Genomic DNA, 115,343 nt, shown 5'->3' on the forward strand with positions numbered 1-115,343 from the left:
GTCCGCCAGCCGGTCACCGACGATGCCCGCCTGGAACGTGGCCCTGAACTCCTGCGGCACCTCGCCGAGGGGTCGGGTGATGCCGCTGACCAGACCCACGTCCGGGCGTTGCGCGACGCGCGACGCCAGCTGTTCGAGGTCCGCGAGCGCACGGGGCGTGCGCAGGTCGCGCGGCGACTGGATGAGGATGTACTCGGGGATGGACTGGCTGATCGGGAAGTGGCGTTCCAGCGCGGCGTAGCCGATCGAACTCGACGCCGAGGCCGGGACGACCTTGCGGTCGTCGTAGTTGTATCGGGCGACGACGCCGAGCCCGGCCAGTAACGCCAGGACGAGCAGACTGCTCACCAGATGCGCGACCGGCCGGCGGACGATGCGGATGCCGGAGCGTCGCCAGAAGCGGGCGGTCAGTTCGCGCCGTGGCTTCACCCAGCCACGCGGCCCGGCGAGTACGAGAACCGCCGGCAGCAGTGTCACTCCGGCGAGGAAGGCGACACCGATCCCGATCGCCGAGGACACGCCGACGGTCTTGAACACGCCCATCTTGGCGAAGCTCAGCAGGAGGAAGGTGAACCCCACCGTCATGGCGGATGCGGTGATCACTTTCCCGATCGAGATCATGGCCGCCTTGACGGCCTGATCGTCGTCGTGACCGGACCGCAGATAGTCGTGGTAGCGGCTGATGAGGAAGACCGCGTAATCCGTTCCGGCGCCGGCCATGATCGCGCTCAAGAAGATGATCGACTGGTTCGAGACACCCGAGCCGGTCAGGTGCGAGTAGCCGGCGGCCGCCGCCTGCGCGATCACCAGCGACGACCCGATCGTCATCAACGGCAGCAGCATCGTCACCACGCTGCGGTACACCACCAGCAGCACGGCCAGGACCAGGACCGCGATCGCGATCTCGATGGGCAGCCGATCCTGTTCGCCGGCCACCGTGAGGTCCGCGACGGTGGCCGCAGGACCGGTCAGGTACACCGTCAACCCGCCATCGGCCCGGCTGTCGGGAACGGTCCGTTCGACGAGCTCGGCCACCCGGTTGAAGGAGTCGAAGGCCCGCGGTGTGCCCAACTCGCCCTCGAGGCTGACCGGCAGCACCCAGGTCGTCTTGTCCTCGCTCGTCAGGAACGACCGCAGTTGTGGCGTGCTGACGAAGTCCTGCACCGACACGACGTCGGTGACGCCGTCACGAAGCGCGTCCACGAGCTTGCGGTAGGCGGCCTCGTCAGCCGGTGTCAGCCCGTTCTCGTTGATCAACGCCACCAGCAGCAGGTCGTCGTTGCCCGACTCCTGGAAGGCCTCCGCCATCTTCTCGGCGGTGACACTCGACGGTGCGTCGGCGGGCAGGACGACCAGCGGATGCCGTTGGGACATCTCGCCGAGGGACGGGAAGGTCAGCGGCAGCGCGATGGCCATGGCGACCCAGACGCCGATGACCGCCCACGGCCATCGCACCACGAAATCGGCTAGCCGCCGCATGTCGCCCCCACGGTGCGCATCGCGGACGAGCTCGAGCCTGCAGAATGCCTCACGCTATGCGACGCGCCCCCAGTGGCCGCTGTCGGCGACCATCACGGACGCCGACTTCATCGCCTCGAGGTAGCGGGCGACGGACTTCCTGGCGACTGCGTTGTCGGGATGCATGATCGCCATCGCCGTGCCCTCGCCGTATCGGAAGATGTAGATGGTGAGCTGATAGGAGAAGCGGCCATCCGGATAGATCCCGATGTTGTTCGCGAGTCCCATATCCGCGGCGGCGAGCACCGCGTTCAGCGGCGCGGCTCCGCCGTGGAAGAAATTCGACACGGGGAAGTTGGGCTGCGGCCAGTTCAGCGACGGCGCCAACTCCAGGACCCGGTAATAGGGCACTTTGGCCATGTTCAGATTCGAGTCGAACGACGACTGTGCCGCCCAGGCCGCATCGGCGAATGACGCTGCGCCGATCGGCACGGTGATCGGGATCAGGCCGGTGAACCAGCCCTGGGTCATGAAATTGTCGGTGGCGCTGCGCGAATCCCGCGGGGTGAGCCCGTAATAGGTGAGCGCACCGGTCAGTTCGTGCTCGACCTGCGCGAGGCAGGCGAACAGACCGCCGACGAAGCGTGCGCCTGCGGCCGTGCACGCCGATTCGAAGCGTTCGGTCTGCGCCGGGTCCATCAGGATCTCGGAAGTCATGTCACTGCTGGTCGACTCGCGCGGATTGCCCAGCGGCAGCGGGAATTCAGGGAAACCGCCATTGTTGTTCTCCGCGAATTCAACCCATGCTCGCACTTCGGGCGAGTCCGCGGTCAACTCGGATGTGCGTTCCCGCTCCCGGATGCAGAAGTCGTCGAAACTGCCGGCGTCGGGAAGCGTGAGACCCGCACCGCCACCGCTGAACGCCGCGTACATCCCGTTGGCTTCCAACATCGTCGTACCGATCAATGTCGCGTCCCCGTGGACGTGGTCCATCGCGGCGAAGAAGGTGAAGTAATCCTCGTTCTGGATGACGCCGAACGTGAAGCAGGCCCACTCCAGGGGAGTCGGTATCGCCACCACGTGCGCCTGGATCTCGTCGATCGTCATGTCGCCGTGGTCGATCGGCACGAATTCGATGTCAGCCGGATCTTCGATCGCGTGCCGGATGAAATCGCCCTCGTCGGTGCGTTCGAACCAGCTGCGGAAGGTGTCGTGTCGGCGCAGATAGGAGTTCACGGCGTGGTCCATGGCCGAAACATCGCATCTGCCAGGCACTTCACAACTGGCGATGATCTGCCGTGAGAAGTTCAGACCGGCGGCTTCGCGTTCGCTGTAGTTGCGCAGATGCTGGCCCTGCATATAGCTGACCGGCACCGAACTCACCGGCGCCTGCCGTGCCTTCTCGACCGCCTCGGCCGTCGGGTGCCAGGAGGTGACGGAGCCGGGCTTGAGCGCCCATTCACCAAGTGGGCCGACCGTGATCTTGCCGATGCGCAAACGTCGTCCTTCCGCCTCGCCGCAGTTTTCGATCAGGCAGCCGTTGCCGGATCAACATACCCTCGTCCCGACGCAGTCGCCGAGCGTGACCGAGCCGCGTGCAGCAGAATCCCGTATGCCGCACGAGCACAATGCCATAGTGTGCGTCGAGGAATTGTATTTTCGGGCGCAACTAGTGTCCCGCGGGGTCATCTGACCGACAACGCAGGAGGACGACAACGGCTATGGGATCCGCCGCACATCCGGACGAGCCGGCCACTCGCTTCGCCATCGTCGGATACGCGGCGCGGTTCCCGGGCGCCCGGGACGCCGATGCGTACTGGGACCTGCTGCGCGAGGGCCGCGACGCGATCTCCGAGGTGCCCGAGAACCGCTGGAACGTCGACGAATTCTTCGACCCGGAACCCGGGACGCCCGGCAAGGTCGTGACCCGTCGCGCGGGCTTCGTCGACGATCCGACGGGATTCGACGCGCCGTTCTTCGGCATGTCGACCCGCGAAGTCAGGATGATGGACCCGCAGCATCGACTCCTGCTCGAGACGGCGTGGCACGCGGTGGAGCATTCGGGCACCGCGCCTACGGATTTGGCGAACACCAACACCGGTGTGTTCGTCGGTCTGGCCACCCACGACTACCTGGGAATGGCATCCGACGAGCTGACGTACTCCGAGATCGAGGCCTACATGGCCATCGGCACCTCGAATGCCGCAGCGGCAGGCCGAATCAGCTACCGGCTGGGGTTGCAGGGACCGGCCGTTGCCGTGGACACAGCGTGCAGTTCGTCACTTGTGGCAATTCATCAGGCGTGTCAGGCGCTGGCCCTCGGCGAGTGCGAAATCGCGCTCGCCGGCGGCGCGAACGCCCTGCTCACCCCGGCCACCATGATCACGTTCTCGAATGCACGGATGCTGGCGCCCGACGGCCGGTGCAAGACCTTCGACGCGGCGGCGGACGGCTACGTGCGCGGCGAGGGCTGCGGCGTCATCGTCATCAAACGCCTCGAGGACGCGGTGCGCGACGGCGACCGCATCCGCGCGGTGATCCGCGGCAGCGCCGTCAACCAGGACGGCGCTTCGGGTGGGTTGACGGTGCCCAACGGCGTGGCTCAGCAACGGGTCATCGCCGAAGCGCTGCACCGCGCCGGCCTCGAACCCGCCGACGTCGGATACCTGGAGGCGCACGGGACCGGGACGTCACTGGGCGACCCGATCGAGGCACAGGCCGCCGGTGCGGTGCTCGGCGCCGGACGCGAACCCGGCCGACCGCTGCTGATCGGATCGGCCAAGACGAACATCGGGCACCTCGAGGCGGCGGCGGGCATCGCGGGGGTCATCAAGGTGATCCTGTCGCTGGAGCACCAGACCCTGCCCAAGCACCTCAACTTCGAGAACCCCTCGCCGCACATCCCGTGGGACCGGCTTGCCGTGGAGGTCGTCACCGAGACCATCCCCTGGGAGCGCAACGGCCGGCCCCGCATCGCGGGGGTCAGTTCGTTCGGTTTCGCCGGGACGAACGCGCACGTCCTGCTCGAAGAGGCTCCCCAGGCACCCGATCAAGCGACTGCCACAACTGATCTGACCGAACACCCCGGCCCTCGGCGGTTCAGCGTCCTCCCGCTCTCGGCACGCACGCCGGCCGCGCTGGCCCAGGTCGCCGATCGGTACCGCACCTGGTTACGCGCGCACCCGGAGGCCGGCCTTGCCGACCTGTGCTTCACCGCCGGGTCGGCCCGGGCGCACCTGGAGCACCGGGCCGCATTGGTGGTCGACTCGCTGGAAGCGGCCGACGACCTGCTCGGCGCGCTCGCCGACGACCGCCCGGCGCCGGGTCTGGTGCGCGGCGAGTCCCACGACAGGCCGAAGACGGCGTGGCTGTTCACCGGTCAGGGCAGCCAGTACCCCGGGATGGCGCGGGAGCTGTTCCACACCGAGCCGGTGTTCGCCGAGACCCTGAACCGCTGCGCGGATGCCGTCGCCGACGTGCTCGAAAAGCCGCTGCTCGACGCGATCTTCGAGGTGGACGGCTCGGACGGCGAGGACACGCTACGGCTGACCTCCTACGCCCAGCCCGCCCTGTTCGCGGTCGAGCTGGGCCTGGCCCGCCTCTGGCAGTCGTGGGGGTTCGAACCCGACGTGGTACTCGGCCACAGCGTCGGCCAGTACGCGGCGGCGTGCGTCGCGGGCGTGTTCAGCCTCGAGGACGGCGCGCGGCTGATGGCCGAACGTGGCCGTCTCTTCGGCAGCCTGCCCGCCGGTGGCCGAATGGTCGCGGTGTTCACCGCCGCCGAGCGCGTCGAGAGCCTGACCGACCAGTACCCGACGCTGTCGGTCGCCGCCTACAACGGCGCCAACACCGTCCTGTCCGGCCCCGCCGACGATCTGGCGGCAGCGATCGCCGGCCTCTCGGCCGGCGGCGTTCGCTGCGACTGGCTCGACACCAGCCACGCCTTCCATTCCGCGCTGCTCGACCCGATCCTCGACGATTTCGAGTCGTACGCAGACCAGTTCGAATTCGGCCCGCCACAGCGGATCCTGATCGACAACCGCACCGGCGCCGCCCTGGGCAGGAACGTGAAGCTCGACGGTCCCTACTGGCGCAGGCACGCGCGCCAACCGGTGGAGTTCGCCAAGAGCGTGCGTACGCTCGCCGAGCTGAACTGCAAGGTGCTGTTGGAGATCGGGCCGCGACCGGTGCTCACCGCTGCCGCCCTGGCGGCGTGGCCCGACCCCGCCACCGCGCCGCGGGCGATCGCGTCGATGCGCCGCAACACCGCCGACCACCGGCAGATCACCGAAGCCCTCGCCGACGCCTACGTGCTGGGCAATCTGCCCGACTTCGCCGCTCTGCGACGGCCGGATGCGCGCAAGCTCGACTTGCCCACCTATCCGTTCGAGCACCGGCAGTACTGGTTCTCCGACAACCGGGACGGCGATGCGGACGCCGGCCGCAGCGATCGCGACGCACCGAGGGCTTCGGCCGCACGCACCGAGGCGGTCCGCCTCCTCGAAGACGGCCGGATCGAGGAACTCGCCACGCTTCTCGGCGGGACCAGCGGCGATCAGCAGACGCTCGATGTGCTGACGAGACTTGCGGCGCAACACAACCAGCAGCGCACGACGCAGTCCATTGCCGACGACCGCTACGAGATCCACTGGGAAGCGCTCGCCGCGGCATCGTCCGGCGCCGAAAGCGCATCGACATGGATCATCGTCGGCGACGACACCGATTCCGCCCGGTCGCTGATCGACCTGCTGACCGCCCGCGGCCACCGGCACCGCATCGTCGGTCTGCCGGCCTCGGACGCCGACGAGGCGCACCTCGCGGACACGTTGCGCGCAGCCGCAGCCGACGACAGCCTGCGCATCCTGCACATCGCGGCACTGGGCCCGGCATCCACCCCCACCATGCGGTCGCTGTTGCGGATGCAGCACCGGATCCTGGGCGGCACACAGCGTGTCCTGCGCGCCGCGGCCGCCGCCGAGCTGAGGGCGCCCCTCTGGGTGGTCACCCGTGGCGCACAGCGCGTCGTGGACTCCGACACCGTGGCGCCGGATCAGAGCTGCCTGTGGGGATTCGGGCGCGCCGCGGCACTGGAGTTCCCGCATCTGTGGGGTGGCCTCGCCGACCTCGCCGACGGCACCACCGACGAATGGTCCCGACTCGTCAACCGGATCAGCGCGCCACGCGACTCCGACGTCAGGGAAGACCAGATCGCGCTGCGCGAACACGCCGTCTACGTCCCCCGGCTGGTCCGGCGCGCCGGGCAGCCGAGCGGCACACCGCTGCACCTGCGCACGGACGCAACGTATCTCGTGACCGGCGGGCTCGGGGCGATCGGGCTGGAGGTCGCCGGATACCTGGCCGGGCACGGCGCCGCCCACCTGGTACTGACCAGCCGGCGGGCGCCCGGCGAGACCGCGCAGCAGCGCATCGATGCGCTGAGCGCCCAGCACGGCTGCGACATCCGGGTGCTCACCGCCGATGTCGCCGATGCGCACGACGTCGCGCGCCTGTTGGCCACCGTGGACGCCGAGCTGCCGCCACTGGCCGGCATCGTGCATGCCGCGGGCGAGATGGGCACCACCGCGCTGGGCAGTCTGGGCCAGGACGAAGTGGACCGCGTCTTCGCCGGAAAGGTCTGGGGTGCGTGGCATCTGAGCGAGGCCGCGGTCGACCTGCGGCTCGACTTCTTCGTCAACACCTCGTCGATCGCCTCGGTGTGGGGCGGATTCGGTCAGACCGCCTACGGCGCGGCGAACGCGTTCCTCGACGGGCTGGCCTGGCGGCTGCGCGAGCAGGGCATCCGCGGGACCAGCGTCAACTTCGGTCCCTGGTCGGCCGGGATGGCCGACGCGGACGCCCGGGCACGGCTGGATCAGCGCGGAATCCGGACGCTGACACCTGCCGATGCGCTGGCGGGTCTGGCCGATGTCGTGGCGGCCGCCGACGCGCCGGGTGCGGCGCAGGGAGTCGTGGCGCGCATCGACTGGGCCCGTTTCCTGCCCCTGTATCAGCAGGCGGGCAGGCGGGCATTCCTGGCGGAACTCGAGCGTGAAGTGCCCGCCGCCCTCACGGCCGCTGCGCCGGCGGCGACACCGTCCGGAAAGACCCAGCTGGTGGAGCGACTCACCGATGCTCCGGTGCAGCAACGCAAGCGGCTGCTCACCGACTACCTGCGCGACGCGGTCGCCGAGGTGACCCGCGTCGACACGGCGGAGATCCGGGAGGATGCCGGGTTCTTCGACCTCGGCATGGACTCTCTGATGGCCGTCGAACTGCGCCGCCGCATCGAACAGGGAGTCGGCGCCGAGATACCGATCACGCTGGTGATGGACCATCCGCGGTTGTCCGACGTGGCCGACTACCTGCTCGGCGAGGTGCTGGGGCTCAGCGAGCCGGCTCCCGAGCCGGCGGCGCGACCCGCGGCGGCGACTGCTCGCACCGACGAACCCATCGCCGTCGTCGCCGTGTCGTGCCGGTTCCCCGGCGCACCCGACCCCGAGGCGTTCTGGGACGTGTTGTCGAACGGTGTCGACGCCATCCGCGAAGTTCCGGACGACCGGTTCGACATCGACGAGTTCTACGATCCGGACCCCGACAGCCCCGGCAAGACGTACACCCGATGGGGCGGATTCCTCGACGGCATAGACGGATTCGACCCTGAGTTCTTCGGGATCTCGCCGCGCGAGGCGGTGTGGATCGAACCGCAGCAGCGGCTGATGCTCGAAACGGTCTGGGAAGGGCTCGAACGCGCCGGGTACTCGCCGGGAGAACTGCGTGGCAGCCGCACCGGGGTGTTCGTGGGCGTGGCCGCCAACGAGTACGCACACCTGCTGTCGGCGGAGTCGATCGACAAGATCGAACCCCACTTCATCACCGGCAATGCGCTCAACGCGATCTCCGGCCGGGTGGCCTTCGCGCTCGGGTTCGAGGGGCCTGCCGTGGCGATCGACACCGCGTGCAGTTCGGCGCTGGTGGCCGTCCACCAGGCCTGCCAGGCCCTGCATTCCGGTGACTGCGACATGGCGTTGGCGGGCGGGGTGAACGTCCTGCTCAGCCCGGTGACCGTCGTCGCCGCGTCCCGGGCGAGGATGCTCTCGCCGGTCGGGCGGTGCAAGACCTTCGACGCCTCCGCCGACGGATACGTGCGCAGCGAGGGCTGTGGCGTGCTGGTCCTCAAGCGGCTCAGCGACGCCGTCCGCGACGGCGATCGGGTCTGTGCGGTCATCCCGAGCAGCGCGGTCAACCAGGACGGCGCGTCGAGCGGCTTGACGGTGCCCAACGGCGGTGCGCAGCAACGGCTCATCGGATCGGTGCTCGCCCGCGCCGGGCTGACGGGCGGCGACGTCGACTACCTCGAGGCCCACGGCACCGGCACTCCGCTGGGTGATCCGATCGAGGTGCAGGCGGCCGCGGCCGTCTACGGCGCGGCACGTGACGCGGACCGGCCGTTGCTGATGGGATCGGTCAAGACGAACATCGGTCACCTCGAATCAGCCTCTGGCGCAGCCGGTTTGATCAAGGTGGTGTTGTCGCTGCAGCACGGAGTGCTGCCGCAGAGCCTGCACTTCGACAATCCCTCACCGCACATTCCGTGGGACTCGCTCCCGGTACGGGTCGTGGACAAGGCGACTCCGTGGCAGCCCAACGGCAGACCGCGGCGCGCCGGTGTGAGTTCCTTCGGGTTCACCGGCACGAACGCACACGTGCTGGTCGAGGAGGCTCCGGCGGACCTCGAGGCGTCCACCGACGAGGCGTCCGAATCGCAGCCGATCGGCGTACTCGCGCTGTCCGCACGGTCACCGGAAGCGCTGGTGACGTTGGCGCAACGTTATGAATCCTGGTTGAGCGCCCACCCCGATGCCGACATCGCCGACGTGTGCCTCACCGCCGGTGCCGGCCGATCGCACTTCGAGCACCGCGCCGCGATGGTCGTCGATTCGGTCGAGGCCGCGCGCCACGGTCTGGCCGACCTCGCCGAGAACCGCACGCGGCCGGGTGTCGTGCGCGGCGAACACACCAACCATCCGATGACGGCCTGGTTGTTCACCGGGCAGGGCAGCCAGTACCCGGGGATGGCACGGGAGTTGTTCACCGCCGAACCGGTTTTCGCCGAGACCGTCACGCGGTGCGCCGATGCGGTCGCCGACATGCTGCCGCGCCCGTTGCTCGAGGTGCTGTTCGCCACCGATCGCGAGACCGGCGAGCTGTTGCGGCACACGTCGTATGCCCAGCCGGCACTGTTCGCCGTCGAGATGGGCCTGGCCCGGTTGTGGCGGTCGCGGGGTGTCGAACCCGACGTGGTGCTCGGCCACAGTGTGGGCCAGTACGCGGCGGCGTGTGTGGCCGGGGTGTTCAGCCTCGAGGACGGCGCACGGCTGATGGCCGAACGCGGCCGGATGTTCGGCAGCCTGCCCGAGGGCGGCCGGATGGTCGCGGTGTTCACCGACGCCAAGCACGTCGAGGAGGTGGCCGGCGATTTCCCGCGGGTTTCGGTCGCCGCCTACAACGGCCCGAACACGGCACTGTCCGGTCCGGGCGAGGACCTCGAGCAGATCGTCTCCAGGTTCGCCGACGAAGGGCTCCGCTGCACCTGGCTCGACACCAGCCACGCCTTCCACTCCGAACTGCTGGAACCGGTGCTCGACGAGTTCGAGTCCTACGCAGCGCGTTTCGATTTCGCGGCCCCCACGCTGCCGTTGGTCTGCAACCGCACCGGCGCCGTGCTCACCGCCCAAACCCCGCTCGACGCCGCGTACTGGCGGCGCCATTCCCGCCAGCCGGTGCAGTTCGCCGAGAGCATCCGCACCGTGGCCGCGCTCGGCTGCTCGGTGCTGATGGAGATCGGCCCGCAACCGGTGCTGACCGGCGCAGCGGTGCAGGTGTGGCCGGAACATCTGGCCCCGCCCCGGGCAGTCGCGTCACTGCGCAAAGGCGTCGCCGACCGGCGGCAGATCGCCGACGCGCTGGCCGCGACCTATGTCGGCGGGCATCGGCCCGATTTCGCCGCTCTGCATCCCCGCCCACGGCGCCGGCTCGAACTGCCGACGTATCCGTTCCAGCGTCGCCGCTTCTGGCCCAAGACCTCCTCGATCACCGTGGACGGCCCCGCGGCGTCGGGCATCCTCGGCAGCGCCAAGGATCTGGCCTCGGGTGACTGCGTCTACACCAGCCGGCTGTCGGTGAAATCGCAGCCGTGGCTGGCTGACCACGTCATCTACGGCACGGTCGTCGTGCCCGGCGCGACGTACGCCGCGATGGCGCTGGCCGCGGTCGGAACCCCCGCACACGTCAAGGACGTCTTCTTCTACGAGCCGATCATCCTGCCCGAGAGGAGCTCCCGCGAAGTTCAGCTGACGCTGCACCCGGGGCAGGACGGCGCCGAATGGACCTTCCAGGTGCACAGCCGCCCGTACGGGGTGCGGGACGCCGAATGGTCGCTGAACGCCGACGGCACCGTCCTGTCCGGCGCCGGTGACCTCACCGACACCGCCGACGACCCGGTCGACGAGGCGGTCGAACGGTGCAGCCGCCTGCGTCCGCAGGAACTGTTCGAGACGTTCGCCGACATGGAACTGGCGTGGGGGCCGTCCTGGTCGGGTTCCCTCAAGTCGCTCTGGCTGGGCGAGGGTGAGGCGATCGGCGACATCCTGGTCGGCGACGAACTCGCCGACCAACTGGGGACCGAGCCGATGCATCCGGTGCTGATGGACCTGTGCACCGGCGTCGCGTTCCCGGCGTTCCCGGCCCTGCTCGCCGCCGAGCAGGGCGTGGAGGATCTGTTCCTGCCGTTGCGGTACGGACAGGTGACGCTGACCGAGAAGATGCCCCGGCGGTTCTACTGCCGCGCGAGGTGGCATCGCAACGAACTCGACAACGAGACACAGGTCTTCGACCTCGATTTCGTCAGCCGGGATGGCCGGCCGCTCGGCGGTATCCGCGAGTTCACGGTCAAACGCGCACCGCGCGAGGCGCTGCTGCGCGGTCTCGGTGGCGACGCCACCCGACTGCTGTACACCGTCGGCTGGCATGAGGTGCCCGCATCGCAGACCGGCCTCGACAGCTCCGCACCCAACGGCACCTGGTTGATCGCCGGATTCGGCGAATTGGCCGCGACGGTTCCGGGCTGTGTCCCGTTCGACCGGAACACCGATCCGGAACTCCTGGGCCGGCTGCTCTCGGACGCCCATGAGCGCGGTCTGCCGTTCGACGGGGTCGTGTGGCGTTGCGCCGCAACGGGCGACGACGTCGCCACGCGGATCGAGTCGGAAGTCGCCCACCTGCTGAGCGCCGTGCACACCGTGCAGCGCGGCGAGGTCAAGCTGCCGGGCGGTCTGTGGATCGTCACCGAGCGGGCGGTGGCCACCGAATCCGGCGAGCCGGTCGACCCGGTGCAGGCCGCCGTCTGGGGTTTCGGCCGCACCACGATCAACGAAGAGCCGGCGCTGCGCTGCCGGCTGGTGGACTGCGACGGGTCGACGAAGGCCGTACAGGTGCTTGCCGATCTGCTGGCCACGCCGGTCGACGAGCCGGAACTCGCACTGCGGCAGGGAAAGCTGCTCGCGTCGAGGCTGTTGCCCTGGGCGCGCAGCGGTCATCTCACGGTCCCCCGCGGCGGCGACTACGTCCTCGCCCCCACCGAGCGCGGCGCGATCGACAACCTGCGACTGACGGAGGCGGAGGTGCCCTCGCCCGCCGAGGGGTACGTCCAGGTGCGGGTCGAGGCCGCGGGTCTGAACTTCCGGGATGTGCTCAACGTCCTCGGCCTCTACCCGGGCGACCCCGGTCCCATCGGCGGTGACTTCGCCGGCGTCGTCACGCAACTGGGCGGCGGTGTCACCGACCTCGAGGTCGGCCAGCGCGTCTACGGGTTCATGCAGGGCGCTTTCGCCAGCCGGTTCAACGTGCCGGCCCAGTTGCTGGCCCCGATCCCGGACGGCGTGAGCGCGGTGGAGGCCGCCACCATCCCGGCCGCGGCGTTGACGGCGCGCCTGGCCTTCGACTGGGCGCAGCTCGAACCCGGAGACAAAGTGCTCATTCACGCCGCCAGCGGCGGGGTGGGCCTGGCCGCGATCCAGATGGCGCAGCAACACGGCGCCACCGTCTTCGCGACCGCCAGCACCTTCAAACGCGCGACCCTGCGCGAGATGGGTGTGGAGTATGTCTACGACTCGCGCACAACGGATTTCGCCGACCAGATTCTGGCAGACACCGACGGTGCCGGGGTCGACGTGGTGCTCAACAGCCTGACCAACGAGGGGTTCATCGAAGCGACCGTGCGGGCCACCGCCCGGAACGGTCGGTTCGCCGAGATCGCCAAGCGCGACATCTGGACGACCGAACAGATGACCGCGGCCCGGCCCGACATCGCCTACGAGATCGTTGCGCTGGACACGGTGACCCTGCTGGAACCCGAACGCATCCGTGGACTACTCGGCGAGGTGTCGGACGGGCTGGGCAAGGGTGAGTGGGCGCCACTGCCGGCCGAGATCTATCCGTTGACCGAGGCCAGGGCCGCATTCCGGCGCATGCAGCAGGCGCGGCACATCGGCAAGATCGTGTTGCAGATACCCAACCCGCTGCAGCCGCGTCCGGATCGCAGCTACCTGATCACCGGTGGACTCGGTGCGATCGGCCTGCACACGGCGTCCTACCTCGCCCAACTCGGTGCCGGTGACCTCGTGTTGACCAGCCGCCGCGAACCCGACGCGAACCAACGGCAGGCCATCGCCGAGATCACCGAGCGCTACAAGTGCCGTATCCACGTCTACCCCGCCGATGTCGGCGAGGAGGCTCAGGTCGCGGATCTGCTGGAGCGCATCCGCGCCGAACTGCCGCCACTGGCGGGGGTGGCGCACCTGGCCGGCGTCCTCGACGATGCGCTGCTGTCCCAGCAGAGCTTGGAACGGTTCCAGACGACGTTGGCGCCCAAGGCTTTCGGGGCCTGCCATCTGGACCATCTCACCCGGGACGACGATCTGGACTTCTTCATCGTGTCGTCCTCGGTGTCCAGCGTGCTGGGTTCACCCGGCCAGGCCAACTACGCGACGGCCAACGCGCTGCTCGACGGACTGGTGGCACACAGGAGGGCGCAGGGCCTGCCGGCCACGGGCGTGAACTTCGGGCCCTGGGCCGCGGGCGGGATGGCGTCCTCGGAGGCCGCGACCGCCAACATCAGCGCGCAGGGCCTGGCGCCGTTGGATCCCAAGGCCGCGCTGAGCGCACTGGCAGAGGTCGTCGCGAGCGGCACCGCGCAGGCCACCGTCGTGAAGGCCAACTGGCAGCGCGCCGCGAAGCTGCTGGGTGCCTCCCGTCCGCCGATCCTCGACCTCGTGCTGCCCAGTGCCGCCGGCGAGGCGGCCGGCGACAGTGAGCTGCTCCGGCAACTCCAGGAGATCCCCGTCGCCCAGCGTGCCGGTTTCGTCACCGAATTCCTCCAGCGGGAGGTGCAGAACTTCCTTCGGCTCGCGCAGCCGCCCGCCGCGACAAGTCGCTTCCTCGACCTCGGAACCGATTCGCTGATGGCGATCGAACTCCGTAACCGGTTGCACAGTCAGTTCGGCGGCGCGTTCACGATCAACGCGACCGCGGTGTTCGACTACCCGACCATCGGTGGGCTGGCCGAGTACCTGGTGGGCCAGCTGCCCGATGCGGAACCGGTGCCGGCTGAGGCCGCCCAACCGGCCCAGCAGGCCGCACCGGCGGCGGCTCACTGACCACGCGCGGGCGTGTGCTGACGGTCGTGCGGGCCGGCCGGGAGGCGTTCGCGGTCCGGCGTGATGGATTTCACATCACGTCGAAACCGCCGGTCAGACACGTGTCAACTGGTGATTCGGGTGCGTCGACCAACCAGGTGGTTACCCGACCGGGAGGAATTGCTCGCGGGGTGTTTGAGTTGAAGTTACTGATGGGTATAGTCGGCCACAGTTACTGGTGGGTAACTTGCACCGCAGTACCCAACCGCAGGTGGCATTTCTCATCGAGGAGGCAACGTGAGCCACTACAAGAGCAACGTCCGTGACCAGGTCTTCAACCTGTTCGAGGTCCTCGGCGTCGACAAGGCGCTCGGACAGGGCGAGTACAGCGATCTGGACGCCGACACGGCCCGCGAGATGCTCGGCGAGATGGCTCGCCTGGCGGAGGGACCGATCGCCGCATCGTTCACCGACGGTGACCGCAATCCGCCGGTCTTCGACCCCAAGACCCACTCGGTGACGCTGCCCGAGTCCTTCAAGAAATCGGTGCGCGCCACCATCGAAGGCGGCTGGGACAAGGTCGGCCTCGACGAGGAACTCGGCGGCGTGCCCGCACCGAAGGTTCTGCTGTGGGCGCTCAACGAGCACATCCTCGGCGCCAACCCCGCCGTGTGGATGTACGCCGGCGGCGCCGCCTTCGGCCAGATCTTCGCGCACAACGCCACCGAAGAGCAGAAGAAGTGGGCGGTCTTCGCCGCCGAGCGCGGCTGGGGCGCCACCATGGTGCTGACCGAGCCGGACGCCGGCTCCGACGTGGGCGCAGGCCGCACCAAGGCCGTCAAGCAGGACGACGGCTCCTGGCACATCGACGGGGTGAAGCGCTTCATCACCTCCGCCGACTCCGACGATCTGTTCGAGAACATCTTCCACCTGGTGCTGGCCCGCCCCGAGGGCGCAGGCCCCGGCACCAAGGGTCTGTCGCTGTTCTTCGTGCCGAAGTACCTCTTCGACTTCGAGACCGGTGAACTCGGTGAGCGCAACGGCGTGTTCGTCACCAACGTCGAGCACAAAATGGGTCTGAAGGTCTCGGCCACCTGTGAGCTGACCTTCGGCCAGCACGGCGTACCCGCCAAGGGCTGGCTCGTCGGCGAGGTGCACAACGGCATCGCGCAGATGTTCGACGTCATCGAGCAGGCCCGGATGATGGTGGGCACCAAGGCGATTGCGACCCTGTCGACCGGTTACCTCAATGCGCTCGAGTACGCCAAGGAGCGCATCCAGGGCGCCGACATGACCCAGATGACGGACAAGACCGCGCCGCGCGTGTCGATCATGCACCACCCGGACGTCCGCCGGTCGCTGATGACCCAGAAGGCCTACGCCGAGGGTCTGCGCGCGCTGTACCTGTTCACCGCCACCTACCAGGACGTCGCGGTCGCACAGGCAGTGCACGGCGTCGACGGCGACCTCGCACTCAAGGTCAACGACCTGATGCTGCCGATCGTCAAGGGCGTCGGCTCCGAGCAGGCCTACGCCAAGCTGACCGAATCGCTGCAGACCTTCGGTGGTTCCGGCTTCCTGCAGGACTACCCGATCGAGCAGTACATCCGCGACGCGAAGATCGACTCGCTCTACGAGGGCACCACCGCCATCCAGGCGCAGGACTTCTTCTTCCGCAAGATCGTCCGCGACAAGGGTGTGGCGCTGGCGCACGTGGCCGGGCAGATCGAGGAGTTCGTCAAGTCCGAGACCGGCAACGGCCGGCTGAAGGCCGAGCGTGCCCTGCTGGCGACCGCCCTGACCGACGTGCAGGCGATGGCGGCCTCGCTGACCGGATACCTGATGTCCTCGCAGGAGGATCCGAAGAACGTCTACAAGGTCGGCCTCGGCTCGGTGCGGTTCCTGATGAGCGTCGGCGATCTGGTCATCGGCTGGCTGCTGCAGAAGCAGGCCGCCGTGGCCATCGACGCTCTCGATGCCGGCGCGACCGGCGAGGAGAAGGCCTTCTACGAGGGCAAGCTCGCCGTGGCGTCGTTCTTCGCGAAGAACTTCCTGCCGTTGCTCACCAGCACCCGTCAGGTCGTCGAGAACCTCGACAACGAGATCATGGAGCTCGACGAAGCCGCGTTCTGATCCCTTTCACGCTCGAGGCCCCCGCTACGGCGGGGGCCTCTTGCGTGGTGTCACAGCTCCTGTGACCAGTACTCCCCGATCAGATCTTCACCGAAATGATCGTGTGCTTCGCTGCGTTCCAGGGTGAACCCGGCCCGATCGTAGATGCGCCGGGCCGCGGTGAGAACGTCGTTCGTCCACAACATGATTCGCCGGTAACCGGCCCGCCGGGCGAACCGGAGGCACTCGTCGACCAGACGTGAACCGACTCCCGCCCCGCGCGCCCACGGTTCGACCAGAAGCAGCCGCAGCTGCGCGGTGCCGCCTTCGGCGGCCGGCGTGCAGAACACGGATCCGGCCCGGCGCCCGTCGATCTCGGCGATCCACGCCGCGCTGCGCGGGTCGCGGGCGTCGGCGAAGTCGGCCACGATCCTGGCCACCACCGCCTCGAAGTCGGCACCCCAGCCGTACTCCGCGCAGTAGCGTTCGCCGTGCCGCTCGACCACCCACCCGAGGTCCCCGGGTTCGGGGGCGCGCAAGACGAGACCCGTTCCGCCAGTGCGATGTCCGAGCTTCTCCTGGATCACCGACATCGCTGCGGTGAGCTGCTCGCGGTCGGCAGGCGACAGCTCGGCGAGCAGATCGCCGATCGCCGCGACCTGCTTGGCGTCCAGTTCGGCGAAGGCCGCGCGCCCCTCCTCGGTGAGCCGCACCAGCTGACGCCGGCGATCGGTGGTGGAGACCTCCCGCTCGATCAGTGCGCGGGCCTCGAACGCCGACAGCAGCCGGCTCAAGTGCCCCGGGTCGAGGCCGAGCCGCACACGAAGGTCCGCCACCGCGATGTCGCTGGTGTGGGCGATCTCGTAGAGCACCCGCGCCTCGGTCAGCGTGAAGCGCGAGCCAACCAGATCGGGTTGGAGCACCCCGATCACTTTCGTGTAGAAGCGGTTGAACTCACGGACCTGCGACACCACCTCGGCCATAGTTGACAGTGTCAACCAACTCGTTGCTTCGGTCAACCTTTTTCACCGGCCGCCTTGCACTCAGGCGTTCAGGTAGGCCACGACGGCCAGGACGCGGCGGTGGTGGGCCTGCGACGGCGGCAGTTCGAGTTTCGCGAAGATCGCCGACACGTGTTTCTCCACGGCGCGTTCGGTGATCGAAAGGCGCTGCGCCAGCGCACTGTTCGAGTGCCCCTCCGCCATCATGGCCAGCACCTCCCGCTCGCGCGGCGTCAGCCGATCCAAGGCGACGGAGACACTCCGGTTGCCAATCAACTGGCGCACCACCTCGGGATCGAGCGCGGTACCCCCGGCTGCCACCCGCCGGACCGCCGCGTCGAACTCGGCGATGTCGGTCACCCGGTCTTTGAGGAGATAACCCACTCCCTCGGGATGTCCGGCGAGCAGTTCGGTCGCATACCGGGTCTCCACCCATTGCGAGAACACGAGCACCCCGACCTTGGGATGCGAGCGACGCAGCGCGACGGCGGCGACCAGGCCCTCGTCAGTGTGGGTCGGCGGCATCCGGATGTCGACCACGGCGACGTCCGGGGCGTGTTCGCGCACCGCGTCGAGCAACTCATCGGCCGAGCCGACCCTGGCCACCACCTCATGGCCCCGCTCGAGCAGCAGCTGGGCCAGTCCGTCGCGCAGGATCGCGCTGTCCTCCGCGATGACCAGCCGCGTCACTGTCCGGCTCCCGGCGGCACCGTCACGGTGACGGTCGTCGGGCCGCCGGCCGGACTGTCGATGTCGAGCCGACCGTCCAGCATCGCGAGCCGGTCGCGCAGACCGGTCAGGCCGGAGCCGTTGGCGACGTCGACACCACCGGACCCGTCGTCGGTGACGACGATCCGCAACTCGTCCGGATCGCTGTGGATGCGCACGGCGGCGTGCCCGGCACCCGAATGCCTCGACACGTTGGCCAGCAGCTCGGCGACGCAGAAGTAGGCCATGGTCTCCACCCCGATCGACGGCCGAACCCCCAGGTCGACGGAGACCTCGACGGGCACCGGATGGCGGGCGGCCAGCGTCTGCACCGCCGGGCCCAGGCCGAGATCCAGTGCGGGCGGCCGGATTCCGCGAACCAGATCCCGCAGCTCGGTGAGGGTGTCCCTGGTGTTGGCCAGCGCGTCGGACACCAGGTGGCGGGCGCCGCTGACATCCGATGACGCGAGATGCTCTTCGGCACGGGCCAGCGCCATCGCCACGGTGAGCAGCCGCGCCTGCGTACCGTCGTGCAGATCGCGCTCGACGCGACGCAGCGTGGCCGCCGACTCGTCGACGACGCCGTCCCGGGCCCGCTCCAGCTGCCCAACCCGGCGTTGCTGCTCGGTCGGCCCGAGCAGCGTTCCCGCCAGCCACAGGTGCGCCCTGCTCAGTCCCAGCATCAGCCAGCCCAGCAGGTAGAGCCCCAGCATTCCGCCGACGGCGAGCAGCAGGTACAGCGCGAGCGAGTCCACGGGCTCGCCGAACGAGACGACGGGCTCGCCGACTGCCAACCACACGACGGGTGAGGCCACCAGCGTCGTGCACGCCACCAGGCCGACGATCACGGCGTAACCGACCGGCGTCATGACGACCGCGCACAGCGCCAGGAAGCCCAGGCTCCGCCACCCGACCGCGTCGGTCAGTGCGGCCGCGACGGCATGCAGCCTGCCGCCCGGCGGCCGCCTGAACGACGCGGGCCCCTCGATCGTCACGCCGGTCAACCTGGCCAGCCACCGGTACAGCTCGTTCCACGCACGGCCGCTCAGCACGACCACGGCGAGCAACGGAATCCCGATCACCGTGAGGATCAGCAGACCGGACGCCAGACCCGTGACGAAGAGGTACACCACGCCGACGACGGCGAGGATGCTGACCGACACGAAGTACAGGTAGGTCCGCCAAGCGGGCGCCCGCAGCGGGACGAGGACGGTTCGGGTCAGGTCCGGTGAGACCGAGGGCGCGGTCGTGGTCGTGGTCGTGGTCACGGGAACCATCGTGCGCGCACCGCGGGCCGGGTTCCATCGTGGTGCCCGGCCGATTCGAGGTGCGGCTGTCCACACCCCTGAGGGTCAGGCGCCGATGCTCCGCAGCAGCGCGCGCGTACGGGCACGGCCCTCCGCTGAGGCATCGAAGACCGCCCCGACGAACTCGTCGACCCCGGCCGCGCGCACATCGTCCAGCCGCTGCCTCACGGTGTCCTCGTCCCCGATGATCGCGGCGTCCTCCGGTCCCGCGAATCCCTCGCGGTCGAGCATCGCCCGGTACGACGGCAGCTGCCCGTAGATCGCGAACTGCCGAGCGGCTTGAGCCCGCAGGCCGTCGACGTCGTCGGTGACGCTGACCGGTAGCGCGGCGACCACCCGGACGTCGCCGTCGGCGCGCCCCGCGTCCGCGGCGGCCTGGCGGATCGTGGGTCCGACGTGCTCGGCGAGCGTCGTGACCCCCGTCATCCACGTCAGCGTCCCCGCCGTGCGGCGACCGGCCAGCCGCAGCAGTTGCGGACCCAGCGCGGCGAGGTACACCGGCGGCGTCGGCGCCCGGAACTGGAGTGCGCCGCGCGTGGTCACGATCTCGCCGGTCGCATCGGCGGCCTGGCCGTCGAGCAGCGGCTGCAGTCCGTCCAGGTACTCCCGCATGCGGCGCACCGGACGGTCCCAGGAGACACCCCACATGCCTTCGGTCACCATGCGGTGACTCAGGCCGAGGCCGAGAAGGAATCGGCCGTCACCGATGAGGGTCAGGGTCAGCGCTCGCTGCGCCAGCAGCATCGGATGCTGGTTGTGGATCGGCAGGACCCCGGTGCCCACCTCGATGGTGTCGACCTCGCGCAGCGCGACGGCCAGCACGGTGAGGAGATCGGGTTCATAGGGCAGCTGGCTCAGCCAGACCCGGCCGAAGCCCTCGTCGCGGTACTCGGCGAGCTGGCGAACAGTGGCGTCGACGGCGGACAGATCGCCGCCGCCGCTGAGGGATCCGAGAATGCTGATCTGCATGCTGCCCACGCTACGTGGCATGAGGGCGGGTTCGGGAGGACAGTGGGGGCGTCTTCACTGTGTCTCGCGCCGCCGGTTGTTCACCCCTGCACCGGCTATTTGGATCGTCACTCCCGAACCCGTCGTGCGTCCGATCGTACGCCTCGGATTCCCCTCAAACCAGAGGTGCAAGCGGTCGATCGCAGAAAGATGGCCCCGTGTTGCCGTCGGGTCGGGGGGTCAGACGGCAACACGGAGCTATCAGGTGTATCGGCGGGTGCGACGGGGGCGTTACACGTCCCCGGAGAAAAGTTTCAGCAAATTTCTCAGGCCTCGAGAATCGCGGCCACGCCCTGGCCACCGGCGGCGCAGATCGAGATCAGGCCGCGGACCGGCTGGCCGGTCTGCTTCCGCTTCTCCGCCAGCTGCTTGGCCAGCTGCGCCACGATCCGGCCGCCGGTCGCGGCGAACGGGTGCCCAGCCGCCAGCGACGAGCCGTTGACGTTGAGCTTGGAACGGTCGATCGAGCCCAGCGCCGCGTCGAGCCCCAGCCGCTCCTTGCAGTACTCCTCGGACTCCCATGCCTGCAGATGTGCCAGCACCACCGACGCGAACGCCTCGTGGATCTCGTAGAAGTCGAAGTCCTGCAGGGTGAGCCCGTTGCGGGCGAGCAGGCGCGGCACCGCGTAGGTGGGCGCCATCAGCAGGCCGTCGCGCCCGTTGACGTAGTCGACCGCGGCAGTCTCCCCGTCGACGTAGTACGCCAGCGGTTCGACGCCGTGCTGCTGCGCCCACTCCTCGGAGGCCAGCAGCGCGACCGAGGCGCCATCGGTCAGCGGGGTGGAGTTGCCCGCGGTCATCGTGGCGTCGCCGTGCCGGACGCCGAACACCGGCTTGAGCTTGGCCAGCTTCTCGGCCGACGAATCCGCGCGCAGGTTGTTGTCCCGGTAGACCCCGAGGAACGGCGTGACCAGGTCGTCGAAGAATCCGCGGTCGTACGCGGCGGCCATGTTGCGGTGGCTGGCGGCGGCCAGTTCGTCCTGCTCGACGCGCTTGATGCCCATCTCCTTGGCGGTGATGGCGGCGTGCTCGCCCATCGACATGCCGGTGCGCGGTTCGCTGTTGACGGGGATCTCGATGCCGACCGCGGCGGGCAGCTTGCCGACGAGCTTGAGCCGGTCGACGTTGGACTTGGCGCGCCGCAGCCCCAGCAGCGTCTTGCGCAGCTCGTCGCCGAAGGCGATCGGGGCGTCGGAGGTGGTGTCCACGCCGCCGGCCGCCGCCGACTCGTAGCGGCCGGCCGCGATGCCGTCGGCCGCCGCGATGGTGGCCTGCAGACCGGTGCCGCACGCCTGCTGGATGTCGAAGGCGGGGGTGTACGACGACAGCGCGCTGCCGAGCACGCACTCGCGCATCAGGTTGAAGTCGCGGCTGTGTTTGAGCACCGCGCCGCCGATGACCGCGCCGAGCTTCTCGCCCTGCAGGTTGAAGCGCTCGACCAGCCCACCCAGGGCCGCGGTGAACATGTCCTGGTTGGACGCGTTCGCGTATGCGCCATCCGAGCGGGCGAAGGGAATCCGATTGCCGCCCACGACGGCGACCCGTCGCATCGTTCTGCCGTCAGCCACGTTTGCCTCCACTGTCGTTCCGGCTATGTAACACCCGATATTACCCACCGTTCTTACTCAGGAGTAAGTTCGGAGGGGATCCTCCACTCCGCGGACGAAAGGCAGCAGAAGTGGCCTCCGACATCTATACCCAAATTGTTCACTCGGGCCCCGGTTCCTTCCTCGCCAAACAGCTGGGCGTCCCGCAGCCGGAAACCCTGCGCCGTTACCGGCCGGGTGAGCCGCCGCTGCCCGGCGCCCTGCTGATCGCCGGTGAGGGTCGCATCGTCGAACCCTTGCGCGCCGCCTTGGCCGAGGACTACGACGTCGTCGCCAACAACATCGGCGGCCGGTGGGCCGACACCTTCGGCGGGCTGGTCTACGACGCCACCGGCATCACCGAACCGGAGGGCCTCAAGGGGCTGTACGAGTTCTTCACCCCACTGCTGCGCAACCTCACCCCGAACGCGCGGCTGGTCGTCATCGGCACCGATCCCGACGAGGCGTCGAGCCCCCACGAGCAGATCGTTCAGCGCGCGCTGGAAGGCTTCACCCGCTCGCTGGCCAAGGAACTGCGTCGGGGGGCGACCGCATCGCTGGTGTACGTGTCGCCGCAGGCCAAGACCGCCGCCACCGGCCTAGAGTCGACGATGCGGTTCATCCTGTCCGGCAAGTCCGCCTACGTCGACGGCCAGGTGTACCGGGTCGGCCCGGACGACGCCGCGCCACCCGCCGACTGGGACAAGCCGCTGGCCGGCAAGGTCGCGGTCGTGACGGGCGCGGCGCGCGGCATCGGCGCGACGATCGCCGAGGTGTTCGCCCGTGACGGCGCGGCCGTCGTCGCCGTCGACATGAAAGCTCCAGAGGGGGCGACGGATGAATTGGCCAAGGTCGCCGAGAAGGTCGGCGGTACCGCCCTGACCCTCGACGTGACCGCTCCCGACGCCGTCGACAAGATCGCCGCGCACGTCCGCGAACATCACGGCGGCAAGCTCGACATCCTCGTCAACAACGCCGGCATCACCCGCGACAAGCTGCTGGCCAACATGGACGAGGGCCGCTGGGACTCGGTGATCGCGGTCAACCTGCTCGCCCCGCTGCGGCTGACCGAGGGGCTGGTGGACAACGGCGTCCTCGGCGAGGGCGGCCGGGTGGTCGGCCTGTCCTCGATGGCCGGGATCGCCGGCAACCGCGGGCAGACGAACTACGCCACCACCAAGGCCGGGATGATTGGGCTCACCGATGCGCTGGCCGACAAACTGCGCGAAAAGGGCATCACGATCAACGCCGTCGCTCCGGGGTTCATCGAGACCAAGATGACCGAGGCCATCCCGTTCGCCACCCGCGAGGTGGGCCGCCGGCTCAACTCGCTCTACCAGGGCGGTCAGCCCGTCGACGTCGCCGAGACCATCGCCTACTTCGCCAGCCCGGCGTCGAATGCGGTGACGGGCAACACCATTCGGGTGTGCGGCCAAGCCATGCTGGGGGCCTGACATGAGTGGACAACCCAGCGGGACCAGGAATCTGCTGCGCGCGGCGGCCGGTGCGCTGCCGTTCGTCCCCCGCGGCGAGTCGCTGCCCGATCGCACGCTGACCGTCGACGAGTTGACGATCGATCCCGTCAACGTCGCCGAGTACGCCGCTGTGACCGGTCTGCAGTTCGGGGACACCGTGCCGTTGACCTACCCGTTCGCGCTCACCTTCCCGACGGTGATGGCGCTGGTGACCGGATTCGACTTCCCGTTCGCGGCAATGGGTTCGGTGCACATCGAGAACCACATCACCCAGCACCGGCCCATCTCGGTCAGCGACACCGTCTCCGTCGCGGTGCACGCCGAGAACCTGCGCGAGCACCGGCGCGGTCTGCTGGTCGACGTGGTCACCGACGTCAAGGTGGGCAACGAGCTGGCGTGGCACCAGGTGACGACGTTCCTGCACCAGCAGCGCACCAGCCTGTCCGATCAGCCGAAGCCGCCCCCGCAGAAGCAACCGAAACTCGGCCCGCCCAACGCGTTGCTCAGCGTCACCGCCGGCCAGATCCGGCACTACGCGTCGGTCAGTGGAGACCACAACCCCATCCACACCAACCCCGTCGCCGCCAAACTGTTCGGCTTCCCGACCGTGATCGCCCACGGCATGTTCTCGGCGGCGGCGGTGCTGGCCAACATCGAGGGTCAGTTGCCCGGGGCGGTGCAGTATTCGGTGCGGTTCGCCAAACCCGTCGTGCTGCCGGCCAAGGCGGGGCTCTACGTCGACCGCAGCGCCGACGGCGGCTGGAACCTCACACTGCGCAACCTCAAGAAGGGTGAGCCGCATCTGACGGGCACGGTCCGCGCACTGTAGACGCGAGCACAGTCGGTCGCCGAGACTGCGGTGAGATCACCGATTCTCGAGATTTCGTGATCTCCCAGCAGTCTCGGCGTCGGCGGAATCAGCCCCGAAACCCCGGCGATCGGCTCTACCATTCAGCCATGATCCGGGCGTGCCTGGCTCTATCGGTGGCCGCGACCACAGCTCTGGCAGGTGTCGTCGGCGCCACCGACGCGCACGCCCAACCCTCCCCACCATGCACGTTCACCCTCTCGAACCCCGTCGTGGTGCCGGACGCCGGTGCCCCCGCCGTCGCCGCCACATTGCAACCGGTCGAGTGCGGGTGGTCCGCCGAACCGGACTACACCGTGGCCTGCTTACAGATCACCGGCAACCCGGCCACCACATGCGTGCAGTCGCGTGGCCGGGACGGCGCACGGGTCGTCTATTCGCCCTACGTCCCCGGTACCAGCTACACCGCGACGGGCAGGGGATGCGGGAGGTGGGTCGGGCAGCCGCCGGCACCACTCTGTCAGCATCTCGGTCCGTACACCGCGATGCTCTGACGGCAAACACCGAGACGGCACGCACTGAGTTTCGTACAGTGCTGCCGTGAGCACCTCGAAGGTTCCGCCGGTGCGGGTGGCCCGCGCCGTCGAAGGACTGCGGTACGGCCTCGATCGGCTGCGTCAGAGAAGTGCGCCGCCGTCGGCGGTCATGCTGGAGAAGATCCTCGGCGCATGGGTCGCCCAGGGCATCACGGTGGCGGCCGACCTGAAGGTGGCCGACGCACTCGCCGACGGACCGCTGCCGATCGGCGAACTGGCGCAGCGGGTCGGCGCGAATCCTGACGCCCTGGCACGGCTGATGCGGGCGTTGATCGGAGAGGGCGTCTTCACCCAGCGTCGCGACGGCCGATACGCGTTGAACGCACTGGGTGAGACCTTGCGCACCGACGCGCCGATGTCGGTGGCCGGGATGGCGCGGATGGTCGGACACCCCGCCCACCGCGAACACTGGAGCGCGTTGCTCGACGCGGTCCGCACGGGCGAGGCGACCGTCCCGAAGCTGCGGGGCATGCCGGGGTTCGAGTACCTCGCCCAGAACGCCGAACTGGGCGAGATCTTCAACGACGCCATGACGAACCTGTCCGAGACCGCGGTGGTCCCGCTGACCGCGGCCTACGACTTCAGCCCGTTCGCCAAGATCCTCGACGTCGGCGGCGGCCACGGCCGGTTCCTGGCGGCGATCCTGGCCGCCACCCCGTCGGCGCGCGGCGTGCTCTACGACCTGCCGCAGGTCGTCGAGGGCGCTCCCGAACTGCTCGGCAGGCACGGTGTCGCCGACCGGGTCGAGATCGTCGGCGGATCCTTCTTCGACAGCGTGCCGGCCGGCGCGAACGCCTACGTCGCCAAGAACGTGATCCACGATTGGCCCGACGATCAGGCGCTGACCATCCTGCGTAACATCCGCGCCGCCGCCGACACCGGCGCCGTCCTGCTGCTGGCCGAGTTCGTCATCCCGGAACACCCCCGTGCGTTCATCGGCAACTGGACGGATCTGGAGATGCTGATGGCCACCGCCGCCCGCGAGCGCACCGAGGCGGAATATCGGAAACTGTTCGAACAGGCCGGATTCCAATTGACCAGGGTGGTGCCGACGGTCGCCCCGATCAGCCTGATCGAGGGCAGGGCGGTCTAGTTCGACGCGACGGCGGCGTCGGCGTCCTTGACCGCGCCCGCGTCGCTGCGCTCCTGCCCGCCGGTGTCCGACGGCGTGCCCTTCAGGCCGCGCCAGAACAGGTTGATCATCAGCTCGGCGGCCTCGTCGACATCGGCGTCGCCGGTGCTGACGCGGGTGGCGATCGCCTCACCCGCACCGACGAGCGCGACGGCCATCATCTCGAAGTCGGTGTCCGGTTCGGGATGACGAGTGCCCTCCTGCAGCAGCCGGCTGACCAGTTCGATGATGCGTTCACGGCCCTCGCGCACGGTGTGGGCGAAGGCCTGGGAACTGGTCGCCTGCGTGTACAGCACCATCCAGGAGGCCCGGTTGGTGTCGATGTAGGTGAGGAACGACAGCACCGCGTTACGCAGCAGGTCCCGCGCGCCCTGGGTGAAGTCGATCTTGCTGCGTACCTCGTCGACGAAGCGGCTGAGCTCACGGTCCAGGCAGGCGCCGAACAGCTCCTCCTTGGAGCCGTAATAGAGGTACAGCATCGGTTTGGAGATCTGCGCCTCCGCGGCGATGGCGTCCATCGACGTCTCGTGATAGCCGTTCACCGAGAACATCTGCACGGCCGCGTCGAGCATCTGCTGCTCGCGCACCGCGCGGGGCAAACGCTTGGTTCCACCGGCCATCGCTCCAGGGTAAGCAATCAGCGACCACGAGGCGGACTCAGGACGCCTTGCGCGCGACGGTCCACTGCAGCAAGGTCGAGGTCGAGGAGGTCGCTCTATGCCGGTTGATGAACACCTCGACGTGTTCGCCGGTGTGCGCGCCGAGGTGCCCGACGGCCTCGCCCGACACCTGCGTGACGCCGACCTCGTCGACCACCACGTGCACGGCGCGTTCACCGGACCCGTCGACCGGGCCGGGTTCGAGGCCGCCCTCAACGAGGGGTCGACCGATCCGGTGCCGGAGTTCATGACGCAGTTCGACTCACCGATCGGACTGGCGATCCGCCGGTGGTGTGCCCCGGTGCTGGGCCTCGAGCCGCTCGCGAGCGGCGACGAATACTGGTCGCGGCGAGCGCAATTCGGACCCGACGAGCTCTCCGGGCGCTTCCTGCGCGCCGCCGGGGTGGCGCGCTGGGTGGTCGACACGGGCTTCAAGGGCGACCAGATCAGCACGCCGGAACAGATGACCGCGTCCAGCGGCGTCGCGGCGTCATCGATTCTGCGGCTGGAACGGCTGACCGAGGACCTGCTCGAGGCCGGCGCCGCAGCACCGGACTATCCGCAGGCGTTCCGGGCGGCTCTCGACCGCGCCGTGGCCGATCCGGACACTGTCGGGGTGAAGACCATCGCGGCGTACCGCACCGGCTTCGACGTCGACTGGTCACGTCCGGACGAGGCGGCCGTGGTCGAGTCCGCGGGACGGCTCGCCGCGCGGGGCGGAGAGCTACGGGTCGACGATCCGGTGCTGATCGCATTCGCGGTGCACGAGGCGGCCGACCGGGGGCTGCCCATCCAGGTGCACGTGGGCTTCGGTGACCGCGACCTCGACCTGCACCGCACGGATCCGCTACTGCTGTTACCACTGCTGCGCACGATGAGGCCCGTCCCCGTCATGCTGCTGCATTGCTATCCGTTCCACCGCCACGCCGGCTACCTCGCCCAGGCGTTCGACCACGTGCACTTCGACGTGGGGCTCGCGATCAACCACCTGGGCGTGCGGTCGACGTCGCTGGTCGCCGAGGCGCTGGACACCGCGCCGTTCGCCAAACAGCTGTACTCGTCCGATGCGTTCGGACCGCCCGAGCTGCACCTGCTCGGCTCGGTGCTGTGGCGGCGCGCGATGGGCCTGGTGCTCGGGGACTGGATCCGCACCGGCAACTGCACCGAAGCCGATGCCATCCGGATCGTGGACATGATCGGCGTGCACAACGCCGAACGGGTGTACGGGTTCAGCCGCCGCAGCGCGGATTCGGGCCTTTGACCGCCGCCATTCGCAGCACCGACTGATCGACGCGCGCCATCGTCAGCTCGCCGCCGGCCAACGCCTGTTCGAGCCGGTCGAGCACCGCGGGCACCTCGGCCGTCGTCACCCACAGCGCGGTGTCGGCGCCGGCCTGCAGTGCGCGCAGCGCCGCGTCGGCCACCCCGTACCGGTCGGTGATCGCCCGCATGCTGGAGATGTCGTCGGTGAACACCGGGCCGTTGAAGCCAGGGCCGCCGTAGCCACCGGATCGCAACAGTTGGTAGGCGGCCGGGCTCAGGCTGGCCGGATCGCTGCCGGTCAGCCCGGGCACCTGCATGTGGCCGACCATCACGCCGACCGGGGCCTGCGTCGTCAGTGTGCGGTACGGCACGAGGTCGGAGTTCTGGAGCTCGGACAGCGGTGGGGTTACGACGCCCTCGGTGTGCGAGTCGCCGGAGGCGTTGCCGTGGCCCGGGAAGTGTTTGAGAACCGGCAGCACACCGGCGTCGCGCAGGCCGCGGGCGTACGCGCCGGCGAACTCGGTGACCGTCGCCGGGTCGTCTCCGAAGGATCGGTCACCGATGGCGGCACTGGCACCCGTGAGGTCGACGACCGGCGCGAAGTCGATCGTGACCCCGAGTCCGCGCATCGCCCGGCCGCGCTCCAACGCGATGCCGTAGACCTGCTCGGGCGTCGAGCTCTGCGCGAGAGCGCGGGCCGAGGGCTGGCTGCCGATGAGCCCGGCCAGCCGCGACACCCGGCCGCCCTCCTCGTCGACGCTGACCGCCAGCGGAAGCGGTCCCGCCGAACCGGCGATCTCGGCCAGCGGAGCTCCCATCATGGACAGATCCGTCCAGCTGCCGATCATGATGCCGCCGATGTGGTGGTTGTCGACGACCGCGCGGGCGTCGGCGGCGTCGGACACCCCGACCATCAGCAGCTGGGCGAGTTTGTCGCGGGTCGACAGCTCGGAGAGCACCGCCGCGCCCTGACCGCACGCGGGGGCGCCGGGCGCCAGCGGCACCGGCGCCTTCAGCGGGACGTTCGGGGCGGCCGTGGCCGCAATACCGACCTCGGCGGACGTCGGTGCGGCCGCCGGTTCCTGCGCGGGCGACGAGCACGCCACCAGCAATCCAGACGTCGCGACCAGTGTGCACAGTCCTCGGGTCCAAGCCATGGGCCCTGACACTAACCGCTTCGGCAGCGGGGGTCGATGTCCTAGGGTCGGGGAAGACACGAGGAGGTGTGATGACCGCCGAAGCCGACGACTCGGCCGCGGAGGTCATGGTGATCGCCTTCGACGGCACCGACAACGCCCGGCGGGCCGTGCACTACGCCGGCCGATTCCTGTCCAGCAACCGCGCGGTCGTGCTCACGGTGTGGACTCCGGCATACCGCGGACCCGAACCTGTGCCGCTGGATCTCGACGGACCGCCGGACCCGCTGCCGGACCTCGACGACGAGGACATGGCGTACGCCGACGCCCTGCGCATCAACGCCGAAGGCATCACCCTCGCCCGGTCCGCGGGCCTGGCCGCAGAACCGCTGTGCGCGGCCTCGACGAGCACCGTGTGGAACACGATCATCGAGACGGCCGACGCGCTGGACGCCGACCTGATCGTCACCGGCACCCGCGGCACCACCGGGCTGCGCTCGCTGCTGCAGTCCAGCGTGGCCGACCGGGTGCTGCGGCACGGGCACCGTCCGGTGCTCATCGTGCCGCCGGGCCGCTGAGCGGCCGCATGCTAGTTTTGGCGCCATGGATCGGTTCATCGTCCCCGCCGCGGCCAGCATCGTCGTGGGCCTGCTGCTCGGGGCGGCGGCCGTGTTCGGGGTGACGCTGATGGTGCAGGAGGACAGCAAGCCTCCGCTCCAAGCGGGCGATCCGGCGTCATCGGTACTCAACAGGGTCGAGTACGGCGACCGCACTTAGTTCCCGGTTCGCCCCCGCACCGTCCGTAGCCGCTGACGCAGCACAGCCGCTCTCCCGGCGGTGGATGTGGGTGGCCGCCGTCGTGGCCCTCGTCCTGGCATTCGCCCAGTCGCCCGGACAGATCTCGCCCGACACCAAACTCGACCTCACCGCGAATCCCCTGCGGTTCCTCGCCCGCGCGGCCAACCTGTGGAACAGCGACCTGCCGTTCGGCCAGGCCCAGAACCAGGCCTACGGCTATCTCTTCCCGCACGGCACCTTCTTCCTCGCCGGTGACCTCCTCGGCCTGCCCGGCTGGGTGACCCAGCGGCTGTGGTGGGCGCTGCTGCTGACCGTCGGCTTCTGGGGTGTGGTGCGGGTCGCCGAGGCGCTCGGCCTCGGCAGCCCGGCGTCCCGGGTCATCGGCGCGGTCGCTTATGCGCTGTCGCCACGGGTGCTCACCACGTTGGGCGCCCTGTCGTCGGAGACGCTGCCGATGATGCTGGCGCCGTGGGTCCTGCTGCCGGTCATCCTGGCATTGGGCGGGACCGGAGGGATGGGAGTACTGAGGCGCGGGCCGGGTTCGACACGGCTGCTGGCCGCCCGGTCCGCGGGGGCGATCGCGCTGATGGGCGCCGTGAACGCGGTGGCGACCCTGACCGGCTGTCTGGCCGCGGTGCTCTGGTGGGCGTGCCATCGGCCCAACCGGCTGTGGCTGCGGTTCACCGCATGGTGGTTCGGGTGTGCGGCGCTCGCCGTGCTGTGGTGGGTGATCCCGCTGCTGCTGCTCGGCCGGATCAGCCCGCCGTTCCTCGACTTCATCGAATCGTCCGGTGTCACCACGCAGTGGATGTCGCTGACCGAGATGCTGCGCGGTACCGGCAGCTGGACACCGTTCGTCGCCCCGACCGCGACGGCCGGTTCGACGCTGGTCACCGGCAGCCTCGCGGTGCTGGCGACGTCGCTGATCGCCGCGGCCGGGCTGGCCGGTCTGGCGCTGCGCTCGATGCCGGCCCGCGGCCGGCTGATCACCATGCTGCTGGTCGGGGTGGCGCTGCTCGCGGCGGGTTACTCCGGCGGGCTGGGCTCCCCGGTCGCCGCCGCCGTGCAGGCGTTCCTCGACGGGGACGGCACGCCGCTGCGCAACCTGCAGAAGCTCGACCCGGTGGTGCGGTTGCCGCTCGCGCTCGGGGTGATCCACCTGCTGGCCCGCATCCCGCTGCCGGGCAGCGCACCGCGCCCGGTGTGGCTGCAGGCGTTCGCCCATCCCGAGCGGGACCGCCGGGTGGCCGTGGCCATCGTCGTCCTCGCCGCGGTCGCCGCCGGGACGTCGCTGGCGTGGACGGGCCGGCTGACCCCGCCCGGGGCGTTCACCGCGATCCCCGGCTACTGGCACGAGACCGCCCGGTGGCTGGACGCCAACAACACCGGCGATCCCACCGCGGGACGGGTACTGGTCGCGCCCGGCGCGCCGTTCGCCACCCAGGTGTGGGGCAGCAGCCACGACGAACCGCTGCAGGTGCTCGGCGACAGCCCGTGGGGGGTGCGCGATTCGATCCCGCTGACCCCGCCGGAGACGATCCGCGCCCTCGACTCGGTGCAACGCCTGTTCGCCTCCGGCCGGCCCTCCGCGGGGCTCGCCGACACCCTTGCCCGGCAGGGCATCTCGTACGTGGTGGTGCGCAACGACCTGGATCCCGAATCGTCGCGCTCGGCGCGGCCGGTGCTGGTGCACCGCGCGATCGACGGCTCCCCCGGCCTGACCAGGGTGGCGCAGTTCGGCGACCCGGTCGGCGCGGGCACCCTCGAGGGGTTCGTCTCCGACAGCGGGCTGCGGCCACGCTATCCGGCGGTGGAGATCTACCGCGTCGAGGCGCAGCGCAACCCGTCGGCGCCGTATCTGGTGGACGCCGACGCGATGGCCCGGGTCGACGGCGCCCCCGAGGCGTTGCTGCGGCTCGACGAACGCCGCCGCCTGCTCGACCGGCCGCCGCTGGGCCCCATGCTGCTCACCGCCGACGCCGAACGCGCCGGCCTGGCCGCGCCGCTGGTCACCGTCACCGACACCCCGGCGGCGCGGGAGACCGACTACGGCCGCGTCGACGACCACTCCTCGGCGATCCGCACCCCCGACGATCCGCGGCACACCTTCAACCGGGTCCCCGATTACCCGTCGAGAGGCGCCGACCTCGTGTACGGCCGGTGGACGGGCGGACGGCTGTCGGTGTCGAGTTCGGCCGCCGATTCGACCGCGCTGCCCAACGTCGCACCGGCCACCGGCCCGACCGCCGCCATCGACGCCGACACGTCGACCAGCTGGGTGTCCAACGCCCTGCAGTCCGCCCTCGGGCAGTGGCTGCAGGTCGACTTCGACAAACCGGTCACCAACGCCACCATCACCGTCACGCCGAGCGCCACCGCGGTCGGCGCGCAGATCCGGCGGATGGAGGTGGCGACCGTCAACGGCACCAGCACCCTGCGGTTCGAAGAGGCGGGCAAACCGCTGACCGTCGCCCTGCCCTACGGCGAGACCCCGTGGGTGCGGATCACCGCGACCGGTACCGACGACGGGTCGGCGGGTGTGCAGTTCGGCATCACCGACCTGTCGGTCACCCAGTACGACGCCAACGGGTTCGCCACGCCGATCCAGTTACGGCACACCGTGGCGGTGCCCGGACCGCCCGCGGGGTCGGCCGTGGCGCAGTGGGATCTCGGCTCGGAACTGCTGGGCCGGCCGGGCTGCGTCGACAGTCCTGACGGCGTGAAATGCGCTGCGGCGATGGCACTCTCACCCGAAGAGCCGGTCAACCTGAGCCGGACCCTGACGGTGCCCGAGCCGACGCAGGTGCAGCCGACGGTGTGGGTGCGCGCACGGCAGGGGCCGCGACTGGCCGAGCTGATCCGCCAGCCCGGCACCACCCTGGTCGCCGGTGACGCCGACGCCCTCGACGTCCTCGGCTCGGCCTTCGCCGCCGGGGACGGCGATCCGCGCACGGCGTGGACGGCGCCGCAGCGCGTCGTCCAGCACCGGACCCCGCCGACCCTGACGCTGACGTTGCCCGCCCCGACCGAGGTCGCCGCGCTGCGCATCACGCCGAGCGCGACGGAACCGCCCGCCCATCCGACGATGGTGGCCGTCGACCTCGGCAACGGCCCGCAGGCGCGTCGCCTCTCCGGAGACAGCGGGACGGAGACCATCGCCCTCGCGCCGCACCGCACCGACACCGTCGAGGTGTCGCTGCTGAACTGGAACGACATCATCGACCGCACGTCGCTGGGCTTCGATCAGCTCAAACCGCCCGGCCTGGCGGAGGTCACCGCGCTGGACCGGGGTGGCAATCCGATCGGGGCGGCCGACGGGTCCCGCAACCGCGCCCGCGCCGTGCACCTGCCGTGCGGACAGGGCCCGATCATCGGTGTCGCCGGACAGTTCGTGCCCACGTCGGTGACCACCACCGTCGGCGCGCTGCTCGACGGCGAACCGGTGCCGGCGCGGCCCTGCCGTACCGAACCGATCGCACTGCCCGCCGGTGAGCAGGAACTCCTGATCAGCCCGGGCGCCACCTTCGTCGTCGACGGCGTCCAGCTGGCCACCCCGAAGGCCCGCGACATCGCTCCCGCATCGGCCACCCCGGCCGACACCGGTGTCTGGGACGCCGACCGGCGCGAGGTGACAGTGACCGGGGCACAGCGCGACCGCGTGCTGGTGGTGCCCGAGAGCGTCAACCCCGGCTGGCGGGCTCGCGGGCCGGGCGGCGACGAGCTGACCCCGATCGTGGTCAACGGCTGGCAGCAGGGCTGGGTGGTGCCCGCTGACACCGACGGCACCGTCACACTGTCCTTCCGGTCGAACACGCTCTACCGCGCCGGGCTGATCGTCGGTCTGGCATTGCTGCCGGTCCTCGCCCTGCTCGCGCTGCTGCCCGCACGCCGCCGCCGAGACGACCAGCCCGCCCGCCCGTGGCAGCCGCCGGTCGCGCTGGCCGCGGCCGGGGCGCTCACGGTCGGGTCGGTGATCTCCGGGGTCGCCGGGGTGCTCGTGGTCGGCGGTGCGCTCGGGATCGGGTACCTGTTGCGTCGCCGCGAACGGCTCCGCGACCGGCTGGTCCTCGTGGGGAGCGCCGGTGGCCTGACGCTGGCGGGAATGGTGCTGTCCCAGCACCCGTGGCGTTCGGTGGACGGCTACGTCGGGCACTCGGCCGGTGTGCAGCTGCTGGCGCTGGTGTCGGTGGCGGTGCTGGCCGCCTCCGCGGTGCCGCTCAGCGGACGGACCGCACCGCGATGAAGTGACGCAGCGTCGATTCGCCGTGCACGAACCTCTCGATCTCCCGCTCGAGGGCGAGGTCCAGTCCGGTCTGCCGGACGAGGTGCTGGCGCAGGTGTTCGTCCCAGCTCCGGACGAGGAAGAGCTCGACGAACGTGTCGGCGGACTCGCCGCTGCGGAACAGTCCCCACTGCATCGCCCCGGTGCGCTGCCGCGACCGGCGAACCCGCGCCATCACCTCGAGGAATCCCGCCTCGTCCTCGGGCGCCACCAGGTAGGACTGCAGCACGACGACCGGCCCGTCGTGCGGATCGGGTTCGAACACCAGCGCCGGCTCACCCCAGTGCGCCGACGGCGTCACGTCGAGGTTGCCGGTGGCGGGGTGCAGTGGCCACCACAGCACCGACACGGCGCACGCGGCCAGCAGTGCGGCGCTGATCAGAAGCGCCGTCACCCCGCTGGTCGCGCCGGCGACCAGACCCCACACCAGCGAGCCGATCGCCTGCCCGCCCATGAACGCCAGCTGGTAGACCGACAGTCCCCGCGCCCGCACCCACGCCGGGAGGCTCAGCTGCATCGAGGCGTTCAGCGTCGACAGCGTCAGCAACCACGACAGCCCACCCAGTACCAGCGCGACGAGCACGACGGCCATGATGTGCACGGTCGCGAGGACCACGGTCGCGACGGCGAAACCGACGGCCGCGGCGGCCAGCAGCTGGTTGTTCCCGAAGGCGGCCTGCAACCGCGACAACGCCACCGCGCCCAGTACCGCGCCCACACCCAGCGCGCCGAGCAGCACCCCGTATCCCGACGACGACAGGCTCAGCTGATTCGCGGCGATGACCGCGAGCAGACCCCACAGCGCGCTGGCAGGCGCGATGAACAGCACGGTCCGCAGCAGGATCCGCCGCACCACCGGTGAGCTGCGGATGAAGCGGCCGCCCGCGCTCAGCGCGGACAGCGGGCGTTCGACGGGCATCAGCGCTTCGGTGGTGGGCCGCCGCCACGCCAGCAGGACGATCACGATGCCGACGAACGAGATCGCGTTGAGCGCGAACACCGTGGTCGGCCCGGACACGCTGACCAGCACGCCGGCCACCGCGGGCCCGATCGCCCTCGCGCCGTTCATGCTCATGCTGGTCAGCGCGGCCGCTGCCGGAATCTGTTCGCGCGGAACGAGTTCCGGCTGGATCGCCTGCCACGCCGGGGCCGTCAGCGCCTGGCCGCACCCGATCAGGAAGAGCAGGAGCAGCAGCACCGTCGGGGTGGCCAGCCCGAACCCGCTGAGTGTCGCCAGCGCCGCCACCCCTGAGGCCATCGCGCCCTGGGTGGCGATCAGCAGTCTGCGCCGGTCGACCAGGTCGGCCAGCACGCCCGAGGGCAGGGCCAGCAGCATGACGGGCAGGGTCGTCGCTGTCTGCACCAACGGAACCAGGACCGCGGCCCCGGGATCGCCGACCAGCATCCACTGCGCGCCCACGGTCTGCATCCAGGTGCCGAGGTTCGACACGAACTGCGCGATCCACAGCGCCCGGTACACCGGGGATGCGAGCGGCGCCCACGAGGACACCACGGGTCGGGTGCGGGGTGTAGCCATACGGGTCCCTCCTCGGGGTCGGTACCGGGTACCCACTGCGGCGGCCGGTAAGAACCGGCGTGCCGCCGATCCCGCCAAACGCCGACACCCCCGGATCGGCCGCCCTAGCATCGGGCTTGTGCCACAGTTGAATACCGCAGCTGGAGCGATCGACACCGCGGACCTCGGCGTCACGCTCATGCATGAGCACGTGTTCATCATGACCACCGAGATCCTGCTCAACTATCCCGGTGCGTGGGGTGACGAGGCCGAGCGGGAGGCCGACGCGATCCGCCGGCTCGACGAGCTGAAGGCCCGCGGGGTCGACACGATCGTCGACCTCACCGTGGTGGGGCTCGGCCGCTACATCCCGCGGATCGCCCGCATCGCCGCGGCCACCGACCTCAACATCGTCGTCGCGACGGGGCTCTACACCTACAACGACGTGCCGTTCTTCTTCCACTTCACCGGCCCGGGCACCCCGTTCGGCGGCGACGAGTACATGACCGACATGTTCGTCGGCGACATCGAGCACGGCATCGCCGACACCGGCGTGAAAGCCGCGATCCTCAAATGTGCCACCGACGAACCCGGCCTCACCCCGGGTGTGGAGCGGGTGCTGCGGGCCGTCGCCCAGGCCCATCGGCAGACCGGCGTACCGATCTCGACCCACACCCACGCCGCCACCCGCCGCGGGCTCGAACAGCAGCGCGTCTTCGCCGAGGAGGGTGTCGACCTGTCCCGGGTGGTGATCGGCCACTCCGGGGACACCACCGACCTCGGCTACCTCGAGGAGCTCATGGCGGCGGGCTCCTACCTCGGGATGGACCGCTTCGGCATCGACGCGTATCTGCCGTTCGAGGACCGGGTGGCCACGGTGGCGGCGCTCTGCGAACGCGGGCACGCCGACCGGATGGTGCTGTCCCACGACACCGCCTGTTTCTTCGACGCGCTGCCGGAGGAGACGGTGACGCAGACCATGCCGAACTGGCATTATCTGCACATTCACAACGACGTGCTGCCCGCGTTGCGCGCCCGCGGCGTCACCGAGGAGCAGATCACCACCATGCTGGTCGAAAATCCGCGGCGCATCTTCGAGCACTCGGGCGGGTACTGACGTGGTCGACGGCGTACCTCCGATCGGAACCCAGTTCTCGCACCTGGCCGCGCGGGATCCCGACGCACCGGCGGTCACCTGCGCCGGTCGCACCGTCACCCGCGGCGAACTCGACGCGGCGACGAACCGGCTGGCTCGCGCGTTCGCCGAACTCGGTGTGCGACAGGGTGATTACGTGACGGTGCTGCTCCCGAACTCGATCGGGTGGGTGCAGGCGGTACTCGCGGCGTGGAAGCTGGGTGCGGTGCCGCAACCGTTGTCCGCCCGGCTACCCGACGCCGAACTGGCCGGGCTGCTGGCGCTGCGCCCACCCGCGCTGCTCGTCGGCCGCGACGACCCCAACGGCATATCACCCAGTGTTTCAGTCGATTTCGTGCCCGATCCCACCCTGTCGGCCGAACCGCTACCGGAGGCCGTGTCGCCGGTGTGGAAGTCGATGGCGTCGGGCGGCAGCACCGGCCGGCCGAAGCTCATCGAGGCCGGCGGCGACAGCCGGGTGCCACCGGCGATCGGCGTGCCGCTGGGCGCCGAGCCCGGTGACGTCAACCTGATCTCGGTGCCGATGAGTCACAACACCGGGTTCACCACGTTCGCGATCGGGCTGCTGATGGGACACCACCTGGTGGTCATGCCCCGGTTCGACCCGCACGAGTTCCTGCGCCTGGTCACCCAGCACCGGGTCACGTTTCTGACCACGGTGCCCACGATCATGCAGCGGCTGCTGCCGGTGTACCGGTCCGATCCGCAGGCCTACGACCTGACGTCGATCCGGCGGTTCTGGCATGTCGGCGCACCGTGCCCGCCGGCGGTGAAGGAGGCGTGGATCCATCTGCTGGGTCCGCAGGTGCTGTGGGAACTGTACGGCGGCACCGAGTTACAGGCGCTGACGTTCATCTCCGGCGAGCAGTGGCTGGCGCATCGCGGTTCGGTCGGCGTCGTGGTGGCCGGGGAGATGACGGTGCTCGACGACGACGGCAACCGCTGCCCGCCCGGCGTGGTCGGCGAGATCTACATGCGCCGTTCGCCGGGCGCCGCCCCCACCTACCGCTACATCGGCAGCACCGCCAAGAGCCGCGACGGCTGGGACTCGCTGGGCGACCTCGGCTACTTCGACGAGGACGGCTTCCTCTACCTCAACGACCGGCGCGTCGACATGTTCACCGTCGGCGGGCGCAACGTGTACCCGGCCGAGATCGAGTCGGCGCTCTCCGCGCATCCCGACGTGCTGTCGTGCCTCGTCGTCGGTGTCCCCGACGGCGACCTCGGCCAGGTGCCCTATGCGCTCGTCCAGCCGGCGCCCGGGTCGGCGCTCGACGAAGCGGCGGTGACGGAGTTCGTCGCCGGACAACTCGCGGGCTACAAGGTGCCGCGCACCGTCGAGTTCACCGACCAGCCGCTGCGCGACGACGCCGGCAAGGCGCGCCGGTCGGCCGTGCGCGCCGAGGTCATCGCGAGATCGGCTCCGCAACGTCGCTGACCGCACTGTCGAGCGGCGGCGCGCGGTGCGCGGGGGTGGCGCGGCGGAACTCCCACCGCCGCAGCGCCTCGCGGCACGGGCTTTCGACCAGCGCGTAGCTCACCGCCGCGAGCGCGAAGCCGAACGCCAGCGTCAACGCCAGCACCAGCGGCATGTGGCCGTTGAACGCGAATTCGCCGACCATCGGGAACACCATCGCCAGCGCCGCGAGGTGCCAGACGAACAAGCCGTAGGACCACCGGCCGAGCGTCACCATCACGCGGCTGCCCAGGATGCGGTGCGCGGTGTCCGGCCGGTCGAGCACGAGCGGCGCCAGCAGCGCCCCGGCGAGCACCGCACCCATCGCGGTCTTGAGTGTGACCTGGCCGACGGTGCCCGGCTGAAGTCCCTCGCGGCCGGCCAGCGGCGACGCGGCGATCGTGAACGCGGCGACCGCGATCAGCCCCATCAGCATCCGGCGCCGCGCCAGGCGGTGCGCCCACCCGACCGGCATCACGGTCAGCTCCGCCAGCACCATGCCGGCGGCGAACCACGAGAAGAACGCGGGCGGCCAGTTCCACAGGTTGTGCCCGGAGTCCGGGTCGAACGGGATGTACACCCACAGCAGGCTCGCCGCCGCCACGGCGAGGAGGACCGGGATGCGCGCCGCGACGGGCAGCCGCCGCGCGAGCAGCGCCAGCACGGGCAGCACCAGATAGAAGGTGACCTCCACCGACAGGCTCCACATCTGGGTCAGCCCGGCGGTCAGGGTGAGTGGCACGTAGATCTGCGTCAGGGTGAGGTTGGCCAGCCACACCGTCAGGTCCGGTTTCGTGTCCGGGAACACCGCCAGGATGATCACGACCGCGACCAGATAGCCCGGCATGATGCGCACGATGCGCGACCGCAGGTAGTGCGCGGTCGGCGGGGCGGCGCGCAGACCGCGCGCCGCGGCGGCGTGACCGCGCCACAGCAGGAACCCCGACAGCGCGAAGAACACCGCGACCGCGAGGTCGAAGCGGCCGAAGAACCGCCCGTCGGCACCGCCGGTGTGCCCGGTCTGGAAGGCCACGTGGGTGACGACGACGCCGATGGCCGCGCAGGCCCGCAGCCCCTCGACGGCGGGCAGGAAGGATCGCGTGCCGCCGATCTCCTGGGTGCTCGTCACGGCGACCAGTGTGCCAGCGTGGCAGGTCGAGCAGGCCGGGGCACATGGTCTCGTAGTAAGTTCCGGCCTTAATGTCTGCTGTTAGGGTCGAACGGGTTTTGCCGGCCCGAGCCGAAGGAGGCACGGTTTGAACCGCGCAGTGGCGCTGCGGATCGCGGCGTGCGGACTCATGGGGCTTGGTGCTGCCCTGTTGATCGCCGCGCTGTTGCTGTCCACCTATACCAAGGGCAAGATCGCCAAGATCCCGCTCGACATCGACACGACGCTCGTCAGCGACGGGACCGGTACGGCGTTCGATCCGGCGTCGCTGCTGGGTGAACGCTTCGTCGTCGACCGCGACGTGCCGATGGTGTTCCAGCAGCAGATCACGGTGGAGTCGCCGTCGAACGCCGACGTGGTCACCCTGCAGGCCGGCAGTACGCTGCGCCGCACGGACAAGCAGCAGGACAACGGTCTGATGCTGGCGATGGTCGACACCGTGACGATGGACCGCAGCAGCGCCATGGCGGTCTCGAGCGAGAGCAATCCCGGTGGCGCGGTGCAGAAGCCGCGGGCCATCGAGGACGATCAGCCGCCGACCAACATCGCGCTGCCGCACGAGGGGTTGACCTACCGCTTCCCGTTCGACACGGAGAAGAAGACCTACCCGTTGTTCGACCCGATCGCGCAGAAGGCGTACGACGCCAACTACGACGGCGAGGAAGACGTCAACGGGTTGACCACGTTCAAGTTCACCCAGAACGTCGGCTACGACAATGAGGGCAAGCTGGTCGAACCGGTCAAGTACGCCTCGCTCTACGAGGACGACGCCGACAGCCAGGTCACCGCGCGCGCCGCACTGTGGGGTGTCGAGGGCGATCCGGAAGAGCCGATCACGATGAGCCGGTTCTACGCCGCCGAGCGCACGCTGTGGGTGGACCCGGTCTCGGGCACCATCGTCAAATCCGACGAGCACGCCTACCACTACTACGCACGGGATGCGCTGCGGCCCGAGGTGACGTTCGCGGACTACACGGTCACGACGAACGAGGAGTCGGTCGAGTCCCAGGTCGCCAGCGCGCGCAGTGAGCGCGACCGGGTGGCGCTGTGGGGCCGCATCCTGCCGATCACGTTCACCGCGGTCGGGTTGGTGCTGCTCGTCGGCGGCGCCCTGCTCGGTTCGTTCAGTCTCCGGGCGGAGTCGGCACTGATCGACCCCGGCCTCGACGAGGCCGCCCACGGGTTCTTCCAGCGCGACGATGCCGGTGAACCGGTGCCGGGCGCGGAGGCCAAGACCGAGAAGCTGCCGGCCCAGCGGCCGACCGATCTACCGCCCGACAGACCGGTCTGATCTCCCGCTACCTCCCGCCGGTCTACGCGCTGGCGCTGTCGCTGATCGTGACCGCGCCGCTGCTGCCGCATGGTTACCTGCTGCTGCGCGATGCGGTGTCGACGCCGCGGTCGTATCTGTCCGACGCGGCACTCGGTCTCTCGGAGGCCGCTCCCCGCGCGCTGCCGCAGGACTTCGCGCTGGCCCTCGCCTCGCACGTGGTCGACGGCGGTGTGGTGGTCAAGGCGCTGCTGGTGACCGGGCTCTGGGCGGCCGGCTGGGGCGCGGCGCGCCTGGCCTCGACGGTGGTCCCCGACGCGGGGGTGGCCGGTCAGTGCGTCGCGGTCACCGTCGCGGTGTGGAATCCGTACGTCGCCGAGCGGCTGCTGCAGGGTCATTGGAGCCTGCTGGTCGGATACGGCTGCCTGCCGTGGGTGGCGGCGGCGGTGCTGCGCCTGCGCGACGGCTCGGGCCGGTGGTGGCCGCTTGTGTTCTGGATCGCACTCGCCGGGCTGACCCCGACCGGTCTGCTGCTGGCGGCGGCGGTGGCGCTGGTGAGTGTGTGTGCGCCGGGTATCGGGCGCCGCCTGCCGGTGGTGGCCGTCTCGCTCGCGGCGGCCGCGGTGAGCGCACTGCCGTGGCTGGTGGCCGCCGCGGTGTCGGGGTCGCTGTCGGTGTCGCCGGCCGCGGGTATCCCGGCGTTCGCGGCGCGGGCGGAACCGGGGTTGGGCACGCTGCTGAGCCTGGCCGGCCTCGCCGGCATCTGGAACGCCGATGCGGTGCCGGGTTCGCGCACGACGTCGTTCGCGGTGGTGGCGACGGTGGTGCTGCTCGCGGTCGTGGCGGCCGGGGTCTCGGTGGTGTGGCGAAGGCCCGCCGCGGTACCGCTGCTGGTGCTGGCCGCCGCGGCGGTGGTGCTGCCCGCGGCGATGGCCACCGGTCCCGGGCTCGCGGCCGTCGAGCAGATCGTGCGGGCGCTGCCGGGGCTGGGTGTGCTGCGGGACGGGCAGAAGTGGGTGGCTCTGGCGCTGCCGGGTTATGCGGTCGCCGGTGCCGGGGCGGTGCTCGTCGCGCGGCGGGTACCCGCCGGGGCCGTCGCCGCGGTGTGCTGTGCGGCGCTGATCGCGGTGCTGCCCGATCTGGCGTTCGGAGTCGGCGGCCGGATGCGGGCGGTGCAGTACCCGCCGTCGTGGGCCGAGGCGGCCGCGGTGATCAACGCCGACCCCGGTCCCGTCGCGGTGTTGCCGCCCGACAGCATGCGTCACTTCGCCTGGGCGGGTGACGCACCGGTGCTCGACCCGTTGCCCCGCTGGTTGCGCGCCGACGTGCTGAGCACGGGCGACCTGGTCATCGGCGGGGCGACGGTGCCCGGCGAAGGGGTGCGCGCGCGGGCGGTGCAGGAGTTGCTGATGCGCGGCGCGCCTGCGCCGGAGTTGGCGGCGGCCGGAGTCCGGTGGGTGGTCGTCGAATCCGACGGTGCCGCGATCGATCTCCCGGTGGCGTACCGCGGGGAAGGGTTGACGGTCTATCGGGTGGGCGGTGACGGTACGGCGTCGCCGTACCGGGGGCTGCTGATCGGCGCGCACCTGGCGTGGCTGGCGGTGCTGCTGGGGTCGCTGCTGGCCGGGGCGCTCGGCCTGCGGCGGGCTAGACCACGCCGCTGACGTAGCGTCCTGCCAGCATCGCGTCGAACACCTCGCGCATCCCCGATGCGCTCTGCCGCCACGAGAACTCGACACTGCGCGCCTGGGCCTTGGCGCCGAGTTGCTCACGCAGCACCCGGTCCCCGAGCAGCCGTGCCAACGCGTCGACGAGTTCGTGACGGTCGTCGACCAGCAGGCCCGTCACCCCGTCGACGATCGAATCGGTCAGCCCGCCGGATGAGCGGTATCCGATCGTCGGCACCGCGTGCTGGCCCGCCTCGGTGACCGCGAGCCCCCAGCCTTCCTTGCGGGACGGCAGCACGTGCACCCAGCTGCGCTGCAGCACTTCGTGTTTGGTGCGGTCGTCGACGTGGCCGTGAAAGGTGACCGCATCGGAGATGCCCGCCAGCCGGGCGTGGTCGACGAGCTTCTGCTGCCACCAGCCGCCACCGACCACGTCGAGATGCAGGCCCGGGAGTTGCGGGCGCAGCGCGGCGACGGCGTCGAGCGCGTCCTCGATCTGCTTGTGCGGCACCAACCGCGACAGCACCGCGATGCGCGGGGTCTCCGACCGCGGCTGGGCGAGCGTCGACGCCGGGGCTTCGTCGAGTCCGTTGCGCACGACGGCGATCCGCCCGCCGTCGACTCCCAGGTCGGTCAGATCCCGCGCGGACGGCAGCGACACGGTCAGATACTGCGCCCGCTTGTGCGCCCGCGGTGACACGACCGATTCGACGAACCAGCCGAGCCGGCCCAGCACCGGCCCGGCGACCGGCCACTGCTCACGGTGGCAGTGATGCACCAGCACCGCGACGCGCCGGCCGAAGACCAGCCGGGCCAGGAACGGCACCCCGTTCTGGGTGTCGAGGACGACGTCGGGGCGTACTCCTCGCAACGGTCCGAGGCCGAGGCGGGCCAGCGCCATCACCAGCAGCGCCCACGGATACACCGAGTACCGGCCGCCGCCCCGGCTGACGTGCACGCCGTCGACCACCTCGCGGCGCGCGGCGCCGGGATAGGAGGCGGTGCGCAGCGTGACCCGGACCCCCGAGGCCGCCAGCTGCTCACCGATGCGCTGTAGGTACATCTCACTGCCGCCGCCCTGCGGGTGCCCGGTATCCCGCCAGCACAGAAGCAGGACGGAGCGAAGCGGGCGTGCGGACATCGGGAGCCAGCCTAACCGGGGCCGGGGAACCACCGGTCACCCTGCGACGAACCGGCCGTAGGGTCGTCGAGTGGCTGCCACCGACCTGTTCGCCCGACGGGCGACGCTGACGCGGTCGATCCGGTTGCTCAGCGAGTTCCGCTACGAGCAGTCCGATCCGGCCCGCTTCTACGGGGCGCTCGCCGACGACACCGCGGCGATGGTCGCCGACCTGTGGCAGGGGGCGACGGGACTCTCCCCGAACGGGCGCACGGTGCTCGACGTCGGCGGCGGCCCGGGGTACTTCGCCGCCGCGTTCGCCCGGCACGGCATGGACTACCTCGGCGTCGAACCGGACCCGCGGGAGATGCATGCCGGGCCCGCCGTCACCGACCACACCGGTCGCTACGTCCGCGCCTCCGGAACCGCGTTGCCATTCGCAGATGGCAGCGTCGACGTCTGCCTGTCCTCCAACGTGGCCGAACACGTGCCGCACCCGTGGCGGCTCGGCGCCGAGATGCTGCGCGTCACGCGCCCCGGCGGTCTCGCGGTGCTGTCCTACACCGTCTGGTTGGGCCCGTTCGGCGGGCACGAGATGGGGCTGACGCATTACCTGGGCGGGGCCAGGGCCGCCGAGCGCTACACCCGCAAGCACGGTCACCGACCCAAGAACGACTACGGTTCGTCGCTCTTCGCGGTGTCTACGCACGACGGGCTCGAGTGGGCGAAGAGCACCGGCGCGCTGATCGCCGCATTCCCCCGCTACCACCCGCGATGGGCGTGGTGGACGACGCGGCTGCCCGGCGTGCGGGAGGTCGCGGTGAGCAACCTCGTCCTGGTCCTCCAACGCTGAACTGCAACAGGTTCTCGTTTCGCGCGAATCTAGGTAGTGTGACGCTCATGACACAGACCGTGCAGACCGCTCACAAGACGACGTGGGACAAGCTCTTCATCGGCGGCCAGTGGGTACAACCGTCCACCGACGAGGTCATCGAGGTGTTCTCCCCGGCGACCGGCCAGAAAGTCGGCCAGGTGCCGTTGGCGGCGGCCGCCGACGTCGACGCCGCGTGCGCCGCGGCGCGCAAGGCCTTCGACGAGGGACCGTGGCCGCGGATGTCGCCGGACGAACGCGCGGCGATCCTCGGCGCCGCCGTCAAACTCATGGAGGAGCGCGGTGACGAGCTGAAGGCGCTGCTCGCCGCGGAGACCGGTCAGCCCCAAATGATCGTCGACATGATGCAGTACGGCGCGGCGATGTCGGCGTTCACGTACTACGCGGGCGCGGCCGACAAGTTCCACTGGACCGAGATCCGCGACGGCATCTACGGCCAGACGCTCGTCACCCGCGAGCCGATCGGCGTCGTCGGCGCGATCACCGCGTGGAACGTGCCGTTCTTCCTGGCCGCCAACAAGCTCGGCCCGGCCCTGCTGGCCGGCTGCACCGTGGTGCTCAAGCCGGCCGCCGAGACGCCGCTGTCGGTGTTCGCGATGGCACAGATGTTCGCTGAGGCGGGCCTGCCCGAAGGCGTGCTGTCGGTGGTGCCCGGCGGCCCCGAGACGGGCCGCGCACTGACCGCCAGCGACGCGATCGACAAGTTCACCTTCACCGGGAGCTCCGCGGTCGGCAAGGAGATCGGCAAGCTGGCGGCCGAGAAGCTCAAGCCGTGCACGCTCGAGCTGGGCGGCAAGTCCGCGGCGATCGTGCTCGAGGACGCCGACCTGGATTCGACGTTGCCGATGCTGGCCTTCTCCGGGGTGATGAACTCGGGCCAGGCGTGTGTCGCGCAGACCCGCATCCTCGCGCCGCGCTCCCGCTACGACGAGGTCGTCGAGAAGCTCGCCAACTTCGTCTCCGCGATGCCCGTCGGCCTGCCCGACGATCCGAACGCCGCGATCGGTCCGCTGATCAGCGAGAAGCAGCGCGAGCGGGTGGAGGGCTACATCAAGAAGGGCATCGACGAGGGCGCCCGCGTGGTCGCCGGCGGCGGCCGCCCCGAGGGGCTGGACGGCGGCTGGTTCGTCCAGCCGACGGTGTTCGCCGACGTCGACAACTCGATGACCATCGCCCAGGAGGAGATCTTCGGGCCGGTGTTGGCGGTGATCCCCTACGACACCGAGGACGACGCCGTTCGCATCGCCAACGACTCGGTCTACGGGCTGGCGGGCAGCGTGTGGACGACGGACAACCGCAAGGCGCTCGAGGTGGCGAGCAAGATCCGCACGGGCACCTACGCGGTCAACATGTACGCCTTCGATCCGGGTGCGCCGTTCGGCGGCTACAAGAACTCCGGGATCGGCCGGGAGAACGGCCCGGAGGGCATCGAGCAGTACTGCCAGGCCAAGAGCACGCTGTTGCCGTTCGGCTACACGCCGGAGTAGCCGGTACACGAAAAAGGCTCCCACCTGCGGGTGGGAGCCTTTTTCGTCACTCCGGGAAGTTGGTGTGACGCTCGCCCCGGGGCCGCCGGGGCGGGCGCCGGAGATCATTATGCACGTGCCCATATTCCCGCGCCAATCCCCTCCCAAACATCAATCTGTTGTGTCAGTTTCAGCCATGTTCTATGGTCTATGTCATAGAGAAAGAGGCGTGACATGTGGGTGGTCGAGGTCAACATCGCCGGCTTCCGGTTCGTCCATCGTCACCCGCGCCGTCGGCGCCTTCAGTTCTCCCCGCGCGGCCTCGCATGGCGAGCGACGCCGCAGCGCCCGCCTCATGTCGCCTGACGAACACCGATGACCAACATCCGCACCAAGCGCGGTTCGACGCGCACCAACATGCTGATCGGCGCCGCGGAGGTGCTGCGTGAGCGCGGCGCGGCCGGCGTCACGATCGACGAAGTGCTCCAGCGCAGCGGGGCGCCGCGCGGCAGCGTGTACTACCACTTCCCGGAGGGGCGCAACCAGATCGTCTTCGAGGCCCTGCAGTTCGCCGGGGAGTCCATCACCTCGCTGATCGACGAGGCGGCCGCGAAGGGCGGTCTGCACCTGGTGAACCGGTTCGTCGAGTTCTGGGACCGGGTGCTGGCCGACAGCGACTTCACCGCGGGCTGTCCCGTGGTGGCCGCGGCGATCGGTTCCGCCGAGGACGGACCGCAACTGACGTCGGTGGCCGGGGCGATCTTCGGGCACTGGCGCGATGCGCTGACCCGCGCGTTCGCGGTCGACGGCTGCGAGGAGAGCGAGGCGGCCTCGCTGGCCATCACCTGCATCGCCGCGCTCGAGGGCGCCGTCGTGCTGTGCCGGGCGACCCGCAACCTCGACCCGTTGCGCCAGGTGCACATCCAACTGGAATTCCTGCTCAAATCGCGCGAGTTCATCCGCCGCAACGGCATCCCCACCGGGAACTGACCGTCATCACGCGGCTCGCCAACGCGCACATAGGAATTCGCCGTTCACGGCCGACTCGACCAGCCGCCACTCCGAGCGGATCGGCAGCACCCGCGAGCCGGCGCCGAGCGTGCACGGCGCATAGCTGACGATCAATTCGTCGACGAGACCCGCGGCCACGAATTGCGCGGCCACCTCCCCGCCACCGACCACCCACACGTCCTTGCCGGCTGCTGCGGACACGAGCTTGGGATGCAGTTCGGTGACGTCGCCCTCGAAGGTCTGCACCGGATGCCCGTCGGCGACGATGGACGGGCGGTGCGTCATCACCCACGTCGGTTGCGAGTACATCCACTCGCCCGGTTGGTTTTTCACGATCCACTCATAGGTGGCCGACCCCATCACGAGCGCACCGACACCGGCGGCGAAGGCGTCGTAGTGGAACGGTCCCTCCGGGTCGATGTCCCGGGTGATCAGCCAGTCCAGGCTGTCGTTCTCGTCGACGATGTAGCCGTCCACACTCGACGCGGTGTAGTACACGGTCGCCATCTCACTGTCTCCTCATCCAGTCCAACGGATCACCTTGCTCGGTCGGGACGCCCAACCCGGCGAGCATCGAGCGCACCAGCCCCCGACGGTGCGCCGAGTAGGTCAGCACGTGCGCCACGATCCCGTACAGCTGGAACGACTCCGGCGGGTCGCACAGCGCGTCGATCACGGTGTCGCCCATCCGGCCCGCAGCTGCGCACTCCGAAACCATTGCGGCCCAGCGAGCTCCGATGTCCGCGTGCCGCTCGGCGAGCCGGCCCGCCGTCATGGTCGTGTCACGGTCGGGGAAGTCGCGGCCTTCGATGGTGGCCAGCCAGACCTCCTTGGTCCACACCAGCGCGCCCAGCACCGCACCGACGCTGGATTCCGGCCCGTCCCAGTGGAGCACCACCTGACCGGGCGCCACGTCCTGCCACCATTGTTCGTCGCTGAGCAGACCGGCCCGCTCGATGAGGTAGGACGTATCGGCGATGTCGTGAGCCACCATCAGCCGACTCGGATCGGGGTCCTTGTCCGTGCCGTCACCGTCCAACCACAGCGACTGCGGCGGGTGGAAGTGCAGGCCGTTGGGTGCGGGCACCCGGAACGCCACATCCCCGGCGCGCGACGGCGGTACGCCGAACGTGCGGCGGAACGCGCGGGAGAACACCTCGGGTGAGGACCACCCCTCGTCGGCGGCGACGGCGGCGACGGTCTCGCCGCGACGCAGTCGCCACGCCGCGCGTTCCAGGATGATCCGGCGGCGCAGCGCCGCGGGCGACTCCCCGGTGAGCCGGCGCACCTCGCGCGAGAAGTGGAATTCGGAGGCGAAGCTGCTGCGCGCCATGTCGCCGACCTCCGCGTTGGCGGCGTCGACCACGGCGTCGAGCAGTTCCCGAAGCCGATCCCGCCGCGCCGGTGTACTCACGGAACCGAGTATGGCCGACCACCGACTCAGAGGGACATGACAATTCCTGCGGCGTTCGGCTCCTGCGAACGCTCAGGTGTCGAGCACTTCGTGCACCCGCTTCTCCACGTCGGCGCGGTCACCGAGATCGGTCAGATCGATGCCGAACCGCTCGGCCAGCGTGTCGAGAACCTGCCCGGCGGTGTCGAAGCGGATCCGCTCACTGCCGTCGGCGCGGTGCACGGTGAGATGGCGGCCGCGCATGTTCCACCGGGCGTCGTCGGTCACCAGCGCGGCGGTGAGGCCGCCGACGAACGGTGACGCCGGATGCGTCGAGACGTACCAGCTGCCGACCTCGAGGTCGATGAGCGGTTGCGGGTCATCGGTGAACACATACAGCGGCAGCCACGCGCCGCGGATGTGCGCTTCGAGCACCTGGCCGTCGCGGTGTTCGCGGATGCGGTACGGCTCGTGCCGGGTGGCCTGCTCGACGCCGGTGTCGAACCGCAGCGGTGCCGACGGTGTCTGCCCGCCGAAGCCGACGTCGACCAGGAAGCGGCCGGCCACGTCCGGCACCGTCACCGCGAGCAGCTGGTGGGTCTGGGCGGGCAGCGTGTCCTCGTCGCGCATCCACACCACCCGCGCGGCGAGTCGTTCCACGCCGAAGCCGAGTTCCTCCAGCGCGTAGCCCATGAGGCCGTTGTGTTCGTAGCAGTAGCCGCCGCGTCGCCGGTGCACCAGTTTGTCGGCGAGCGCGGCGGCGCTGAGATCGGCGACGGGGATGCCCAGGAGCGGGTCGAGGTTCTCGAACGGGATCGACCGGTTGTGGGCGGCGACGAGCGCGTGCAGCGTGTCGAGGCTGGGGGTGGCTTCGCCTCCGTAACCGATCCTGGCGAAGTACGACGGAATGACGGTCATGCACCCATGGTGTGACCTCAACGGCGGTTGAGGTCAAGACGTGGCGCGGTTTTCACGGTGTCAACCCGCCGGAACGGGTAACCCCCCTCTACGCGTCTCGACGACCGGGACACCGACCCACGAGGGGCACTCATGAGCGCCAGCGACAAGGCGAAGAACAAGCTGCAGCAGCTGCAGGGCAAGATGCGGGCGGCCACGGGCGGCGCGATCGGCGACCCGGACATGGCGGCGCGTGGTCGCGGTGACCAGCGGATCGCGCATCTGAAGGACGCCGGTGAAAAGGTCAAGGACGCGTTCCGTTCGCGCCGGCGGCCGCGCCGGTACTGAGCCGGTCGGTGACGGATGAGACCGGCGCCGCCGGCGCCGTCCGCACCGCCACGGACAACCGGGCAGCCCAGATCGCGGCGCGCACCGGATATCTGATCAACGGCGTTCTGCATCTGCTGATCGCCTACATCATCTTCCGCGTCGCGATCGGCTCCGGCCACGGCGACGCCGACCAGTCCGGCGCGCTGGCCACACTCGCCGAGACGAAGGGCGGATTCCTCGCGCTCTGGGGGGTCGCGGTGGCGCTCGTTCCGCTGACCCTGTGGCGCCTGGCGGAGACCGTTCTCGGACTGCATCCGAGCGAGCACCACGAAGCGCACCGGGATCCCGACGACTTCCTGGTGGTCAACCGCCTCAAGGCACTCGGGCTCGCGGTGGTATATGCCGCGGTGGCGGCGATGGCCGTCCAGTTTGCCTTGGGCAGCAGGCATTCGAGCGCGGAGCGCAGCGTCGGGTTGAGCATCTGGCTGATGCGCAGCCCCGAGGGCAAGGCCCTGCTCGCGGTGATCGGTCTCGGCGTCACCGCGTTGGGCTGTTACTACGCGTTCAAGGGCGCCTCGCGGCGGTTCCGCGACGACTTGACGATCTCCGGCGGTCGGCTGCTGACCGTGCTCGGGGTGTGCGGTCACGTCGCGGAGGGTCTGGTGCTGGCGGGCGCCGGGGTGCTGGTCGTCGTCGCCTCGATCCGCGCCGATCCCTCGAAAGCCACCGGACTCGACGGCGCGGTCAAGGCGCTCGGACAGGCGCCGTTCGGCTCGGTGTTGATCGGGATCGCCGCGGCCGGTTTCGCCGCGTACGGGATGTACAGCTTCGCACTCACCCGCTACGCGCGGATGTGAGTGCTCAGGTCGGCGAAACGCCCTGGGAGACCTGGCCGTTGTGTTCGGCGACCGTCTCCACCCGGTGCGCGCCGGGCGACTCCGGCAGTTCGTGCCGTCCGCCGGCGGATCGCCGGCGCAGCAGCCACACCACCCCGCCGACGGCGGCCACCCCGGTGATCACCAGCGTCGGCCACATCGCGATCTGCGCCAGCCACAGCCGGCGCTGCACCTTCAGAATCCGCTGTTGGGCGTGGCGGAGTCGAGTCACCTTGTCCATGCCGTCACTGTGCCCGCGACCGGCGGAACGAAAACCCGTCAACCGGCGTCGATGATCGTCGTGGTCACGCTGACGAGCTGCGGGGTGGGTGGTGCGGAGGCGAACCCGAACGCCACCGGCGGCCACAGCGGCCGAAGCGCACCCAGGTCGGCGTCGCGGTAGCGGCCCGCCGCCGAGGTGAGCCGCCGCGAGCGGCGCACCCCGTAGTACTCGCGACGGCCGCCGCCCGCCGTTCCCGCGGTGCGCACACCCCGCACGAGCCGGGACGCGACGGGATCGATGGTCCGCAGCCACCACGGCGCGGTGGCGAGCCGGCCGGGCACCAGGCGCAGCAGCCGGTCCAGCGGCGCGGGCCCGCCGATGCCGACATCGAGGTCGAGGGCTGCGCTGCGCACCGTGAGCCGGTCCGTGCCGAGTGTCGCGGCCACCGGCCCGACCTCCACACTGTCGAAGTGGTAGGTCGTGGCGACGAAGTCGGCGACCGCGTCGGTCGGGGCCAGCAGCACCCGCCGTTCGTCGGGTTGCTGCACCATCACGTCGGTGAAGGCGCCGAACGGTGAGCGGTGCCAGCTGCCGACAACGATCCGTACCCCGGCGGAGGTGCCCAATCCGGCGATGTGGCCGGTGAACACGTGTCGCTGCGGCAGGTCAGTCGTCGACGTCGGCACCGTTGTCGCCGTCGGCACCGTCGCTGTGGGCCGCACCGCCGCTGGTGGCGTCGGCTCCCGCACCGGCCTTTTCGCTGTTGTCGTCGCCGCCCTCGTCCTGGCCTGCCGACCTCCCGGTGGTGCGGGTCGTGGTCTCGTCCTCGTCGGAATTGTTGTCCGACAGGGAAGCCCGCGTGTTCAGCGTGCCGGTGTCGGCGTCGTCGTCATCGGTGTCGGCAGCGCGGCCCGTGCTGATCCCCGGGGTGCCTGCGTAGCGGATGCCGACGTTGAACGCGCCGACGGTGTAGTCACCGGTGTTGAAGAACCCCACGTTGCCGACGCCGGTGTTGCCGACCCCGACGTTGAACGCGCCGGTGTTGAAGAATCCGACGTTGTAGGAGCCGCTGTTGCCCGCGCCGAAATTGCGCTCGCCGCCGGTGTTGTCGAAGCCGACGTTGAAGTCACCGGTGTTGTCGCCGCCGATGTTGAAGTCACCGGTGTTGTCGTAGCCGATGTTGAAGTCCCCGACGTTGCCGGTGCCGATGTTGAAATCACCGTCGTTCGCACCGCCGATGTTGAAGTTGCCGGTGTTGTTGGCTCCGGCGTTGAACAGACCCTCGTTGCCGTAGCCCAGGTTCGGAGTGCCGGTCAGCAGGCTGAGCTGGATTCCCGGCCTGCCCGGTTCGGGGTCGAGGCCGCCGACGTCGGGAACCGCGATCTGCGCGGCGACGTCCGGTTCCGGCACGGGCGCCACGAACGCCGCACCGACCGACGCCCGCCCGGGTTCCGGGACCGCTGCCGGTTCGTCGAGCCGCGGCACCGTCGTGGTGGCGGCCATCGGAGCGACGGTGGCATCGGCCCGCTCGACGACGGGCGTGTTGGAACCCCCGACGATGAGCCCCGCGCTCGCGAGGGACACACCGGCGATGAGGTAGGAACGGGCGGAAACTCTCATGGTCACTCCTGGAGAAGGTGCGGGACACGCGGTTGGTGAGCGTCTGGTTCACCGGCCGCCGTTTGCACAAACTCGAGGAGTGCTGACGAGAGTCTTACGTCGCCATCACGGCTTGCCGCGCGCGGGCGTCTGGTAGGCCACGCCGTGGCGCAGCGGTGTATTCGCCTGGGCCGCGGTGGATTCCTGCACTTGTGAGCCACCCGCCGTACCGCTCACACCCGGCGCATTCGACTGGTCCCCGCCCGAGGGCTCGGCCCCCTGGTGCAGTTCCTTGAGCCGGGCGTGCAGCACCTCGAGCACCGGGATGCGGTTGCCGTGCTCGGTTTCGTGATCGAACAGGGTCTGCAGCTGCGTCTCGTCGAGCGACCGGATGCGGTGGCGCAGGTCAGGCAGCGCCAGCTGGTCGTAGTCGATCAGCGGAAGTTCGTCTCGGTTACTCATATGCCAGGGGTGCCCGCCGAGGCCGTGCGGTAACCGCACTCCCGGCCGCGCACTTGGGAATGCACCGCAGCCCTGGGTACCATCGAAAACTAGAACACGTTGCAATTCGACCCCAGGGGGAGCCGTGCCGTCGTCGGACATCGCGAAATGGGACCCGGACTTCACCGAACGGGTGATGAGCGTGCTACGCCCGCTGCTCAAGACCTACCACCGCGCCGAGATGCGTGGTCTGGAGTCGTTCCCCCGGGCGGGCGGCGCGCTGGTGGTGTCGAACCACTCCGGCGGGCTGTTCGCGATGGACGTACCCGTGTTCGCCGCGGGCTTCTACGAGCAGTTCGGCTACGACCGCCCGGTCTACACGCTGTCGCACGATCTGCTGATGACGGGGCTGACCGCGGAGTTCTTCACCAAGACCGGCTTCATCCGCGCCAACCACGAGAACGCCGACGAGGCGCTGCGCTCCGGCGGGGTGGTGATCGTGTTCCCCGGCGGCGACTACGACGTGTACCGGCCGACGCTGGCCGAGAGCAAGATCGACTTCGGCGGCCGCACCGGTTATGTCCGCGCCGCGCTGAACGCCGGCGTGCCGCTGGTGCCGACCGTCTCGATCGGCGGCCAGGAGAGCCAGTTCTACCTCAGCCGCGGTGAGTGGCTGGCCAAGGCCATTCGGCTGGACAAGCTGCTGCGGGCCAAGATCCTGCCGATCTCGTTCGGCTTCCCGTTCGGGTTGTCGGCGGTACTCCCGGTCAACCTGCCGCTGCCCACCAAGATCGTCACCCGGGTCCTCGAACCGATCGACATCGTCGCGGAGTTCGGTGAGGATCCCGACGTCGATGAGGTCGACGCCCACGTCCGCCACGTGATGCAGCGCGCGCTCGACGAACTGGCCGCCGAGCGCCGCTTCCCGGTGCTGGGCTGAGCCGCGCGATGGGGTTGACCGACCGGATCGGTGGTGCGCTGGGCCTGTTCGACGCGATGCGCCGAGCCCGGCTGATCGCCCCGATGCGGCCCGACAAGTACGTGCGCATCGCCGCGGCGATGCGCCGCGAGAACATGGGCATCACGTCCGGCTTCGCCAGCGCCGCTCAGCGGTGCCCGGACCTCCCGGGTCTGGTCGACGAGCTCGGCACGCTGACGTGGCGGCAGATCGACCAGCGCAGCGACGCCCTGGCCGCCGCACTGCAGGCGCTACCCGGCGGGCAGCCCGAGGTCATCGGCATCATGGCGCGCAATCACCGCGGCTTCGTGGAATCGCTGATCGCGGCGAACCGGATCGGCGCCGACGTGCTGCTCCTCAACACGTCGTTCGCCGGACCCGCGCTGGCCGAGGTGGTCGAACGCGAAGGCGTGCAGGCGGTGATCTACGACGAGGAGTTCGCCGCCACGGTGGACCGGGCCGCGGAGGGCACCGGTATCGCGCGGATCGTCGCCTGGGCCGATCAGCCACGGGACGGGCTGACCGTCGAGTCGATGATCGCCACGCACACGGGCCGTCACCCCGAACGTGCGCGCAGCACGTCGAGGGTCATCCTGCTCACCTCCGGCACCACCGGATCACCGAAGGGCGCCAAACACTCCGGCGGTGGACCCGAGATCCTCGGCGCGATCCTGCGCCGGACGCCGTGGCGGGCCGAGGAGCCGGTGGTGATCGTGGCGCCGATGTTCCACGCGTGGGGGTTCTCGCAGCTGGCGTTCGCGGCGTCACTGGCGTGTCCGATCGTGACGCGGCGCAGATTCGACCCGGAGGCGACGCTGGCCCTGGTCGACGAGCATCGCGCGACGGGGCTGATCGTGGTGCCGGTGATGTTCGACCGGATCATGGAACTGCCCGACGAGGTGCGGGCCCGCTACAGCGGCCGGACGCTGCGCTTCGCCGCCGCCTCCGGCTCGCGGATGCGCCCCGACGTCGTCACCGCGTTCATGGACCAGTTCGGCGACGTCATCTACAACAACTACAACGCCACCGAGGCCGGCATGATCGCCACCGCGACACCCGCCGACCTGCGCGTCGCACCCGACACGGCCGGTAAACCCGCGGAGGGCACCGAGATCCGCATCCTCGACCCCGAGTTCCGCGAGCTGCCCGCCGGCGAGACCGGCAGCATCTTCGTGCGCAACTCCACGCAGTTCGACGGGTACACCTCCGGGTCGACGAAGGACTTCCACGACGGCTTCATGTCCTCCGGTGACGTCGGCTACCTCGACGAGGCGGGACGGCTGTTCGTCGTCGGCCGCGACGACGAGATGATCGTCTCCGGCGGCGAGAACGTCTACCCGATCGAGGTCGAGAAGACCCTGACCACGCACTCCGAGGTGGCCGAGGCCTCGGTCATCGGGGTGGACGACGAGCAGTATGGGCAGCGGCTGGCGGCATTCGTGGTTTTGACACCGGGTGCATCGGTTACCCCCGAGGAACTGAAACAGTACGTCCGAGAGAATTTGGCGAACTACAAAGTGCCCAGAGACATCACGGTGCTCGACGAGTTGCCGCGCAACAGCACCGGCAAGATCCTGCGACGAGACCTGCAGACCCGTGCCGCCGATGCCCAAGCCTAGGCCGCTGCTCGGTACGAGCCTGGAACTGCTCAACGCCGCGAACGGTGTGCAGCCGCTGGGCCGCAAGGGCTACGTCACGCTGCCCACGTTCGCGTTCGGGTGGCCCACCACCGAACTCGCGCCGCTGTACCTCACCGGGTCGGTGCTCGACACGGTCCGCCGCGCCCTGCGGGGACACTTCACCAGCCGGTCGGGTCGGGTCGCGTTGGCGCTCAAGGCCGTCACCTGGGCCCTGCTGGTGCTGATCCAACGGCGAAACGTCAAGTCCGAACCGTACTTCGAGGCGGGGCTTCGTGAGGCGCTCGGTGAGGACTACGCGAAGATCGCCGCCGAATCGCAGCCCGCCCGTCGCCACGGAGGGGTGTTCAAGACGGGCTGGTCGCGGCGGCGCTACGTCGAGAAGAAGGGCACCGTGCGCTACGGGCCACACCGGGCGAACACCGCCGACATCTGGCGCCGCAGCGACCTGCCGCGCGACGGGCGCGCACCGGTGCTGCTGCAGGTGCCCGGCGGGGCGTGGGCGATCGGAATGCGCCGCCCGCAGGCCTATCCGCTCCTGAGCCACATGACCGAACGCGGCTGGATCTGCGTGTCGATGGGATACCGGATCAGCCCGCGGCACACCTGGCCCGCGCACATCATCGACGTCAAACGCGCCCTGGCCTGGATCCGCGAGAACATCGCCGACTACGGCGGCGACCCGGACTTCGTGGCGATCACCGGCGGTTCGGCGGGCGGTCACCTCACCGCACTCGCCGCGCTGACGCCGAACGACCCGCAGTGGCAACCGGGATTCGCCGACGCCGACACGTCCGTGCGCGCCGCCGTGCCCGTCTACGGCCGCTACGACTGGTTCTCCGCCAAGGGCGAAGGCCGGCCGCAGTTCATCGCGTTCCTTCAGAAGTTCGTGGTCAAGAAGCCGTACCTCGGCAACCGCCGCGACTACCTCGAGGCCTCACCGATCACGCGGTTACGACCTGACGCGCCACCGTTTTTCGTGTTGCACGGCCAGGACGACTCGATCATCCCCGTTCCGGAGGGCCGGGAGTTCGTCGAGGAACTGCGCAAGGTGTCGACGAGCCCGGTGGCGTACTCGGAGATCCCGCACGCCCAGCACGCGTTCGACTTCTACGGGTCGCCGCGCGGGCACTACACCGCCGAGGCGATCGAACGCTTCCTGTCGTGGGTGCACGCGCAGCGGGACTGACCCGCTACTGCGCCATCGCCGTCTCGACCACCGTCAGCTGCTCGGAAAGACCAGCCGCCGAACGGATCTCGACGAACGCCTCGACCATCGCGTCGGTCAGCTCGTGCGGGTCCTCGACGGTCGCGCCGTCGGAGAGGACTGAGATGTTGAGCTGGTCGACGTAGCTCCACACGGTGATGTTGAGGCCGCTGCCCGTGGTGAGCGGGCCGACCGAATAGATCTCGGTGACCAGGGCGCCGCCGACCCGTCCGCGTTCGCGCGGGCCCGGCACGTTCGAGATCGGCAGGTTGAGCACCTTGTTCTGGCCGTCCTTGTTGGCCAGCCACCGGAACAGCGCCTCGGCCGGGGCGGGCGGGAAGTACGACGACCACCGGCTGACCAGTTCGGGTCCGATGAGGTGATGGCCCTCCTTGGCCGTTGCGGCAGCCTTGTGGCACTCCTGGACTCGCTGCAGCGGATCTTCGATCTGCACCGGGATGCACACCAGCACACCGGTGAAGTAGTTGCCGGAGATGCGTTCGGGGCTGAAGTCGAAACTCACCGGGACCGACGCCAGGAGTGGATGGTCGGCGTGACCGTCATAGCGCAGCAACAACTTCCGCAGAGCGCCGGCCGAGATGGCGAGCACCAGATCGTTGAGCGTCACGCCGAGGTGTTTGGCGGTCTCTTTGATGTCCGCGAGAGCCATTGTGGCGGTGGCGAATTTGCGGACGCCGTCGACCTTGTGGTTCATGAACGACGGCGGCGGGGTGAACGGGCGGGTCAGCTCCGGGGAGAGCTTGCGGCTGCTGCGTCGAACCCGTTGCAACCCTTGGGCGGTATAGCGCCAGTTGGCCGGCAGTTTGCCGATCTGGCGTAGGTGGTCGCGGAACGCGGTGCGGACGAGCTCACCGCGGCTCGGGGCCGGATCGGTGGCGTAGGAGTCGCGGTCGTGCTGCGGGCCGGTCTGCAGATCCATGCCGCGGGCCATCAGGTTGGCCGAGGCGATGCCGTCGGCCAGGGCATGGTGGATCTTGCCGAGCACCGCGATCCGCCCGTCCGCCAGCCCCTCGATGAAGTACATCTCCCACAGCGGCTTGCTGCGGTCCAGCGGGGTGCTGGCGATGCGGCCGACCGCCTCGTCGAGCTGGCGGCGGCCGCCGGGGCTGTCCACCCGATACGGCCGGACGTGGTATTCGAGGTCGACCTCGCAATTCTCCCGCCACATCGGATGGTGGAACTTGAACGGGATGTCGACGAGCTCATAGCGGAACGGATCGAGTTTGTAGAGCCGGCTGTGGATGACCTGCCGGAACTCCTCGATGCCGAACGAGCGGCCGCCCAGATCGTCGAGCTGGATCACCGCCAGCTTGAGCGTGTGCATGTGCACCGTGGGTGTTTCGCTGTACAGCAGAAACGCATCCCACCCGCTGAGCCGTTTCACGTCGCGCCTCCTCCTGCCCGGAGGCGTCTATATAACCTCTCGTGCACCGACCAGGGTTCGATTTCGATGAATCTGGTTCAGGAACAGGCCGATGGCGGTTGCCATGGACCCTGTGCGGGCGCCGTCGATCATGTCGAAACCATGTCCGGCACCGGGCAATTCCATGTAGCTGACCGCCGATCTCGATTTCGAGCGCAACTTCTCGACGAACGTGCGGGCCTGCCACACCGGGATCACGCTGTCACCGGTGCCGTGGATGACCAGGAACGGCGGCGCCTCGGAGTGCACCTGCGCCATCGGCGACGCCTTGCGGAACAGTTCGGGATGGCGGGACATCTTGCGCTTCACCACGACCCGCTCCAGGAAGTCGACGAAACGGGCCCGCTCGGCGGTCGAGCGGTCCTCCCAGTCATACCGGCCGTAGATGCCGACCACGGCGTCCACCGAGGTATCCGACCCCTCCGGCAGCTCGCACTGCATCTCCGGGTCATTGATGGTCAGCCCGGCCAGCGCGGCGAGGTGGCCGCCGGCCGAAGTGCCCGCGATCGCAACGAAATTGCGGTCGCCACCGAACTTGTCCACGTTCGCGCGCGCCCACGCGATCGCGGTCTTCACGTCGTGCAGGTGGGCCGGCCAGGGATGGTGCGGCGCCACCCGGTAGTCGATCGACAGACAGACCCAGCCCATCTCGGCCAGGTGCGACATCAACGCGTAACCCTGCAGCATGCGGCTGCCGTGCACCCACGCCCCGCCGGGGACGAACAGCAGCACCGGGGCCGGTTCGGTCGGCAGCTTCTTCGGACGCCACACGTCGAGCAGCTGTGAGGGCAACGGTCCGTACCGCACGGAGGACTTGTGCACGTTGCGGCGGTGCTCGAACGTCTTCCACAGCGGCGGCACCTTCTCGGGCGCGGGCCATTCGATCGCGAGATCGGCTGCGGGCACCACACCACGCAGCGCCGCGTCCGACACCGCGTGTGTCATGTCCCGCTCACGCTGGCGAACCTCGGCATTGCCGGGGTCGAACCACGATTTGGCGGATGCGGACAGTAGTTCAGGGATCTGGCGGTAGCCCCACACCCCCATCGCGGCGAGTGCGCCGAGGGGTTCGAGGTGCTTGCCGACCACCGGCAGCGATGCCGAGGCCACACTCATCGCGAGCATATGGTCAGCAGGCTTGGCGTTGAGCAACCACCTTGCGCGAGACCACATTGTCGGACCGGGATACCGGGTGTCCGGTCGTACCGTCATGGCGCGACTGTACCCCCGCAGCGAACTGTCAAACGACAAGATCGTCAACTTGTCTACCCACTGTTTGCGCAACGATTTTGTAATGTCGCTCACACCGGCCCTGACCGGCCCTTATAGGTCGGGGCCCGGCCGGACGAACCCAAAACCCGCAAAGGATGTCACGTGCGCGGAACCGCCCTGGCGATCACCGACGACCACACCGCCCTCGCCGATTCCGTTTTGGGCCGGCTCGAACGGTCGGGTTCCCGGGCCGCTGCCCGTGCCACCCTGAGCGACGGGCCGGCCCATCCTCCAGAGCTGTGGCGCGCAGCCGCTGACCTGGGCTTACCCGGTCTGGCGGTGGCCGAACAGTTCGGCGGCGCGGGGTTCGGTCTCTCCGAGCTGGCGATCGTGCTGGAGGCGCAGGGCCGCGAGCTGACCCCCGGCCCCTTCCTGCCCACTGTGGCGGCCGCCGTGGTGCTCGACCGGTGCGCCGGCGACGAGCTGCGCGCCGAACTGCTGCCCGGGCTCTCGAGCGGTACCACTGTCGCCGCACTGGGGCTGACCGGCACGTGCACCGCCGGTGCCGACGGATCGATGACCGGCGAATGGCCCGCGGTCCCGGGTGCGCCGGATGCCGACCTGCTGGTGCTGGTCGCGGGTGACGACGTGGTGGTGCTCGACACGCACGGCGAGGGCGTCAGCGTCCGGACGCTTGACGGGATCGACACCACCCGCAGTGTCGGCGCGGTCACCGTGCGCGATGTGCGCATATCGCCCGCCCGAACGCTTTTCGGGGCGGCAGGGCCGGCGCGGACCGTGCTGCGCGTCCTCGGCTCCGCCGAGGCGGTGGGCGTCGGGTGGGCGTGCCTGGACATGGCCCTCGAGTACGCCAAGGTCCGCGAACAGTTCGGCCGCACCATCGGCACCTTCCAGGCGGTCAAACACCACGCCGCGAACATGCTCGTCGACATCGAGCAGACCACGGCGGCCGTGTGGGACGCCGCGCGCGCTGACGACCTCGGCAGCGCACGGTTCGCCGCCGCCGTCGCCGCATCACATGCCATCCGGGCATCGGTTTTCCTCGCGCAGAACAACATTCAGCTACACGGCGGGATCGGATACACGTGGGAGCACGACGCCCACCTGTACCTGCGACGGGCGCGCTCATTGGCCGCGATCCTCGGCGACGGGGCGGATCCGCTGGTCGACATCGTCGCCGCCCAGCGCACCGGGCAGGCGCACGGCGCCACATTCGCGCTGCCCGCCGAAGCCGAGGAGTACCGCGCGGCCGCCCGCGACGCGGCCGCCGAATGGCGCGCCCTGCCCGCCGAACGCCGTCGCGACTTCCTCGTCGACTCCGGCTATCTGGTGCCGCACTGGCCGAAACCGTGGGGACGGGCCGCCGGCACCCTCGAACAACTCGTCATCGAGGAGGAGTTCCGCGACGTCGACATCCCCGACATGGGGATCACCGGATGGGTGACGCTCACGATCGCCCAGGCCGGCACCGACGAACAGCGCGCACGCTGGGTCGAACCGGTGCTGCGCGGAGAGACGATGTGGTGCCAGCTGTTCTCCGAACCGGGCGCCGGATCCGACGCCGCGGCGGTGCGGACGGCAGCCAAGCGGGTCGAGGGCGGGTGGCGGGTCACCGGCCAGAAGGTGTGGACGAGCCTGGCGCACATGTGTCAGTGGGGACTGGCGACCGTGCGCACCGATCCTGACGCGCCCAAACACGCGGGCGTGACGATGATGGCCATCGACATGTCCGCGGACGGCGTGACGGTGAACCCACTGCGCGGCATCACCGGCGACGCGCACTTCAACGAGGTGTTCTTCGACGACGTGTTCGTGCCCGACGCCGACGTGGTCGGTGAGATCAACCGCGGCTGGCTGGTGGCCCGCGCGACGCTGGGCAACGAGCGGATCTCGATCGGCGGCGGATCCGGCGCGCCGACCGGGTTCTCCGCCGACGACCTGGTGACACTGCTCGACAGCGCGCCGGCCGACGTCGCCGCCGCAAACGTGCGCCGCGTGGGTGCGGTGATCGCGGAGGCGCATACGCTGCGGCTGCTCAACCTGCGCCGCGCCAGCCGCGCCATCGCCGGTGCCGAACCCGGACCCGAGGGCAACGTCACCAAACTCCTGGTGGCCGAGCAGTCGCAACGGCTGACCGAGCTGGGGATGGACCTCGCGGGCACCGCCGCCGTGGTGGGCCACACCCCGGAGCTGACCCGCACCTATCTCGGCAACCGGGCGATGACGATCGCGGGCGGCACGTCGGAGATCACCCGCAACACGATCGCCGAGCGCATCCTCGGGCTGCCGCGCGACCCGCTGCTGCGGTGATTCGTGGTGCGTCGACCACCGCCGAGACTGCGGTGAGATCACGAAATTCGTCGAAACGGTGATCTCACCGCAGTCTCGGCGTGTGGCGGTGCGGTAATACTGGTCGGATGGTGACGCCCGACTTCCACCCCGACCTCCGCAAGGTCGCCCGCTACATCCCGCGACAGGTGGTCACCCCGGTGACACTGCCGGTCCTGCGGATGGTGACGCGGCTGCAGGGCAAGCGCACGCCGCAGGACGTCGAGGAGCTCACGCTCGGCTCGGGCGTGCGCGTGCGGCTGTTCCGGCCGACCGGTGTGCCGGTACCCGCACCCGCGCTGCTGTGGATCCACGGCGGCGGCTACATCATCGGCACCGCGGCGCAGGACGACGAACTGTGCCGCCGGTTCAGCCGTGAACTCGGAATCGCCGTCGTCTCAGTCGATTACCGGCTGGCGCCCGAACACCCCTACCCGACACCCGTGGAGGACTGCTATGCCGCGCTGACGTGGTTGGCGCGGCTGCCGTCGGTGGATCCGCAACGCGTGGCGATCGGCGGCGCCAGCGCCGGCGGTGGGCTGGCGGCGTCGCTTGCTCTGATGACCCGCGACCGCGGTGAAATCGAGCCGGTGGCACAGCTTCTCGTGTATCCGATGATCGACGACCGCACCGTCGATCGTCACGGTCTGGACAACCCCGGCCACCGGCTGTGGAATCAGGCCTCCAACCGGTTCGGCTGGTCGGCCTATCTCGCCGACGCCGACCGCGACGTCGCGGTCCCGGCCCGCCGCGAGGATCTCGCCGGGCTGCCGCCCGCGTGGATCGGGGTCGGCACCCTGGACCTGTTCCACGACGAGGATCTGGTGTACGCCGAGCGGCTGCGTGCCGCCGGCGTGCCATGCCAGGTCGAGGTGGTCCAGGGCGCCTTCCACGGATTCGACGGGATCCTGCCGAAGGCCGACGTGTCGCGGGCGTTCTTCCGAAGCCAGTGCGACACCCTCCGGCAGGCCTTCACCGAACGTCAGTCGCGGATTTCGGCTTCGTCGTAGACGATCCGGCCGATCAGGTCGTAACGGCGCGCGTCGCGGTACTTGAAGTACGTGGCGAGCGCCGCGCCGATCACGAAGATTCCCACCACGATCCACGGCGTGAGCTTGAACAGCAGTGTGCCCGAAGCGGTACCGGCCGCCGACTCCTTGTGCTCCCACAGCAGGTACACGACGTAGAGCATGCCGATCCCGCCGAGCAGCGGTGCCAGGAACGTCTTGAACCAGTGGGCGCTGGACGGGTGTTCCTTGTGGAAGTGGAAGTAGGCGATGACGGCGAACGCGCACAGCGACTGCACGATCAGGATCGCCATGGTGCCCAGGATCGCCAGCAGCGTGTACAGGTGCACGTACGGATCCATACCCGCGGCGAAGAACGCCAGGATCAGCACCAGTGCGATACCGCTCTGCACGAACGAGGCGATGTAGGGCGAACCGTGCTTGTGGTGGGTGGCGCCCAGCGTCTTCTGCAGACCGCTCGACAGGCCCTCACGCCCCAGTGCGTACAGGTAACGCGACGCGCAGTTGTGGAACGCCATACCGCAGGCGAACGAACCGGTCACCAAGAGGATGTTGAACAGCGTGATCGCCCACTCGCCGTAGGTGCTGCGCACCGGTCCGAAGAAGATCTCCGACGAGGTGTTGGCATCCTGGGCGAGTTCGAGCGACTTCGACGGCCCGGTGCCCGCGATCGCCATCCACGACACGAAGACGTAGAAGAGGCCGACGCCGAGCACGGCGATCATGGTGGCGCGGGGGATGATCCGCTTCGGATCCTTGGACTCCTCGCCGTACATCGCCGTCGACTCGAAACCGACCCACGACCAGAACGCGAAGAACAGGCCGAGTCCGGCGCTGGCGCCGGCAATCGCGGCGGGAGTGAACGCGCCGATCGGGTTCAGCGTATCGGCCACCGCGAAGCCCTCGGGGCCGCCGCCCTGGAACAGCACGGCGAGCGCACCGAGGGCGAGCATGACGATCTCGGTGACCAGGAAGACGCCGAGCACCTTCGCCGTCAGGTTGACGTCGAAGTAGGTCAGGATCGCGTTGAGCGCCAGCATCAGCAGCGCGGGGATGATCCAGTGAACGTCCACGCCGAACTGTGACGACATGAAGTTCTTGAAGAAGAACGCGAAGATGCCGATCAGCGACGCCTCGAAGACGATGTAGGCCATCGTGATCAGCAGGCCGCTGGCCATGCCGACGATGCGGCCGAGCCCGTGGCTGATGTAGCCGTAGAAGGCGCCGGTGGCAGTGATGTGCTTGGCCATCGTCGCGTAACCGATCGCGAAGAGGCCGAGCACAATGGTTGCGACGAGGTACCCGGCCGGGGCGTGGGAACCGTTTCCGAAGCCCACGGCGATCGGCACGTTGCCGACCATTGCGGTGATCGGCGCCGCGGTCGCTACCGCCATGAAGATCACGCCGAGGGTGCCCACGGCGTTGCGCTTCAGTCGCTGCACGCCCTGAGCTGGGGTTTTCTCTGGTGTAACGGCTTGATCCGCCATATACGGGATGCCTTCCTGCTTGCCAAGGGGAGGCCTGTGTGGCCTGAGCCACATCGGGACCGCTACGTATATTGGCACTACCAATAGGTCCTCGCAACCGCTGGCATGAACCATTGACATAAATGGTTTGAACCTTTTACGGTGGGCCGCGTGTACGACTACGGCACGTTCTCGTTCGAGTCCAAGACTCAGGTGCTGGATCGGGCGAAGGCGTTCTGGAATCCGGACAAGACCCAATTCTGGACCGACGCAGGCGTCGATCTGGTCATCGACCGCAGGGAGGACTATTTCCTGTGGGACATGAGCGGACGCCGGCTCATCGACATGCACCTCAACGGCGGCACCTACAACCTGGGCCACCGCAATCCCGAAGTGATGCAAGCCGTTTCGCAGGGCATGGAGATCTTCGACGTCGGTAACCACCACTTCCCGTCGGTCGCCCGCACCGCGCTGGCGCAGCGACTGGTGGAGACCGCACCCGATTCGATCAGCAAAGTGGCCTTCGGATCCGGCGGCGGCGAGGCCATCGACATCGCGCTCAAGAGCGCCCGCCACGCCACCGGACGCCGCAAGATCGTCTCGATCATCAAGGCGTACCACGGTCACACGGGCCTGGCCGTCGCGACCGGTGACGAGCGTTTCGCGAAGCTGTTCCTCTCCGACCGCCCCGACGAGTTCATCCAGGTGCCCTTCGGCGACGTCGCCGCGATGGAGAAGGCACTGTCGGGCAACGACGTCGCCGCGGTCATCATGGAGACGATCCCCGCGACGTACGGATTCCCGCTGCCCCCACCGGGTTACCTCGAAGCGGTCTTCGCGCTGACCCACAAGTACGGCGCCCTGTACATCGCGGACGAGGTGCAGACCGGGCTGATGCGCACCGGTGAACTGTGGGCCATCACCAAACACGGCATCGAACCCGACATCCTGGTCACCGGCAAGGGGCTGTCCGGCGGCGTCTACCCGATCACCGCGGCGCTGCTGGGTGAGCGCGCCGCGCAGTGGCTCGACCAGGATGGATTCGCCCACATCTCCACCTTCGGCGGCGCCGAACTGGGCTGCGTCGCGGCGATCAAGACCCTCGAGATCACCACCCGGCCCGAGGTGCGGTCGATGGTGCACTACATCGCCGACATCTTCGACGCCGGGCTGCGCCGCATCCAGGCCGACTACCCGGACTGGTTCATCGGCATCCGGCAGAACGGCGTGGTGATCGGGTTGGAGTTCGACCACCCCGAGGGCGCGAAGTTCGTGATGCGCGAACTCTACGAGAACGGGGTGTGGGCGATCTTCTCGACGCTGGATCCCCGTGTGCTGCAGTTCAAACCGGGCCTGCTGCTCGGCCGCGACCTGTGTGAGGACGTGCTGGACCGGCTCGAGGTCGCGGTGGGCCGGGCGATGACCGCAGCCAGGAAGGGACGACCGTGACCAGCTTCGCTGCAGCGGGCCACATGCTCGAGCGCGCCCGGTGGGCGGCACGGGCCTACGCCGACTACGACCAGACCGCCGTCGAGGCCATCGTCACCGCGGTGGCCGACGCCGCGTACGGCGCCGCGGAACGTTTCGCCGCCGAGGCCGTCGCCGAGACCGGGATGGGCGTCGTCGCGGACAAGGTGGTCAAGAACCAGGCCTGCTCCCGCGGCATCGTGGACTACTACCGCGGTCAGGACTTCGTCTCGCCGCGGGTGGACGCCGTCAACAAGATCGTCGAGATCCCGCGGCCCGCGGGTGTGGTGCTCGCGCTGACCCCGACCACGAACCCCGTCTCCACCGTGTACTTCAAGGTGCTGCTGGCACTGATGACCCGCAATGCCGTCGTGGTGGCGCCCCATCCGCGTGCCAAGCAGTGCTCGGCCGACGCGGCGCACCTACTCGCCGAGGCCGCGATCGCGGCAGGCGCGCCCGCCGGCATCGTCCAGGTGGTCGAGGAGCCGTCGATCCCGTTGGTCGAGGCGTTGATGGCCGACGAACGCACCGACGTCATCGTCGCCACCGGCGGCACCGGTGTGGTGCGCGCGGCGTACTCGTCGGGCACTCCGGCGCTCGGCGTCGGACCCGGCAACGTGCCCGTCCTCGTCGACGCCAGCGCCGACGTCAACGCGGCCGCCAAACGCATTGTCGACAGCAAGGCGTTCGACAACTCCGTGCTGTGCACCAACGAATCGGTGCTGATCGCCGAGGAGTCGATCGCCGACGCGCTGCGCGCAGCGCTCACCCGCGCAGGCGCCCACATCCTCGACGCCGACGCCACCGACCGACTGCGCGCGTACATGTTCACCGACGGCCACCTCAACACCGACGTCGTCGGCCGCGACGCCGCGTGGATCGCCGCGCAGGCCGGCATCCGGGTGACCCCCAAGACCCGTGTGCTCGTCGCCCCGTTCGCGCACGTGATCAGCGAGGAGATGCTGGCACACGAGAAGCTCTCACCGGTGATCGGGATGACGACCGTGCCCGACGCGGCCCGCGGCATTCGCGCCGCCCGCGCGGTGGTGCGCATCGGCGGCGCCGGCCACTCGGCGGCCATCCACAGCGAGAACTCCGCTGTCATCACCGAATTCGCAACGCAGGTACCGGTGTTGCGGGTGTCGGTCAACGTCGGCAACAGCACCGGCAGCTCGGGTCTGGAGACGAACCTGGCGCCGTCGATGACCATCGGCACCGGCTTCGTCGGCCGCAGCTCGATCGGCGAGAACCTGCGCCCGGACAATCTCATGAACTGGGCCCGCATCGCCTACAACAGCGCACCGGGCGTCGTCATGCCGAGTTTCGCCGGCATCGACCCGTGGCGGTCGCCGGCGGGCCCGGTGCCCGAATACCCCCGGCCCTCCAACGATCGCGACGCACCGCCGGTGTCCGCGTCCCGCGGCGCCCAGCCGGTCCGCCGCCCGGCCGACCCGAGCATCGAGGCGCTGCGGGCCGAACTGCGGGCGCTGGTCGTCGAAGAGCTCGCACAACTGATCAAGAGGTGAGTCGTGGCTGAACTGCGTTCCTTCATCTTCATCGACCGGCTGCAGCCGCAGACGATGTCGTATCTGGGCACCTGGATCAAGGGTGCGCTGCCGCGGGCTGGCATGGCGGCCCAGATCATCGAGGTGGCCCCCGGTCTGGACATCGAGGGCATCACCGATGTCGCGCTCAAGCATGCCGAGGTCAAGGCCGGAGTCCTGGTGGTCGAGCGGCAGTTCGGCTACCTCGAGTTCCACGGTGAGACCGGTGCGGTGAAGGCCGCCGCCGACGCCGCGCTCGAATCCCTGGGCCAGGACCTCGACTCCGCGGTGCGGCCCACGATCCTGGCCTCGCGCATCATCTCCAGCATCGACCACCAGCACGCATTCCTGATCAACCGCAACAAGATCGGGTCCATGGTGCTCGCCGGCGAATCGCTGTTCGTGCTCGAGGTCGCCCCGGCGTCGTATGCGATCCTGGCGACCAACGAGGCCGAGAAGGCCGCCGACATCAAGGTCGTCGACTTCCGGATGATCGGCGCCACCGGCCGGGTCTACCTGTCCGGCACCGAGGCCGACATCCGCCAGGCCGCCGAGGCCGCTCAGGACGCCCTCGCCCGGAGCACCGCGTGAGCACCCTCGACCGCGCCGAATTGCGCGCCCTGGTGAGGGAAGTCGTCCGCGATGCCGTCAAGGACCTCGCGGTGAAGAACGGCGGCGCATCGAAGGCGCCGGCTCCCCCGGCCCCGGCCCCGGCCCCTGCACCTCCGCCGGTGCAGACGGTGGCCGACCAGTTCGGTGTCACGCCCAGCGGTCCGCTCAACGCCGACCAGAAGCACCGCGCCGAGTCGGTGCGACTGACCAGCGATCGCGAACTGGACGCCTTCGTCCGCACCCTGCTCAAACTGTTCGAGAACCCCAAGGCCCGTGCGGATCTCAAGGCGGGCCGGCTGACCTTCCGGCTCGCCGGTGCCACCACCAGCGGACGCGGTGCGTCCCAGCGCATCGACAGCGGCGCCGTCACCGAACGGCACATCGCCGACGTGGCCGCCGCAGGTGCGTCGCTGGTGCTGGGCCCGCGCGCGGTGCTGACGCCGCTGGCGCGGGAGAAAGCCAGGGCACTCGGGGTGACGATCGAGAAGGAGAAGCGCAGATGATTGCCGCGACCGTGACCGGAAACGTGTGGTCCACCCGCCGGATCGACGGCATCCCGGCCGGAGCCTTCCTCGAAGTCGAGGTGGACGGTTCCAGCAGCCGGATGATCGCCTTCGACGTGCTCGGCAGCGGTGTGGGCGAGCGGGTGCTGATCGCCCAGGGATCGGTCGCCGCCAACTGGTTCACCGGAACCCCGCCGCCCGTCGACGCACTCATCATCGGTTCCATCGACGACCCCAGCTCCGCAGAAGCGCGCTGACGGACACCACGAGGATAGACAGAGAGATAGAGGAGAAAAACAATGCCCAGCAACGCAATCGGTCTCATCGAGACCAAGGGCTACGTAGCAGCGCTGGCCGCGGCCGACGCCATGGTCAAGGCGGCCAACGTCACCATCACCGACCGTCAGCAGGTCGGCGACGGCCTCGTCGCGGTCATCGTCACCGGTGAGGTCGGCGCGGTGAAGGCCGCCACCGAGGCGGGCGCCGAGGCGGCATCGCAGGTCGGCGAGCTCGTCAGCGTCCACGTCATCCCGCGGCCGCACAGCGAGCTCGGCGCACACTTCGCCGTCTCCGCTCAGTAATCTCCCTGCCGCACCATCTCGTAAGGAAGTGACGGCCATGCCCGCGACGGCTTCGGAGACGCGCACCGACATTCGCGTCTACCTGCTGGTTGAGGATCTGCAACGGCAGTTCGCCGCCTATCTCGGTACACCGACCCGCGCCAGGGGATACCCGCCCTACGAGGGTGAGCACGCGCTCATCGTCGAGGTGTCCCCGGCGCTGGCCATCGAGCGGGTGATCGACCTGGCGCTGCGTGAGGTCCCCGGCATCCAGCCCGGAATCCTCTACGTCGAGCGTCAGTTCGGCGTCCTGGAGATCCACTCCGGCAACCTGTCCGACGTCCGTCGCGCCGGCGAGGCGATCCTCTCCGGCACCGGCAACAAGGCCAGTGACCAGCTGCGGCCGCGGGTGCTCTACCACGACATCATCGAGGACATCACCGACCAGCACGCGGTGATCCTCAACCGCAACCGACAGGCCTCGATGATCCTGCCCGGCCAGTCCCTGCTGGTGTACGAGATGACGCCGGCCCTGTTCGCGGCGGTCGCCGCCAACGAGGCCGAACGGGCCGCTCCTGGGCTGACCGTGGTCGACGTGCAGATGATCGGCGCGGCGGGCCGCCTCTACATCGGCGGCTCGGTCGCGGACGTCACGACCGCGCGCGACCGCATCACCTCGGTGCTCGCCGCGATCGAAGGGCGCGATCACTGATGGCGGAGGTCATCGCCGACGACATCGACGTGGCCGAACGTGCACTGGCCGACTACGACCTGCCACCGACGTCCACGCTGCGGCTGCTGAACCTGTCGGAGAACGCCACCTATCTGGTCGAGGACGCCGACAGCGGCGCCAAATCGATCCTGCGGGTGCACCGGCAGAACTACCACCGCCCGCACGAGATCGAATCCGAGCTCGACTGGCTCGCCGCGCTGCGCCGGGACAGCGACGTCACGGTGCCGACGGTGCTGCCCGCCCGCGACGGCAGGCGTGTGGTCACCATCGACGCCAACGGAACCCCGCGCCACGTCGTGCATTTCGACATGGTGGCCGGCGCGGAACCCGACGAGGGCACGGTCACACTCGACGATTTCCGCACCCTCGGCCGGATCACCGCGGCCCTGCACGACCATTCCCGGTCATGGACCCGCCCGCAGGGTTTCGACCGGTTCTCGTGGGACTGGGCGAACTGCCTGGGTGAGGACCCCCGCTGGGGCCGCTGGCACGACGCCGAGGGCGTCGGCCCGGAGGAGAGCCACCTGCTCGAACGCGCCCAGGATCTGCTGCAGCGGCGGCTCTCCGAATACGGGACCGGCCCGGACCGGTACGGGCTCATCCACGCCGACCTGCGGTTGGCCAACCTGCTCGTCGATCCGCCCACCATCACCGTCATCGACTTCGACGACTGCGGATTCGGCTGGTTCTTCTACGATTTCGGCACCGCGGTCTCGTTCATGGAGGACGATCCCGCGCTGCCCGAGTGGCAGGCCTCCTGGGTCGCGGGCTACCGCAGCCGCCGTCCGATGACCCAGGCCGACGAGGACATGCTGGCCTCGTTCGTGTTCCTGCGGCGGCTGCTGCTGCTGGCCTGGATGGGCACCCACAGCCACTCCAAGGAATCGAAGTCCAAAGCCATCAGCTACGCCGCGGGCAGCTGCGCGCTGGCCGAACGTTATCTCAGCACCAACGGCCAGCGACTGGCCTGACCCGGCCCCTCCCCTCTACCCCCTAGGAATCGCACAATGTTCACCTCACTGCAGGGCCGTTCCGCGATCGTCACCGGCGGCAGCAAGGGCATCGGCCGAGGAATCGCCGAGACATTCGCCGACGCCGGCGTCGACGTGGTCATCACCGGCCGCAACCAGGCCGACATCGACACCACCGTCGCCGATCTGAGCGGCAAGGCCGGCAAGGTCAGCGGCGTCGCCGCCGACGTGGCCGACCCGGCCGACTGCCGGCGCGTGGTCGACACCACCGTCGAGCGACACGGCGCCCTCGACATCGTGTGCGCCAACGCCGGCATCTTCCCGTCCGGCCGGCTCGAGGAACTCACCCCCGAGGACATCGAGCAGGTGCTGGCCGTGAATTTCAAGGGCACCGTCTACATCGTGCAGGCCGCGCTCGCGGCGTTGACAGCCAGCGGCCACGGCCGCGTCATCGTCACCTCGTCGATCACCGGACCCGTCACCGGATATCCCGGCTGGTCGCACTACGGGGCGAGCAAGTCCGCGCAGCTCGGGTTCATCCGCACGGCGGCAATGGAACTCGCCCCCAAGCGCATCACCATCAACGCGGTGCTGCCGGGCAACATCATCACCGAGGGCCTGGTCGACATGGGCGAGGACTACATGAACCAGATGGCCGCGGCGATCCCCGCAGGCCGGCTGGGCAGCGTGGCCGACATCGGCAACGCCGCGCTGTTCTTCGCCACCGATGAGGCCTCCTACATCACCGGTCAGAGCCTGATCGTCGACGGCGGGCAGATCCTGCCCGAGTCGCATCAGGCGATCGCCGAGTTGTAGCCCGGACGGCCGGCGGGCGGCCGCTAGAATTGGTTCTACCAATTCGTTTCGACATCACCTCGACATTGGGAGGTCAGCCGGTGCCGACGCACAGCGAGGAGTTGCGGCGCCGGATCGTGGCCGACATCAACGCCGGTGTGCCCGGGGCGAAACTGGGCAGCGAACGCGACCTCGCCGACCGGTACGGCACCAGCCGATCGAGCCTGCGACAGGTGCTGGCGGCGCTGGAGGAGGCCGGCCTGGTGCACCGGGTGATCGGGCGGGCGGGCGGCATCTTCATCAGCCACGGCCAGGTCGAACGCAACCTCGCCGACGTGGTCGGCGTGCCGGCGTTCCTGGCCAACCAGGGTTACGTGGCCGGCACCCGGGTGCTGTCCACCAAGATCGCCCCGGTCGACGACGCCACCCAGGCCGCGCTGCGGTTGCAGCCCAGCGACTTCGTCGTCGAGATCCAGCGGCTGCGGCTGGCCGACGGCTCACCGATCTCGTTGGAGCTGGCCCAGTTTCCCGCCGACGCCTTCCCCGGGCTGCTCGAACAGCAGCTCGGCGGTTCGATCTACGAGATCCTGGAGAGCCGCTACGGCCTGGTGCCCGGGCGGGCCGATGAACGCATCGAGGCGGTGACCGCCACCAGCACCGAGGCGTCGCTGCTCGGGGTGAAGCCCAAGTCCGCGCTGCTGCTGATCACGCGGGTCACCTACGACAGTTCCGGGATGCCGTGCGAGTTCTCCCGCGACCTGTTCCGCGGCGACCGCATCTACCTCGCGGTCACCGCGCAGGGCCGAGGAATCGGGAAGGGCCTCGGCGCCCGGGACGCCAACACCGCCTCGGTGACGCTGCAGAGCCAGCTCGCCGTCTAACCCTGTCCGGTGGCCTTCATCAGCTGCTCGGACACCATCGCCAGCACCGGTCGCGGCGCCACCCGATAGCCGAGCGCGAGGAGGCGGTTGTGCAGTCCGGACACCACGGTGGGGAACGGCCGGTCGAGCGCCTTGAGTGCGGTGTCGACCACCTGCGCGGAGGTCTGACGGCCGCGGGTCATGAAGCTCTTGCCGGTGCGGTCGAAGAACTCGGTCTCCGTGGCGCCCGGGCACAGCGTCAGCACCTTGACCCCTGTTCCTCTCGTCTCCTGCCACAGCGCCTCGGTGAATGACAGCACGAACGCTTTGGTGGCCCCGTAGACCGCCATGCTGGGCACCGGCTGGAACCCCGCTGTCGATCCGACGTTGATGACGACACCGCGTTCGGCGGCGATCATCGCCGGCAGCAGACGCCCGGTCAGTTCCACCAGGGTGATGCAGTTCAGCTGGATCTGCGCGGCGTTGGCGGCAGGGTCCTGTTCGGCGAACCGCCCGTGCAGACCGATGCCCGCGTTGTTGATCAGTGCGTCGACGTGGCGGCCGAGGGACTCGACCTGACCGACGACGTCGGCGGCCGCTCCCGGGACCGCGAGATCGGCCGACAGGATGTCGACGGTGATACCGGGGTGGTGTTCGAGCAGGCGGCCGCGTAACTCCTCGAGCCGCTCGGTGCGGCGTGCGACGAGGATCAGCGAGGCCCCGTCGGCGGCCAGGCGGGTGGCGAACTCCTCGCCGATACCGCCACTGGCACCGGTGACGAGTGCGGTGTATCCGGCGAGCTTCATCGTTTCTCCTTCATTGGTCCAACGTAACCACCGACGCGCACCGACCGTCGTATCGTCGGGCACATGACGGCTCTGGATCGCGGAGCCGGGAACAACTGCTCGATGAGGAGCGCCACCGTGACCATCCACGCGGAAACTCAGGCCCCGGCATCTCACGCCCAAACGGCGTTCGACCAGGACGTCGCCGACACCCAGCGCTATTTCGACAGCCCGCGGTTCGAGGGCATCACCCGCCTCTACACGGCCCGGCAGGTCGTCGAGCAGCGCGGCACGATCCCCGTCGATTACACCGTGGCCCGGGAGGCGGCGACGGCCTTCTACCCGCGGCTTCGCGAACTGTTCGCCGAGGGCAAGAGCATCACGACCTTCGGCCCCTACTCCCCCGGCCAGGCCGTCACGATGAAACGCGTCGGCATCGAGGGCATCTACCTCGGCGGGTGGGCGACGTCGGCGAAGGGGTCCACCGACGAGGATCCCGGGCCCGATCTGGCCAGCTATCCGCTCAGCCAGGTGCCCGACGAGGCCGCGGGTCTGGTGCGCGCGCTGCTCACCGCCGACCGCAACCAGAACTACCTGCGGCTGCGGATGAGCCCCGAACAGAGGGCGAGCACGCCGGTCTACGACTTCCGGCCGTTCATCATCGCCGACGCCGACACCGGCCATGGCGGTGATCCGCACGTGCGCAACCTGATTCGCCGGTTCGTCGAGGCCGGTGTGCCCGGCTACCACATCGAGGACCAGCGTCCCGGCACCAAGAAGTGCGGCCATCAGGGCGGCAAGGTGCTGGTGCCGTCGGACGAACAGATCAAACGGCTCAACACCGCCCGCTTCCAGCTCGACATCATGGGGGTGCCCGGCATCATCGTGGCCCGCACCGACGCCGAGGCGGCCAACCTGATCGACAGCCGTGCCGACGAACGCGATCAGCCGTTCCTGCTCGGCGCGACGAATCTGTCGATCCCGTCGTACAAGTCGTGCTTCCTGGCGATGATGCGCAGCTTCTACGACGCGGGTGTCACCGCGCTCAACGGCCATCTGCTGTACTGGCTGCCCGAGGGCGAGTACGCGACCGCCAGGGCCTGGCTGGAGCGCCACGGCATCGCCGACGTGATCGCCAAGGCCGTCGAGCAGTGGCGTTCGGACGGCGACCCGACCAACGACGCGCTCTACGACGACGTCGAGTCGCAGTTCATCGCCGCGTGGGAGGAGGACGCCGGGCTCAAGACGTACGCCGAGGCGGTGGCGGCGCGGCTGGAGTTCGCCGAGGGCGACGGCGAGGCGTACGCGATGGGCGTCGACGAGTGGCAGCAATTCGCCAAGCGGGCGTCGCTGTACACCGCAGGCAAGAAGGCCAGGGAGCTCGGCGTCGACGTGGCCTGGGACTGCGAACTGGCCAAGACGCCCGAGGGCTATTACCAACTGCGCGGCGGTATTCCGTACGCGATCGCCAAACAGCTGGCCGCCGCGCCGTTCGCCGACATCCTGTGGATGGAGACCAAGACGGCCGACCTCGCCGACGCCCGGGAGTTCGCCGAGGCCATCCACGCCGAATTCCCCGACAAGATGCTTGCCTACAACCTGTCGCCGTCGTTCAACTGGGACACCACCGGGATGACCGACGAGGACATGCGGGCGTTCCCCGAGGAGCTCGGCAAGATGGGCTTCGTCTTCAACTTCATCACCTACGGCGGGCACCAGGTCGACGGCGTCGCCTCCGAGGAGTTCGCGACCGCGCTGCGACAGGACGGCATGCTGGCACTGGCGCGCCTGCAGCGAAAGATGCGGCTGGTCGAATCCCCCTATCGCACACCGCAGACGCTGGTCGGCGGGCCGCGAAGCGATGCGGCGCTGCTGGCGTCGTCGGGCCGTACCGCCACCACCAAGGCGATGGGTAAGGGTTCCACCCAGCATCAGCATCTGGTGCAGACCGAGGTGCCCAAGAAGCTGCTGGAGGACTGGCTGGCGCTGTGGAGTGAGCACTATCAGCTCGGGGAGAAGCTGCGGGTGCAGCTGCGGCCGCGGCGCGCCGGCGGGGAGGTGCTGGAGCTCGGTATCTACGGCGAGCGATCCGGCGGTGAGGAGAAACTCGCCGACGTGCTCGTCGACCCGATCAAGGACCGGTACGGCCGCAGCATCCTCACGGTGCGCGACCAGAACACCTACGCCGAGAAGCTGCGCCAGAAGCGGCTGATGACGTTGGTGCACCTGTGGCTGGTGCACCGCTTCAAGGCCGACGCCGTGTATTACGTGACACCGACCGACGACAACGTCTACCAGACCGAGAAGATGAAGTCGCACGGCATCTTCAGCAACGTGCACAAGGATGTCGGTGAGATCATCGTCGCCGACGTCAACCACGAGCGCATCGAGGAACTGCTGGCCTCCGACCGGGAAGCGCTCGGGCGGCTGATCCGCAAGGAGGACTGACGCTAGACGGTTCGGCCGGCGATGATCGTCGTCCGGACGCGGTCGCCGTCGAGGTCGGCCAGCACGTCGCGCGGTGTGCCCTCGACGACGCACAGGTCTGCGGGCTGCCCGAGCGCGACGGTCCGCGGCGCCGTCGGCGCGTCGGCGGAGCCGTGGAACAGCGCGAATGCCGTTGCACTGTCGATCTTCTCGCGGGGTCCGAGTATTGCTCCCGACGGGGTGCGGCGCTGTACGGCCGCCCGCATCACCGCCCACGGGTCGCCGTCGCCGAACGGGGTGTCGGTCGAAAACGCCAGTGGCACACCTGCCCTCAGCAGGCTCGCAACGCGCCACAATTCGTGCTGCGCGTCGGCCGGCACGTCGGCGAGATACTGATCGCCGCGTTCGGCGACGAAGTTCGGCTGCGTCACCACGGTCACGCCGAGGCCGACGAGGTCGCCGACGCAGTCGTCGGGCACCACGGCGGCGTGCTCGATGCGGTCCCCCGGGCGTACACCCGCGACGCGCAGCGCGGCGATCGTGACGACCAGCTGCGCGGCGGTGACGCAGTGCACCGCGACCGGTACACCCCCGGCGTGCGTGTCGGTGATCCAGTCCGTCAGCTCGTCGAGGTCGAGTCCGTCGTCGTGCAGGATCCGCTTACCCGGGGCGAGGACGTGGAGGCGCTGGAGGACCTCGCCTTCGAGATGCGCGTCGAGACCCGGTGTGGCGTCGGTGACCCCGGTCACCCCGTAACGCGCCAGCCGCCTGCTGAGCCGGTCCAGCGGCACGTCCCGGCGTTCGGCCGTCCAGCCCGGATCGGCGCTGTGCAGTGTGCCGTCGGGATGGTCGCTGCGCCCCAGGCGCGCCAGCCCGGCCGAGTTGACCGTCCACACCACGCCGCTGCGGTGCTGTACCCGCACGGGCACCGCGGGGCACAGCGCGTCGAGCGCCGCGCGGTCCAGCGGCCCGGCGACCGCCTCGTGGTAGCCCACGGCTCGGATCCACCCGTCGTCGCCCGGTATCGCGTCGGCCAGTGCGCGCACCAGACCGTCGCGGTCTCCCACGTCGCCGGGTCCGACCCGCACCGAATCAAGGGCCGCCGCCGCGGCGAGCAGGTGGACGTGGTGGTCGTGCAGCCCGGGGATCACCGTCTGGCCCGCGGCGTCGAGGACCGTCTCCCCACGCTCGGGCGCCAGCGTCGCCGCGACGTCGGCGATGCGGTCCCGCAGACGGATGTCGACCCGTGAGCCGTCGAGCAGCGTGGCGCGTTGAATCAACATGGTGCCGAACGGCTTTCGAGCAGACGACGTACCGCGGCATTGTCGGCGCCCAGGCCGGACGCCGGTGCGCGAGGGGCGGGCCGGTGCGGTGTCACATCGACGGTGCCCTCGTCGGGCAGGGCGGCGTAGCTCGCTGCGACGCCCGCCATCGACACCGCGAGCAGCTCACCGCCGCCTCGGCGCAGCGCCTCGAAGACCGCGTGGGCCGCCGTGAGCCCGGTCAGCGGGTCCGCGATCGCGTCGCCCAGGAAATGCGGCGCGTCACCCGTACCGCCGACCAGACCGCCCGCCACCGCGGCGTCGTCCCCGAACGCAACCCATTCGGCGCGCTCACCCGTCGTGCCGTATCCGGTGATGCGCACCCAGACCCGTCCGTCGCGTGCGGGAATCGTGTCCGGCCCCAGACCCCGTCGCGCCAACGCGGCCGGCCGCGATCCCTCGATCACCACATCGGCCGCGGCGAGCAGCGCGCGCAATTCGCCTGGGTTGTCGAAATCCAAAGTGACACAGTGCTTCCCGCTGTTCACCCAGTCGAAGAACTCAGGCGACCCGCCGCGGGTCCCGTCGGGACGTGTCGGGCTCTCGACCTTCACCACGGTCGCCCCGGCACCGGCCAGCATGCGGCCGCACAACGGTCCGGCCCACATCGACGCGAGCTCGACGACCAGCAGGTCCGCCCATGTGCGCGGCGCGGCCGGCGGGCCGAGTGGCGTGCCGTCGGGCTGCGCCGGCGAGGTCTCGGCGAGCACCGCGGCGGGCATCCCCAACAGGCGCGCACGGGCGACGGCGGTGTCCGCATCCCGGTTCGTCAGCCAATCCGCGATGGCCGGCCACGGGTCCGTGCCGACGTCGTCGCCCTCGAGCAGGGCGGGCACGGCCGCGACGTCATCGGGCCGGGACAGCGTGAGCGCGCACCACGCGTCGCGCGCCCGCAGTAGCCGCGACGCCCCGCCTGCCGAGACCTGCCCCGGCTGCGGCAGGCCGAGCAGTGCGGCCCGTCCGGTCAGCAGTTCGGGGATGTCCACGTCGACGGGCAGCGCCGCCGCCAGGCGTCCGGCGTGCGCGAGCACCGCGGCCGGAATCGCGAACACACTCACCGCGCCATTGTCCCGCGAGCAGACACAGACTCGCGTCCGGAGCTGCCCAAGCACGCGATTCTCTGTCTGCTACGCGCGCAGGATGCGCTCGCGGGCCTGGGGCGCACACCGTTGGAACCACGACTCGGCCGCGGCGGGAGTGGTCTGCTCGCGGGGAAACGGCGGCGAGCGAGCTCAGAAGTGGAGCGCGGAGAACTTCCAGTCCAGCACCTGGCGGTCCTGGTCGCCGCCGACGGCGTACACCAGCGACCGCAGGTGGAGCACCCCGCCGCGGCCATCGGGCAGCGGCGTCACGGCCTCGACGTGCAGCCGGCTGTAGAGGGTGTCGCCCTCGTGCACCGGGCCGGTGTGATCGCAGGACTCCCACGCCAGCACCGTCGCCAGATCGGGCAGCAGCCGGGTGGCCTGTGCCAGCGCCAGCCCGATGGTGTGCCCGCCGTACACCAGGCGCCGGCCGCCTCCGACCCGCGAATCATGGTGTGCGGCGGCGATGTTGAGCGTGAGGCGCGCGAGTTCCGGCGCGCTGGTCACCACGTCGGCGGTGCTGTGAAGCACCGCACCCGCGAGCCGGGAATCGAGTGCCGACGACGGCACGCGCGTCCGGTAGGCGTCGGCGTCCCAGTCCGCCGCCGGATCCGGGACCGGGTTGTCCGTGCCGATCGTCGACAGGTCGTCGGCGTGTCCCGTGTCGGCGGCGCCGTCGCGCAGCGGCAGCATCGCGCAGCGGTGAAAGTCCAGCACGAGACGGCCGAGTTGATCGACGGTCGTCATTCGCAGCGCGGCCAGACCGGTCGGTGCGCGTCCCGGTTTGGCCGAGTTCTGTTTCAGCCCCACGACTTCGGTGCGGGTGAACAGGCTGTCGCCCAGGACGGGATAGCGGTGAAACGCCAGGCCGCGGTAGAAGAGGTTGGCCTTCACCCGCTGGGTCACCACCGTCGACTGGCCGATCGCGACGTCGCACACCAGGCCGGGATGCGCCAGCGGCGCCGTCGCGCCCGTCACCGCCGCGGCGAGCTCGGCGTCGAGTGCCAGGCGCAGCCGGTCGCCGAGGATCGACTGGTGCACGGCGGCCGCGCCGGCCGTCAGCGTCATCGACGGCGCGGTGTCGAACGCCTGGCCCACCGCGAGATCGTCGAAGTAAGGTCCGCCGGCGATATGGCCGTACAAAGTCACGGCCCGATGCTGACAGTGCACGATCGGCTGTGTCAATATGGCCGTACATTTGCGAGGAGTTCCATGAGCAGCCAGTTGAGTGCAGAAGAGACCATGCTGGTCGAAACGGTCCGCGCGTTCGTGGACCGCGACGTCAAGCCCTCGGTGCGCGAGGTCGAACACGCCAACGACTATCCGGGGGCGTGGATCGAGCAGATGAAGCGCATCGGCATCTACGGGCTGGCGGTCCCCGAGGAGTACGGCGGCTCGCCGGTGTCGACGCCCTGCTACGTCGAGGTCACCCAGGAGCTCTCCCGCGGCTGGATGAGCCTGGCGGGCGCGATGGGCGGGCACACCGTCGTCGCGAAACTGCTCACACTGTTCGGCACCGAGGACCAGAAGCGGGCGTACCTGCCCGGGATGGCCAGCGGCGAGATCCGGGCGACCATGGCGCTGACGGAGCCGGGAGGCGGCTCTGACCTGCAGAACATGAGCACCACGGCGCTGCCGTCCGACGGTGACGGTCTGGTCGTCAACGGATCGAAGACGTGGATCAGCAACGCGCGCAGGTCGGGTCTGATCGCGCTGCTGTGCAAGACCGACCCGTCCGCGACGCCTCGGCACCGGGGTATCTCGGTGGTGCTCGTCGAACAGGGCACGACGGGGCTGTCCGTGTCGCGGGATCTGCCCAAACTCGGCTACAAGGGCGTGGAGAGCTGCGAGCTCATCTTCGACGACTGCCGGGTGCCGGCGACGGCGATTCTCGGCGGGGAGCCCGGCCGGGGCTTCGCGCAGATGATGAAGGGGCTGGAGACGGGCCGCATCCAGGTGGCCTCGCGGGCGCTGGGGGTGGCGACGGCCGCGCTCGAGGACGCGCTGCGCTACGCCCAGGACCGGGAGAGCTTCGGTCAGCCGATCTGGAAGCACCAGTCGATCGGGAACTACCTGGCCGACATGGCGACCAAGCTGACCGCGGCGCGACAGCTGACCCGGTACGCCGCCGAGCGGTACGACAGCGGGGAGCGCGCCGACATGGAGGCTGGGATGGCCAAACTGTTCGCCTCCGAGGTCGCGATGGAGATCGCGCTCAACGCGGTCCGGATCCACGGCGGATACGGTTACTCCACCGAATTCGACGTCGAGCGCTACTTCCGCGACGCCCCGCTGATGATTGTCGGTGAGGGCACCAACGAGATCCAGCGCAACGTGATCGCCGCCCAGCTGGTCGCCCGGGGCGGGATCTAGGAGCCCGCGATCAAACCCGAGCCGGCCTACCAGCTGCTGCGCGACCGCCTGCGCGGCGAGATCGCGGCCGGCCGCTACCGGGACGGCACGCGGCTGCCGACCGAGACCGAACTCGTTGCGCAGCACGGGTTGTCGCGCCAGACGGTGCGGCGGGCTTTTCAGGACCTCGTAGCCGAAGGGGTGGTGTACCGGGTCCCGGGGCGGGGCACCTACGCGCGGGAGTCCGGGCGGTACCTCCGTCAGCTGGGTTCCATCGAGGACCTGATGAGCCTGTCCCAGGACACCACGATGGAGGTGGTGCGCGGGGTCGGGCGCCGGGTCGACGTGGCGGCGGCCAGCCGGTTGCGGCTCGACGACGACGTCGTCCACACCGTGGTGTTCCGCCGCCTGCACGGTGCATCCGGCCACGGGGTGCCCTTCGTGGCGACGACGGTGCACCTGCCGCCGTCGATCGCCCGCCACGTCGACGGGGACCCCGCGCTGCAGACCGGTGCGGTCAGCACCCACACCGTGATCGGGCTGCTCGAACCGCATCTGGCTGAGCCCATTGCCGAAGCGGCGCAGTCGATCACGGTCGCGCCGGCCGACGATGCGGTCGCCTCGGCGGTGGGCTGTCCGCAGGGACACGCGATGCTGCGCGTCGACCGCCTGTACTCGGACAGTGCGGGCAGGCCCGTCGAGTTGTCGGTCAGCCACTTCCTGCCCGAGCAGTACACCTACCGGGTGACGTTGCGCCGCTCGAGCTGACCGGTGACTGACGTATTCCTTGACAGGAATATGTCAAGGGTCGTACGTTCGGAGGCATGCAGGCGACGGTCTTCGGGGCACTGGCAGAACCGAGCCGCCTCAGGATCGTCGAGCTGCTGCGCGTCGGACCGAAGTCGGTCGGCGAGATCGCCGACGAACTGGGCATCCGCCAGCCGCAGGTGAGCAAACACCTTCGGGTGCTTGGCGATTCCGGCCTCGTCGCCGGGGAATCCCTGGCCCGACGGCGGATCTACCACCTCGAGGCGGAACCCTTCGCCGAAATCGGCCGCTGGGTCGAATCCTTCGAACGCCTCTGGGAGGCCCGGCTCGACTCGCTGGGCGACTATCTCGACTCCATGACCCGCGAAAGGAAGCCCGATGGCCACCGAGAACGCGAGTGACCGCGACGCCGGCATCAGCGCGGTGACCGACAAGATCGCCGAACTGCCCGCGTACCGCGATGTCGCGGCACGGTTGCACGAGGTGATCATGGCGGCCGGTCCCGACCTCAAACCGCGCCTCTGGTACGGGATGCCGGGATACGCGCGATCGAAGAGCAGCCCGGTGCTCTGCTTCTTCCGGGTCGACGCCGACGACTACGTCTCGTTCGGCCTCACCGAGAAGGCCAACCTCGCCCCTGACGAGGGCGCCTCGCACAAGCTCATCGGATCAGCCTGGTTTCTCACCGAACTCGACCAGGCCACCGAGGCACGGATCGCCGAGATCGTCACGCGAGCCGTCGCCTGACTCGCCACAGGAGGAACCGCGATGATTCTGCAATTGTTCACCAAGCCCAAAGAACTCGACCTCGAGCGGACGTACCGCGCTCCCCTCACCACGGTGTGGGACGCGTGGACCCGGCCGGAGGTGCTCCGGCAGTGGTGGGGTCCGGAGAAGACGCTGGTCCCCGAATGCCGAATCGATCTGCGCGTCGGTGGCGAGATCTACATCGTCATGGAGGCCGGCGCGGAGATGGGCAGGTACCAGGGCACGCGCTGGCCGATGGCGGGGACGCTCACCCGCGTGGAAGCGCCGTCCCGGCTGTCCTACGAGGCCCGGTCGTGGACCGAGGGGGAGGAAGCGACCTCGACCATCGTGCACACCAACGACATCACCCTCACCGAAGACCAGGGCATGACGACCGTCAGGCTCCATGTGTCGATCACCCAGATCGGCTCCAAGGCCAAGATGGCCGCGTTCGGGATGAAGTGGGGCTACAAGCAGCAGCTCGCCAAGCTCGGCAAACACCTCGAGGCGCACACCTGATCACCGCCGGGCAGTCGCGGCGATGCTGCCGAGCAGCTTGAGCGCATCTGCGCTCGGGCTGGCCGGTTCGGCGTCATAGACCACCAGCTCCTGGCCGGGCGTAGACCGTACGTCGAACGTCTGCATGGTCAGTTCGAGCACACCGATGTCGGGATGACGGAATGCCTTGCTGGTGAGCGACTTTCCGCGCGCGTCATGGCGCTCCCAGAGCGCGCGGAACTCGGCGCTTCCGGTGAGCAGCTCGGCCAGCACCGCCTGCACGCGCGGATCCGCCGGTGCGGCAGTGTAGTTCAGCCGGAACCCGGCGACCGAGTTCTCGGCGATGTCCTGCCAGTCGACGTAGAAGTCGCGGGCTCGCGGTTCGGTGAACACCAGCAGCATGAGGTTGCGGCCGGCTCCGAAATCGCCGAACAGCGCATCGGCCAGCGGGTTCGCGGCCAGCACGTCGTAGGCCCGGTTGTAGACCAGGGCCGGGTTCTCCGGCCAGGACGCCATCAGCCTCAGCAGCGCCGGATCGACCCGGTCGGGTGTCCGCGGGGACTCCAGCCGCGGCGCCAGGCCCGCCAGCCGGAAGAGATGCCGGTGGCCGTCGTGGTCCAGGCGCAGCGCCGCGGCAAGCGCATCGAGGACCGGCGCCGACGGGGACCGTTCGCGGCCCTGCTCCAGCCGCACGTAGTAGTCCACGCTCAGCCCGGCCAGCCACGCGACCTCTTCGCGGCGTAGACCGGGCACCCGCCGCACACCCGTCGACACCAGTCCCGTGTCTTCGGGCCGCACGTGGGCGCGCCGGCTACGCAGATAGTCGCCGAGTTCGGACATGACTCAACGATAGGTACGCAAGGCGGCAGCAGCCTGGGTGTGGCGCACCCAGTCTCACCGCGTCCTGGTAGTGCCCGCGCCGCCGCACCATGGTGGACGGCATGACTGATTCGAAGATCATCCTCATCACCGGGGCGAGCAGCGGGATCGGCGCCGCTGCCGCCATCCACCTCGCCCGCGCCGGCCATCACGTCGTCGCCGGCGCCCGCCGCGAAGACCGGCTGCGCGAACTCGCCGACAGCGCAACGGGTCTGGAACACGGCAGCCTGTCCGTGCGCCGGCTCGACGTCACCGACCGCGCCGACATGGCCGCCTTCGTCGACGCCGCAGCCGCCGCGCACGGCCGCATCGACGTCATCGTCAACAACGCCGGCGTCATGCCGCTGTCCCGCCTCGACGCGCTGCTAATCGACCAGTGGGACGCGATGATCGACGTCAACGTGCGCGGCCTGCTCAACGGCATCGCCGCGGCGCTGCCGCACTTCCAACGGCTCGGCGGCGGGCACTTCGTCACCGTGGCGTCGATCGGCGCACACGAAGTGGTGCCGACGTCCGCGGTGTACAGCGCCACCAAGTACGCCGCGTGGGCGATCACCGAAGGCCTGCGCCAGGAGTCTGACCCGTCGATCAGGGTCACCACGGTGTCGCCCGGGGTGGTGGAGTCCGAACTCGCCGAATCCATCACCGACACCCACGCCGCGGCGGCAATGCGGGAGTACCGGGCGGCCGCGATCCCGCCGGAGGCGATCGCCCGCGCCATCGCCTACGCGATCGACGAACCCGAGGGTGTGGACGTCAACGAGGTGATCGTGCGGCCCGCTCGCCAGCGCTGATCCGCAACGGCGTTTATGCCACCTACCGATCAATTGCTGCCATCGGAAATCAAAAGCTTGACCGGTTCCGTTCTAACCAGCAGATTGACCAACCGGAGCTCATCCCCCCGAACGCGAGGGGCGCCCATCCCCCCGGGCGCCCCTCGCCCATATCACTCGACGGCGTCGATCAGCCCCCATCTCAGTGCGGTGGGCGGATCGATCGTCCGACCGGACAGCACCAGGAACATCGTGCGCCACCGCCCGATGCGGCGGGTGACGCTGACGGTGCCGCCCGCACCGGGGATCAGGCCCAGGCCGAGCTCGGGCAGGCCGAACACCGCGTCGGGGGTGCTCACCACCCAGCCGCAGTAGGCTGCCATCTCCAGTCCGCTGCCCAGCACCTGACCGTGCACCCGGGCGCGGCAACGCCTGCCGAGGCGGGCGGTCAGCTCGTCGAGCACCAGTGCCGGGCTGTGCCGGGTGCGGGCGAGATGCGCGCTGGCCGGGTCGGCGAAGCTGCCGAATTCGGCGAGATCGCCTCCGCTGCAGAATGATCGGCCGGCGCCGGAGAGTACGACCTCCTCGACCGACGGGTCGAGGCGCGCGACCTCGAGCGCCTCGAGCAGGGCGGCCCTGGCATCGGTGGAGAACGCGTTGTGCCGTTGCGGACGGTTGAACTCGACCGACAGCGTGCCGCCGACGCGGGAGGCGCGTACCGGATCGGGTAGCGCGGGCATCGTTGCCGGGCCCCGTTCGGCGAGCCACCGCGCGAACTCCGGCCCGGCCTGCAGCGTGGAGTACGCCAGCGATTCGGTGATGACGCCGGGCCGGGCGGGGGCGGCCGGGTCGACCGAGCGCAGGACGTCGTCGCACACCGCGGCGGTCTGCGGCCAGCGTTCACACCGTTCGGCCAGCACCTCGAGCGTGCGGGGCACCGAGTCCACCTCGACCGTCCGCCGGTCGTCCGCACCGGCGTGTTCGGTCAGCGTGAACGCCGCACCGTCGTCCGGTGTCTCGACACCGACGACGATCCCGGCGGGCAGCTCGACGAGGCTCACGAGTACTTCTTGACGAGCTCCTGCTTGTAGAGCTTGCCGGTGTCCGTGCGGGGCAGCTGCGGCTCGAACGAGATCGACTTCGGACACTTGTAGTGCGCCAACCGATCCCGCAGCCATCCGAGCAGTTCCTCGGCGAAGGCGTCGGTGGCGTCGGCCGGGTCGACGGTCTGCACCACACCTTTGACGCGCTGGCCCATCTCCTCGTCGGGCACCCCGAACACCGCCGCGTCGAGCACCTTCGGGTGGGTGACCAGCATGTTCTCGGCTTCCTGCGGGTAGATGTTGACCCCGCCGGAGATGATCATGTGGTGGCGGCGGTCGGTCAGGTACAGGTAGCCCTCCTCGTCGAGGTACCCGATGTCACCGACTGTCGCCCAACCCTTTTCGTGGCGAGACGCGGCGGTCTTGTCGGGGTCGTTGAGGTATTCGAAGGAGGCGCCGCCCTCGAAGTAGATCTCGCCGGCCTGATTCGGCGGCAACTCGTTGCCGTCCTCGTCGAGGATGTGCAGCGCACCGGTCATCGGCTTACCCACCGAGCCGGGGTGGGCGAGCCATTCCTCCGCGCTGATGATCGTCGATCCGTGCGCCTCGGAGGACGCGTAGTACTCGTCGATGATCGGGCCCCACCAGTCGATCATCTGTTTCTTGATCTCGACCGGGCACGGCGCGGCGGCGTGGATGACGCGGCGCAGGCTCGACACGTCGTACGAATTACGCACCTGCTCAGGCAGTTTGAGCATGCGGGTGAACATGGCCGGGACGAACTGGCCGTGGGTGACGCCGTAGCGCTGAATCGCCTCGAGCGCACTCTGCGGCTCGAACTTCTCCATCACCACGACGGTGTGCCCGGCGGCCTGGACGTTCATCGACCACACCGACGGCGCCGTGTGGTAGAGCGGGGCGGGGCTCAGGTACACCGAATCCGGCTGCATCCAGACGCTGACGAGCAGCGACATCATGCCCGGCACCTCGGACGGCGGCTGGTGCGGCAGAGCGCGTTTGATGCCCTTGGGCCTGCCGGTGGTGCCCGACGAGTACTGCAGCAGATCGCCTTCGATCTCGTCGGCGATCGGTGTATCCGGTTGGTCGGCGACGCATTCCGGGTAGGTCAGCCAGCCGTCCAGCGTGCCGTCGGCGATCAGCAGCATGCGCGGCAGGCCGTTCGGCAGGTGCTCGCCGAGCTCTTGGCATGTCGCACGCAGCGCCGCAGAACCGATGACGGCCGACGCCCCGCTGTTGTCGATGATGTAGGCGGCTTCGGCGGCGGTCAGGTGGGTGTTGATGGGCACGTAGTACAGGCCGGCGCGGCGCGCACCCCACATTGCCGCGTGCATGTGCTCGTTGTTCTCCATGAGGATGGCGACGACGTCGCCCTCCTGCAGACCCTGACCGCGGAAGAAGTGGGCTAGCCGGTTGGCCCGAGCCTCGAGCTCGTCGAACGTGACGACGGTGCCGGACGGGTGGAGGATGACCGCCGGCTTCGCCCCCTTGCCGGGGCCGACATGTTCACGGATCTGCATGCGCTGACTGTACTAGGGGTGAGTTGACACGTGTCAAGAGTGTGCCTATGGCCCCCCGCACACTCTCGTACGGCCGCGAGGGTGCGCGAAATACACACCGCGAGCGGCGTGTCGAGGATCAGACACGCACGCTCGCGGTGCGAAGACGGTGCGGTGTGACGAGAGGTGGCTAGGCCTCTTCGGCCAGGCGGTGCTTGAGGGCGTCGAACTCGTCCTTGATGCCCGTGGGCAGCTTCTCGCCGACGAACTCGAACCACTCCTCGATGAGCGGCAATTCGTCGCGCCACTCCTCGGGCTTGACCGCCAGTGCCGCGTCCACGTCGGCCGGATCCACGTCGAGACCCTCGAGGTCGAGATCCTCGGCGGTCGGCACGATGCCGATCGCGGTGCTGCGGCCGTCGGCCTTGTGCTCGATGCGCTCGACGGCCCACTTCAGCACGCGGCTGTTCTCGCCGAAGCCGGGCCACAGGAAGCGGCCGTCGTCGCCGCGGCGGAACCAGTTGACGAAGAACACCGCGGGCATCTTGGACTCGTCGGCGTTCTTGCCGATGTCGATCCAGTGCTGGAAGTAGTCACCGACGTTGTAGCCGAGGAAGGGCAGCATCGCCATCGGATCGCGGCGCACCGTGCCGACCTTGCCCTCGGCGGCGGCCGTCTGCTCCGAGCCCAGGGTGGCGCCGATGAACACACCGTGCTGCCAGTCGCGGGCCTGGGTGATCAGCGGGACCGTCGTCTTGCGGCGGCCGCCGAACAGGATCGCCGAGATCGGCACACCCTGCGGGTCGTCCCACTCCGGGGCCAGCGTCGGGCACTGTGCGATCGGGGTGCAGTAGCGCGAGTTCGGGTGCGCGGCCTTCTCCTCGGACTCCGGGGTCCAGTCGCGGCCCTTCCAGTCGATGAGGTGCTGCGGGTCGCCCTCCAGGCCCTCCCACCACACGTCGCCCTCGTCGGTCAGCGCGACGTTGGTGAACACGGTGTTGCCTGCCGCGATCGTCTTCATCGCGTTGGGGTTCGAGTCCCAGTTGGTGCCGGGCGCGACGCCGAAGAAACCGAACTCGGGGTTGGTGGCGTAGAGCCGGCCGTCCTTGCCGAACCGCATCCAGGCGATGTCGTCGCCCACGGTCTCGGCGCGCCAGCCCGGAATGGTGGGCTGCAGCATCGCGAGGTTGGTCTTACCGCACGCCGACGGGAACGCCGCGGCGATGTAGTAGGCCTTGTTCTCCGGGGAGATCAGCTTGAGGATCAGCATGTGCTCGGCGAGCCAGCCCTCGTCGTGCGCCATCGCCGAGGCGATCCGCAGCGAGTAACACTTCTTGCCCAGCAGCGCGTTGCCGCCGTAGCCCGAGCCGAAGCTCCAGATCTCGCGGGTCTCCGGGAAGTGGGTGATGTACTTCGTGTCGTTGCAGGGCCACGGCACATCCTGCTGGCCGGGCTCGAGCGGCGCGCCCACGGTGTGCAGCGCCTTGACGAAGAAGCCGTCGTCGCCCATCTTGTCCAGCGCCGCCTGGCCCATGCGGGTCATCGTGCGCATCGAGATCACCACGTACTCCGAGTCGGTGATCTCCACGCCGAGCTTGGGATCCTCCGCGTCCAGCGGACCCATGCAGAACGGCACCACGTACATGGTGCGGCCGCGCATGCTGCCCCGGTACAGGTCGGTCATGATCCCGCGCATCTTCGCCGGGTCCATCCAGTTGTTGGTCGGACCGGCGTCGACCTCCCGCTCGGTACAGATGAACGTGCGGGATTCGACGCGGGCGACATCGGACGGGTCGGACAGGGCGAGGTACGAGTTGGGCTTGAGTTCATCGTTGAGCTTGGTGAAGGTGCCCGCGTCGACCAGCTGCTGGGTCAGTCGGGCGCACTCCTCGTCCGAGCCGTCGGCGAACACCACGCGTTCCGGTTGGGTCAGCTCGGCGACTTCCCGAACCCAGGCCAGCAGTCCCTCGTGTCTCGTCGGAGCGGTGTCCAGACCCGGAATGGTGGCTGAAGTCATTCTGTGATTCTCCTGCATCTTCGGTGCACTCTGTCCGCCAGGACGCAGGCCCACGATGACGCCGATGAACGAGATCAGCGGCGATCACGGTCGTCCCTTGTTCCGAGGTTAACGTGGGTGACATACCCGAAGGAATTCGGATCTATGTCCGATCACTCACAGGAACGATTCAGATAAGCAAATTCGTGCGATACCGATCAGTAACCGACGGTTTTCCCGGAATTTCGTTCGCTCGCATCGGTCAATTCCCCGCAGAAATCGTCATCGAGTGCGGCCCGCACCGCATCCCGTGCGCGCAGCAAGCCGGGGAGTCGACGGTCCCGCAGCGCCGCCGCGCGTACCGTCGCCGCCGCGTGCTCCCGTAGTTCGGCGTCGATTTCCGCGATTCGCCCGGCCGCCGTCTCCGACTCCGCCGCCTCGTCGGCGGCCAGCGAACCGGTCAGCGCCGCCTCGGCGGCCACGACACGGGTGGCGACGGCCTCCTCCGCCGCCGAGCGCAGCGCCGCGGTCAGGTCCACCACCCAGCGGTCCAGGACGCCGCGGTCGTGCAGCAGCCCCCGGATGCCGACCACCCACACCGCCACCGCGAGACCGGCCGCCGCGCCGGCGAGCACCCCGGCAACGGTGAGGCCGGGAGCCACCCCGGTGAAAAGCCGGCTCACCGCGAGCGCCACCCCGAGTCCGAAGCCGGCGCCGAGCAGCATCATCAGCCGTGTCTCGAGTCGGCGGGACCGCAGCGGCGGGCCCGGTAGGTCCGGCACCGCGGCGGGTCCGTCCGGTGCGGGCACCGCGTCGAGGTGCAGATCGGCCGCGACCGCGGTCAGGTGGGTGGTGACGCCCTCGTCGACCTCCGCCATCACCTCCGCGGCGCGGCGCCGTGCACCGTCTTCGAACGCCGCGAACCGGCGACGGCCCAGTCCGGTGATGTCCTCCTGCAGTTCGCCCCGCACCGACGCGCAGCGGTTGCGGGCGAAGTACGCCAACTGCACCCGGGCCTGCTGGACCTGGCTGCGCAGCGCGATCGTGCGCTGGGACTTCTCCAGCCGCCTGCCGCGCCGGATGTCGTCGCGCTGGGACCGCAACGTCGAGACCCGCGCCTGCCGGTCGGCGCCGTCGCCGTCGGCGCGATATCGGGTGATCACTTTGTCGAGCTGACTCTCCCACGCCCGCAACCTGTTTCGGCGCAGCAAGTCAGGGTCGGAGAGCAGACCGCGCAGCAGGTCGACCAGTTGGTCGACCGCCGGATCGCCGGCGTCCGGGGCGGCCGCCGCCCCCACCCACGGCAACCGGGTGTACCGCGGGCGGTGCGCGGCGAGCAGGTCCCGGTCGGTGGCCAGTACCTCGCGCCAGTCGTGGTGCGCATCGGTCTTCGTCACCACGCCGACCACACCGTCGGTGTGGGCGGCCGCCAGATCGAGGAGCTCACAGTCGGACGGGGTCACCGGAGCGGCCGCCGACACCGCGAACACCACCGCGCGGGGTGCGGTGCCGACGGCCAATTCGTCGGCCTCGACGAACGTGACCTCGGGCAGCCGGGAACGCAGCGCCGCCGCCAGGCTGCTCACCCCCGCCAGCCACGGCCCGGTGACCAGGACAGCGTCCGTGCTGCGCACCCCCGGGGAGGTCAGCGTCGGGTCGACGGCGGCCACCACCGCGTCGGCGGCCGCGACCGGATCGGGTGTCGTCATCGGTGCCGGCCCAGCAGTCGCAGCGAGCCGCGGCAGATGTCGGCGCCGCACGCGCGGTGCAGCGGGCCGACCGGACCGCGGCTGTAGGCGCGCCACCGCACCGCCCGGCGCAGATGGGTTGCGGGGTCGTCGCCCGCGTCGACCCGCAGGCCGGCGGCCTGCACCACGTCCACCGCGGCCGTCATCGCTGCGAGCACGGCGTCGTCACCGGCCAGGAAGTCGGCGACCGCCGGCGACCCGGTGGCCAGCGCCTGCAGTTCGGTCACCGCGGCGCGCACCCGGCGGTACCGCACCGGCGCGGCCAGCGTGTCCACCTCGGCGAGGACACCGTCGACACCGCTGAGCCCGCGCAGCAGTGACGGCAACTGCCCGGCGTCGGCGCCGTCGCGCAGCGCGGCCACGGCGTGGGCGACGCCGTTCCGGTCGAGCAGGCGCAACAGCCGCAGCCGCACGTCGCGGGGCAGCGGGTGTGCGCAGTCGAGGAACGCCTGGTGCGAGCTCAGATCGGCCGGTTCGGCGGCCAGCGCCCGCAACGCGCCGGCCGCCTCGTCGTCCAGGGTGACGCCGGCGAGCAGCGCCACCGCAGGCACGACCGGCGCACCGGCCGCCCGGCGCAGCGCCTCCTGCGGCCCGGCGCCCGTGCGGTCGGCCTTGTTGCAGACGACCAGCACCGGCACCCCGGCCTCGCGCCACGCCGCCACCGCCGACCGGTCCTCGGGCTTCACCGATTCGGCGACCACCACGACGGCGACGTCGGCGGCACCGCCAGCGATCCGGATCCCCTCGGCGCAGGCCAAGGCGCGGGTGAGCGTGGCCCGTCCCACGCCGGGGCGACCGCCGACGGCCACCCGCACCGGCGCAGCCGCCCTGGCGGCCACCGCGGACACCGCGGCGTCACCGCCGTCCTGCGCGAAGCGTGTCAGCACGTCGACGAAAATGGCGGCGCCCTCCCTGCGTCGACCCGTCACGGACTCGGGTCCCCGGGGCAATCGTGGCATCTACCGGGACGCCTCCCGAACGAATGTTTGGCATACCAGCCGAAGGCAACTGTTGGGTATCAATCTGTACCACGATGGGGGTACTCCGACACTGATGAGACACCATGGACGGATGCATGTCAGTGAGTCGGATATCGCCGGCGGGCCGGCGCCTGACTCAGCCGGCGGGCCGGCGCCTGACTCAGCAGGCCCGCATTCAACGCACCACGTGCCGACCGACGACTCCCCCACCGAGCACCGCCACCGGCGGGTCACGAGTTTCCGGTCCCGCCGCTCGACGCTGTCCCCGGGCCAGCAGTCCACCTGGGACCGGCTGTGGCCCGAACTGGGCACCGAGGCCAGGGACGCCGACGGCCACCCCGCCCCAGCGCTGGACACCACGGCGTGGTTCGGCCGGTCCGCACCGCTGGTCCTCGAGATCGGGTCGGGCACCGGGACCTCGACGCTGGCGATGGCGCAGGCCGAACCTGATATCGACGTCATCGCCGTCGAGGTGTACCGCCGCGGCCTCGCCCAGCTGCTGACCGGGATCGACCGCGCCGGGGTGCGCAACATCAGGATGATCCGCGGCGACGGCGTCGACGTCCTCGAGTACATGGTCGCCAGCGCGTCGCTGACCGGGGTCCGGGTGTTCTTCCCCGATCCGTGGCCCAAATCCCGCCACCACAAGCGGCGGCTGCTGCAGCCGGCGACCGTGGCGCTGATCGCCGACCGGCTGCGGCCCGGCGGCGTCCTGCACGCGGCGACCGACCACCAGGGTTACGCAGCCCACATCGCCGAGGTCGGCGATGCCGAACCGCTGCTGCGCCGGGTCGGCGAATCCGACCCGCTGCCCATCTCGGTGCACCGCCCAGTGACGAAGTACGAGCGCAAGGCTCTCGCGGGCCCCGACATCACCGAACTGGTCTGGGAGAGGCGCCCATGAGCCTGACCGAGGACTACCCGCAGGTGACCGCACCGCCACCGCCCGACGGTCCCCCCGCCGGAACCCAACGGGTACTGCTGGTGTGGGACGCGCCCAACCTCGACATGGGGCTCGGCTCGATCATCGGGGGCAGGCCGACGGCGGCGCACCGCCCGCGGTTCGACGCGCTCGGCCGCTGGCTGCTCGCCCGCACCGCCGACCTGTCCGCCGGACGTGAGGACGTCACCCTCGAACCCGAGGCGACCGTCTTCACCAACATCGCCCCCGGCAGCGCCGACGTCGTCCGTCCGTGGGTGGAGGCACTGCGCAACGTGGGTTTCGCCGTCTTCGCCAAACCGAAGATCGACGAAGACAGCGACGTCGACAGCGACATGCTGGACCACATTGCGCTGCGTCGTCGCGAGGGTCTGGCCGCCGTACTGGTGGCGTCCGCAGACGGTCAGGCGTTCCGGCTGCCGCTCGAAGAGATCGCCCGCGAGGGGATCCCCGTGCAGGTGCTCGGATTTCGCGAACATGCGAGCTGGGCGCTAGCGTCGGATACCTTGGAGTTCGTCGATCTGGAAGACATTCCTGGTGTTTTCCGGGAGCCGTTGCCGCGGATCGGACTGGATTCGCTGCCTGAGCAGGGAGCATGGCTGCAGCCGTTCCGGCCGCTGTCCGCGCTGCTGACCTCGCGTGTGTGACAAACGATGGCCACTGCGCGGTCGACATTGAATTGGTGAGGAGCTTACGTGTTCGCCTGGTGGGGTCGAAACGTATACCGATATCGGTACATGGTGATCGGTGTCATGGTGGCGCTGTGCGTCGGCGGCGGCATCTACGGGATCAGTCTCGGTAATCACGTCACGCAGAGCGGTTTCTACGACGAGGGCAGCCAGTCGGTGCAGGCGTCGGTCATCGGCGACGAGATCTACGGCCGCGACCGCACCAGCCACGTCGTGGCCATCCTGACCCCGGCCGACGGCGAGAAGGTCGACAACCCCGAGTGGCAGCGCGACGTCGTCGGTCAGCTCGACACCTTCGTCAAGGATCACCCGGACCAGGTGGTGAGCTGGGTCGGCTGGCTGAGGGCACCGGACGCCGCCAGCGAGACCGTGCAGCAGATGAAGACCAGCGATCTGTCGAAGACGTTCGTCAGCATCCCGCTCAAAGGCGACACCGACGACGAGATCCTGAAGAACTACCAGGTCGTCGAACCCGACCTCCAGCAGATCAACGACGGCAACATCCAGCTGGCCGGCCTCAACCCGCTGGCCAGCGAGCTCACCGGCAGTATCGGCGAGGATCAGAAGCGCGCCGAGGTGGCCGCCATCCCGCTGGTCTGCGTGGTGCTGTTCTTCGTGTTCGGCGGCGTCATCGCGGCCGCACTGCCCGGCCTCATCGGCGGCCTCACCATCGCCGGCGCGCTGGGCATCATGCGCCTGCTCGCCGAGATCATGCCCGTGCACTTCTTCGCCCAGCCGGTGGTGACGCTCATGGGCCTGGGCATCGCCGTCGACTACGGCTTGTTCATGGTCAGCCGGTTCCGTGAGGAACTCGCCGAGGGCTACGACACCGAAGCGGCCGTACGCCGCACGGTGATGACCTCCGGCCGCACGATCATGTTCTCCGCGGTCATCCTGGTCGCCTCGTCCGTGCCGCTGCTGTTGTTCCCGCAGGGCTTCCTCAAGTCCATCACCTACGCGATCATCGCCTCGGTCATGCTGGCGGCGGTTCTGTCGATCACCGTCCTCGCCGCAGCCCTGGCGATCCTCGGCCCCAAGGTCGACGCGCTGGGCGTCAAGACACTGATCAAGTTCGCCCAGCCCGATCCGATCGCGTCCGACCCGTCGGTTCAGAAGACCAACACGTTCGCGGTGGCGTCCATCCCGCTGGGGCTGCTGGTGCCGCCGGTGGGCATCGCGCTCGGCCACATCGCCCGCAAACGCATCAAGCAGACGGGTGAACATGGCGCCAACCTGGCCCTGATCGGTCTGATCGTCGGCTACACCGCGCTGTACGGCGCGATGGCCTACGGCATCATCGCGCTGAAGGACAACGACACCATCGGCAGCGGCGTCTATTGGATGTTGCTCGGCATCGTGATCTTCCTCGTCATCGTCACCTTCGGCCTCGCCCTCGCGCGTTACGTGCCGTTGGCGCGTCGCCCCATCGTGTGGTGGCTGCACTGGCTGGCGGAGAAGACCCAGAAGACCAAGACCCGTGCCGAGGTCGAGCAGGGCTTCTGGGGCAAGCTGGTCACCCGCGTGATGAAGCGGCCCGCGGCCTTCGCGGTACCGATCGTCATCGTCATGATCCTGCTGATCATCCCGCTGGGGCAGCTGTCCCTCGGCGGCATCAGCGAGAAGTACCTGCCGCCGGACAACCCGGTCCGCCAGGCACAGGAGGACTTCGACCGCAGCTTCCCCGGGTTCCGCACCGAACCGCTGACGCTGGTGCTCAAGAGCGACAACGGCGAGCCGGTCACCGATCAGCAGGTCGCCGACATGCGTGCCAAGGCGATGACGATCAACGGGTTCATCGACGCGGACAACGATCCGTCGAAGATGTGGCAGGAGCGGTCGGTCCAGGAGGGCGGCTCGAAGGATCCGTCGGTGCGGGTGATCCAGAACGGTCTGGAGAACCGCAATGACGCCGCCCAGAAGATCGAGGATCTGCGTGCCCTGTCGCCGCCGCGCGGGGTCACCGTGCTGGTCGGCGGCACCCCCGCGCTCGAGCAGGACAGTATCCACAGCCTGTTCGACCGGCTGCCGCTGATGGTCACCATCCTGATCGTCACGACCACGATCCTGATGTTCCTGGCGTTCGGGTCGCTGGTGCTGCCGATCAAGGCCGCGCTGATGAGCGCGCTGACGCTGGGTTCGACGATGGGCATCCTGACGTGGATGTTCGTCGACGGGCACGGCGCCGGGTTGATGAACTACACGCCGCAGCCGTTGATGGCGCCGATGATCGGCCTGATCATCGCGGTCATCTGGGGTCTGTCCACCGACTACGAGGTCTTCCTGGTGTCCCGCATGGTGGAGGCGCGCGCCCGCGGGCTGTCCACCGCCGAGGCCATCCGGGTCGGCACCGCCACCACCGGCCGCCTGATCACCGGCGCTGCGCTGGTGCTGGCCGTGGTCGCCGGAGCGTTCGTGTTCTCCGATCTGGTGATGATGAAGTACCTGGCGTTCGGCCTGCTGCTCGCGCTGCTGCTGGACGCGACGATCATCCGGATGTTCCTCGTGCCCGCGGTCATGAAGATGCTCGGCGACGACTGCTGGTGGGCACCGCGCTGGATGAAGCGGATCCAGGAACGGCTCGGCCTCGGCGAGATCGAACTGCCCGACGAGCGCAAACGACCGCTGGTGCGCGACCCCGCCGACGACCCGGCGCTGGTCGGTGCCGGCGCCCCGGTGCCGCCTCGCCCGCGTCCGCCGCACGATCCGACGCACCCCGGTGTCGAGGGTCGCGTCGGGCCCACCCGCATCCCGCCGCGGCCGCCCCGGCTGAACGGTCCGTCCGGCGCGGGAACCACGCGGATCCCGGCCAACCGGCCCGGTCCCGCGCAGGAGCCGCCGACGACCCGGCTGTCGGTGGCGAAGAACGCGGTGCGTGGTGCGGTCAACTCCGCCACGACACAGCGGACGCCGCGGCCGACCGGCCCGGCGCCCCGGCGCGAGGAGCGCGAGATCGAGTCGTGGCTCGGCGAACTGCGGGGCGGTCCGGCGGGACCGGGCGGTCAGCCACCGCGGCCTCCGCAGCCGTCGGCCGACCAGACGACGGCCATGCGGGCCGGCGCGCCGAAGCCGCCACCGGAACCCGAGGGCAACGAGCCGACGACGGCGATCCCGGTGCAGCGTCCGCCGCAGCCGGCTCCGCAGTCCGAGGGCGACGCGACGACGAAGATTCCGACCCAGAAGGATCCGGAGTCGACCGAGAAGCTCGACACCCCGGAGGATCCGAAGCGTCGCGGCGGTGGCATGAGCGCCGCGGATCTGCTGCGCCGCGAAGGCCGGATGTAGCACTCACCCCTCTGCGCGAGGGTGCGTGTCTGCTCACGACGCGCCGCGGAAACGTGGACGCTATGCGCACCCTCGCGGTCAGCTGATCCCGTCAGCGCCCGGCCGGGCCCCCGCGAGGCTCCTGCCCGCCGACGTGCTCGACCACACCGGCCGGCATGCTCCGTCGACTCATCACCCACCGTCGGGTTCCTCAATCTGCGCGATCATGACGGCGGAGGCTGTGCTTAGCTCGGGTGGTGTCCGAGGCCAGTCGCACCACCGCCGAGTTGATCGTCGAATGTCTCGAGAACGAAGGCGTCACGCACGTCTTCGGCATCCCCGGCGAGGAGAACATCCGGTTGGTCGACGCACTGTCGCGATCATCGATCACCTATGTCCTCACCCGCCACGAGCAGGGCGCGTCGTTCATGGCCGAGGTCTACGGTCGGTTGACGGGGAAGGCCGGCGTGTGCTCGGCGACACTGGGGCCCGGCGCCATCAATCTGCTGCTCGGAGTCGCCGACGCCACCACGAATTCGACTCCCCTGCTTGCACTTTCGGCACAGGTGGGGATGCGGCGCAGCTACAAGGAATCACATCAGAGCGTTGACCTGGTGTCGATGTTCGCCCCCGTCACCAAATGGTCGGCGCTGGTCGCCACGTCGAGCTCGGTTCCGGAGATGGTCCGCAAGGCATTCAAGCTCGCGCAGACCGAACGGCCCGGCGCGGTCTACCTCGCCGTGCCCGAAGACGTCGAAGCCGCCGAGGCTCCCGAGGACTCCGCTCCCCTGCGCGTCAACGTGCCCCGGCCGGACGACCCGTCGGCGGCGCAGATCGCGCGGGCCGCGGAGATCCTGCAGTCGGCGCGCAATCCCGTCCTGCTCGCCGGCCACGGCGCGGCGCGCGGCGACGCGTCAGCGGCGGTGCGGCGGTTCGCCGAGTCCCTCGGTATGCCGGTCGCCACGACGTTCCACGGAAAAGGCGTCATGCCCGACGACCATCCCCTGGCGCTGGGCGCCGTCGGCTTCATGCGCCACGACTACGTCAACTTCGGCTTCGACCAGGCCGACGTCATCGTCGCCGCCGGCTACGAACTGCAGGAGTTCGACCCCGTCCGCATCAACCCGCGGGGTGACACCAAGATCATCCACGTGCACCGGTTCCCCGCCGAGGTCGACGCCCACTACGACGTCGCGGTGGGGTTGCACGCCGACATCGGGCGGTGCCTCGACGCGCTGGCCGCCGCGGTGGGTCGCGACGAGCCGTATTCGGTGGGCCACGAGCGGATTCGCGGCCTGCTGGCCGACGAACTCGACCGCGGCCGTACCGACGACAGCTTCCCCTTGGCACCCGCGCGCATCGTCGCGGACACCCGCGCGGCGCTGGCCCGCGACGACATCGCGCTGGTCGACACCGGCGCGTTGAAGATGTGGATGGCGAGGCTCTATCCCACCTATGAACCGAACACCTGCCTGATCTCCAACGGGCTGTCGACGATGGCGTGGACGGTTCCGGGCGGTGTCGCCGCGAAGATCGCCAGACCGTCGGCCAAGGTCCTCGTCGCGACCGGCGACGGGTCGTTCCTGATGAACTCGCAGGAGATCGAGACCGCGTTACGCCTCGGCACGCCGATGGTCATCCTCATCTGGGTGGACGACGCGTACGGACTGATCAGCTGGAAGATGGACCTGGAGATCGGCCACAACGTCGACACCCGCTTCGGCAATCCTGACTTCGTCTCTTACGCAGAGAGTTTCGGCGCCAAGGGCTATCGCATCTCGTCGGCCGACCAGCTGCTGCCCACTCTGCGGGAGGCGCTGGCCGACGACACCGTGAGCGTCATCGCCTGCCCCGTCGACTACAGCGCGAACAGTGCCCTGATCGCTTCACTGGGCGATCTCGACGAATCCTGGTCGTAGGGCACGGAGTCACCGACCCGTGCCCGCGCCGAACGGCTAGTCGACCTTCTCTTCGACGTCGTCGGGCTCCGCTTGGATGCGGGGCCCTTCGTCGTCTTCGAGGTTCTGCACCTCGGCCTCCTGGTCGCGGGCGAGCAGCACCCGGATGGCGCTGTTGAGGAACGCGACCGCGGGCACCGCGAGCAGCGCGCCGACGATCCCGGCCAGCACACCGCCGCCGGCGATGGCGAGCACCACGGCCAGCGGGTGGATGGACACAGCGCGCCCCATCACCAGCGGCTGCAGCACGTGCCCTTCGAGCTGCTGGACGGCCAGGATCAACCCGAGCGTGATCAGCGCGTAGACCACACCCTTGGTCAACAGCGCGACGATCACCGCGAGGAAACCGGTGACCACCGCACCGACCAGCGGGACGAACGCGCCGAGGAACACCAGGGAGGCCAGCGGCAGCGCCAGCGGCACCCCCATGATCGCCAGACCCGTGCCGATGCCGACGGCGTCGACCAGCGCGACGAGGAACGTCGCCCGCACGTAGCCGATGAGGGAGTGGAAGCCGGCGCGTCCGGCGCCGCGCACCCGCTCGCGCACGTCCGGCGGGAAGACCCTGGTGACGAAGCCGAAGATGTTGCGGCCGCCGTGCAGCAGGAAGATCAGCGTGAACAGCACCAGCAGTGCGCCGGTGACGATCTCGGTGATGGTGCCCGCCGTCGACAGCGCGCCACTGGTCAGCCGCTCCTGGTTGTTCTGCACCGCCTCGATCGCGGCGTTGCCTGCGTTGTCGATCTGTTCGCGGCTGAGGTTCAGTGGGCCCTCGACGAGCCACACCCGCAGGCCGTCGATGCTGCGGGTGACCTGTTCGCCCAGCGCAGGCATGCCCTCGATGAACTGGCTGACGACGAACGTCAGCAGGCCGCCGACGACCGCGATACCGGTGAGCAGCACCAGCGCGACCGCCCCGCCCCGCGGCGCGCCGCGGCGGTCGAGGAAGTCGACGGCCGGCATCAGCAGCGCCGCCAGCATGGTGGCCAGGGCCACCGGCACGAACAGGATCTCCAGCCGTTTGACCACCCACAGCACCGCGACGAGCGCGGCGAAGATGATCAGCAGGCGCCACGACCACGCGGCCGCCTTACGAACGAGTGGCGACACCGATTGATCGTCTGCGAAGACCGCGTCAGGCATTTGACGAGCGTAACCGCCGTCACTGCGGACCGACCGGTGGTGCGGCACGCCGTCGTACGGGGCCGGGAGCCCAAACCGCACCGTTACTCTGTAGGACGTGTCCCACGACGCGCCGGCGAACGACGCCAAGCGGCGACCGGCCAGCCCCGAGGGATCCACCCGCGGCAAGTACTGGTGGGTCCGGTGGACCGTCATCGCCGTCGCGGTCGTCGTCCTCAGCGTCGAGGTGGTCCTGGTCTGGGATCAGCTCGCCAAGGCGTGGAAGAGCCTCATCTCCGCCAACTGGTGGTGGGTACTGGCCGCGGTCGTCGCGTCGCTGGCCTCGATGCACAGCTTCGCCCAGATCCAGCGCACGCTCCTGCGGTCGGCGGGTGTGCACCTGCAGCAATGGCGTTCGGAGGCCGCCTACTACGCGGGCAACGCGCTGAGCACCACGATGCCCGGCGGCCCCGTGCTCTCCGCGACCTTCCTCTACCGCCAGCAGCGGATCTGGGGCGCCACCCCGGTGGTGGCGTCCTGGCAGCTGGTGATGTCGGGGGTCCTGCAGGGTGTCGGGCTGGCGCTGCTCGGACTCGGCGGCGCGTTCCTGCTCGGCGCGACCAAGAACCCGCTGTCGCTGATCTTCACGCTCGGCGGATTCGCGGCCCTGCTGGTGCTCGCCCAGGCCGTCGCGAGCCGGCCCGAGCTGATCGACGGAATCGGTGCGCGGCTGCTGTCCCGGTTCAACTCGCTGCGCGGCAGACCCGCCGACACCGGGTTGGCGAAGTGGCGGGAGCTGCTGGCGCAGCTGGAGTCCGTACAGCTGGGCCGGCGCGACCTCGGTATGGCGTTCGGCTGGTCGCTGTTCAACTGGATCGCCGATGTCGCCTGCCTGGCGTTCGCCTGCTACGCCGCCGGCGGCCATCCGTCGCTGGCCGGGCTGACCGTCGCCTACGCGGCCGCCCGTGCGGTCGGCACCATCCCGCTGATGCCCGGTGGGCTGCTGGTGGTCGAGGCTGTGCTGGTGCCCGGCCTGGTGTCGAGCGGGATGACACTGGCCGGGGCCATCTCGGCCATGCTGATCTACCGCCTGGTCAGCTGGATCTTCCTGGCCGCCATCGGATGGGTGGTGTTCTTCTTCATGTTCCGCACCGAGAGCGGCATCGACCCCGATGCCGGTGCCGATCCCCTCGCGCCCGGCCGACCCGGATGGACGTGACGTTTCATGCCTGACCGCCGCACCATCGTCGTCGCCCTGCTGACCGATCTGGTCTGCGTGGTGATCTTCTGCACGATCGGGCGCCGTAGCCATGCCGAAGGGCTCTCGGTCGCCGGAATCGCCGAGACAGCATGGCCTTTCCTCGCCGGCACCGCCGTCGGATGGCTGGCGGCCAGGGCGTGGCGACGCCCGCTCGCGCTCACCCCGACCGGGGTGCTGGTGTGGCTGTGCACGGTCGCGGTCGGCATGGTGCTGCGCAGGCTCAGCGGTCAGGGCGTAGCGTTCAGCTTCGTCATCGTGGCGTCACTGGTGACCGCGCTACTCCTGCTCGGATGGCGTGGTCTCGCAACAGCGTTGCGCCGCAAGCAAATTCAGCGCAGCTGAGTTTCGCTGCGCTCGGGTGAGGCCGATACGGTCAGCGTCGCGCGCAGGCCGCCGAGCGGGCTGTCCGCCAGTTCGATTGTGCCGCCGTGCAATTCGGCCTGCTGCGCGACGAGCGCCAGCCCCAGCCCCGAACCGCCCGGCGCGGCGGTGCTGCCCCGGCGGAACCGGCCGAGCACCGTCTCGTGCTCCTCGACGGGCAGCCCCCGTCCGTTGTCGTCGACGATGATCGTGAGCCGGCCGTTGGTGCGCTGCGCGGTGAGCACCACCCGGCTGGCCGCACCGTGGGCGATCGCGTTGCGCACCAGGTTGTCGACGGCCAGGCGCAACCCGTCCGGCCACCCCCACACCGTGCCGAGATCGTCGGCGTCCACCACGATCTCGACCTGCGGAGCCGCGCGCATGTTCTCCCGCGCCACGCGGTCCAGGGTGTCGGTGACGTCGATCGGTTCACGGTCCGCGGCCTGGGCCAGCTGACCGGACGCCAGCTGACCCAGCGCGGTGATGATCGCCTCGACCCGGCGCTGCGCCCGGGACAGATCCGCGACCACCTCGGCGCGTTCCTCCTCCGGCAGGTCGTGGATGCGCAGCGTGTCCAGGTCGGCGCGCATCGCGGTCAGCGGGGTGCGCAACTCGTGGGCGGCGTTGGCGGCGAAGTCCTGCGCGGCCTGCAGCGAGTTGGTGGTGGCCTGCTGCGCGGCGGCCAGTCGGCGCAGCATCGCCGACATCGCCTCGGAGAGCTCCTCGGCCTCCCGCGCGCCGCGCACTTCGGGCATCTCGTCGGTGCCCTTGCCGAGTTTGGAGGTCTGCTCGGTGAGTTTGCGCAGCGGCCGGATCGCGGGACCGGCGAGCAGCCAGCCCAGACCGCCGGCGATCAGCACCGTCACCGCACCGACCAGCACGTACTCCGGGATGCGGCCGCGGCTGAGCAGCAGGCTGTCGGCGCGGATGCCGATCGACACCAGCACGCCGCCCTCCTGGTCGACGGTCAGCGTGCGCACCCGGTAGTCCACCCCGTTGACCTGGACGGTCTCGGTGCCCGGCGGCAGCTTGGGCAGCTGGAAGCCGCGCTGGAACACCACCTGGCCGGTGGAGCGGGAGCGGCCGGTGGTCAGGACCCCGCGGCGGGGATCCTGCAGCTGCTCGGGGTACATGCTGGCGTCGACGATCGAGTCGAGCCGGCGGTCGAGCTGGGCGGCGTCGTTGTTGGCCAGCACCACCGAGGTGAGGATCGTGAACGCCGCCACGACGGCCGACGCGGCAGCCGCGGACGCCACGGCGACCCGGGTGCGCAGCGATGCCGAGCGGAACAGACGGGGCAACCACACGACGTCAGGGCTCGTCCCGCAACACGTATCCGATCCCGCGAACGGTGTGGATCACCCGCGGCAGACCGTCGCGTTCGAGCTTGCGCCGCAGATAGGAGATGAACACGTCGGCGACGTTGGTGTCGACGTCGAAGTCGTAACCCCACACCAGCTCGAGCAGCCGCTGGCGCGACAGCACCACCCCGTTGTTCTCGGCGAGGACGGCGAGCAGATCGAACTCGCGCTTGGTCAGCTCCACCCGCTCACCCTCGACGAACACCAGACGCCGGGCCGTGTCGATGGTCAGGGGCCCGACGGTCATGGTGTCCGACGCACGGTCGGAGTGGCTGGCCCGGCGCAGCAGCGCATGCAGCCGGGCCACCAACTCGCCGAGGTCGAACGGTTTGGTGAGGTAGTCGTCGGCGCCCGCCTCCAGACCGGCGATGCGGTCGTTGACGGTGTCGCGCGCCGAGAGGACGCAGATGGGGATGTCGTTCCCGAGCGCACGCAGCGCGGTCACCACGGCGACGCCGTCGAGTTCGGGCATCTGCACGTCGAGCACCAACGCGTCGTGCGACTCGGCGGACAGCAACCTCAGTGCTTCCTTGCCGTCCGCGGCAACGCGCACGTCGAACCCCGAATGCCTCAGTCCGCGAGCGACGGACGTCCGCACGTCGGGGTCGTCGTCGACCATCAGCACGGTGCGACCCGTGGTGTCATGCGCTGCGTGTTCGGGCTGCTCCCCGGATCCAGCCCGCACGCCGGGCTAAGGGGTGTCGTCGTCGGGCACCGTGGCGGTGCCGCAACGGTTCTTCAGGTCCACCAACGGCTGGCGGATGCCCGTCAGATCGGCCTTGACCTGCGGGTTGGCGTTGAGGTACTCCTCCACCCTGGTCCGGATCTGGTCGCGCGGCTGCCCCTCGAGGCTGGTGAAGAAGTCGTTCACCGGCGGATGGGTGAACAGATACGCGGAGGTGGACGCCGACACCCCGGAGGCCACGCCGGCCAGATCAGCGGCGGTGCAGTTCGGCGGCGGAGGCGGCGGCGGAGCCGGCTGGGCCATCGCGGCGGGGATCGCGCCGAACAACATCGCACCGGCAACCACGCCGGCGCCGGCCGCACCAGCTACCACACGACGTGCGGTACGGGCAGGAAGCAACATGGACATGCTCCTTCATCTCAGTGAGAGGCCGAAACCACAATGGTTATCGCCACACCACAGCTAATCAGAATCCCCAGTGAGTTTCTTGCCTTACCCGCAAAGAGCAGGGAGAAAGTCGGAAAACCGCAGCTGGAGTGATCATGATCGCCGCGGGGTTCTAGCGGTGCGTGGCCGCACCGGAACCGGGCTGCGCGCCGGCCCCCTGCGTCACCGCGGTCGCCGGTCCGCTCGACGCCGGGGACACCGCACCCGCCGCGGGCAGCGTCGCACCGCTCTGCTGCGCGGCCTGCATGAGGCCGAGGACCTGGGGGATGGTGACCGGCAGCTTGCACCGCCCGGACAGACTGGTCAGCGGCTGCTGCAGCTTCTGCATGTCCGCGCCCACCTCGGGGTTGGCGTCGAGGTACGACTTGAGCGCCACCAGCGAGGCCGGTCCGCCCTGTTGCTGGGCGATCGTGGTCAGCGCCTGATCGGTCTCCGGGTTCGCGGCGAGATAGTTGGAGGTGTTGGTGGCCACGGCGGCGACGGTCTTCGCCACCTGGCTGGCCGCGCACGGATCGGGGGCCGCGGTCGCCGGCGTCGCGGGCATGGTCAGCGCCGCGACGCTCACGCCACCGGCGGCGGTGACGGCGAAGGCAGCGTAGAGGCTTCTGCGCAGGGCGATCGATTTCATGGCACTCCTCGGAGGGTTCGGGTGTCCCGCCGGGCGACTCGCAACGCCGTCGACGGACGTCCCAGTGGTCCCCCGACGCATGGACAGCCGACGGTCATCCTGCCATCCGTGCGGCCGAGCCCGCCAATCCGAACAGCGGCCCACCCGCCGGCGGCGGCCGGCGTAACGCCCCGGGGCCCGCGCGCGAGATCGAATTAGAGCAGGTTAAAGGCTTGGTTACAGCTTGCTCGCAGCTGAGTTGAGGGCGGCGTACCCTACCGCACGCTGGGGTACGCTCTCGCTCATACGGGCCGCGAAACGCCGGGAAGATCTTCGGGAGACGCCATCCAGCAGTTCATGATGCGCTTGAGCAGCAACCTGCGCAGATTCCGCTGGGCGGTCTTCGGCGCCTGGGTGCTGCTCCTGATCCCGTCGATCTACCTCGCGCTGAACCACTCGTCGAATCTGACCGGCGGCGGATTCGAGGTCGAAGGCTCGCAGTCGCTGCACGTGCAGTACGAACTCGAGGACCACTTCCCCGACCAGGGCGCCTCGCCGCTGGCCCTGGTGGCCGCCCCGCGCGCCGACGCCTCCTACGACGACATGAACGCGGCCGTCGCGCACCTCGAGCAGATCGCCGCCGGGGTGCCCAGCGTCACGATCAGCCCGAACCCGCAGCAGCCGGCGCCGCAACCCGACCGGCCGTATGTCATCACGCTGTCGCTGGACTTCAACAACACCGGCGCCACCGACGTGGCCAAGGACCTGCGCACGCGCATCGGAATCCACGGCGAGGAGCCGGGCGAATTCCGCGACGGCAAGGTCAAGATGTACGTGATCGGCCAGGGTGCGCTGGGCGCGGCGGCCTCCCAGGCCATCAAGACCGACATCGCCCAGGCCGAACAGTGGAACCTGCCGATCGTCCTGATCGTGCTGCTCGCCGTCTTCGGGTCGTTCGCCGCCGCGGCGATGCCGCTGCTGCTCGGCGTGTGCACGGTGGCCGTCACGATGGGGCTGGTCTACCTGCTGTCGACGATCACCACGATGTCGGTGTTCGTCGCGTCGACGGTGTCGATGTTCGGCATCGCGCTGGCCGTCGACTATTCGCTGTTCATCCTGATGCGGTTCCGGGAGGAACTGCGCGCGGGCCGCGACCCGCAACAGGCCGCCGACGCGGCGATGGCGACCTCCGGGCTGGCGGTGCTGCTGTCGGGCATGACCGTCATCGCCTCGGTCACCGGCATCTACCTGATCAACACCCCCGTGCTGACCTCGATGGCGACCGGCGCGATCCTCGCGGTCGCGATCGCGGTGCTGACCTCGACGACGCTCACCCCGGCGGTGCTGGCGACGTTCGGGCGGGCGGCCGCCAAACGCTCGTCGTACCTTCACTTCTCCCGCAGGCCCGACACCACTCAGTCGCGCTTCTGGACCCGCTGGACCGGGTGGGTGATGCGCAGGCCGTGGGTGGCGGCGACCGCGGCCACCATCGTCCTGCTCAGCATGGCCGCGCCGGCCTTCATGATGGTGCTCGGCAACAGCATGCAGCGGCAGTTCGAGCCGACCCACGAGATCCGCGGCGGCGTCAACGCCGCCGCCGAGGCGCTGGGCCCGGGTGCGCTCGGTCCGGTCCGGGTGCTGGTGACGTTCCCCGACGGCGATGCCGAACCGGTGGCCGCATCGGCGGCGGGCAAGGAGCCGACGCTGGAGGCGGTGCGGGCCGAGATGGCCAAGGCGCCCAACGTCGCGACCATCACGCCCGCGGAGTTCAGCGACGACTACCGCAGCGCGCTGCTGTCGGCCGTGCTGACCGTGGACCCCGAGGACATGGGCGCCCGCGAGACCGTCGACTGGATGCGCGCCAACCTGCCCAAGGCCGCCGGCCCCAACGTGTCCGTCGACGTGGGTGGCCCCACCGCGCTGATCAAGGATTTCGACGACCGGGTGTCCCACACGCAGCCGCTGGTCTTCCTGTTCGTCGCGCTGATCGCGTTCCTCATGCTGCTGGTGTCGATCCGGTCGGTGTTCCTCGCACTCAAGGGCGTGCTGATGACCGTGCTGTCGGTCGCCGCCGCCTACGGCAGCCTGGTCGCGGTCTTCCAGTGGGGCTGGTTGGAGCCGCTGGGCTTCGAACGCATTCCGTCGCTGGACAGCACGATCCCGCCGCTGGTGCTGGCGATGACGTTCGGTCTCTCGATGGACTACGAGATCTTCCTGCTGACCCGCATCCGCGAGCGTTTCCTGCAGACCGGTAACACCCGCGACGCGGTCGCCTACGGCGTGAGCACCAGCGCCCGCACCATCACCAGCGCGGCGCTGATCATGATCGCGGTGTTCATCGGTTTCGCATTCGCCGGGATGCCGCTGGTGGCGCAGCTCGGCGTGGCGTGCGCGGTGGCGATCGCCGTCGACGCGACCGTCGTCCGGTTGGTGCTGGTGCCTGCGCTGATGGCGATGTTCGACCAGTGGAACTGGTGGCTGCCCAAATGGCTGGACCGCATCCTGCCGTCGGTGGACTTCGAGAAGCCGCTTCCCAAGGTGCAGATCGACGACCTGGTCATCATCCCCGACGACATCTCGGCGCTCGGACCGTCGGGCGCCGACCTGCGCGGAATGGTGAAATCCGCGGCCCGCATGAAGACGCTGGCGCCCAAGACCGTCACCGTCGCCGATCCGCTGGCGTTCAGCGGCTGCCAGCCGATCAAACAGCGGATGGTGGCGCGCAACGGCGGCGACCAGACGGTGAAGCTGCGCACCGGCGGCGGCTTCCGGCGCGGCGGCCGCAACGGGCACGCCGACGGTAACGGGTCGACCGTGCGCACGACGCTGCCGGTGCATCCGGTCACGCTGTGGCGTGGTCGGCTGTCGGTGGCGCTCGACGCGCTGGAGACCGCCCAGCAGACCGAGGCCGAGATGCACCAGCCGCCGGTGGAACGGCGGGGCCCGGTGGAGACCACCAATGTCCAACTGCCCACCGGGGACCGGCTGCAGATCCCCACGGGTGCGGAAACCCTGCGCTTGAAGAGCTACCTCATCATGTGCCGCAACAGCAGCCGCGACTATGCGGAGTTCGCCGATCTGGTGGAGTCGATGGAAACACAAACCGCCGCAATCGTGCTGTCCGGGATGGACCGGTATTACTGTGGTCAACAGCCGAAGAAGCAGTGGGTGGCCACGCAGTTGGTGCGCCGCCTGGCCGATCCGCAGCCGTCCGATGAGCACGACGTCGCGATCTCGGACCCGGACGCCGAGTCCGACTGGGCATTGGTCAGGCAGCGTTGCCTGTCGGTGGCCGTGGCAATGCTCGAGGAGGCGAGGTGACGTTGACGAGCGACGCGCGGGAGACCCGCCGCGACGCTGCATCCGCCGCGACCCGTCCGCTCACGACGGCGTCGCGGCGCGCGTCGATCGACGACCGGCCCGTGGAGTTCTGGTCGACCGCCGCCATCCGCGATGCGCTCGAGACCGACGACCTCACCGTCTGGCAGCGCATCGTCACGGCGATCAAGCGCGACCCCTTCGGCAGAACGGCACGTCAGGTCGAGGAGATCCTCGACAAGGCGCCGCCCTACGGGGTGTCCAAGGCGCTGGCCGAGGTGCTGGTGCGGACCCGCGAGCAGATGGCGGCCGCCGAACGCACCGAGGTCGGCCACCACGTCCAACTGCTGCTGAACCGATCCGGGCTGGGCGCCCCGGAATTCGCGTCGCGCATCGGTGTGGCGGTCGACGAGTTCCAGAGCTACCTCGACGGCGAGGTCAGCCCGAGCGCGTCGCTGATGATCCGGATGGGCCGGCTGTCGGACCGGTTCGCCAAGATCCGGGCGCAGCGCGCGAACAATCCGCGTTGACGCCGCGGCGAGCGGGAATGCTTGCGATATGACCGAAACCGCTGAGTGGACCGAACCCGAGCACGACGACCTGCGGCGCATCATGCGCGAGGCCCGCACCGTCGCGGTGGTGGGCGCGTCGGCGAATCCCATGCGGCCGAGCTACGGCGTGTGGGACTACCTGCGCTCGGCCAGCCACTACGAGCTCTACCTGGTGAATCCGACGGTCAGCGAGATCGACGGCACGCCGGTGTATCCGTCGCTGGCCGATCTACCCGTCGTCCCGGACATGGTCGACGTCTTCCGGCGACAGAGCGAACTACCGTCGGTGCTGCGCGACGCCGTCGCGGTCGGGGCGAAGACGCTGTGGCTGCAGCAGGGACTGTGGGACGAGGAGATCGCCCGCCAAGGTGTCGCCGCGGGCATGCAGGTCGTGATGGACCGCTGCCTCAAGGTCGACTACGCCCGCCTCCTGTAGGGATTTCGGCGTGCGTGGTCGCGCTGAGCGCAACCAACTACACCGAAATCGCCCAATCAGCGGGCGTGAACCGGCGTGACGTCCTCGACCAGCCAGCGCCCGTCGGCCTTCGACAGCGTCACCCGCAGCGCGAGCACCGCATTGTCGACGGGCTGGCCCGGCACACTCTGCGTGCCGCGCAGCACCACCGCCACGCTGGCGTCCCGCGGTCCGATCGCCTCCACCCCCGCCGAGACCGTGCTGGCCTGCGCGGAGACGTTCTTGCTGGTCAGCTCCTTGGCGACGCCGGCGAACTCGTCCTTGAACGCCTGGGCCCGTTCGGGCACCATCTGCGCCGCGGCGCGGTCGATGGAGGCTGTCGGGCTCTGCGGTGAGAACGTGGCAGTGGCCTCGGAGACGCTGCTCGCGATGCGCACCACCTCGGCGCTGTCGGCGGTGAACGCCCGGTCGGGCACCGTCCACCGCTGGTAGCCGACCGCGACGGCGGCGACGAGCGCCACGGTCGCCAGGCCCATCACCGCCAACCGCAACCCGGGCCCGTCATCGTCTGTGCCGACGGTGACGCCGTCGCGCCGCATCAGCGCGACGTTGACGATGACGCCCTCCACGATCAGCAGGCACAGCACCGAACACGCCGACACCCACCACAGCGGCCAGCCGAGCGCCATCCCGATGTAGAGCAGGCCGGCGATCGCAGCGACGGGGGCGAGCACGTCGAAGACCGCGACGCGCAGCATGTTCCTCATCGGATCGGTTCCAGCCGCGAGATCATCAGCTTTCCGTCGACGTCGGAGACGTCCAGGCGCAGCGTCCAGCGCACCGTCTGCGGCTCCTGGTTGCCCGCGTTCTCGCTGATCGACGTCGCCACCACCAGCACCGTGTCGGTGCGCTCGGCGAACGCGGACAGTTGCGGATCCGGCGGCGGCGCAGGCCGGGACCCGCCGTCCGGCCCCGGCGCCGGGTGGTGCAGCGATTCGATGGACACCGAGTCGATCTGACCGGTGGTGCGGGTCTGCAACCGCTGGACGAGTTGCCGGTACGGCTCGACCGCGGAGTCGAAGTCCGCGTTGAGTTCGCCGATGGTGTTCTCGTGCAGCCGCTGCATGCTGGCGTCGACGGTGTCCTTGTTCATGTTGACCAGCACGCCGGTCCAGTCGGCGGCGGCCTGCATCACTCGGGTCTGGTAGGCCCGCTCGTCGGAGTCCGCGCGGTGCCCCGACCAGATCAGGACGGCGAGCACGATGGCGGCCACCGAGAGCGCGGCCAGTACCGCGGAGGCGATACCGAAGCCGGTGAACACCCGCTCCCCGGTGGATTCCTCCGCGCCGACCTGCTCGTCGGTGAGCTCCTCGCGCATGGCCGTGAGGGTACCGGTGCGCTTCTGGCAGCATGTTGGGGTGACGGTTGAAGCGATCAGATCAGGTATCGACCTGAGTTACCTCGACACCGATGCCCGCCCGCAGGACGACCTGTTCGGCCACGTCAACGGCCGCTGGTTGGCCGAGTACGAGATCCCGGCCGACCGCGCCGCCGACGGCGCGTTCCGCACCCTCTACGACCGGGCCGAAGAACAGATCCGCGACCTCATCACCGAAGCCGCGGCGTCAGGCGCCGCCGACGGCACCGACGAGCAGCGCATCGGCGACCTGTACGCCAGCTTCCTCGACGAGGAGGCAGTCGCGCGCATCGGTGTGCAGCCGCTGCTCGACGAACTGGCGCTCGTCGACGCCGCCGACAGCCCCGACGCGCTCGCGGCGGTCCTGGGCGGCCTGCAGCGCACCGGCGTTGGCGGCGGCACCGCGGTGTACGTCGACACCGATTCCAAGAACTCGACCCGCTACCTGCTGCACTTCAGCCAGTCCGGGATCGGGTTGCCCGACGAATCGTATTTCCGTGACGAACAGCACGCCGAGATCCTGGCCGCCTACCCGCGCCACATCGCGGCGATGTTCGCGCTCGTCCATGGCGGCGAACACGCCGAGACCGCCGAGCGGATCGTCGCGCTGGAGCGCAAGCTGGCCGCCGCGCACTGGGATGTGGTGAAGCGCCGCGACGCCGACCTGACCTACAACCTGCGCACGTTCGCCGACCTGCCGGACGAGGCGCCCGGCTTCGACTGGACCGGCTGGGTGGGCGCGCTGGGCGCCACCCCCGAATCGGTCGCCGAGGTCGTGGTGCGCCAACCCGACTACCTGACCGCGTTCGCCGAGGCGTGGGCGGGCGAGCCGCTGGAGGACTGGAAGAACTGGGTGCGCTGGCGACTGATCCACGCCCGCGCCTTCCTGCTGACCGACGAGTTGGTGGCCGAGGATTTCGCGTTCTACGGCCGCCTGCTGTCGGGCACCGAGCAGATCCGCGACCGCTGGAAGCGCGGTGTCTCCGTCGTGGAGAACCTGATGGGCGAGGCGCTGGGCAAGCTGTACGTGCAGCGGCACTTCCCGCCGAACGCCAAGGCGCGGATGGACGAACTGGTCGCGAACCTGCGCGAGGCCTACCGGGTGAGCATCAACCAGCTGGAGTGGATGACGCCGGAGACCCGCGAGAAGGCGCTGGCCAAGCTGGACAAGTTCACCCCGAAGATCGGCTATCCGGCGCGCTGGAAGGACTATTCGGAGCTGGTCGTCAAACGTGACGACCTGTACGGCAACTACCGCCGCGGCTACCAGTTGGCCTCCGACCGCGAGCTGCACAAGCTCGGTGGTCCCGTGGATCGCGACGAGTGGTTCATGACGCCGCAGACGGTCAACGCGTACTACAACCCCGGCATGAACGAGATCGTCTTCCCCGCGGCGATCCTGCAGCCGCCGTTCTTCGACGCCGACGCCGACGACGCCGCCAACTACGGCGGGATCGGCGCGGTCATCGGCCACGAGATCGGCCACGGGTTCGACGATCAGGGCGCGAAGTACGACGGTGACGGCAACCTGGTGGACTGGTGGACCGACGCCGACCGCACCGAGTTCGGCGCGCGCACCAAGGCGCTGATCGAACAGTACGAGCAGTACACCCCGCGCGAGCTGGCCGACAGCGACGGCCACCACGACGCGCACGTCAATGGTGCTTTCACCGTGGGCGAGAACATCGGTGACCTCGGCGGGCTGTCGATCGCGCTGCTGGCCTACGAGCTGTCGCTCAAGGGGCAGCCGGCGCCGGTGATCGACGGACTGACCGGCGTGCAGCGGGTGTTCTTCGGCTGGGCGCAGGTGTGGCGGACGAAATACCGTTCGGCCGAGGCGATCCGACGACTGGCCACCGATCCGCACTCGCCGCCGGAGTTCCGCTGCAACGGCGTGATCCGCAACATCGACGCGTTCTACGAGGCGTTCGAGGTCAGCGAGTCCGATGCGCTGTACCTGGAACCGCAACGGCGCGTGCGCATCTGGAACTAGGGACGTCAGCGGGTGAACGGCCGCAGCGCCAGCACGTAGCCGGCGAGCAGGGCCAGCGGCGCCGCCAGCGGTAGCCAGGCGACGTCGACCGGCACCACCACCGCCGCGGTCGCGGCCAAGGCGAACGCGACGGCGCCGACCATCGTCGGCGGCGTGGCGCGACCCTCACCGTGCCGCAGCACCAGGTACGCCGCGGCGGCCAGCCCGGCCAGGGCGGTCGCCATCGGCGCGTCGGCGTCGAGTACGGCCGTGCCCACCGTGAGCAGGACCGCGACGGTCGCCGCCGGGCGCCACCACACCGACACCCCGACCGCGGTCAGCGCCGCCACCGCGGCCAGCAGGGCGGGCCCGTCGGCGCGGTAGCCCACCGCCGCGACCATCAGTACCCCGAAAACCGTGGGCGCCAACGCCTTCACCGTCGCACCCCGCCCCGGCGGGCCGGGGCCAGCGCCATCGCCTGGTCGAGGGTGACGTCGCTGGGCCAGGACACCACGTCCACCCCGATCGTCCCCATGTCGCGGTACATGAACGAACGCTGCAACGCCCACATCCGGTCGACGAGTGGATCGCGCTCCCCGGCCAGTGGGCTGCCCTCGAGGACGTCGACGGCGATGACGGTGTGCCCGCGCTTGCGGAGGTCGATCAGCGACAGCGCGAACTCCGTCTCCAGCAGCGTGGAGAACGCGACGACGATCGCGCCCGGCGGCACCGCCGCGTACGGTGCGAGAGTGCCTGTGCTCGAATCGGATTCGACCGCGGCGAGCAGCACGTCGAGGATGCGGTAGAACTGCCGCTGGCCGATGTCGGCGGCCAGCCACCGGGTGCGGCGGCTGCCCAGCGTCACCAGCCCGGCCCGGTCGCCGTAGCGCAACGCGCTCTGCACCACCTGCACCGCACCGCGGGCGATCCGCTCGGTCGCCGCGGTGGCCGGACCGGGTGGCTGGGCATAGGTGTCGGCGAGGACGACGACGTCGGCGGACCGGTCGGTCAACCGCTGCGTGACGTGCAGGCTGCGGCGCCGCGCGCTGACGGGCCAGTTCACCGTGCGGAGTTGGTCACCGGGTACGTAGCCGCGGATGTCGGCGTATTCGACGCCGGGACCGAGGTGGCGGGTGAGGTGGGTGCCCAGCCGGTCGAGCAGGTCGGTGCGCGGGACCGTCACCGATTGCGGTGGCGCCAGCGGGAACACGCACACGTGCGCGGCGTCGACCGATCCCGACCCCTCCAGCAGTCCACCCCTGCCGGTCACCCGGACCTGCGCGCGGATCGGATAGCGGCCCCACCGCGCCGCGGTCAGCGTCACCGCCAGGCGCGCCCCGTCGGCGGCGGTGTCGAGCGCCGCCCCGTCGACGGTGGACGCAGTCAGCGTGACGTCGCTGCCGTCGTCGGCCACCGCCCACAGGTGCACCGTCGTCGGTTCGGTCTCGAAGCACCGCTGCAGCGGCGAACTGCTGTCCACCCGGATGCCGGGTGGCCGGGGCTGCCAGCCGATCGAGCACAGCACGCCCAGCAGCGGCGCCACGAACGCCACCAGCTCCCACCGCCTGGTGAACAACGCGATCGCCAGCGTCACCGCCGCGCAGGTGGCGAGCGAACGGGTCAACGGAGATGCCCGCCAATGCAATTCGACGGGCTGGCTCACTGGGCGCTTCCCGTCCGTGGCACCGGCAGCCGGCGCAGCAGTTCCTCGACCACGTCGGCGCCCTGCACCTTGCGCACCCACATCTCCGGCCGCAGGCTGATGCGGTGGGCCAGCACCGGGACGGCCAGCGATTTGACGTCTTCGGGGATCACGTAGTCCCGTCCCGCCAGCAGCGCCCTGGCGCGGGCGAGCTGGACCAGGTCGAGTTCGGCGCGCGGACTGGCCCCGACCGCGATCTGCGGATGCTGACGCGACGCCGTCGCCAACGACACCACGTACTGCAGGACGTCCTCGTGCACGGTCACCTGCTCGACGGACTCCTGCATGGCCAGCAGCTCAGCTCCGTCGACGACGCGCTGCACCGTCGGCTCCGCCGAACCGCGTTCGAGCCGGCGCCGCAACATCGTCACCTCGTCCGGTCCCGACAGGTAGCGCAGCTCGAGCCGCACGGCGAACCGGTCGAGTTGCGCCTCGGGCAGCGGGTAGGTGCCCTCGTATTCGATCGGGTTGTCGGTGGCCAGCACCAGGAAGGGTGCGGGCAGCGGGTGGGTGACGCCGTCGATGCTGACCTGCCGCTCGGCCATCGCCTCCAGCAGCGCGGCCTGGGTCTTCGGCGGTGTCCGGTTGATCTCGTCGGCGAGCAGCAGGTTGGTGAAGATCGGCCCCTGCCGGAATTCGAAACGGCCGGAGTGCATGTCGTAGATGGTCGAGCCGAGCAGATCGGCGGGCAGCAGATCCGGTGTGAACTGCACACGGGTGAACTGCAATCCGAGTGCGGCGGCGAAGGACCGCGCGATCAGCGTCTTGCCGAGGCCGGGCAGGTCCTCGATCAGGATGTGGCCGCGGGCCAGCACGGCGGTCAGGATGAGCGTGAGGGCGCGGCGTTTGCCGACCACCACCGATCCGATCGCGTCGAGCACCGCCTCGCAGTGCGCGGTCGTCGTCGCCGCCGGCATGTTCATCCTGCCCCCCGTCACACCCGTTCCAGTCGCCGCAAGATCTCGTCGAGCGCCGCCCGACCGGGCCCCGGTTCGTCCGCACCGGTGCGCGAGACGTTCTCCGGATCCACCCACTGCCACAGTTGCGGTCCGAACAACATTCGGCCGGTCGCGTCGAACGCCTTGGGATCGCGGGCTTTTCGCTGTCCGGTGGCGAGTTCGAACTGGCGCGCCAGCATCGGGCGCAGCCGCCGGTCCCAGTCGGATCGGGTGGATTCCGACCAGCCGATCTGCGTTTCCGTCCGGTCCACCCAGCGGCGCAGCGCCGCCGCCCGCTCGTCGGCCTCGGTCGCGGCCTCCGGCGGCCTGGTGTCGCCGACCAGTCCCCAGCGCACCGCGATCAGCGCGCCGGCCAGGACCACCGCGGACACCGTCAGCACGTCGTCGCGGTCGAGCCGCAACACCGCGTAGAGCTCCACCCCGATGAGCAGGATGAGCGCGAGGGCGACGGGGCGGGTCACGCCGCGTCCTGGAGTTCGCGCAGCACGAGTTGCAGCACCCGCACCGCGGCCTCACGGTGTTCCTCGCCCATCACGTGCGAGCTGAAGCGGGCCTCCTCGAACAGGTCGACGAGTTCCGTCGCGTTGTCGCCGCGCAGCAGCTTCCGGTCGACCGCGCGGGCCAGCACCTCTGTCGGGGTGTCGGAGTCGAGCGGCATCGCGCCGGGTGACCTGCCCAGTTCGCGCTCCATCGCCGCGTAACAGGCGATGATCGCCTCGCGCGGTTCGCGGCTGAGGTCACCGATCGCGACCAGCCCGCGCTCGGCGGCGCGCGCCAGCGTCTGGGTGCGGCTCACCGGCGCCGCCCCGCTGTCGGCGACGACGGCCGCGGCCGCCACCGGACGGCGGCGTTGGCTGCGGCCGACCATCGCGCCGGCCACCGACAGCACGACGAACACCGCCGCAGCCCAGCCGAGGTAGGTCAGGGCGGCGCCGGACGAGGGCGGCTCTGCTTCCGCGGGCGGGGGTAGCGGATCATCGGTGGGGGCGGTGGGTCCTGGGCTCGGCTCGGGCGCCTCGGGTTGGTCGACGGCGCCGTCGAGCCAGCCGCTGACCCGCATCAAGGCCAGCACCACCAGCAGCCACAGCACCAGCGCGACGGCCACCAGGAGCACCATGCGCCAGGTCCAGCGTGTTCGGCCGCCGGCGCGGTCGCGCGGCAGGTCGCCGACGGTGTCCGGGCGCACCACGCGACTGCGGGACTGGCTGATCACCGATATGGCGATGACGGCCATCGACAGCGCGAGCATCACCACGACCGCGACGAGCGGGCCCGCCCCGGGCTCAGCAGGTTCCTCGGGCGGGGGTTCGGCGCCGGGCAGGTGGCCCCGCAGCGCGACCCCGGCCAGCAGGATCAGCACGATCACCGCGACCGTGCGTGCTGTCGCCTTGTCGGCACCGGGCATCGGCTAACCCTCGGCAGGTCACCGGCCACCGGTGCGGCGGCCGGCCGCCCTCATCGTGACACGGGCTGCCGGACGCGCGACGCCGAACGAGCGTCAGGTCAGAACATCTGCCAATCGGAGGCGCCGTCGGGCTGGTTGTAGATGCCGGT

At 69.7% G+C, this 115,343-nt stretch carries 96 protein-coding genes (2 of these 96 cut by a window edge); 51 read left to right on the forward strand and 45 right to left on the reverse strand.

Translation table 11 applies throughout. The features are described 5' to 3' along the window. Together G6N30_RS19545 and G6N30_RS19550 are read right to left on the reverse strand one after the other, a co-directional pair. On the reverse strand, nt 1-1,479 hold the 5' portion of the coding sequence (locus tag G6N30_RS19545; protein ID WP_134058199.1) for an MMPL/RND family transporter. The gene continues 1,572 nt to the left of window position 1, outside the view; the window shows 1,479 of its 3,051 coding nt (coding positions 1-1,479); the start codon lies at nt 1,477-1,479; the stop codon falls past the left edge of the window. A gap of 54 nt (nt 1,480-1,533) precedes the next feature. After that, entirely contained in the window at nt 1,534-2,955 is a 1,422-nt protein-coding gene (locus tag G6N30_RS19550; RefSeq protein WP_134058201.1) for a condensation domain-containing protein, read from the reverse strand. Between the two features lie 224 nt (nt 2,956-3,179). On the opposite strand from G6N30_RS19550, the gene G6N30_RS19555 reads away from it, so the two are divergent. Both G6N30_RS19555 and G6N30_RS19560 read left to right on the forward strand, forming a co-directional pair. Then, nucleotides 3,180-14,171 carry a type I polyketide synthase gene (locus G6N30_RS19555; RefSeq protein ID WP_134058203.1) on the forward strand — a complete coding sequence of 3,664 codons (10,992 nt, stop codon included), beginning with the start codon at nt 3,180-3,182 and terminating at the stop codon, nt 14,169-14,171. 276 nt (nt 14,172-14,447) lie between these two features. After that, on the forward strand, nt 14,448-16,283 hold the full coding sequence (locus tag G6N30_RS19560) for an acyl-CoA dehydrogenase (RefSeq protein WP_134058205.1): 1,836 nt from the start codon (nt 14,448-14,450) through the stop codon (nt 16,281-16,283). 50 nt (nt 16,284-16,333) lie between these two features. On the opposite strand, the gene G6N30_RS19565 is transcribed toward G6N30_RS19560, so the two are convergent. From G6N30_RS19565 to G6N30_RS19585, 5 genes are all read right to left on the reverse strand, one after another. Beyond that, nucleotides 16,334-17,245 (reverse strand): bifunctional helix-turn-helix transcriptional regulator/GNAT family N-acetyltransferase, encoded by a 912-nt coding sequence (locus G6N30_RS19565; RefSeq protein WP_134058207.1) that lies wholly within the window; start codon nt 17,243-17,245, stop codon nt 16,334-16,336. Between the two features lie 60 nt (nt 17,246-17,305). Beyond that, nucleotides 17,306-17,953 carry a response regulator transcription factor gene (locus G6N30_RS19570; protein WP_134058209.1) on the reverse strand — a complete coding sequence of 216 codons (648 nt, stop codon included), beginning with the start codon at nt 17,951-17,953 and terminating at the stop codon, nt 17,306-17,308. Then, nucleotides 17,950-19,248, reverse strand: a complete 1,299-nt coding sequence (locus G6N30_RS19575) for a sensor histidine kinase (protein WP_134058211.1) — start codon at nt 19,246-19,248, stop codon at nt 17,950-17,952. Before G6N30_RS19575 ends, G6N30_RS19570 begins: the two co-directional genes overlap by 4 nt. Nucleotides 19,249-19,323: 75 nt before the next feature. Further along, nucleotides 19,324-20,247 (reverse strand): TIGR03564 family F420-dependent LLM class oxidoreductase, encoded by a 924-nt coding sequence (locus G6N30_RS19580; protein ID WP_134058213.1) that lies wholly within the window; start codon nt 20,245-20,247, stop codon nt 19,324-19,326. 305 nt (nt 20,248-20,552) lie between these two features. Next, the gene (locus G6N30_RS19585) at nt 20,553-21,836 is read right to left on the reverse strand and encodes an acetyl-CoA C-acetyltransferase (protein ID WP_134059247.1); all 1,284 of its coding nucleotides are present in this window, start codon (nt 21,834-21,836) and stop codon (nt 20,553-20,555) included. A gap of 128 nt (nt 21,837-21,964) precedes the next feature. Here G6N30_RS19585 and G6N30_RS19590 point away from each other — a divergent pair, with 128 nt between their 5' ends. The 4 genes from G6N30_RS19590 to G6N30_RS19605 all read left to right on the forward strand — a co-directional run bounded on the left by G6N30_RS19590 (nt 21,965) and on the right by G6N30_RS19605 (nt 25,844). Beyond that, the gene (locus G6N30_RS19590) at nt 21,965-23,326 is read left to right on the forward strand and encodes a 3-oxoacyl-ACP reductase (RefSeq protein WP_134058215.1); all 1,362 of its coding nucleotides are present in this window, start codon (nt 21,965-21,967) and stop codon (nt 23,324-23,326) included. Between the two features lies 1 nt (nt 23,327). Then, nucleotides 23,328-24,176, forward strand: coding sequence for a MaoC/PaaZ C-terminal domain-containing protein (locus G6N30_RS19595; RefSeq protein ID WP_134058216.1), 849 nt, complete (start codon nt 23,328-23,330; stop codon nt 24,174-24,176). A gap of 128 nt (nt 24,177-24,304) precedes the next feature. After that, entirely contained in the window at nt 24,305-24,709 is a 405-nt protein-coding gene (locus G6N30_RS19600; RefSeq protein WP_134058218.1) for a hypothetical protein, read from the forward strand. A gap of 46 nt (nt 24,710-24,755) precedes the next feature. Beyond that, complete coding sequence (locus G6N30_RS19605) at nt 24,756-25,844, forward strand: methyltransferase (RefSeq protein ID WP_134058219.1); 1,089 nt, start codon at nt 24,756-24,758, stop codon at nt 25,842-25,844. Here G6N30_RS19605 and G6N30_RS19610 read toward each other — a convergent pair. Further along, nucleotides 25,841-26,503, reverse strand: a complete 663-nt coding sequence (locus G6N30_RS19610; RefSeq protein WP_134058221.1) for a TetR/AcrR family transcriptional regulator — start codon at nt 26,501-26,503, stop codon at nt 25,841-25,843. The two genes, G6N30_RS19605 and G6N30_RS19610, sit on opposite strands and share 4 nt — an antisense overlap. 97 nt (nt 26,504-26,600) lie before the next feature. On the opposite strand from G6N30_RS19610, the gene G6N30_RS19615 reads away from it, so the two are divergent. Then, the gene (locus G6N30_RS19615) at nt 26,601-27,803 is read left to right on the forward strand and encodes an amidohydrolase family protein (RefSeq protein ID WP_134058223.1); all 1,203 of its coding nucleotides are present in this window, start codon (nt 26,601-26,603) and stop codon (nt 27,801-27,803) included. On the opposite strand, the gene G6N30_RS19620 is transcribed toward G6N30_RS19615, so the two are convergent. Then, nucleotides 27,772-28,962 (reverse strand): glycoside hydrolase family 3 N-terminal domain-containing protein, encoded by a 1,191-nt coding sequence (locus G6N30_RS19620; protein ID WP_166674617.1) that lies wholly within the window; start codon nt 28,960-28,962, stop codon nt 27,772-27,774. The two genes, G6N30_RS19615 and G6N30_RS19620, sit on opposite strands and share 32 nt — an antisense overlap. A gap of 71 nt (nt 28,963-29,033) precedes the next feature. Between G6N30_RS19620 and G6N30_RS19625 the strand changes: the two genes are divergently transcribed. From G6N30_RS19625 to G6N30_RS19635, 3 genes are all read left to right on the forward strand, one after another. Beyond that, nucleotides 29,034-29,519: a universal stress protein gene (locus G6N30_RS19625; RefSeq protein ID WP_134058227.1), complete on the forward strand. Its 486-nt coding sequence runs from the start codon at nt 29,034-29,036 to the stop codon at nt 29,517-29,519. 25 nt (nt 29,520-29,544) lie between these two features. Next, nucleotides 29,545-29,718 (forward strand): DUF2613 domain-containing protein, encoded by a 174-nt coding sequence (locus G6N30_RS19630; RefSeq protein WP_134058229.1) that lies wholly within the window; start codon nt 29,545-29,547, stop codon nt 29,716-29,718. 64 nt (nt 29,719-29,782) lie between these two features. Then, a complete protein-coding gene (locus G6N30_RS19635) occupies nt 29,783-33,982 on the forward strand; it encodes an alpha-(1->3)-arabinofuranosyltransferase (RefSeq protein WP_134058231.1) in 4,200 nt (1,399 codons plus the stop codon). Here G6N30_RS19635 and G6N30_RS19640 read toward each other — a convergent pair. After that, entirely contained in the window at nt 33,957-35,558 is a 1,602-nt protein-coding gene (locus G6N30_RS19640) for an MFS transporter (RefSeq protein ID WP_134058233.1), read from the reverse strand. The two genes, G6N30_RS19635 and G6N30_RS19640, sit on opposite strands and share 26 nt — an antisense overlap. 118 nt (nt 35,559-35,676) lie before the next feature. Between G6N30_RS19640 and G6N30_RS19645 the strand changes: the two genes are divergently transcribed. Both G6N30_RS19645 and G6N30_RS19650 read left to right on the forward strand, forming a co-directional pair. Then, nucleotides 35,677-36,654, forward strand: a complete 978-nt coding sequence (locus G6N30_RS19645) for a phosphotriesterase family protein (protein ID WP_134058235.1) — start codon at nt 35,677-35,679, stop codon at nt 36,652-36,654. Between the two features lies 1 nt (nt 36,655). Continuing rightward, nucleotides 36,656-38,131: an AMP-binding protein gene (locus tag G6N30_RS19650; protein ID WP_134058237.1), complete on the forward strand. Its 1,476-nt coding sequence runs from the start codon at nt 36,656-36,658 to the stop codon at nt 38,129-38,131. Here the strand turns inward: G6N30_RS19650 and G6N30_RS19655 are convergent. Continuing rightward, nucleotides 38,100-39,278: an acyltransferase family protein gene (locus G6N30_RS19655; RefSeq protein ID WP_134058239.1), complete on the reverse strand. Its 1,179-nt coding sequence runs from the start codon at nt 39,276-39,278 to the stop codon at nt 38,100-38,102. The two genes, G6N30_RS19650 and G6N30_RS19655, sit on opposite strands and share 32 nt — an antisense overlap. A gap of 127 nt (nt 39,279-39,405) precedes the next feature. Between G6N30_RS19655 and G6N30_RS19660 the strand changes: the two genes are divergently transcribed. Both G6N30_RS19660 and G6N30_RS19665 read left to right on the forward strand, forming a co-directional pair. After that, the gene (locus G6N30_RS19660) at nt 39,406-40,608 is read left to right on the forward strand and encodes a cell envelope lipid trafficking protein PgfA (RefSeq protein ID WP_134058241.1); all 1,203 of its coding nucleotides are present in this window, start codon (nt 39,406-39,408) and stop codon (nt 40,606-40,608) included. After that, the gene (locus tag G6N30_RS19665) at nt 40,608-42,251 is read left to right on the forward strand and encodes an MmpA family trehalose lipid delivery protein (protein WP_407664758.1); all 1,644 of its coding nucleotides are present in this window, start codon (nt 40,608-40,610) and stop codon (nt 42,249-42,251) included. Before G6N30_RS19660 ends, G6N30_RS19665 begins: the two co-directional genes overlap by 1 nt. On the opposite strand, the gene G6N30_RS19670 is transcribed toward G6N30_RS19665, so the two are convergent. Further along, nucleotides 42,235-43,395 (reverse strand): glycosyltransferase family 4 protein, encoded by a 1,161-nt coding sequence (locus G6N30_RS19670; RefSeq protein WP_134058245.1) that lies wholly within the window; start codon nt 43,393-43,395, stop codon nt 42,235-42,237. The two genes, G6N30_RS19665 and G6N30_RS19670, sit on opposite strands and share 17 nt — an antisense overlap. 70 nt (nt 43,396-43,465) lie before the next feature. Here G6N30_RS19670 and G6N30_RS19675 point away from each other — a divergent pair, with 70 nt between their 5' ends. From G6N30_RS19675 to G6N30_RS19685, 3 genes are all read left to right on the forward strand, one after another. After that, nucleotides 43,466-44,227, forward strand: coding sequence for a class I SAM-dependent methyltransferase (locus G6N30_RS19675; RefSeq protein WP_134058247.1), 762 nt, complete (start codon nt 43,466-43,468; stop codon nt 44,225-44,227). 47 nt (nt 44,228-44,274) lie between these two features. Beyond that, entirely contained in the window at nt 44,275-45,753 is a 1,479-nt protein-coding gene (locus G6N30_RS19680) for an aldehyde dehydrogenase (RefSeq protein ID WP_134058249.1), read from the forward strand. Nucleotides 45,754-46,107: 354 nt separating this feature from the next. Beyond that, on the forward strand, nt 46,108-46,722 hold the full coding sequence (locus G6N30_RS19685; RefSeq protein WP_179965498.1) for a TetR/AcrR family transcriptional regulator: 615 nt from the start codon (nt 46,108-46,110) through the stop codon (nt 46,720-46,722). A gap of 6 nt (nt 46,723-46,728) precedes the next feature. Here the strand turns inward: G6N30_RS19685 and G6N30_RS19690 are convergent, their stop codons facing one another. The 3 genes from G6N30_RS19690 to G6N30_RS19700 form a co-directional block, all read right to left on the reverse strand. Beyond that, entirely contained in the window at nt 46,729-47,250 is a 522-nt protein-coding gene (locus G6N30_RS19690; RefSeq protein WP_134058251.1) for a dihydrofolate reductase family protein, read from the reverse strand. 1 nt (nt 47,251) lies between these two features. After that, the gene (locus G6N30_RS19695) at nt 47,252-48,157 is read right to left on the reverse strand and encodes a helix-turn-helix domain-containing protein (protein ID WP_134058253.1); all 906 of its coding nucleotides are present in this window, start codon (nt 48,155-48,157) and stop codon (nt 47,252-47,254) included. Between the two features lie 72 nt (nt 48,158-48,229). Then, on the reverse strand, nt 48,230-49,054 hold the full coding sequence (locus G6N30_RS19700; RefSeq protein WP_134058255.1) for an arylamine N-acetyltransferase family protein: 825 nt from the start codon (nt 49,052-49,054) through the stop codon (nt 48,230-48,232). Between the two features lie 132 nt (nt 49,055-49,186). Between G6N30_RS19700 and G6N30_RS19705 the strand changes: the two genes are divergently transcribed. Both G6N30_RS19705 and G6N30_RS19710 read left to right on the forward strand, forming a co-directional pair. Beyond that, a complete protein-coding gene (locus G6N30_RS19705; protein ID WP_134058257.1) occupies nt 49,187-49,381 on the forward strand; it encodes a CsbD family protein in 195 nt (64 codons plus the stop codon). An 8-nt stretch (nt 49,382-49,389) separates the two neighbouring features. Next, entirely contained in the window at nt 49,390-50,220 is an 831-nt protein-coding gene (locus G6N30_RS19710) for a DUF1206 domain-containing protein (protein WP_134058259.1), read from the forward strand. A gap of 4 nt (nt 50,221-50,224) precedes the next feature. Here G6N30_RS19710 and G6N30_RS19715 read toward each other — a convergent pair whose 3' ends face one another. From G6N30_RS19715 to G6N30_RS19730, 4 genes are all read right to left on the reverse strand, one after another. After that, nucleotides 50,225-50,479, reverse strand: coding sequence for a hypothetical protein (locus tag G6N30_RS19715; RefSeq protein ID WP_134058261.1), 255 nt, complete (start codon nt 50,477-50,479; stop codon nt 50,225-50,227). A gap of 38 nt (nt 50,480-50,517) precedes the next feature. Next, nucleotides 50,518-51,147: a hypothetical protein gene (locus tag G6N30_RS19720; RefSeq protein ID WP_234880275.1), complete on the reverse strand. Its 630-nt coding sequence runs from the start codon at nt 51,145-51,147 to the stop codon at nt 50,518-50,520. Then, entirely contained in the window at nt 51,128-52,081 is a 954-nt protein-coding gene (locus G6N30_RS19725; protein WP_134058263.1) for a pentapeptide repeat-containing protein, read from the reverse strand. Before G6N30_RS19725 ends, G6N30_RS19720 begins: the two co-directional genes overlap by 20 nt. A gap of 105 nt (nt 52,082-52,186) precedes the next feature. Then, nucleotides 52,187-52,522, reverse strand: coding sequence for a DUF8129 domain-containing protein (locus tag G6N30_RS19730; RefSeq protein ID WP_163687686.1), 336 nt, complete (start codon nt 52,520-52,522; stop codon nt 52,187-52,189). A gap of 175 nt (nt 52,523-52,697) precedes the next feature. On the opposite strand from G6N30_RS19730, the gene G6N30_RS19735 reads away from it, so the two are divergent. Genes G6N30_RS19735 through G6N30_RS19745 form a run of 3 tightly spaced genes read left to right on the forward strand, consistent with a single transcriptional unit; the run spans nt 52,698 to nt 56,285 of the window. Next, complete coding sequence (locus tag G6N30_RS19735; protein ID WP_234880302.1) at nt 52,698-53,441, forward strand: lysophospholipid acyltransferase family protein; 744 nt, start codon at nt 52,698-52,700, stop codon at nt 53,439-53,441. A gap of 8 nt (nt 53,442-53,449) precedes the next feature. Further along, nucleotides 53,450-55,078, forward strand: coding sequence for an acyl-CoA ligase FadD12 (gene fadD12, locus G6N30_RS19740; protein WP_163687689.1), 1,629 nt, complete (start codon nt 53,450-53,452; stop codon nt 55,076-55,078). Continuing rightward, a complete protein-coding gene (locus tag G6N30_RS19745; RefSeq protein WP_134058269.1) occupies nt 55,065-56,285 on the forward strand; it encodes an alpha/beta hydrolase in 1,221 nt (406 codons plus the stop codon). Before fadD12 ends, G6N30_RS19745 begins: the two co-directional genes overlap by 14 nt. 4 nt (nt 56,286-56,289) lie before the next feature. Here G6N30_RS19745 and G6N30_RS19750 read toward each other — a convergent pair whose 3' ends face one another. Together G6N30_RS19750 and G6N30_RS19755 are read right to left on the reverse strand one after the other, a co-directional pair. Beyond that, nucleotides 56,290-57,708 (reverse strand): WS/DGAT/MGAT family O-acyltransferase, encoded by a 1,419-nt coding sequence (locus G6N30_RS19750; protein ID WP_134058271.1) that lies wholly within the window; start codon nt 57,706-57,708, stop codon nt 56,290-56,292. A gap of 27 nt (nt 57,709-57,735) precedes the next feature. Beyond that, the gene (locus tag G6N30_RS19755) at nt 57,736-58,959 is read right to left on the reverse strand and encodes an alpha/beta hydrolase (RefSeq protein ID WP_134058273.1); all 1,224 of its coding nucleotides are present in this window, start codon (nt 58,957-58,959) and stop codon (nt 57,736-57,738) included. A gap of 162 nt (nt 58,960-59,121) precedes the next feature. Between G6N30_RS19755 and G6N30_RS19760 the strand changes: the two genes are divergently transcribed. Further along, nucleotides 59,122-61,290, forward strand: coding sequence for an acyl-CoA dehydrogenase family protein (locus tag G6N30_RS19760; protein ID WP_134058275.1), 2,169 nt, complete (start codon nt 59,122-59,124; stop codon nt 61,288-61,290). Between the two features lie 107 nt (nt 61,291-61,397). Continuing rightward, a complete protein-coding gene (locus G6N30_RS19765) occupies nt 61,398-62,318 on the forward strand; it encodes an alpha/beta hydrolase (RefSeq protein ID WP_134058277.1) in 921 nt (306 codons plus the stop codon). On the opposite strand, the gene G6N30_RS19770 is transcribed toward G6N30_RS19765, so the two are convergent. Beyond that, nucleotides 62,291-63,823, reverse strand: a complete 1,533-nt coding sequence (locus tag G6N30_RS19770; RefSeq protein ID WP_134058278.1) for an APC family permease — start codon at nt 63,821-63,823, stop codon at nt 62,291-62,293. The two genes, G6N30_RS19765 and G6N30_RS19770, sit on opposite strands and share 28 nt — an antisense overlap. A gap of 150 nt (nt 63,824-63,973) precedes the next feature. On the opposite strand from G6N30_RS19770, the gene G6N30_RS19775 reads away from it, so the two are divergent. From G6N30_RS19775 to G6N30_RS19820, 10 genes are all read left to right on the forward strand, one after another. Further along, nucleotides 63,974-65,251, forward strand: a complete 1,278-nt coding sequence (locus G6N30_RS19775; RefSeq protein WP_134059256.1) for a class-III pyridoxal-phosphate-dependent aminotransferase — start codon at nt 63,974-63,976, stop codon at nt 65,249-65,251. 23 nt (nt 65,252-65,274) lie between these two features. Continuing rightward, entirely contained in the window at nt 65,275-66,795 is a 1,521-nt protein-coding gene (locus G6N30_RS19780) for an aldehyde dehydrogenase family protein (protein ID WP_134059259.1), read from the forward strand. Between the two features lie 3 nt (nt 66,796-66,798). Next, complete coding sequence (locus tag G6N30_RS19785) at nt 66,799-67,404, forward strand: BMC domain-containing protein (protein WP_134058280.1); 606 nt, start codon at nt 66,799-66,801, stop codon at nt 67,402-67,404. Beyond that, complete coding sequence (locus tag G6N30_RS19790) at nt 67,401-67,928, forward strand: hypothetical protein (RefSeq protein ID WP_134058282.1); 528 nt, start codon at nt 67,401-67,403, stop codon at nt 67,926-67,928. The genes G6N30_RS19785 and G6N30_RS19790 overlap by 4 nt, the downstream gene beginning before the upstream one ends. Further along, the gene (locus G6N30_RS19795) at nt 67,925-68,185 is read left to right on the forward strand and encodes a EutN/CcmL family microcompartment protein (RefSeq protein ID WP_134058284.1); all 261 of its coding nucleotides are present in this window, start codon (nt 67,925-67,927) and stop codon (nt 68,183-68,185) included. Before G6N30_RS19790 ends, G6N30_RS19795 begins: the two co-directional genes overlap by 4 nt. 42 nt (nt 68,186-68,227) lie before the next feature. Continuing rightward, nucleotides 68,228-68,509, forward strand: coding sequence for a BMC domain-containing protein (locus G6N30_RS19800; protein WP_059091216.1), 282 nt, complete (start codon nt 68,228-68,230; stop codon nt 68,507-68,509). 37 nt (nt 68,510-68,546) lie between these two features. Then, entirely contained in the window at nt 68,547-69,200 is a 654-nt protein-coding gene (locus tag G6N30_RS19805) for a microcompartment protein (protein WP_134058286.1), read from the forward strand. Then, a complete protein-coding gene (locus G6N30_RS19810; protein ID WP_134058288.1) occupies nt 69,200-70,192 on the forward strand; it encodes a phosphotransferase enzyme family protein in 993 nt (330 codons plus the stop codon). The genes G6N30_RS19805 and G6N30_RS19810 overlap by 1 nt, the downstream gene beginning before the upstream one ends. Nucleotides 70,193-70,228: 36 nt before the next feature. Then, the gene (gene fabG, locus G6N30_RS19815; protein ID WP_134058290.1) at nt 70,229-71,008 is read left to right on the forward strand and encodes a 3-oxoacyl-ACP reductase FabG; all 780 of its coding nucleotides are present in this window, start codon (nt 70,229-70,231) and stop codon (nt 71,006-71,008) included. 80 nt (nt 71,009-71,088) lie between these two features. Further along, nucleotides 71,089-71,868, forward strand: coding sequence for a GntR family transcriptional regulator (locus G6N30_RS19820; protein ID WP_134058292.1), 780 nt, complete (start codon nt 71,089-71,091; stop codon nt 71,866-71,868). On the opposite strand, the gene G6N30_RS19825 is transcribed toward G6N30_RS19820, so the two are convergent. Next, nucleotides 71,865-72,653, reverse strand: coding sequence for an SDR family NAD(P)-dependent oxidoreductase (locus G6N30_RS19825; RefSeq protein ID WP_134058294.1), 789 nt, complete (start codon nt 72,651-72,653; stop codon nt 71,865-71,867). The two genes, G6N30_RS19820 and G6N30_RS19825, sit on opposite strands and share 4 nt — an antisense overlap. Before the next feature lie 102 nt (nt 72,654-72,755). Here G6N30_RS19825 and aceA point away from each other — a divergent pair, with 102 nt between their 5' ends. Beyond that, entirely contained in the window at nt 72,756-75,080 is a 2,325-nt protein-coding gene (gene aceA, locus G6N30_RS19830; RefSeq protein ID WP_134059262.1) for an isocitrate lyase ICL2, read from the forward strand. Nucleotides 75,081-75,082: 2 nt separating this feature from the next. Here aceA and G6N30_RS19835 read toward each other — a convergent pair whose 3' ends face one another. From G6N30_RS19835 to G6N30_RS19845, 3 genes are all read right to left on the reverse strand, one after another. Beyond that, nucleotides 75,083-76,342 (reverse strand): amidohydrolase family protein, encoded by a 1,260-nt coding sequence (locus G6N30_RS19835; RefSeq protein WP_134058296.1) that lies wholly within the window; start codon nt 76,340-76,342, stop codon nt 75,083-75,085. Beyond that, nucleotides 76,336-77,439, reverse strand: coding sequence for a CoA transferase (locus G6N30_RS19840; RefSeq protein WP_134058298.1), 1,104 nt, complete (start codon nt 77,437-77,439; stop codon nt 76,336-76,338). Before G6N30_RS19840 ends, G6N30_RS19835 begins: the two co-directional genes overlap by 7 nt. Before the next feature lie 174 nt (nt 77,440-77,613). Further along, entirely contained in the window at nt 77,614-78,612 is a 999-nt protein-coding gene (locus G6N30_RS19845) for a hotdog family protein (RefSeq protein ID WP_134058300.1), read from the reverse strand. 63 nt (nt 78,613-78,675) lie between these two features. On the opposite strand from G6N30_RS19845, the gene G6N30_RS19850 reads away from it, so the two are divergent. Genes G6N30_RS19850 through G6N30_RS19870 form a run of 5 tightly spaced genes read left to right on the forward strand, consistent with a single transcriptional unit; the run spans nt 78,676 to nt 81,849 of the window. Then, the gene (locus G6N30_RS19850) at nt 78,676-79,836 is read left to right on the forward strand and encodes an acyl-CoA dehydrogenase family protein (protein WP_134058302.1); all 1,161 of its coding nucleotides are present in this window, start codon (nt 78,676-78,678) and stop codon (nt 79,834-79,836) included. Between the two features lie 9 nt (nt 79,837-79,845). Beyond that, complete coding sequence (locus tag G6N30_RS19855; protein ID WP_134058304.1) at nt 79,846-80,583, forward strand: GntR family transcriptional regulator; 738 nt, start codon at nt 79,846-79,848, stop codon at nt 80,581-80,583. A gap of 56 nt (nt 80,584-80,639) precedes the next feature. Beyond that, complete coding sequence (locus G6N30_RS19860) at nt 80,640-80,984, forward strand: ArsR/SmtB family transcription factor (protein ID WP_134058305.1); 345 nt, start codon at nt 80,640-80,642, stop codon at nt 80,982-80,984. Beyond that, the gene (locus G6N30_RS19865; RefSeq protein ID WP_134058307.1) at nt 80,962-81,330 is read left to right on the forward strand and encodes a DUF1801 domain-containing protein; all 369 of its coding nucleotides are present in this window, start codon (nt 80,962-80,964) and stop codon (nt 81,328-81,330) included. The genes G6N30_RS19860 and G6N30_RS19865 overlap by 23 nt, the downstream gene beginning before the upstream one ends. Before the next feature lie 21 nt (nt 81,331-81,351). Next, the gene (locus tag G6N30_RS19870) at nt 81,352-81,849 is read left to right on the forward strand and encodes an SRPBCC family protein (protein WP_134058309.1); all 498 of its coding nucleotides are present in this window, start codon (nt 81,352-81,354) and stop codon (nt 81,847-81,849) included. On the opposite strand, the gene G6N30_RS19875 is transcribed toward G6N30_RS19870, so the two are convergent. Next, on the reverse strand, nt 81,850-82,668 hold the full coding sequence (locus tag G6N30_RS19875) for a helix-turn-helix transcriptional regulator (protein ID WP_134058311.1): 819 nt from the start codon (nt 82,666-82,668) through the stop codon (nt 81,850-81,852). 101 nt (nt 82,669-82,769) lie between these two features. On the opposite strand from G6N30_RS19875, the gene G6N30_RS19880 reads away from it, so the two are divergent. Beyond that, nucleotides 82,770-83,501 (forward strand): SDR family oxidoreductase, encoded by a 732-nt coding sequence (locus G6N30_RS19880; protein WP_197906148.1) that lies wholly within the window; start codon nt 82,770-82,772, stop codon nt 83,499-83,501. A gap of 152 nt (nt 83,502-83,653) precedes the next feature. Here the strand turns inward: G6N30_RS19880 and G6N30_RS19885 are convergent, their stop codons facing one another. From G6N30_RS19885 to G6N30_RS19905, 5 genes are all read right to left on the reverse strand, one after another. Beyond that, on the reverse strand, nt 83,654-84,541 hold the full coding sequence (locus G6N30_RS19885; protein WP_208324451.1) for an enoyl-CoA hydratase/isomerase family protein: 888 nt from the start codon (nt 84,539-84,541) through the stop codon (nt 83,654-83,656). Continuing rightward, the gene (gene fadD4 / locus G6N30_RS27060; protein ID WP_134058317.1) at nt 84,538-86,061 is read right to left on the reverse strand and encodes a fatty-acid--CoA ligase FadD4; all 1,524 of its coding nucleotides are present in this window, start codon (nt 86,059-86,061) and stop codon (nt 84,538-84,540) included. Before fadD4 ends, G6N30_RS19885 begins: the two co-directional genes overlap by 4 nt. Nucleotides 86,062-86,230: 169 nt before the next feature. Next, nucleotides 86,231-88,057: a phosphoenolpyruvate carboxykinase (GTP) gene (locus tag G6N30_RS19895; RefSeq protein WP_134058319.1), complete on the reverse strand. Its 1,827-nt coding sequence runs from the start codon at nt 88,055-88,057 to the stop codon at nt 86,231-86,233. Between the two features lie 197 nt (nt 88,058-88,254). Beyond that, entirely contained in the window at nt 88,255-89,745 is a 1,491-nt protein-coding gene (locus G6N30_RS19900) for a hypothetical protein (RefSeq protein WP_134058321.1), read from the reverse strand. Continuing rightward, nucleotides 89,742-90,743, reverse strand: a complete 1,002-nt coding sequence (locus tag G6N30_RS19905; RefSeq protein WP_134058323.1) for a hypothetical protein — start codon at nt 90,741-90,743, stop codon at nt 89,742-89,744. The genes G6N30_RS19900 and G6N30_RS19905 overlap by 4 nt, the downstream gene beginning before the upstream one ends. Before the next feature lie 94 nt (nt 90,744-90,837). On the opposite strand from G6N30_RS19905, the gene trmB reads away from it, so the two are divergent. The 4 genes from trmB to G6N30_RS19925 all read left to right on the forward strand — a co-directional run bounded on the left by trmB (nt 90,838) and on the right by G6N30_RS19925 (nt 97,573). Then, nucleotides 90,838-91,668: a tRNA (guanosine(46)-N7)-methyltransferase TrmB gene (gene trmB, locus G6N30_RS19910; protein ID WP_134058326.1), complete on the forward strand. Its 831-nt coding sequence runs from the start codon at nt 90,838-90,840 to the stop codon at nt 91,666-91,668. After that, nucleotides 91,665-92,351, forward strand: a complete 687-nt coding sequence (locus tag G6N30_RS19915) for an NYN domain-containing protein (protein ID WP_134058328.1) — start codon at nt 91,665-91,667, stop codon at nt 92,349-92,351. The genes trmB and G6N30_RS19915 overlap by 4 nt, the downstream gene beginning before the upstream one ends. Before the next feature lie 48 nt (nt 92,352-92,399). After that, complete coding sequence (locus G6N30_RS19920) at nt 92,400-95,675, forward strand: MMPL family transporter (RefSeq protein WP_134058329.1); 3,276 nt, start codon at nt 92,400-92,402, stop codon at nt 95,673-95,675. 269 nt (nt 95,676-95,944) lie between these two features. Beyond that, entirely contained in the window at nt 95,945-97,573 is a 1,629-nt protein-coding gene (locus tag G6N30_RS19925; RefSeq protein ID WP_197906179.1) for an acetolactate synthase large subunit, read from the forward strand. Between the two features lie 36 nt (nt 97,574-97,609). On the opposite strand, the gene G6N30_RS19930 is transcribed toward G6N30_RS19925, so the two are convergent. Continuing rightward, entirely contained in the window at nt 97,610-98,755 is a 1,146-nt protein-coding gene (locus tag G6N30_RS19930) for an AI-2E family transporter (protein ID WP_134058333.1), read from the reverse strand. Between the two features lie 97 nt (nt 98,756-98,852). On the opposite strand from G6N30_RS19930, the gene G6N30_RS19935 reads away from it, so the two are divergent. Beyond that, nucleotides 98,853-99,953 carry a lysylphosphatidylglycerol synthase transmembrane domain-containing protein gene (locus G6N30_RS19935; protein WP_134058334.1) on the forward strand — a complete coding sequence of 367 codons (1,101 nt, stop codon included), beginning with the start codon at nt 98,853-98,855 and terminating at the stop codon, nt 99,951-99,953. Nucleotides 99,954-99,959: 6 nt separating this feature from the next. Next, nucleotides 99,960-100,337 carry a DUF3054 domain-containing protein gene (locus tag G6N30_RS19940; RefSeq protein ID WP_134058335.1) on the forward strand — a complete coding sequence of 126 codons (378 nt, stop codon included), beginning with the start codon at nt 99,960-99,962 and terminating at the stop codon, nt 100,335-100,337. Here G6N30_RS19940 and G6N30_RS19945 read toward each other — a convergent pair. The 4 genes from G6N30_RS19945 to G6N30_RS19960 form a co-directional block, all read right to left on the reverse strand. Continuing rightward, entirely contained in the window at nt 100,325-101,662 is a 1,338-nt protein-coding gene (locus G6N30_RS19945) for a HAMP domain-containing sensor histidine kinase (protein ID WP_134058336.1), read from the reverse strand. The genes G6N30_RS19940 and G6N30_RS19945 overlap by 13 nt on opposite strands. 4 nt (nt 101,663-101,666) lie before the next feature. Continuing rightward, nucleotides 101,667-102,401, reverse strand: coding sequence for a response regulator transcription factor (locus G6N30_RS19950; RefSeq protein ID WP_134058338.1), 735 nt, complete (start codon nt 102,399-102,401; stop codon nt 101,667-101,669). A gap of 6 nt (nt 102,402-102,407) precedes the next feature. After that, nucleotides 102,408-102,803: a heme-binding protein gene (locus G6N30_RS19955; RefSeq protein ID WP_163687693.1), complete on the reverse strand. Its 396-nt coding sequence runs from the start codon at nt 102,801-102,803 to the stop codon at nt 102,408-102,410. A gap of 157 nt (nt 102,804-102,960) precedes the next feature. Continuing rightward, nucleotides 102,961-103,476 (reverse strand): hemophore, encoded by a 516-nt coding sequence (locus tag G6N30_RS19960; protein ID WP_134058339.1) that lies wholly within the window; start codon nt 103,474-103,476, stop codon nt 102,961-102,963. A gap of 336 nt (nt 103,477-103,812) precedes the next feature. Between G6N30_RS19960 and G6N30_RS19965 the strand changes: the two genes are divergently transcribed. Genes G6N30_RS19965 through G6N30_RS19975 form a run of 3 tightly spaced genes read left to right on the forward strand, consistent with a single transcriptional unit; the run spans nt 103,813 to nt 107,760 of the window. Beyond that, nucleotides 103,813-106,776 carry an MMPL family transporter gene (locus G6N30_RS19965; protein WP_134058341.1) on the forward strand — a complete coding sequence of 988 codons (2,964 nt, stop codon included), beginning with the start codon at nt 103,813-103,815 and terminating at the stop codon, nt 106,774-106,776. Then, nucleotides 106,773-107,303, forward strand: a complete 531-nt coding sequence (locus G6N30_RS19970) for an XRE family transcriptional regulator (protein WP_134058343.1) — start codon at nt 106,773-106,775, stop codon at nt 107,301-107,303. The genes G6N30_RS19965 and G6N30_RS19970 overlap by 4 nt, the downstream gene beginning before the upstream one ends. Before the next feature lie 28 nt (nt 107,304-107,331). Next, nucleotides 107,332-107,760: a CoA-binding protein gene (locus G6N30_RS19975; protein ID WP_134058345.1), complete on the forward strand. Its 429-nt coding sequence runs from the start codon at nt 107,332-107,334 to the stop codon at nt 107,758-107,760. 56 nt (nt 107,761-107,816) lie between these two features. Here G6N30_RS19975 and G6N30_RS19980 read toward each other — a convergent pair whose 3' ends face one another. Both G6N30_RS19980 and G6N30_RS19985 read right to left on the reverse strand, forming a co-directional pair. After that, a complete protein-coding gene (locus G6N30_RS19980) occupies nt 107,817-108,506 on the reverse strand; it encodes a hypothetical protein (RefSeq protein ID WP_134058346.1) in 690 nt (229 codons plus the stop codon). Further along, nucleotides 108,503-109,117 (reverse strand): hypothetical protein, encoded by a 615-nt coding sequence (locus G6N30_RS19985; protein WP_134058349.1) that lies wholly within the window; start codon nt 109,115-109,117, stop codon nt 108,503-108,505. The genes G6N30_RS19980 and G6N30_RS19985 overlap by 4 nt, the downstream gene beginning before the upstream one ends. A gap of 40 nt (nt 109,118-109,157) precedes the next feature. On the opposite strand from G6N30_RS19985, the gene G6N30_RS19990 reads away from it, so the two are divergent. Beyond that, nucleotides 109,158-111,149, forward strand: coding sequence for a M13 family metallopeptidase (locus G6N30_RS19990; RefSeq protein ID WP_134058352.1), 1,992 nt, complete (start codon nt 109,158-109,160; stop codon nt 111,147-111,149). 5 nt (nt 111,150-111,154) lie between these two features. Here the strand turns inward: G6N30_RS19990 and G6N30_RS19995 are convergent, their stop codons facing one another. The 6 genes from G6N30_RS19995 to G6N30_RS20020 all read right to left on the reverse strand — a co-directional run. Continuing rightward, on the reverse strand, nt 111,155-111,565 hold the full coding sequence (locus G6N30_RS19995) for a hypothetical protein (protein WP_163687695.1): 411 nt from the start codon (nt 111,563-111,565) through the stop codon (nt 111,155-111,157). Further along, the gene (locus G6N30_RS20000) at nt 111,562-112,752 is read right to left on the reverse strand and encodes a DUF58 domain-containing protein (protein ID WP_234880276.1); all 1,191 of its coding nucleotides are present in this window, start codon (nt 112,750-112,752) and stop codon (nt 111,562-111,564) included. The genes G6N30_RS19995 and G6N30_RS20000 overlap by 4 nt, the downstream gene beginning before the upstream one ends. Nucleotides 112,753-112,787: 35 nt before the next feature. Beyond that, nucleotides 112,788-113,753: an AAA family ATPase gene (locus G6N30_RS20005; protein WP_134058359.1), complete on the reverse strand. Its 966-nt coding sequence runs from the start codon at nt 113,751-113,753 to the stop codon at nt 112,788-112,790. Nucleotides 113,754-113,764: 11 nt separating this feature from the next. Beyond that, nucleotides 113,765-114,250: a hypothetical protein gene (locus G6N30_RS20010; RefSeq protein WP_134058361.1), complete on the reverse strand. Its 486-nt coding sequence runs from the start codon at nt 114,248-114,250 to the stop codon at nt 113,765-113,767. Beyond that, nucleotides 114,247-115,194 carry a DUF4129 domain-containing protein gene (locus G6N30_RS20015; protein ID WP_134058363.1) on the reverse strand — a complete coding sequence of 316 codons (948 nt, stop codon included), beginning with the start codon at nt 115,192-115,194 and terminating at the stop codon, nt 114,247-114,249. The genes G6N30_RS20010 and G6N30_RS20015 overlap by 4 nt, the downstream gene beginning before the upstream one ends. A 98-nt stretch (nt 115,195-115,292) precedes the next feature. Then, nucleotides 115,293-115,343: the 3' portion of a L,D-transpeptidase gene (locus G6N30_RS20020; RefSeq protein WP_134058366.1), read on the reverse strand. Its footprint extends 927 nt past the window's final position; 51 of the gene's 978 nt are visible here — the last part of the coding sequence; the start codon falls outside the window, past its right edge; it ends in the stop codon at nt 115,293-115,295.

It is taken from the genome of Mycolicibacterium litorale (assembly GCF_010731695.1).
Taxonomy (GTDB): Bacteria; Actinomycetota; Actinomycetes; order Mycobacteriales; family Mycobacteriaceae; genus Mycobacterium; species Mycobacterium litorale.

Coding starts and splice junctions, on each gene's coding strand:
- G6N30_RS19805 (WP_134058286.1), top strand. CDS start 68,547: ATGCCCGCGACGGCTTCGGAGACGCGCACCGACATTCGCGTCTACCTG.
- G6N30_RS19955 (WP_163687693.1), bottom strand. CDS start 102,803: ATGTTGCTTCCTGCCCGTACCGCACGTCGTGTGGTAGCTGGTGCGGCC.
- G6N30_RS19730 (WP_163687686.1), bottom strand. CDS start 52,522: ATGAGTAACCGAGACGAACTTCCGCTGATCGACTACGACCAGCTGGCG.
- G6N30_RS19735 (WP_234880302.1), top strand. CDS start 52,698: ATGAGCGTGCTACGCCCGCTGCTCAAGACCTACCACCGCGCCGAGATG.
- G6N30_RS19635 (WP_134058231.1), top strand. CDS start 29,783: ATGTGGGTGGCCGCCGTCGTGGCCCTCGTCCTGGCATTCGCCCAGTCG.
- G6N30_RS19865 (WP_134058307.1), top strand. CDS start 80,962: ATGGCCACCGAGAACGCGAGTGACCGCGACGCCGGCATCAGCGCGGTG.
- trmB (WP_134058326.1), top strand. CDS start 90,838: ATGAGACACCATGGACGGATGCATGTCAGTGAGTCGGATATCGCCGGC.
- G6N30_RS19610 (WP_134058221.1), bottom strand. CDS start 26,503: ATGGCCGGTGGAACCAAGCGTTTGCCCCGCGCGGTGCGCGAGCAGCAG.
- G6N30_RS19755 (WP_134058273.1), bottom strand. CDS start 58,959: ATGACGGTACGACCGGACACCCGGTATCCCGGTCCGACAATGTGGTCT.
- G6N30_RS19745 (WP_134058269.1), top strand. CDS start 55,065: ATGCCCAAGCCTAGGCCGCTGCTCGGTACGAGCCTGGAACTGCTCAAC.
- fadD12 (WP_163687689.1), top strand. CDS start 53,450: ATGGGGTTGACCGACCGGATCGGTGGTGCGCTGGGCCTGTTCGACGCG.
- G6N30_RS19705 (WP_134058257.1), top strand. CDS start 49,187: ATGAGCGCCAGCGACAAGGCGAAGAACAAGCTGCAGCAGCTGCAGGGC.
- fabG (WP_134058290.1), top strand. CDS start 70,229: ATGTTCACCTCACTGCAGGGCCGTTCCGCGATCGTCACCGGCGGCAGC.
- G6N30_RS19895 (WP_134058319.1), bottom strand. CDS start 88,057: ATGACTTCAGCCACCATTCCGGGTCTGGACACCGCTCCGACGAGACAC.
- G6N30_RS19725 (WP_134058263.1), bottom strand. CDS start 52,081: ATGAGAGTTTCCGCCCGTTCCTACCTCATCGCCGGTGTGTCCCTCGCG.
- G6N30_RS19765 (WP_134058277.1), top strand. CDS start 61,398: ATGGTGACGCCCGACTTCCACCCCGACCTCCGCAAGGTCGCCCGCTAC.
- G6N30_RS19715 (WP_134058261.1), bottom strand. CDS start 50,479: ATGGACAAGGTGACTCGACTCCGCCACGCCCAACAGCGGATTCTGAAG.
- G6N30_RS19930 (WP_134058333.1), bottom strand. CDS start 98,755: ATGCCTGACGCGGTCTTCGCAGACGATCAATCGGTGTCGCCACTCGTT.
- G6N30_RS19905 (WP_134058323.1), bottom strand. CDS start 90,743: ATGCCACGATTGCCCCGGGGACCCGAGTCCGTGACGGGTCGACGCAGG.
- G6N30_RS19860 (WP_134058305.1), top strand. CDS start 80,640: ATGCAGGCGACGGTCTTCGGGGCACTGGCAGAACCGAGCCGCCTCAGG.
- G6N30_RS19825 (WP_134058294.1), bottom strand. CDS start 72,653: ATGAAGCTCGCCGGATACACCGCACTCGTCACCGGTGCCAGTGGCGGT.
- G6N30_RS19975 (WP_134058345.1), top strand. CDS start 107,332: ATGACCGAAACCGCTGAGTGGACCGAACCCGAGCACGACGACCTGCGG.
- G6N30_RS19595 (WP_134058216.1), top strand. CDS start 23,328: ATGAGTGGACAACCCAGCGGGACCAGGAATCTGCTGCGCGCGGCGGCC.
- G6N30_RS19850 (WP_134058302.1), top strand. CDS start 78,676: ATGAGCAGCCAGTTGAGTGCAGAAGAGACCATGCTGGTCGAAACGGTC.
- G6N30_RS19585 (WP_134059247.1), bottom strand. CDS start 21,836: ATGCGACGGGTCGCCGTCGTGGGCGGCAATCGGATTCCCTTCGCCCGC.
- G6N30_RS19615 (WP_134058223.1), top strand. CDS start 26,601: ATGCCGGTTGATGAACACCTCGACGTGTTCGCCGGTGTGCGCGCCGAG.
- G6N30_RS19625 (WP_134058227.1), top strand. CDS start 29,034: ATGACCGCCGAAGCCGACGACTCGGCCGCGGAGGTCATGGTGATCGCC.
- G6N30_RS19875 (WP_134058311.1), bottom strand. CDS start 82,668: ATGTCCGAACTCGGCGACTATCTGCGTAGCCGGCGCGCCCACGTGCGG.
- G6N30_RS19900 (WP_134058321.1), bottom strand. CDS start 89,745: ATGACGACACCCGATCCGGTCGCGGCCGCCGACGCGGTGGTGGCCGCC.
- G6N30_RS20015 (WP_134058363.1), bottom strand. CDS start 115,194: ATGCCCGGTGCCGACAAGGCGACAGCACGCACGGTCGCGGTGATCGTG.
- aceA (WP_134059262.1), top strand. CDS start 72,756: ATGAGGAGCGCCACCGTGACCATCCACGCGGAAACTCAGGCCCCGGCA.
- G6N30_RS19690 (WP_134058251.1), bottom strand. CDS start 47,250: ATGGCGACCGTGTACTACACCGCGTCGAGTGTGGACGGCTACATCGTC.
- G6N30_RS19565 (WP_134058207.1), bottom strand. CDS start 17,245: ATGGCCGAGGTGGTGTCGCAGGTCCGTGAGTTCAACCGCTTCTACACG.
- G6N30_RS19835 (WP_134058296.1), bottom strand. CDS start 76,342: ATGTTGATTCAACGCGCCACGCTGCTCGACGGCTCACGGGTCGACATC.
- G6N30_RS19980 (WP_134058346.1), bottom strand. CDS start 108,506: ATGAGGAACATGCTGCGCGTCGCGGTCTTCGACGTGCTCGCCCCCGTC.
- G6N30_RS19915 (WP_134058328.1), top strand. CDS start 91,665: ATGAGCCTGACCGAGGACTACCCGCAGGTGACCGCACCGCCACCGCCC.
- G6N30_RS19800 (WP_059091216.1), top strand. CDS start 68,228: ATGCCCAGCAACGCAATCGGTCTCATCGAGACCAAGGGCTACGTAGCA.
- fadD4 (WP_134058317.1), bottom strand. CDS start 86,061: ATGCAGATCCGTGAACATGTCGGCCCCGGCAAGGGGGCGAAGCCGGCG.
- G6N30_RS19985 (WP_134058349.1), bottom strand. CDS start 109,117: ATGCGCGAGGAGCTCACCGACGAGCAGGTCGGCGCGGAGGAATCCACC.
- G6N30_RS19965 (WP_134058341.1), top strand. CDS start 103,813: ATGATGCGCTTGAGCAGCAACCTGCGCAGATTCCGCTGGGCGGTCTTC.
- G6N30_RS19640 (WP_134058233.1), bottom strand. CDS start 35,558: ATGGCTACACCCCGCACCCGACCCGTGGTGTCCTCGTGGGCGCCGCTC.
- G6N30_RS19555 (WP_134058203.1), top strand. CDS start 3,180: ATGGGATCCGCCGCACATCCGGACGAGCCGGCCACTCGCTTCGCCATC.
- G6N30_RS19960 (WP_134058339.1), bottom strand. CDS start 103,476: ATGAAATCGATCGCCCTGCGCAGAAGCCTCTACGCTGCCTTCGCCGTC.
- G6N30_RS19700 (WP_134058255.1), bottom strand. CDS start 49,054: ATGACCGTCATTCCGTCGTACTTCGCCAGGATCGGTTACGGAGGCGAA.
- G6N30_RS19580 (WP_134058213.1), bottom strand. CDS start 20,247: ATGCAGATCAGCATTCTCGGATCCCTCAGCGGCGGCGGCGATCTGTCC.
- G6N30_RS19810 (WP_134058288.1), top strand. CDS start 69,200: ATGGCGGAGGTCATCGCCGACGACATCGACGTGGCCGAACGTGCACTG.
- G6N30_RS19685 (WP_179965498.1), top strand. CDS start 46,108: ATGACCAACATCCGCACCAAGCGCGGTTCGACGCGCACCAACATGCTG.
- G6N30_RS19780 (WP_134059259.1), top strand. CDS start 65,275: ATGCTCGAGCGCGCCCGGTGGGCGGCACGGGCCTACGCCGACTACGAC.
- G6N30_RS19880 (WP_197906148.1), top strand. CDS start 82,770: ATGACTGATTCGAAGATCATCCTCATCACCGGGGCGAGCAGCGGGATC.
- G6N30_RS19620 (WP_166674617.1), bottom strand. CDS start 28,962: ATGGCTTGGACCCGAGGACTGTGCACACTGGTCGCGACGTCTGGATTG.
- G6N30_RS19670 (WP_134058245.1), bottom strand. CDS start 43,395: ATGTCCGCACGCCCGCTTCGCTCCGTCCTGCTTCTGTGCTGGCGGGAT.
- G6N30_RS19870 (WP_134058309.1), top strand. CDS start 81,352: ATGATTCTGCAATTGTTCACCAAGCCCAAAGAACTCGACCTCGAGCGG.
- G6N30_RS19795 (WP_134058284.1), top strand. CDS start 67,925: ATGATTGCCGCGACCGTGACCGGAAACGTGTGGTCCACCCGCCGGATC.
- G6N30_RS19940 (WP_134058335.1), top strand. CDS start 99,960: ATGCCTGACCGCCGCACCATCGTCGTCGCCCTGCTGACCGATCTGGTC.
- G6N30_RS19630 (WP_134058229.1), top strand. CDS start 29,545: ATGGATCGGTTCATCGTCCCCGCCGCGGCCAGCATCGTCGTGGGCCTG.
- G6N30_RS20005 (WP_134058359.1), bottom strand. CDS start 113,753: ATGAACATGCCGGCGGCGACGACGACCGCGCACTGCGAGGCGGTGCTC.
- G6N30_RS19600 (WP_134058218.1), top strand. CDS start 24,305: ATGATCCGGGCGTGCCTGGCTCTATCGGTGGCCGCGACCACAGCTCTG.
- G6N30_RS19770 (WP_134058278.1), bottom strand. CDS start 63,823: ATGGCGGATCAAGCCGTTACACCAGAGAAAACCCCAGCTCAGGGCGTG.
- G6N30_RS19575 (WP_134058211.1), bottom strand. CDS start 19,248: ATGGTTCCCGTGACCACGACCACGACCACGACCGCGCCCTCGGTCTCA.
- G6N30_RS19680 (WP_134058249.1), top strand. CDS start 44,275: ATGACACAGACCGTGCAGACCGCTCACAAGACGACGTGGGACAAGCTC.